This window comes from Methylobacterium sp. E-041 (assembly GCF_022829665.1).
In the GTDB taxonomy this organism is placed as follows: Bacteria; Pseudomonadota; Alphaproteobacteria; order Rhizobiales; family Beijerinckiaceae; genus Methylobacterium.
This window is the reverse complement of the sequence record NZ_JAKSYQ010000285.1, coordinates 1-111045: the sequence shown is the minus strand read 5'-3', so window position 1 is coordinate 111045 and position 111045 is coordinate 1. Positions and strand designations below refer to the sequence as shown.

Genomic DNA, 111045 nt, shown 5'->3' with positions numbered 1-111045 from the left:
GAGCACCCGGCCGAGCGGAGGCGATCCGCCCGGCCACCCGACCAGCGAGGGCGACGACGTGAGCACGACACAGGCGGGGGCGAGGGACGGCACGGCCGGTTCGATGCCGTCGGCGAAGACCCTGCGCGGGCTCGACGCCCTCAACTTCTTCCTCGCCGACGTGCGCGACGGCCTCGGGCCCTATCTCGCGATCTACCTGATCGCCGTGCGCGGGCCCGACCAGGGCTGGAACGAGGCAACGACGGGCCTGATCATGACGATCGCGGGCATCGCCGGGCTGATCGCGCAGACGCCGGCCGGGATGCTGATCGACGGCACCAACGCCAAGCGCGCCGTGGTGATCGCCGCCGCCCTGGCGGTGACGGCGAGCTGCCTCGCGCTGCCGTTCATCGGCAACTTCTACCTCGTCGCCGCGACGCAATCGGTCGCCGGCGTCGCCGGGGCGATCTTCCCGCCGGCGCTCGCCGCCATCACCCTCGGGATCGTCGGCCCCAAAATGTTCTCGCGGCGGATCGGCCGCAACGAGGGCTTCAACCACGCCGGCAACGCCGTCTCCGCCGCGCTCGCCGGCGGGCTCGCCTACTTCTTCGGGCCCGTCGTGGTGTTCTGGCTGATGGGGGCGCTCGCCGTCTGCTCCATCGGCGCGATGCTCTTGGTGCCGGCGCGAGCCATCGACGACGACCTCGCCCGCGGCATGACCAAGGAACAGGACGTCGCCGAGGAGGACGCGCCGTCGGGCTTCGCCACCCTGCTGAAGAACAAGCCGCTGGTGCTGTTCGCCGGCCTGTGCGCGCTGTTCCACCTCTCGAACGCGGCCATGCTGACCTCGGTCGGGCAGCTGCTGACGCACCTGTCGGGCAAGGACCACGCGACCTCGCTGATCGCGGTCTGCATCGTCGCCGCGCAATGCGTGATGGTGCCGGTGGCGATGTTCGTCGGTGCCAAGGCCGACGCGATCGGGCGCAAGCCGATCTTCCTCGCGGCCTTCGGCGTTCTGGCCCTGCGCGGCGTGCTCTACACGCTGTCGGACAACCCGTTCTGGCTCGTCGGCGTCCAGCTGCTCGACGGCGTCGGTGCCGGCGTCTACGGCGCGCTGTTCCCGGTGGTGGTGGCCGACCTCACCCGCGGCGGCGGCCGCTTCAACGCCGCGCAGGGGGCGGTGGCGACGGCGCAGGGGCTCGGTGCCGCGTTCAGCGCCACCTTCGCCGGGTTGATCATCGTCTCGGCGGGCTACTCGGCCGCGTTCCTGGCGCTCGCGGCGACCGCCGGGCTCGGCTTCGTCCTCTACCTCGCGCTGATGCCCGAGATCCGCGACGCGACCGCGATCGGAGGCCGCCCGGACGGCGGCCTGCCGGCCGCGATGCCCGCGACCGCTTGATCGGACGGACCCACCCGCAATGTCCGACGCCTCCATGCCGACCGCCGCCGAGCGCGGGACGCTGACCGGCGAACCGCTGGTGTTCCTGCACGTCGGCGACCTGCACCTGACGAAGCCCGGCGCGCGCAACGCCGCCGACTTCCGCGCGATCCTCGACCAGATCGCGGCGATCGCGCCGCAGCACCTGCTCGACTTCGTCTACCTGCCCGGCGACCTCGCCGAGAACGGCTGGGCCTGCGAGTACGCGATCCTCGCCGACGCCCTCGCCCGGCATCCGCACCTGCCGGTGCGCCTGATTCCCGGCGACCACGACCGGCAGCAGGGGGCGATGGCCGACTTCCAGGCGTTCCACGCCGGACTGGTCGCGTCGCGGGGCCTGCCGGCTCCGACGGTGTGGACGCTGGACCAGCCGCCGGTGGGGTCGCCCGAGGAGACCTGGCCGCCGGCCGAGATCCCGCATTTCTGCGCGTGCGAGGATTTTCAGGGCGTCCGCTGCCTGTTCGTCGACATCGTCAGCCCGGGCTACGGCCGGAAGGGCATCGGCCTCGATTTCCGCCTGGGGCCCGACCAGACGCAGTGGCTGAGCGCGGCGCTGACCAAGGCGGCCGAGGACGGCGTTCCCGTCGCGGTGTTCATGCACGCCTACCCCGACGACCTGCGCGAGCCCGACGACCGCCTCGACGTCGCCGGCCTGTTCCGGGCCACGGGCGTGCGCCTCGTGGAGATGGGCCACACCCACTACAACGAGCTCGCCCATGACGGGCGCACCCTCTACGCCGCGGCGCGCTCGGTCGGGCAGAACGAGGACGGCTCGGTCGGCTACGCGGTCGCGGCGATCGACGGCCCGGTCACGAGCTGGCGCTTCAAGGCGCTCGACCGCCCGTGGCCGTTCGTGCTGATCACCAGCCCGGCCGACCGGCGCGTCGCCGCGCGGCCGGCGACGCCCGAGACCTCCGGCATGGTCGCCGACGCGCGCGGGCGGATCGCGGTCCGCGCCGTGGTGCTCTCCGACGCGCCGCCGCGCTACGTGCATGCCCGCGTCGGGACAGGGCCATGGGTCCGCATGGCGCACGCGGGCGGGCGCACCTACGCGGCGTGGCTGGCCTGGCCGCGGGACGCGCGCAGCATCCAGGTCGAGGCGGTGCACGAGGACTGGTCCGGCCACGGGCCCGACTTCGTCGACACCGACGTGATCGAGCCGGTCGTCGCCTTCGACGAGCCCGGCTTCGTGCCCGCGATCCCGGGCAAGCCCGGCAGCGACGTGCCGAATGTCGGCCGCTGGCTCCAGAAGGGCGTGCGCGGCGACCAGCTCGGGCCCAACCGGGCCGGGCGCAAGTGGTGAGCGCCTGACCCAGGATTTCAGGACGACACGCGCCCCGCGGGGCGCCGGGGGATGCAAGACGTGATCGCTGGACTGGCCATGACACCCAACCTCGCGACCTGGGGGATCGCGGGCGCCGCGACGCTCGGCGTGATCCTGCGGCCGTTCGGATGGCCGGAGGCGATCTGGGCGGCGCTCGGGGCCGTCCTCCTCGTCGTCCTCGGGCTGCTGCCGTGGCACGACGCGCTCGACGGCGTCGCCAAGGGGACCGACGTCTACCTGTTCCTGATCGGCATGATGCTGCTTGCCGAGATCGCGCGGAAGGAGGGCCTGTTCGACTGGCTCGCGACGATCGCGGTGCGGATGGCCAAGGGCTCGGCCACGCGGCTGTTCCTGCTGGTCTACGTCGTCGGCACGGTGGTGACGGTGTTCCTCTCGAACGACGCCTGCGCCGTGGTGCTGACGCCGGCCGTCTACGCCGCGACCAAGGCGGCGAAGGTCGAGAACCCGCTGCCCTACCTGTTCATCTGCGCCTTCATCGCCAACGCGGCGAGCTTCGTGCTGCCGATCTCGAACCCGGCCAACCTCGTCGTGTTCGCCGACCACATGCCGCCGCTGGGGGAATGGCTCGCGACCTTCGGCCTGCCCTCGGTGCTGGCCATCGTCGCCACCTACCTCGTCCTGCGCGTCACGCAGAACGGCACGCTGAAGCGCCAGGCGATCGCGACCGACGTCGAGGCCGCGTCGCTCGGGCTCGGCGGCAAGGTCGCGGGCGCCGGCATCGTCGCCACCGCGGCTGCGCTGATCGGGTCGTCGGCGGCCGGGATCGAGCTCGGCCTGCCGACCTTCATCGCGGGGCTGGCCACCACCCTCGTCGTCCTCGCGATCAAGCGCAGCGGCCTCGTCGCGGTGGTGAAGGACGTGTCGTGGAGCGTGCTGCCGCTGGTCGCCGGCCTGTTCGTCCTGGTCGAGGCGCTGGAGAAGTCCGGCGTGCTCAAGATGATCGCCGACCAGCTCCAGGCCTACGCCCAGGCCGACCCGGCCGGCACCGCCTGGGGCTCGGGCGTCGTCGTCGCCGTCGGCTCCAACCTCGTCAACAACCTGCCGGCGGGCCTCCTCGCCGGCGCCGCGGTCCATGCCGCGGCCGTCTCCAAGACCATCGCCGCCGCGATCCTGATCGGCGTCGATCTGGGGCCGAACCTCTCGGTCACCGGCTCGCTCGCCACGATCCTCTGGCTCACCGCGATCCGGCGCGAGGGCGAGGATGTCGGCTTCTGGCGCTTCCTCAAGCTCGGCCTGCTGGTGATGCCGCCGGCGCTGGCGCTGGCGCTCGCCGGCCTGCTCCTCGTCTGACGCCTCGGCCAAGCCCTCAGCCCTTCGGATCGGAGATCCCCCCGTGAACGCCGCCTTGCTCTATCCCTTCATCCTCGTCGCCGGCGCCCTGCAGGCGCTCGGCAACTCCATGAACGCCCAGCTGCGGGGGCGGCTGGTGAACCCGTGGCTGGCGGCGACGGTGTCGTTCGCCCCGATCGTGTTCGTGTTCGCGACGTTGTTCTTCATCATGCCGGTGCCGCTCCCGACCCTGGAGACGCTGGGCAAGATGCCCTGGTACGCCCCGCTCGGCGGCGTCGCGGGCGCGGTCGCGGTGTTCGGCGGCCTCGCCTTCATCGACAAGGTCGGCGCCGGGCCGTTCAACGGCCTGACGCTGACGGCCAACATCCTGGCCTCGCTGGCGATGGATGCGTTCGGCCTGTTCGGGCTGCAGGGCGGCGGCTTCAAGCCGATGCCGTGGCTCGGCGGCCTGCTGATGGCCGTCGGCGTCTTCTTCATCGCCCGCACCACCGCCGACACGGGCGGGGAGAAGGACGAGGGCCACGGCCTCAACCCGAAGCTGCTCTACCCGTTCATCGTCGTCGCGGGCATCCTGCAGGCGGTGGGCGTGGTGTGGAACTCCCAGCTGCGCGACGCCCTGGTGAACCCCTGGCTCGCGGCGACCGTCTCGTTCCTGCCCGTCGTCTTCGTGTTCGCGCTGGTGTTCCTCGTGCGGCCGACGCCGCTCCCGACCCGCGAGGACGTGAAGGGCGTGCGCTGGTGGATGCCGCTCGCCGGCATCACCGGCGCGGTGGCGGTGTTCGGCGGCCTGCTGTTCGTCGACACGGTCGGCGCCGGCGCCTTCAACGGCCTCTTGATCACCGCCAACCTGCTGACCTCGGTGGCGCTCGACCATTTCGGCTGGGTCGGCATGAAGCAGGTCAAGGCCGGCCCGGCGCGGCTCGGCGGCGCCGCGCTGATGGTGGCCGGCATCCTGCTGATCTCGATCTTCTGACGATGCGGCCCCCGGCGGAGGGCGCGTCAAACGTCGTCCGGGCCCTCGCTGCCCGTGTCGGGACCCGTGCCTTTGCGCTTGCCTTGCGCGAGCGCGCCGGCGCGGATCGCGTCGAGCGTCTGGGTCGGCGTCAGCGCCTGCGGGTCGACGAGGCAGTGCAGCATCGCCGGCAGCCCGGAGGCGAGCGCCCGCTCGAAGGCCGGCGCGAAGTCCTCCGTCCGCTCCACGCGCTCGCCGTGGCCGCCATAGGCGCGGGCCAGCGCCGCGAAATCCGGGTTGCGCAGCCGCGTGCCGGAGACGCGGCCGGGATATTCGCGCTCCTGATGCATGCGGATGGTGCCGTACATGCCGTTGTCGAGCACCACGACGACGACCGGGATCGCGTATTGCACGGCGGTCGCGAATTCCTGGCCGGTCATCAGCAGGTCGCCGTCGCCCGCGAGCGCGACCACGATGCGCTCGGGGTGCGTGCGCTTGGCCATGATTGCGGCGGGCACGCCGTAGCCCATCGAGCCCGAGGTCGGCGCGAGCTGGGTGCGGAAATCCCGGAACCGGTAGTAGCGGTGGATCCAGGTGGCGAAGTTGCCCGCCCCGTTGCAGAGGATCGCGTCGGCCGGCAGCCGCCCGCGCAGGAAGGTCACCGCCTCGCCGTACTGGAAGGCGCCGGGCGTCGCCGCCGGTCGCTCCGACCAGTCGCGGTAGCTCGCATGCGCCGCGACCGCGCGTCCGCGCCGCGCCGCGACGGCCGGCGGCGATGCCCGGAGCGCCGCGAGCAGCGGGCCGGGCGCGGCCTGGATCGCCACGGCCGGCTGGTAGACCCGGCCGAGCTCGTTCGCGTCCGGGTGGGCGTGGACCAGCGGCAGGCCGGGATCGGGGATGCCGAGCAGGCGATAGGACTGCGCCGGCATCTCCGAGAGCCGGCCGCCGATCATCACCAGCAGGTCGGCCGCGCGGATGCGGGCGACGAGGGCCGGGTTCGGGCCGATGCCGAGCTCGCCGGCGTAGTGCGGATGGTCGGCCGGAAAGAGGTGGGCGCGCCGGAACGAGGTCGCCACCGGCAGGTCCTCGGCCTCGGCGACGGCGACGAGGTCGTCGCGCGCGGCCTCGTTCCAGCGCGAGCCGCCGACGAGGACGATCGGGCTTTGCGCGCCGTCGAGCCTCCGGCGCAGGTCGGACACGTCCTCCGGGCGGGGTGCGGGCCCCGCCGGCTCGACGGGCCCCGCATCGGCGACCGCGACCGCGTCGTCGAGCATGTCCTCCGGCAGCGCCACCACCACCGGGCCGGGGCGCCCCTGCATCGCCGTCCGGAAGGCGCGGGCCACGAGCTCAGGGATGCGCGCGGCGTCGTCGATCTCGACCACCCACTTGGCCACGGTGCCGAACATCGCGCGGTAGTCGATCTCCTGGAACGCGTCGCGGTCCCGCATCGCGCGGGCGACCTGGCCGACGAACAGGATCATCGGCGTCGAGTCCTGCTGCGCCACGTGCAGGCCGGACGCGGCGTTGGTGGCGCCGGGGCCGCGGGTGACGAAGCAGATGCCCGGCCGGCCGGTGAGCTTGCCCGCCGCCTCGGCCATCATCGCGGCGCCGCCCTCCTGCCGGCAGACCAGCACGTCGACGTCCGTGTCGTAGAGCGCGTCGAGCACGGCGAGGTAGCTCTCGCCGGGGACGCAGGTCAGGCGCCCGACGCCCTGCGCCAGGAGCTGGTCGACGAGCACGCGCGCGCCGGTTCGGGTTCGGGCCATCGGCGGTTTCCTCGTGCGGACCGGAGCGGTCGCCCTCGCGCGGGGAAGTCTGGTTCGCCGGGCGTCGAAGGCAAGGCCGCAGCCTGCGCGCGGCGGCGGGAGACGAGGCCGTCGCGAACATGCTCGGCCTCCGTTCGAGGCCCTGCCGCGCGGGGCGGCCCTGTCAGTCGGTCGCGTCGTCGGCGCCGGACACCGCATCGCGGAAGCGAAGCAGGCGGGCGCGGGCCGAGCGCGAATCCGCCTCGGGTGCGTCGCCGTCCGGACGAAGGGCGGCGGCCTCGTCGAGACCGGTGGCGTGCTGCGCCCGCACGAGCGGTGCGCCGATCGCGGCCATCAGGATCCGCAACCCGTCGATCCAGTCCTCGACCTCGGCCAGCGAGGCGAAGCCCTCGCGCCGATACGTCTTGTCGGGTGCGAGCGTGGCGACGGCGTCGAACAGGCCGTCGTCCCGGTCGTGAATGCGATAGGAAACCAAGCGAGGCATGACGAATAGATACCTCAACCTTCCCCGTGCGAGAAGGTTGCCCGTGAGGAAATCGGACGCGATGGTATCGGTTCCGACCTTCAGGCAGCGCATTCGGGTCGCACGGTCCCGTGATCCGCGAAGCTCAGCATCCGGGCGCGATTGCCTGAGCCCGTGATGCGCGGCACGGTGATTCCGAAGGATGGGGCGTTGCTTGCCGAGGCAACGATTTGTGAAGTCGCTCGCGATCGCGCCCCGTTCATCACCGGCTCAGAATTTAATATGCAATTACCTTAGACTGGCTCAAAAGAGCTTGACCGTAAGAACCTTGGGACGCTCCATCGGCATGACGCACGCCATCTTCAACGGTCGGGACGAAACCTTCGAGACCGAGCTGAACGAGGTCGACGTCGCGGCCGCGGTCCGCAACCATCTCGGCGGCGAGCTGCGCGCCTACTTTGCCCTGCCGACCTGCGATGCCTTGCCGGAACCGCTCCTCGTGCTGGTGCGCCGCTTCGAGGCGGTGCTGGCGAGCCGCGGCGAGACGCCGACCACGGCGTTCCGCGACGACCTGATGGCGGTGCTTCCGGCTTTGCGCACCTTCGCGTTCTCGCTCGTCGGCGACATGAGCCGGACCGACGATTTGGTCCAGGAAACGCTGATGAAGGCGTGGATGAACCAGCACCGGTTCCAGCCGGGCTCGAACCTGGTCGCGTGGCTGTTCACGATCATGCGCAACCAGTTCTACACCGAGATCCGCAAGCGCAAGCGCGAGGTCGAGGATGCGGACGGGGTCCAGGCCGGCAAGCTCACCGCCGTGCCCGATCAGGAGGACGTCGTCACCCTGAAGCGGCTCTACGCGGTGATGGAGACGCTGCCGGCGACGCAGCGGGAGGCGCTGCTCCTCGTCGGGGCCGAGGGCCTGACCTACGAGGAGGCGGCGGTCCGGCTGCAATGCCAGGTCGGCACGGTGAAGAGCCGGGTCAGCCGGGCGCGGGGCCAGCTCGCCGGCCTGCTCGGGCTCGAGCGGGAGCCGCCGCCGCGTCACGCGCCCTGACGCGCGGCGGCGCCCGGCCGCCCGGAGAGCGGTCCAATGCCGCGTCGGGTGGCGGCGGCCGCACGCGGCGCCACTTCGGGTCTCGGCGACCGTCCAGCCGGGCTCGAGCGACCCAGGATCCATGGCGACCTACTTCACGGCCGACACGCATTTCGGCGATGCCGACCTCGTCCGGCGCCGGCGCAGCGCCTTCGGGTCGGTCGAGGACCACGACGAGGCGCTGGTCGCACGCTGGAACGCGCGCGTCGGCGCCGACGACGAGGTCTGGCACCTCGGCGACTTCGCCGCCGAGGCGAGCCGCGCGCATTGCGCCGCGATCTTCCGGCGGCTGAACGGCGTGAAGCGGCTGGTGCGCGGCAACCACGACACCAACCGCGTGCTCGACCTGCCCTGGGCCGAGCCGCCGGTGGACAGCGCCCGCATCAGCGTGATGGATGCCGCCGGCCGCCCGCAGCGCCTGTTCCTGTCGCACTACCCGCATCGCTCGTGGCCGGGCTTCTGGCGCGAAACCCGGCACCTCTACGGCCACACCCACGCCTGCCTGCCCGACACCAGCCGATCCTGCGACGTCGGCGTCGACGCGCAGGATTACCGACCGGTCGACCTCGCCGAGGTGCTCGCCCGCCAGGACGCCGCCGAACAGGCGCCCGAGGAGATGGCGATCCGCGGCCTGCGCTGAGACGCGCCTGCGCCGGCCCGCCGGCGTCAATCGGTTGGGACGAAGCGCAGCGTGCCCGCGCGCCGGGTCGGCTGGCCGGTGTCGCTGGTGTGGTTGATCCCGTCCATCACCGGAACCTCCGCGAAATCGAACGGGCTGACCCCGTCGAGGCAGGCGACGTTGACCGCGTACAGGGTCCGGTCGGACCGGCGCTGGTGGTGGGTGTAGACCCCGCAGCGCGCGCAGAAGAAGTGCTGCGCCGTGCCGGTGTGGAAGCGGTAGCGCGTCAGCGCCGCCTCGCCCTCCAGGATCTCGACCCCGCCCATCGCCGCCATCGCGACGACGGCGCCGCGCATCCGGCAATAGGAGCAGGTGCAGCGGCGGATCGACCGGAAGCCGTCGCCGAGCGTCGCCGAGAACCGGACCGCGCCGCAATGGCACCGGCCCGTCAGGGTCGTCGTGTCGTTCGCCATGTCGCCTCCGTCGTCCACTTCCGATCACGCGCGCGGCCGCGCCGCGGCCTCGGTGGTCCGCCCCGGCCGGATCACCACGCCAGGCACGCCGCGCCGAGGGCGACGGCGAGGCAGGACGCGATCCGGCGCGGGCTCAGTTCCTCGCCGAGAAAGAGCCGTCCGATGAGGGCGGCGTAGACCACGCTGGTCTCGCGTAAGGCCGAGACCGCCCCCATCGCGTCGGACTGCATCGCCCAGATCACGATGCCGTAGGCGAGCAGCGAGACCAGGCCGCCGGCGAGCGCCATCGCGGTCTGCGCGCCGGTATAGGCCGGCGGCGTCCCGCGCATCGCCCAGTAGAGGGGCGGCATGGTCAGGCTCCACAGCAGGAACATGCTCGCCGCGTAGGACAGGCTGTTCCCCGACAGCCGCACCCCGATGCCGTCGACGACGGTGTAGGCCCCGATCAGCGATCCGGTGGTGAGCGCGGCCGGGACGAAGTCCGCCCGCATCCGCCCCTGGAAGGCGAGGGATAGGATGCCGCCCGAGACCAGGACGATGCCGAGGACGGCGACCGCGCCGGGCGTCTCGTGCGCGAACACCGCGGCGCCGAGGGCGACGAGGACGGGCGAGGAGCCGCGCGAGATCGGGTAGGTCTGCCCGAGGTCGCCCGAGCGATAGGTCCGCACCAGGGAGAGGTTGTAGGCGGTGTGGATCAGCGCGGAGGCGATCACGTAGGGCCAGCTCGCCGCGTCCGGCCACGGCAGGAGCGCGACCGCGACCGCCGAGACGGCGGCGACGGCGATCATCATCAGGGTCATCGACCACAGCCGGTCGCTGCCGCCGCGCAGCACCGCGTTCCAGCCGGCATGGAGGATCGCGGCGCCGACGACGCAGGCGAGGACGAGCGGGGTCATGCGCGGTCGCCGGGCATGGGCGTCACGACCGCCGCGCCGGCGCTAGCCGGGGCGACAGCGCGAGCATCAGCGGGATCACGGCGAACGCCGTCGCCGCGGCCGCCATCGCCGCCCAGCCGGGCCCGACCGCATCGCCGAGCGGCCCGTAGAGCAGGGGCGTCGCCAGCGCGCTGCCGCCGAGGGTGCAGGTGTAGAACACGGCGAAGGCGCGCTCGACGCGCCCGCCCGGCGCCAGCTCCGGCACCGTGCCGTAGAGGACGGAGGAGGTGCCGTTCAGCAGCAGGCCGAGCAGCGGCAGCACGGCGATGGCAGGCGCGAGCGGCAGGGCGACGACGGCGAGGATCGCCGCCGCCGTCCCGGCCTCGGTGACGATCACGCTCGGCGTCACGCCGAAGCGGGCGCCGAGACGGCCGAACGCCGCCTTGCCCAGCGCGCCGCCGACCGCGACGAGGGCGAACGCGATCCCGACGGTCGCGAGCGCCGCCCCCTTCGCCTGGAGCAGGAACGGTAGGTAGATGAGGAAGGCCGGCCGCGCCGCGTTGTCGAGCATGCCGATCGCCACCAGCAGCCCGAACCCGGCCCGGCCCTCCCGCGCCCCGCCGGCCGGGGTCGCCTGCGGCTCGCCCGGCTCGGCTTCGCGCGACGCCGGCTCACGCGGCAGCAGGACGGCGACGGCGATCGCGACCGCGGCACCGAGGCCGGCGACGATCCACAGCACGGCGCGCCATTCGGTGCGGAGGAGGAGGAAGCCGACGAGGGGCGGCAGCGCCGCCTTCCCGAGGTCGCCGGTGAAGTTGTAGGTGCCGAGCGGCCCGCGCGCGGCCTTTCCATACGCCCGGGCGATCACCGCCGAGGCGAGCGGATGCTGCGTGCTGCTGCCGGCCCCCGAGAGGGCGAGGGCGAGGCACAGGGTGACGAGGCCGCCCGACGCGCCGGCGAGAGCGTAGCCGGCCGCGCCGAGCAGCGTCCCGAGCACGAGCACGGTGCGCAGGCCGAGCCGGCGGGCGACGGCGGTGGCCGGCATCTGCAGCCCGGCCAGCGCGCCGACGTAGAGCGAGCGCAGCACGGCCAGCGCGACGTAGCCGAGGCCGAACTCCGCCTGCCACACCGGTAGCAGCACGTAGATCAGGTCGGTGTAGCCGTCGTGGAGCGCGTGGTTCAGGCCGACCACCGCGAGCGAGCGCCCCGCCTCCGCGACCTGAGCCGGCTCGGATGGGGCGGCGAGGTTCGGTGGGCGCGCGGAGCGGCTGTCCGTGTTGCTGGCCGTGTTCATAGCCGGCAGGATGCCGTCCTCGCCGCTGGCTGACAAACGCCTTATGTTGACGTGCGTGTGAGGAAAGCTGACGCGCATGCATCGTCGACTGCCGCCGCTCAACGCGCTCAAGGCGTTCGAGGCCGCCGGCCGGCACCAGAGCTTCACGCTGGCCGCGGCGGAACTCGGCGTGACGCACGGTGCCGTGAGCCGGCACGTCCAGGCGCTCGAGGCCTGGCTCGGGACGCCGCTGTTCGAGCGCCACAACCGTCGCGTCGTCCTGACGGAAGCCGGGCGGGGCTACCTCGCCGAGATCGGGGCCGCCCTCGACCGCGTCGCGCTCGCGACCGCGCGGCAGATGGAGCGGGGGCAGGCGCGCGTGCTGCACGTGAACGCGCTCGCGACCTTCACGCTGCGCTGGCTAATCCCGCGCCTCTCGGCCTTCCAGCGCGGCCACCCGGCGATCGAGGTCCGACTGACCACCTCGAACGTGCCGCTCGCCCACATCGTCGAGCCGTTCGACGTCGCGATCCGCGGCGGGCCGGACACGTGCCCCGGCTATGTCCGGCAGCGTTTCCTGACCGAGCGGCGCATCCCCGTCTGCAGCCCGGCGCTGCTGCAGCGCCTGCCGCTCCGCACGCCGGCGGACCTGGAGCGCCACACGCTGCTGCACGCGGCGACGCTGCCCGAGGTGTGGCCGCACTGGCTGCAGGCCGCCGGCGTGCCGAACCTCGGCCCGGCGCGCTCGGTGACGCTGGAGCACTTCTACCTCACGCTGCAAGCCGCCCTCGACGGGCTGGGCGTGGCGATGGGCCCGGAGCGGTTGATCGCCGACGACGTGGCGGCCGGCCGGCTGACGCTGCCGTTCGACGGCCCGGCGCTGCCGGCGCGCAGCTACCACGCCTACGTCCCGGAGGCCCGCGCCGAGGACCCGGCCGTGCGCGCCTTCTGCGACTGGCTTCCGAAGGCCGCCTGAGCCTCGCCGACGGGAGCCCGCCGCATGCAACCGGACTGACGCTGGATACCGACGACGCGCATTAGCGGTTGCCATCCGGACGCGGCCTCGGGCATGGCGGGGCGACGACGATGAGCCGGCCTCCGGGGGCGGAGCCGGGCGGCGGGGTGGCGATGGCGATCAATCAGGAAGCAGTCGAGCGGCTCGCGGAAGCCTCCGCCCTGCGGGTGCTCGTCCAGACGGTCGCGGTGCTGGTGTTCGAGCAGAGCGGCCTGCCGCCGGACCGGGTGCGCGCGCTCGGGCGCAGCCTCAGCGCCGAGATGTCGGACATCGAGATCCCCGGCGCCGGCGGCCCCGACCTCGACGCCATCCGCCAGGCGAATGCGCAGGCGGTGGTGGCCGCCTTCGAGAGCGTCGCCGAGGCGATGCGGGACGGCGGCGCGGCGACCTCCGGCGCCTGACCGGCCGCGGCGCCTCCGGATCGGCGTCGGCGAGGATGCGGACGGCCACGTTGCGTGCGGTCCCGATCACGGCCGACGCCGCCGACGAAGCGGCTTCCCGCCGGCGTATCGCGACCCGGCACAGCCGGCACGATCGCCGCAGCGCGCGGCGCCGCCGGCCCTCAAGCCCCGGCCGGGACCATCGCGTGGCGAACGAGCGCCCCCATTCAGCAGCAGCGCGCCGACGGAACATCGCGTCTCGCCGATGACGTCCCCCGACCTGCGGAAGTGCGCGTCACGGACAATCTCAGCAGTGACAATCGCCTTGAAATACTTTTTCTGTACTATCTATATTTGATAAATTGAAATTCTATCTCAGAATATACTGCTATTCTGAGTGCCGCATCACGAAACTATTCGGACGATCGTCGGCGATATTCGTCGGGTCCGACGATCGCGGAAAAGTGATGCCTGCCATCGTCGCGGGATTCGGGCAAAACAGATAGCTCCTTTTGCATAGATAAAAGTCGATCGTTGCAGCGGTAGAAAAGTCGGAAGCTACAACCAACTTACGATTGTTTCATGAGATGTGGCACGATTCAGTAACGTCCGGCATCCCCTCGCGCGGATACGCCGAGGGTCGCGGATCGAAACGTCGGGGATCTTGGATCAGCGCGATCCGTGTCCTCGAAGCGCCTCGCGACGGGGGCCGCCGCAGGTCTTTCGACGGGCGTTGCATGCAGCCGAAGAGATCGCGGCTCGGAGATCCCGATCCTCACGTCCTTCGCGGAATGATCGTCGGTGCGGTCGGGAGATAGGCCAGGGCAAGAACAGGGCACGATGAAGGGCAAGGCGAATTCGAGGTCGGGGATCTGGCGACCCAGGGGACGCATAGCCGAGTCGATCGGCTCCGCGACGAACGTCCGGGATTTCAACGATCGGGACATGGTCCCGGTGCAGTTCGAGATCGGGCGGTCGTCCGAGATAAAGATCGAGCTCGTCGGCAGCCAGAGCGATCTGCTCAGTTTCTGGGACGTGAGGTCCGTCGGCCCCTACAGCAGAAGGCCGAAATCCGCTTACGACATCGTGACGATCAACTTCACGTTGGGCGGGCATACGAACTACGTCTTCCAGGACGGTCGTGCCATGGGGGCGCCGACGACCGCGATCCTCGCCGATCATCAGGATCTGAGCGATGCGCAATCGTCGGGCGGGTTCCACCTGTTCGGCTGCTCGATCTCGAAACAGGCGTTGACGACCATCAACGCGGCTCTGACCGGCGGCGAAGCGACCGGTTTCCCGCCCTTCGCCCGGGGCGCCGACATGGGGGCGCCCGGCATCAGAGCCTTGTACTGCGCGATGCGGCAGATCTATCGCCGATGCCTCGAGGTCGAGCCTTCGGGCGATCACACCCTGGCGCTGATGCAGGAGATCCTGGGGTATCAACTGCTTTCGGCCTGGCCGAGGCGGGCGGAGGCGATCGCCGACGTCCGGCGGCAGGCCCGGCCGTCGCGCCTGAGCCTCGCGAAGGACTACATTCAGACGTATCTCGCCACGCCCCTGGCGTTGAGCGACATCGCCGCAGCCGCCGGGCTGAGCGTCCGGGGGTTGCAGGACAACTTCCGCCGGTCGGTCGACCAGACGCCGTTCCAATACATCATCCAGCAGCGCCTGATGCGCGTCCACGAAGATCTCGTCGCGACTTCGAACATGAATCTCTCCGTCGGAGACATCGCAAGACGGTGGGGCTTCGTCCACATGAGCGATTTCGGGCAGCGCTATCGCCGCATGTACGGGTGTGCACCGACCCAGACCCGTCGCGAGGCATCCGGTCGCCCCTGACCACCGACATCCCATCGCGGGCGAGGCGGTGATGCCGCGGTGGAGCCCAGGATCACCCAATGTTCAACCAGAGGTATGGAAGGTCGCGGGAAGTATCAATTTTGCGATGCGTAGTATCATAAACGTGATCTCGTCGGCGGATCGTCATGTCGACGTCAATTCTGACAGGAGTATAAGCCGGTCTTAACTATTTATAGTCTAGGTTGTGCCTGGAATTCATCGCCTGCCTGTACGAATTCTCGCCTCGAAGGACGAGCACGCTGGGAAGCCGATGATTGGACGGGGGGACGGCATGTTGACATTTCGAAATCATCGCGCCTCGATCGCGGCGGATCTGCTGGACAAATCGCAGGCCGTGATCGAGTTCGACCCCGGCGGCAAGATCCTCACCGCCAACGCCAACTTCCTCGCGGTGATGGGATACGGCCTCGACGAGATCCAGGGGCGGCATCACAGCCTGTTCGTCCCGCCGTCATACGCGACCAGCGAGGCGTATCGGCAGTTCTGGGCGGATCTGGCGCAGGGCAAGTCGCAACAGGCCGCCTTCAGGCGCATCGCCAAGGGAGGCCGCGAGGTCTGGGTCCAGGCCTCCTACAACCCCGTGCTCGACCGCGCCGGCAAGACCGTCAGGATCGTGAAGTTCGCGACCGACGTCACCGCCCACAAGCAGGAAGCGCTGGAGCTCGAGGGCCAGATCGCCGCCCTGCACCGGTCGCAGGCCGTGATCGCCTTCGAGCCCGACGGCACGATCCTCACCGCCAACGCGAACTTCCTCGATGCCGTCGGCTACCGGCTCGACGAGGTGAAGGGCCAGCACCACAGCATGTTCGTCACCGAGGCGGATCGCGCCACGGCCGCCTACCAGGAGTTCTGGAAGGCGCTCGCCCGCGGGGAATACCAGTCCGCCGAGTACCTTCGGATCGGCAAGGGCGGACGCGAGGTCTGGATCCAGGCGACCTACAACCCCGTCACCGATGCGGAGGGGCGCACGGTCAAGGTCGTCAAGTTCGCGACCGACATCACCGAGCAGGTGCGCGAGCGGCAGCGCCGCGTCGAAGCGCAGCGGGCGATCGGCACGGATCTCGATGCGATCGGCGCGGCGACCGAGGACGTCATGCGGCAGACCTCGGAGGCGGCCACCACGGTGGCGCGCGTTTCCGGCGACATCCAGAGCGTGGCTTCGGGCGCGGAGGAGCTCTCGGCCTCGGTCGGCGAGATCAGCCAGCAGGTCAGCCACGCGGCCCAGATCGCCGGCCAGGCCGTCCATCAGACCGAGCGCACGGGCAACATCGTCGCCGGCCTGAGCAGCCAGGCCGCCCAGATCGGCGACGTCGTCGCCCTGATCCAGGGCATCGCCGCCCAGACCAACCTGCTCGCGCTGAACGCCACGATCGAGGCGGCCCGCGCCGGGGCGGCGGGCAAGGGCTTCGCCGTGGTGGCGGCCGAAGTGAAGGCGCTGGCCGAGCAGACCGGCAAGGCCACGGATCAGATCCGGGGCCAGATCGTCGCGACGCAGAACGCCACCCGCGATGCCGTCGACGCGATCGCCTCGATCCAGACCACGATCCAGACGCTCAACGACGTGTCGAACGCGATCGCGGCGGCGGTCGAGGAGCAGTCCGCGGTGACGCAGGAGATCTCGGGCAGCATGCAGACCGCCTCGCGCGGCGTGTCGGTGATCGCGTCGGGCATGGACATGATCGCCCAGGCCAGCGAGCGGGTGGATCACGCGACGCGGCAGGTCCGCGAAGCGTCGCGGGCGCTGGGATGATCTCGAGCATGGATCTGCCGTTGCCGGCGCCAGACCTTGAGATGATGGGGGAGGTCTATCTGTAATCTGTCCAAGCTGAGCGCGACAACGAAAATCCAACATGGACCGCCGTCATGGCCGAGCTTCTTCTGATCAGCGACGACCCGGCCCGCACGGCACGGCTGGCACGCGACCTACGAGACTTCGAGGGCTCGACCATCTACGACCTCTACGACGACGAGCCGTATCCGGGGCCGCCGCGACTGATCGTCAGCGACGTGAAGGCGCTGACCTCCGAGGCGCTTCAGCGCCTGCGCCAGGTGCTCGAGCGGGTTCGCGGCCAGCACGTGCCCTACGTCTGCCTTCTGCACGACGACGGCGGCCGCACGCGCGCGTACGCCGACCTCCTGGGCGCCTCCAGCCTGCTGAGCGCCGCCGCCGGCGCGGGTGCCCTGGTCGATACCCTGACGGGCCTGCTGGAGCGGGCGGCGCCGATGCCGGCGGCGATGCAGCGCTACGGCGAGATGGCCGAGCAGTTCCTGCGCAAGACCTTCGTGCCCGGCCGCTCGGTCACGCCGGCCGAGATCGAGGCCGGAACGAAGCTCGTGGCGAGCGCGGTGCAGGAGGTCGACATCGGCTCCTGGGTGCGCGCCGTCCGGCGCTTCGACGACGCCACCCACCGGCACTGCATGCTCGTGGCCGGGCTGTCGGCGGCCTTCGGCGGCATCCTCGGCCTGAAAGCGGCCGACCGCCATCACCTCGTCAAGGCGGCCCTGCTGCACGACGTCGGCAAGATGGAGATCGACCCCGCCATCCTGAACAAGCCGGGCAGGCTCGACGACGGGGAGATGGCCGTGATGCGCACCCACGCCGCGCTGGGATACGCCATGCTGGTGGGGCGCGGGTTCGACGACACCCTGCTCGCGGTCGTGCGCTCGCATCACGAGATGCTCGACGGCTCGGGCTATCCCGACGGGCTCGCCGGCCGCGCGATCCCGGATCTCGTCCGCCTCGTCACGATCTGCGACATCTTCGGCGCGATGATCGAGCGCCGCCCCTATCGCGCGCCGATGCCGAACGCGAAGGCCTACGACATCCTGGTCGGGATGGGCGGACGGCTCGACACCGACCTCGTCCGCGCCTTCAGGCCGGTCGCGAACGCGTTCTGACGCCGACGCCGCGCGCGCGCTCGGCGCGCCGCCGCTCAATGTGCGGCGGGCGCGTCGTGGACGAGGTCGGCGAGCGGGACGCCGACCTTCGCCAGGGACAGGGGCGGCGTCCGGCCGCTCGGGAACGTCGTCTCCCACCCGCCGCCGAGCGCCCGCGACAGGGAGACGAAGTCGGTCGAGATCGCGGCGGTGGCCTGAGCCAGGTTGACCTCCGCCTGGAGCACGGTCTGCGACGCCTGCAGGACCGTGGTGAAGGTGTCGACGCCCTGCTCGTAGCGCGACCGCGACAGCGACAGCGCCTGGCGCGCATCGCCGACCTGCCTGGACAGGCGCGCCCGCCGGCCCTCGTCGGCGCGCAACGCGGCGAGCGCGTTGACGATGTCGTGCCAGCCCTGGAGCACAGCCTTCTGGTAGGCGATCGCCGCCTCCTGCTGCCGGGCGCGCTGGAGCACGAGGTTCGCCTTGAGCCGGCCGCCGTCGAAGAGCGGAATGGAGATCGACGGGCCGACGTTCATGTACTGCAGCGACGACACCCGGAAGATCTTGCCGGGATCGACCGCGTTGTCGGTCGGGCTGGCGCTCAAGGTCACGGTCGGGAAGAACTGCGCCTCGGCGACCCCGATCTCGGCCACGGCGGCGTGCAGGTTGGCTTCCGCGGCGCGGATGTCGGGACGGCGCAGGACGAGGGTCGACGGGATGCCGACCGGCACCCGCGGCGGCACCGGCGGGATCGCCCGGGCGGTGACCAGCTCCTGCGACAGGGCGAGCGGCGCCTCGCCGAGCAGGAGCGAGATCGCGTTGATCTGCTGGATCTCCTGCTGCTGCAGCCCGGGCAGCTGCGCCTTGATCGCCTCGACCTGCTGCGCCGCGCTGGCGATGTCGAGGCCGGTGACGAGGCCCTTCTGCTGGCGCACCCGCACCACGTCGAGGATCTGCTCGTTGACGCGGATGTTGGCGAGGTTGATCCGCATCTGCTCCTGGGTGCCCCGCAGCTGCACGTAGTTGCGGGCGAGGTCGGACTGGCTCGAGACCAGGATGTCGCGGCGCTGATCCGCGGACGCGTCGGCCTGGGCCTCCGCGGCCTCGACCGAGCGGCGGACCCGGCCCCAGAGATCGAGCTCCCACGATGCGTCGAGCCCGAGGGTGTAGCTCTCGAACCCGTTGGTCAGCGGTGCGGTCGGGTTGGCGCCCCCCGCCCCGCCGCCGGTCAGGCCGCCGAGGGAGCCGGACAGGAGGCCGATCGTCCCGTTCTGGCTGTACTGCATGCGGTAGGCGTTGCCGGTGCCGCCGATCGTCGGCAGCGTCGCGGCGTTCGCGGTGGTGAGCTGGGCCCGGCTCTCGAACAGGCGCGCGGTCGCGGTCTTCACGTCGAGGTTCTGCGCGGCCACGCGCTCCTCGAGCCGGGTCAGGATCGGATCGCGGAAGGCCTGCCACCAGGCGATGTCCGGCTCGGCCTGGCTGGTGCGCGCCGTCAGGCGCCGTGTCGCCCGGGCCGGGACGCCGGTGTCGAGGTAGTCGCTCGCGTCGGCGAGCGGCGTCGGCGGAACGGAGAAGTCGGGGCCGACCGTGCAGCCGGCCAGGCCGAGTATCGCGGCGAGCGCGAGGAGGGAGGCCCGGCCCGACAGCGCAGCCGAGGCCTTCGCGCGGGACCGGCCTTCGAACATTCGGCGGGATGTCATGTCAGTGTCCTCCGCCCTCGGCCTTGGCGGTCCGGGCCGATATCAGGAAGCAGAGCGGCACGACGAGGAACGCCAGCAGCGCCACGTATTGGTACACGTTGCTGTAGGCCAGGATCTGAGCCTGCTTCGTGTAGGTCTGGTAGGTCTGCGCGACCGCCTGCTGGTGCACCACCGAGGCGGCACGCCCGAGCGAGCGCAGCGTCTGCTCGGTCTCCTGGATCAGCGTGGCGTAGCCCTGTCGCAGCGGCGTCATGAACGTCGAGAGGTGGGCCTGGTCGGCCTGCGTCCGCTCCGTGACCGCGGCGGTCGAGAGCGAGATCCCGACCGAGCCGAACACGTTGCGGAACATCGAGAACAGCGCCGACGCGTCGCTGCGGTACTTCTGGGGCAGCGTCAGGTAGGCGACGGTGGAGATCGGCACGAACAGGAAGGCGAGCGCCGCCGTCTGGAGCGTGCGCATCCAGACCAGGGTCCGGAAGTCGATGTCGGGCGCGATCCGGCTCGAATAGAACATCGCCGCGCCCATGAAGGCGAACCCGAACATGATCAGGTAGCGGGTCTGCACGACCTTCATCATCAGGCCGACGAGCGGGATCAGCACGATCACCGCCACGCCGCCCGGCGACAGGATGAAGCCGGAATCGAGCGCAGTGTAGCCCAGCACCTGCTGCGCGAATTGCGGGATCAGGACCGAGCCCGCGTAGAGCAGGGCGCCGACCGCGCCGATGAGCAGGCAGCCGACGGCGAAGTTCCGGTCCCGGAACACCATCAGGTCGACCACCGGCGCCTTGGCCGTCAGCAGCCAGCAGATGGCGCCGAAGATCCCGAGGAAGGCGACGACGGCCATGATCCGGATGAAGGACGAGCTGAACCAGGCGTTGACCTCGCCGCGGTCGATCATGATCTGCATGCAGCCGATGCCGACGACGATCAGGGCCAGGCCGACGTAGTCGAGCCCGCGCGCGCGCTTCTCGGCCGCGGCCGGCGGGTCCTGGACCAGGTAGGCGTTGACGAACAGCGTGACGATGCCGACCGGCACGTTGATGAAGAAGATCCAGCGCCAGGTCGCGTGCTCGACGAGGTAGCCGCCGAGCGTCGGCCCGAGGACGGGCGCGACCACCGTCGCCACCGCCGTGACCCCGAAGGCCGCCCCGCGCTTGGCCGGCGGGAAGGTGTCCAGGATGATCGCCTGCTGGCTCGGCTGCAGGCCGCCGCCGAAGAAGCCCTGCATCAGGCGGAACAGGATGATCTGCCCGAGGCTCTGCGACAGCCCGCACAGGAACGAGGCCACCGTGAACATGCCGATGCAGATCAGGAAGTAGCGCTTCCGGCCGATCGTGTCGGAGAGCCAGCCGGCGATGGTCAGCACGATGCCGTTGGCGACGAGGTAGGCGGTGAGCGTGTAGGTCGCCTCGTCGTTCGAGGCGGCGAGCGAGCCCGCGATGTAGGGCAGGGCTACGTTGACGATGGTGGTGTCGAGCACTTCCATGAACGCCGCCAGCGTCACCGCGATGGCGATGAGCCAGGGGTTGTAGGCGGGTTTCCAGCCGTCCGAGGCCCCGCTCACTTCAGCATCACCGTCGGCACCACGCTGATGCCGAGCGGCAGCGGCTCCTCCTTCCTCAGGCCGGAATCGATCACGATCTTCACCGGCACGCGCTGGACGATCTTGATGAAGTTGCCGGTGGCGTTCTCGGCCGGGAAGGCGGAGAATTTCGAGCCCGACCCGCGCTGGATCGACTCGACGTGCCCCTGCAGGTCGAGGTCGGGATAGGCGTCGATCGCGATCCGCACCCGCTGCCCGGTCCGCATGCCGTCGAGCTCGGTCTCCTTGTAGTTGGCCGTCACCCAGACGTCGGTGGTGACCAGCGACATGACCTGCTGGCCGGCGGTGAGGTAGTCGCCGGCGTTGACGTTGCGCTTCGTCACCCAGCCGTCCTGCGGCGCCCGCACCACGCTCCATTCGATGTTCAGGTTGGCCTGCTCGACCTGCGCCCTGGCCTGCTCGGCCTGGCCCTTGATCTGGTCGACCTGCTGCTCGGACTGGCCGATGTTCTGCTGGACCGGCATCGCCTGGACGAGGCGGGCCTGGGCCTGCTCGACCTGCGCCTTGGCCTGCTGGTAGTTGGACGCGTTGGTCTCGACTTCCTGCTGCGTCGTGGCCAGCTTGGGCAGGCTCCTCTGCCGGTCGTAGTTGGCCTGCTGCAGGACGAGGTTGGCCTTGGCCGAGTCGAGGTTCGCCTGCGCGAGCTGGAGGGAAGCGGGGAAGTTCTTCTTGGCGATCTCAACGCCGAGCCGCTGGCTGGCCATCTGCGCGTTGCTCGCGGCGAACTGGCCCTGGGCCTGCTCGCGGCTGTAGACGAACTGGCGCTGGTCGATGCGGAACAGCGTGTCGCCCTTGTGCACGAACTGGTTGTCCGTCACCTCGAGCGCGATCACCTGCCCGGCCACCTGCGGCGCGATCGTGACGATGTTGCCGTCGGTGTAGGCGTCGTCGGTGCTGATCGTCCCGCGGGTCGCGAGCCAGTAGGTCACGCCGCCCCCGGCGAGCAGCAGCAGGACCACCACGGCGATCCCGATGACCCAAGGCCGCCGCTTCCTGCGCGCGCGCTCGTCCGCTCCCTTGTCGTCTCCGTCCGATTTCTTGCCGCCGCGGTCGTCCCGGTCCTTCGCGTCGCCGCCCTTCCGATCATCGTCGTCCTGCCGATGGTCGTCTCGCCCATCGTGGTCTTGCCGATCGTCGTCGCCGTGCCGATCGTCGTCGCCTTGCCGCTCGCGGGCCTGCCAGCCCTCGGAGCGGTGGTCGCGCGCGTCGCGGCTGCGACGGGGATCTCCGTGATCCCGCTCGTCCGCGTACGGCTCCTCGTCCCTGCCGTCGCGGGGCCGATCCCGGACGACGCGCAACGCATCGCGGGCGGGGCGACGGCGGTCGTCGGCATCGCGGGCTGGCCCGCCCTGCCGGGGCGGCGAGCCGACGTCGAGCAGGTCGCGTCGACTCCGCGACGGCCTGGACAGGCCGGACGAGGTGCTTGCATCGACGTCACGCATGGAATGAATGCAAACCTTTCGTCCCACCGCACGTTCAGCGAGACGGCGTGGGCGATCGTCCGTACGGTGCGGCGAGTTATCCGAACCGAACGTTTCGTTTCTACCCTCAATCTGGATGGTGATGTCAAGCGAAACGAACGGTTCGGCTGATGGCTCTCGGATTCGTGTGCCGCGCGGATCGCGCCGTCGCGAGGAGATCGCCGCTGTGGCGGAGCGCGTGTTCCTTCAGCACGGGTTCTCGGACACCACGATGAAGATGGTGGCGAACGAGGCCGGGGCCTCGACCGAGACGCTCTATCGCCATTTCGGCTCGAAGGACGACCTGTTCATCGAGGTCGTGAGCAACCGGACGCGCGATCTCAGGCAGCGGATCGAGACCGATCTCGGGAGCAAGGGCCCGCTCCCGGCGGTGCTCCGGGCCTTCGGCACGAACCTCTACGGCGCGATGATCATGCCCGAGATGACGGCGCTCGCCCGCATCATCGTCGCCGAGGTCCAGCGCAACCCGGCCCTCGGCGAGGCGTTCTACGCGATGGCGCCGGGCCGCACGCAGCGGCACCTGACCGACTACCTCGAGGCGGCCCGGCGCGACGGCGCGTTCATCGGCGACGACCCGTTGCTCGCCGCGACCATGTTCATCGGGTTGATCATCGGGAAGGTGGTTCCGGTGTGCCTGTTCATCCCCCACAAGGACGACGGCAGCCGCGCCGACATGGAACGGCACGTGGACGAGGCCGTCCGCATCTTCCTCGCCGTGTATCAGGCGGCGCGCCCCGCAGCGTGACGTGGGCCGGCTTCGTAGGCCCCGCGCTCAGCGCAGGAACCGACGGCGCGCCGGGGCGGCGACGAGGATCGCCGCCGGGCCGAGGGCGGCCGCGAGCATCACCACGAAGCCCAGCGTGATCATCGCAAGACCGTCGCCGGACGAGCGCGGGTGCCGGAGAAGCGCGCCGGCGTCACGGGCGCGGCCGGACGTGGAGGAAGCTGCGCTCCCCCGTCGCCGCCTCGGTCACGTGCTGGATCGCGTCGAGGAGGTCCGCCATCCGCTTCGGCGCCGAGGCGGGCATCAGGCGGCCGGCATCTACGCGCCGGGTGTCGGTCCGGCCGGCGGCGATCTGCGCCTGGCTCAGGGCATCGAAGTCGCGGCTGGGGCGTCGCTTCATGGCGGTGTCTCTCCTCGGGACACCGTGGCCGGCGCGTGGTTGATGAAGCGTTAACGCGGCGCCGAGGTCCGGCCCCGCAGCCTCACGCCGGTCTCGCCGTGTCCTCGGGGGCGACGGCGAGCCGGAGGAAGCTGACGACGCTCGCGACAGCGGCGAAGGCGCCGCCGAGCCCCAGGGCGAGCGCCGGCCCATGCGCATCCGCGATCGCGAAGCAGGCGGCGACGAGCGCGGCGCCCATGGTCTGGCCGAGGAGACGGGAGGTGGCGACGATGCCGCTTGCCCCGCCCGATCGCGCCGGCGGCGCGCTCGTCATGATGGCGCGCAGGTTCGGCGCCTGGAAGAAGCCGAAGCCCGCGCCGCAGATCGCCATGCGCCAGCCGATGTCGAGGACGGTCGGGCTCGCCGGCAGGGCGGCGAGCAGCCCCATGCCGACGGCGAGTCCGGCGAGCCCGATCCCGCCGAGCAGGCCCGGCGGGTAGCGGTCCGAGAGGCGCCCGGCCAGGGGAGCCATCAGCGCGACCACGACGGGCCACGGCGTCATCAGGAAGCCGGTCTCGACCTGCGTGCGCCCGAGCGTGTGCTGGAACAGGAAGGGCAGCGAGACGAAGGCGAGCCCCTGCGCCGCGAACGAGCACACCGAGGTCGTGGCGGAGAGGGCGAACAGCGGGCGCCGGAGGAGGTCGGCGGCCAGCATCGGCGCAGGATGCCCTGCCTGCCGCCGCAGCAGCAGCAGGAAGCAGGCGACCGAGCCGGCGGCCTCCGCCAGGATGCGCCAGAGCGGCCCCTCGTGCGCGGCCTCGCCGAGGCCGAGCACGAGCAGGGCGAAGGCGGACGCGTTGAGCAGCGAGCCGACCCCATCGAAGCGGTGGCCGGAGCGGCCGGTCTCCGGCAGCGCGGTCCAGGCCAGCACCAGGGCGGCGAGCCCGATCGGCACGTTGACGGCGAAGAGCCACGGCCACGGCGCCGCGACGAGAATCAGCGAGGCGACGGTCGGGCCGACCGCGAAGCCGACGCCGACCACGAAGGCGTTGAGGCCGACGCCGCGCCCGAGCTGGTGGGCCGGATAGATGAAGCGGATGAGGGCGATGTTGACCGCCATCAGGGCGCTCGCGCCGACGCCCTGGAGCACGCGGGCCGCAACGAGCGTCGGCAGCGACCAGGCCAGCGCGCAGACGAGCGAGGCGCCGGTGAACAGGATCAGCCCGCCGACGTAGATCCGCTGCTGGCCGACGATCTCGCCCAGCGCCGCGATCGGCAGCAGCGTCGCCACCACCGCGAGCTGGTACGCGTTGACGATCCACACCGAGGCGCCGGGATCGACCCCGAGATCGGCGGCGATGGTCGGCAGCGCGGTGTTGGCGATGGCGGTGTCGAGCGTCGCCAGCGCGACGCCGGTGAGCACCGCCACCATCGCCCGCCCGCGCTGGGCCGGAGGCAGGCCGTGATGGGTCGGCGTGCTCGACGGTGCGGGCGGAGGGGACATCGTGGGCTGGGGCTCGCGGCGGCAACGCGTGCTGCATGCGGCCATGGCGGGGATGCTGGCAAGTGCGCCGGCAAGCGCAACCACACGGCGTTGCTACGCTCCAGGTGCATATCTGCATCGGGCCGACCGCGCCGTCGGCGAACCGGCGGCCGCCGTCGACCCTACGCGACTCTCCGGCCGGGCTTGGCGAGATCGCCTCCGCTAGGCCGTCGTGCCGGCCGACCGCGTCGTCGGAGGCTCAGCAGCTCAACCGCCGGCCTTCGCGCCGGCCGAACACCCGGTAATGCGCCGCGCCCGAATCCACCTGCCCGCGGCTCACCGCGCGGCGAACGTCGGGGTTGCAGCGAAGGTACTCGGCCTCGTCGAACCCGAAACCGCCGCGGCCGCCGCCGCGGCCGCGGTCGTCGTAGCCCCGGTCGCGATCGCGGTAGCGGTCGTCGCGGCCGCCATACCCGGATTCGCGCTCGCCGTAGCCGTAGTCCCGGCCGCCGTAGGGCTGGGACAAGGCCGGCGCGACCGATCCGGCGATCGTCAGGCCCACCACCATCACCGTGCAAAGCGTCTTCATCGATCCACTCCCGTCGCTGGCACTTGCAACGGCGTGCGAAGGCTTTGGTTCACATCGGCTCGGAGCGCGCTGCGCCCGGGACTTCGCGACCCGCGGCATGTTGCATCGCCTGCCGAACGTCGAGGACCGACCGGTCCGATGTCGCGTTGCCCCCGCATCACCCCTTCGGATCGCGAGGAAGATCGACATGGCACAACCCACCTTTCCCGACAGGCCGGGCCACGGCGCCAACAGCGTCGAGCATCGCATCGGCCAGGACGTGGACGGCGTCGACCAGCTCAGCAGCGTCGTCCTGATGGGCCTCGCGATCGGCGGCGCGGCGCTGGCGCTGATCCTGGTGCACTTCCTGATCGGCTGAGGCGGGCCGGCTGGCACCTTCTCAACCGGAAGGCGAGGAACGATCGGATCGTGGCCGTGGTTTCACGCCGTGGCACCGACCCGGTGCGGCAGCAAGGATCCGGCACCGATGACCAAGACCCGTCTCACAGCCTCTGCGATCGCGGCCGCGGCCTTCGGCGCCGTCCTGATGTCGGCCGGCGCCGTCTCCGCCGCGACGCCGGCGCCCGCGCCGAGCCTCGTCCAGCCCGAGGCCCCGACCGTGCAGGTGCGGATGACGCGCCGCTCGATGATGCGCCACCACACCATGCGGCGCCACATGATGCGCCGTGGCGGCGGACGGACGATCAGCACGAAGCTCGGTGCCAGGACGCGCTGAAGGCGCCTTTGAAGACGCGCCGATCGAAGCCCGACGATCGAGGGGCCCGGCCGGGGAAATCCAGGCCGGCTTTCTCGTGTGGAACGGAGACGGCGCAAGCTGGTTCTTCAGCAGAGTTTGGTAATCCACCGGAGGAAACACATTGTCTTTCAAGTCGATCACGCTCGCGTCCGCGTTCGTCCTGACCATGGGCACTGCCGCCTTCGCCCAGGGCGGAGCCTCCGACGGCGGCCCCGGCAGCCCGGGCGCCGGGCCGTCGGCCGGCGGCACGATCAGTGAGGGGTCGGCCGCGGGCCGGTCGTCCACCACCACCGGCACCGTCCCGAACGCAGGCACCACCGCGCCGAGCGCCACCACGGCGCCCGTCGCGCCCGGTGCCGCCGGCAACGGTGCGGGCCCGAGCGCGGGCGGCACCGTCAACAGCGGCAGCGCCCCGACCGCGAAGTAGGCTTCGCGACGACGGCACGTCGTTCAGCCCGCCCGGTTCGCCGCGGCGGGCTTCTTCGTGCGCTCGCCCGCCCTGCCGGCATCGCGCCCAAGGGCGGGGCGATGCGATCCCGCGTCGTCGCCGTGTCTCGCGCGCGACGACGCCGTATGACGAGACCTGCGCCGACCGGACCGGTGGACGCGCTGGAGATCCCCGTGCCGCACAGACAGCCGCTTCACCTCTGGATCGTGCGCCACGGCGAGAGCGCCGGCAACGTCGCCCGCGATGCGGCGCAGGCCTCGGGCGCGGCGCGGATCGACATTCCCGAACGCGACGTGGACGTGCCGCTGAGCCCGCTCGGCCACCGGCAGGCCGAGGCGCTCGGCCGCTGGTTCGCGAGCCTGCCCGAGGACCAGCGTCCGAACCTCGTCCTGGCCTCGCCCTACCGCCGCGCGGTCGAGACCGCCGAGGGGATCCGCGCCGCCGGTGCGCTGGCCGCGGACACCCCGCCGCTCCTCGTCGACGAGCGCCTGCGCGAGAAGGAGTTCGGGATCCTCGACCGGCTTACGCGCGCCGGAATCGAGCAGCTGCACCCGGAGCAGGCGGCGCTGCGCAGCGACCTCGGCAAGTTCTACCACCGGCCGCCCGGCGGCGAGAGCTGGTGCGACGTCATCCTGCGCCTGCGCGGCGCGCTCGACACGATGGCCCTGCACTACGAAGGCCAGCGCATCCTCCTCGTCGCCCACCAGGTGGTCGTCCTGTGCCTGCGCTACCTCCTGGAGAACATGACCGAGGGGGAGATCCTGGCGATCGACGCCGAGGGCGACATCGCCAATTGCGGGGTCACTGAGTACGTCCCCTCTGCGCGCGCCACACCCGGTGGTGCCCTCGACCTGATCCGCTACAACTTCGTCGCACCCCTTGAGGCACAGGGCGCCACCGTTACCTCCGAACCCGACACCAAGAGCTGAGCGACCGTCAGACCCTTGGGGCAAGGACCGGAGGGAAGCCATGAGCGCCGTCACACCGCTGACCGAGTACGTGCTCCGCGGCATGGCCCCTCCCGATCCGGACGGCGACAGCAAGGATGGGCGCGGCTGCGTACTGATCGTAGCGGGCTGCACGGCGCTGCCGGGCGCCGTCCTGCTCGGCGCCAACGCGGCGATGCGCGTCGGGGCGGGAAAGCTGCAGATCGGCGTCTGCCGCGACCTCGCGATCCCGATCGGGATCGCCGTGCCGGAAGCCCTGGTGATCGGCCTGGCACAGACCGAGGCCGGCGGCATCGGGCGTGCCTGCGCCGACGATCTCGCGCAGCGGGCCGGCGCGAGCGACGCGATCCTGTGCGGGCCGGGGATGAGCGAGGACGCGGACACGGAAGCCGTGGTCGCCGCGCTCGTCCGCGGGGCGGACACGGCAGCCATCGTCCTGGATGCCGGGGCGCTCGCCGCGTTGCGCGCCGATCCGGACCTGACGCGCCGCCTGCCCAAGCCGGCGATCATCACCCCGCACGCGGGCGAGATGGCCAAGCTGCTGGACATCGACCGCGAGGCCGTCGAAGCCGACCCGCTGGCGGCGGCCCGCCGGGCCACCGAGCGCTTCGGGACGATCACGGTGATGAAGGGCGGCCGGACGCAGGTCGTCTCCCCCAACGGCCGCGCCTGGTGCTACGAGATGGGGCATGTCGGGCTGGCGATCTCGGGATCGGGCGACACGCTGGCGGGCCTCATCGTCGGCCTGCTCGCGCGCGGAACCGAGCCCGAAGCCGCGGCCCTTTGGAGCGTCTACGCCCACGGCGAGGCGGGCCGCCGGCTGGCGCGCCGCTACGGCGGAATCGGCTTCCTCGCCCGCGAGCTTCCGGCGGAGGTGCCGTGCATCCTCGCCGAGGTGATGACTTAAGCCGCGGCACCGCCGCCCCACGCATACGGGAGAGCCATCGATGTCGGAGCCGCCGGACGACAACCTGGACCACTACGCGCTCGGCTTCTACGCGCCGGGCAAGAACCTCCGCCGCGAAGACTGCCCCTATGCCGAGGGCATGGCGGCCCACGACCAATGGCTGGCCGGGTACGACGCGGCGGTCCGCGGCGACAGGCTGGACGATCGTCCCGCGTGACGCGCCTTTACGGATCGCCTTAGTTCGGGCGGCGGTTTGCTTTTCGGGCCCGAAGCGTCTCGACGCAGGGCATCGGTCCGAACGATCGCCTCCGACCGGCGCACGGCTCCGGCGGGAATCGTTCGAAGCCGGAGGGATGGCCTGTCCGGCGTTGCGATCGCGCCGCGCCGCCGAAGACGGACCTCGATCCGGCGGCGTTGAGTTCGAGGGGCTACCAGGGCACGACCTCCCCGGCATGGTCGAGGAAGACGCAGCCGGATCCCCCGAGGCGACCTTCCAGGACGGCCACCATGCCCCGCGCGCTGGTCTCGACGTCGAGCGTCGCCCGCCGGCCGCCGAGATCCGTGCGGACCCAGCCCGGATGCATCAGCACGACGCCCCAATCGGCCTTGGCGTGCTGCCCGGCGAAGGAGCGGGCCAGGGTGTTGAGCGCCGCCTTGCTCGCCCGGTAGCTGCTCCAGCCGCCGCCGCGGTTCAGCGACACCGAGCCGAGCTTCGACGTCATCAGGACGACGAGACCGCCCGGTGCGACGCGCTTGTGGAAGGCCTCCGCGAAACGGATCGGGCTGAGGGCGTTCGTCTCGAACACCGCCGTCGCGACCGCGCGCGGCATCGCCGCGGCCGGCGTGCCGGCCTGCGTCGCGACGCCCGCGACCACGAAGACGAGATCGAAGGCCGGAGCCTCCGCCAGCCGCGTGCGTAGGGCGGTCACCGCCGCATCGTCGTCGATGTCCACGCCCGTCTCGATCCGCAGCGTGCCGGCGCTCGCGAGCTCGGACAGGGCGGCCGACGGCCGGCGCACGGTGGCCGTCACCGCCCAGCCGCGCTCGAGGAACCGGGCGACGAGACCGAGGCCGAGCCCGCGGGAGGCGCCGACGATCAGCGCGCGGCGCGCACTCATCGCGCGCCTGCCCGGGCGCCCCGGAAGGACGTCGCCGGGCACGGCGAAGCGGGGCTTGGCCCGTCGCTTGCGCGGGCACCGGGACGGGCGGGGCGGGACAGGGGCATCGCCTCAAGATAGCCCCCGCGGGCGGCCCGTCGAGAAACCGGTTTGTCGCGTGCGATCCGGAGCGGATGGCGCCGGCTCGCGTTGACCCCACGACCCCGCCCTTCAGGACAGCCACGATGCATGCGACACGACTCGCGGAGACCGAGGCGACTCTCGCCCAGACCGATCGGGTCTGGCGAACCGAGGTGAGCCGCCTCTACGGTCCCGAGGGCGTCCTCCGTTTCGGCTACGGCCCGGAAGGGCGCGGCGCCGACGGCTCGCCCGTCCGGCGTGCCTACGAGGCGCGGCGTGCCGCGGTGGCGTCCTGGCGCCACGAGCGGCGGCCGCCGGGCTAGGTCCGGCAGCCCGGCCATGTCGCCTGCGATGGCCTCGATCCTCGGCCTGTGGTCGGCCTACTGGGCGGCGATGTTCGCCCAGATCGCCCACCTGCGTTCCCTCGACGACGGCGTCGGCGCGATAACGTGCGGCCGGGTCGCGCGAAGCCTCCTCATCGTCGGCGTCGCGTTCTTTCTGGTCGCGAAGGGCGGCTAGAACGTGCGCTGCTCCGGTCGAAAGGACGGCGTCAGGCGTCGTCTTCCGGGGCGAAGACCTCGCCGACCTCCGCCAGGCGGACGTTGGCCGCGTCGGTCGGGAGATGCAGCAGCCCGCGGTACTCCGCGAGCAGGCGACGCATCTCCCGGTCGGCGGCAGGGGCGTCGGCCGGCACCGGCGAGGTCGTATCGCAGCGGTCGACGAGCTCCGCCGTCCTCCGGTCGACGGCAGCCCGATCGGATGGGCTCAGCCCGGCGAGCCCGTCGAACCCGAGATCGCGGGCGACGAGGGCCGCGATCTCCTCCCGCTTCGTGTCCAGGTCCGACATCGCCGCCTCCCCGAGCCTGCTTCCGGCTTTCCGTCGCCGCATTCCGCGTCCGGAGCGACAACCGTGCCGCCGGCGGTCGCCCGCGCGGCCCGCTAGGTGAAACGCTGCGCCGAGATTGGGTCGCTGGCGGGGAAGGTCTCCTCGAGCCCTTCGTCGAGCAGCCGCTCCCGGCGCTGCGCGGGGCCGTCCACCCCGTTGCGTCCCGCCGGGATCGAGGCCGTCGCTGGGTTCACGCCCCGGCTCGCGCCGCCGGTCGCGCCGCGGCGGCCGCCGGCTCGACCAAGGAAGCCCGCCTGCCACAGAAGGTAGCCGAGGCCGACCGCCAGGGTGCAGACGATGACCCGGAGGTCGAACTCGCTCCGCGGTGCCGGTGCCGGACGGTCGCGGCCCTGCAGCATCCAGCGCTTGGCTTGAACGAACGTCTGGCCCGCATCGCGGACCTCGCCCTCGGACAGCAACGCCCGCGCTGCCGGGATCAACTCGTGCTTGTGGCGGTGAAGGTACTGGTCGACGAGGAAGGTCGCGTCCTCGAAGGCATCCAGCCACCCCTCGGAGCCCGTCCGACGCTGTCGCGCCAGGTCCGCGAGCTGGCTCATGAACGCCCGGTGCTGCTCGTCCAGCGCATCAACCAGCGTCCGCGTCTGCGCGCGCCGGCCGAGGGGGGCGTAGAGGCTGACGGAGACCGCCTCGGCATGTGCTTCGAGGCGATCGATGAGCTCGCCGAGAAGGCGCTCGCGGCTCCGCACGGCACCCGGCCCTTGCGATGCCTTCGGCGCATCGTGGATGAGTTGCTCGATGTTCGCGTGGTCGCGTCCGATGAGCTGCCAGACATCCATGATGGTACTCCTTACCGTTGTCCCTGCTAACCGCCCCGCCCACCGGCCGTTCCTCCATCCGCCCGCGCTCGGGCGCAGCGTGCGCAACGAATCGCCGGGGCGGGCCGCGTGAATGAACCGCCGGTGCACTGCCGCATTGGGGGAGGCAGGAGCACCCCATGCCGATCGACGACACGCACGAGCCTCAGACCGTCAACCTCTCGACGCCGGACGCGGCCGCCTACTGGGCGCGCAAGCTCCAGGTGCCGGTGGAGACGCTCGGGGCGGCTGTGGAGGCCGTCGGCCACGACGCCGAGAAGGTCGCGGCGCATCTCGGCCTTCCCTGGCCGTACGAGGCCAGCGGCATCGTCTGACGCGACGCTTCGCCGGCCCACCGGGCCGGTGGGCGATCGAGCACCGTTCCGACCGTGCCCGTCGGGACACGCCGCGCGACGACGTGGGCCGGGCGGCGCAACCCGGACGCATCCCGCAACGTTCTGGCACCGGACCCGGGTCGAGCGGGTGCCTCAGGAGAAGACGATGTTGGTACGTTTTGGAGTCGGCTTTGCGCTCGCGACGTTTGCGGCGACCGCAGCGATCGCCGCTCCGGTGTCGCAGGAAGACAAGGCCGCGATGCAGCTGCTCTGCGCCGGCGACTTCGCGACCTTCTGCACCGGCCTGCCGCTCGAGGACGGCCCCGAGACGCGCGCTTGCTTCAACAGGAACATGTCGAAGCTCTCGCCCGGGTGCCGCAACGCGATCGAGGCCTACAAGAAGAAGGGTTGAGGCCCGCCCCGCCGGCGCCCCGAGCCGCGTCGCCCGGGCGGCTCTCGCCCGGCGGTGGGCATGGAGCTCCGCGAGGCGGGATCCGGCTCTCGTCGCTCGGCCTTCCGGCGGCAAGCGTGCGCCGAGCCGGACCGCACCCCGAGGCCGCGCTCACCCCAGGGTGATCGCGCCGTCGCTCCGGTCGATCGTTGCGACGCGCGGGCCGCGAATGTCCGGATCTCGCTGTTCCCAGGCCGACAGGGCGGCGTTGACGGCCTCGACGATCGCGCCCGGGGAGCCGCCGATCTGCGGGCGGATCGCCTCGACCAGCCGGGTGACGATCGTCTGCTCCTCCAAAGGGTGAGCCGGCATGGTCGCCTGGCGGCAGTACGCCGCGTAGACGTTCTCCGCGATGGCGCGGGCCGCGCGGTCGGGATCGGGCGTTTCGCTCATTCCAGAAAAGCCTTTCGCGTCGGGGTGCTCGGAAGACGCTGTTTCGCGCGTCGCCCGCTTCGTTGGGTGCAGCTTCGGCAGGCCCGCGGTCAGGGGGACGGCTCCTGCAAGGGCTTGCCCTTGTCGACCACGTAGACCGACAGGACCTTGATCGTCCTGTCGCCGACCACCGTGTAGCCCGCGTGCGGCACGCCGCGCGGGTTGATCCCGCGCTCGCCGGCCGGCCGTTGCTTCGGTTCCTTGCCGGACACGTGCACCGTGCCGCCCTCGATCACGTAGAACGACTCCTCGCCGTGGTGGACGTGGCGGGGCGAGGTCGCACCCGGCGGAAACTCCACCAGCTGCATGATGATCTCGCGCGTGTCGTCGCCGGAGACCGGCGCGCGGCCGAGCTCGGTCCGCCTGATCTCGTGCACCACCGTCTCCTGCGCCATCGCCGAGCCCCCGAAACCGATTCCACCGGCCGTGCAGGCCAGCGCGAGCCCGACGCTTGCGTACCATCGCCTCATCGCCTCGCTCCGTTCCTACGGTGCCACCGCATCCCCATCGAAGCCGTGAGCGTCGAAGATCCGGCGCACGAGGCCCGACCGCTTCGCCTCCGCAAGCCACACCGTCACCGAGGCGAGCGCCGCCGGCCGGCCCTTCGGCACCGCGACGGCGACCTGCGTCCGCTGGAAGCCGCCGGTGACGATCCGCGAGCCGGGGACCTGCGCCACGATCGGCTGCAGCGTGTCTCGCGACAGGGCGAAGGCGTCGGCCGCTCCGGTTCGCATCCGCTCGATCGCCTCGGCCACGGAAGGGACGGCCACCGGCCGGGTCCGCGTCAGCGTGCGGGCCGAGGCGCGGATCGTCGTGGTCCCGTCGATCGCCACCACCTTGAGATCCGGCCGGTCGACCTGCGCGACGTCGACAATGCCCGACGCGGCGGTCACCAGGTAGGTGCTCTCGAGGTCGTAGTAGCCCGGCCCGAAATCGAGCACCTGCCGACGCGCCGCATCGACGGGCATGAAGCTCACGTCGATCGTCTCGGCCTGGAGGGCCGCTGCCGCAGCGCCCGAGTTCGGGAAGAGGGTCACGGTCAGCGGCAGGCCCACCTGTCGCGCAAGGTCTGCGCCGAGATCCGCGGTGACGCCCTCGGGCGTCCCGTCCGGCGAGCGGGCGACGAAGACGAGGCCGGCGGACGGCGCCTCGACGAGGCCGACCCGGAGCTTTCCAGTCGGCGCTAGCGCGGCCTTCGCGGCGGTCTCCTGCGCAAGCCCGGGAAGCGTCATGGCGGCGAGAATGGCGAGCGCGGCCGGCAATCCCTGGGCGAGCGGCATGGGTGGCGTTCCCGGAGTGGTTTCTCGCCGTCCGCTGTACACCGTCGTCGAAGCGGGTCCCATGCGGGCGGAGCGGGAACCGCCGACGAACGTTGCGCCATGACACGCGGTCGGAGCGAGCCCATGGAAGTCAGCGATCTGAAGAACCCGCCCTTCGTGGTGCTCACCTACCGAGACGGGCACGTCGTCGTCGAGGAGGATGCCGCCACCGAGGTGGCTGCCCGCCTGCGCTTCGCATCGGCGGTCGACCTGTGCGAGACGCGGGACGATGCGCATGCCCACCGGGTCGAGCTGCGATCGGGCGAGGCCGTGATCGACACCTGGCCGAAGGCGGAGCGTCCCTAGGGCGACCGGCGCTCGCCGACGCAGGAACCCCGGATCGCGCGAGCGTCCCGGGGTTCCTGCGTCGTGCGCCGATCGAGAGGGCCGGTCGCTCAGCGGTGGTGACGCCGGTGATGGCGCCGCATCATCCGCATCCCGCCCATGCGGGGGCGCATCATCCCGCCGGTGCGCGCGCCGGCGTGCATTCCGCCCATGCGACCGTTGCCGGTCGCCGCCGCGTTGCGATCGAGGCCATCGCCCGGTGACGCCATGCCGGCGGTGTTGGCGCCGAGCAGGAGGCCGAGCGCCACCGTTGCGCCGAGGATGAGCTTGTTCATTCTGTAGAGCCTTCCACGGCGCTGCGCCGTGACGTCAGAACAGGGATCGGCAGTCCTGGTTCCAGAGATAGGATCGTCGCACGTCGGGATCGCTCGGTTTCTGCAATATTACATCCGATACCCACGCGTTTCGTTCGAACGGCACTTGACGAGATAGGCGAGCCCGCAGAGCCATAGCTTTTCCGGAAAAGGAGTACCGCCTTGGAAGATCAGCTCGAATATCAGCCCAATACCCCCGTCGGTCTCACGGCCGACATCGTCGCGGCCTATGTCTCGGGCAATCATGTCCAGGTGGCTGAGCTGCCGACGCTGATCGTCAACGTGCACGCGATGCTGTCCGAACTTCGCAACGGCAAGCCGGCCGAGCCCGCGGGCCCGGAGAAGCCGACGGCGGCTCAGATCCGCAAGTCGGTCACGCCCGACGCGCTGGTCTCCTTCCTCGACGGCAAGCCCTACAAGACGCTGAAGCGCCATCTGAACGGGAACGGCCTGTCGTTCGAGGAGTACAGGACCCGCTACGGCCTGCCGGCGGACTACCCGTCGACCTCGGCGAACTACTCCGCCACGCGCTCGGCGTTGGCGCGCTCGCTCGGCCTCGGTCAGCAGCGGCGGAAGCAGCCCGCGGCCGCCGCAGCGGTCGAGGCGACCGCCGAGGCTCCGAAGGCGCGCGGACGCAAGCCCAAAGCCGCCGAGTCGCCCAAGGCCGTAGAGGCGTCCCAGGCCGAAGGAGCGCCGACGCCGGCTCCGAAGACGCGTGGCCGCAAAGGCAACGCCAAGACGATCGCCGAGCCGGCCTGACGCCGTTCGACGCCCCGTCCCGTGGGCGGATCGGGACGGGGCCGGATCGCCCGGCGAGAGCGTGCTACTCCGCCTTGCGGTGCCCGCGCCCGTGCTGCGCCTTGCCGGCGCCGGCCGCGGCTGCGGCCTCCTTCTCGGCCTTCCCGACCGTCGCCGAGCTGGTGGCGGCGTCGCTCGTCGCACCGGCCGGCGCGTTCGAGGCCGCGGATTTCGGCTGCCCCTTGCCCTCCGTCGGCGCCTCCGCCTTGCCGCCTTCGAGAACCTCGGGGTGGCCGGCCCCCGCCTCGGCGCTTCCAGCCCGCTGCACCTCGGCCGCCCGCTCGACCTGCGCGCTCGTCGTCTCGTGCTGCTGACCGTCGCCGGACCGACCCTTGGCTGGGTTCGACATCATGACATCCTCTCTCGTGGTCACGCGGCAACCGCCCGCATCGATCACGGTTCGAGCGCCGCCGAAGCGTGCGACGAAACGCCGAGCCGCGTCGTCCGCTCTGGACATCGGCCGCCGGCCCGGGGGGGACGAGCGCGTGCAGGCTGCGACCGTCGCGAGGACGGGCGAGCGGATGGTCCGCACTGGGACCAAGTGGCTGCGGACGAGAGAAGGAGCCGATCGGATCAGCGTTGCGGCATGCGCCTGATCGAGCCGACGTTCTCGGGGGAGAGGTCCGCCTCGAAGGCGCCGTGATGGTGGACGGCGACCTGCCTCGGCTCGGCCGGGCGCATCTTCTCGGACGACGCGTCGCCCTCCGGACGATCCGGCGTGACCGATCCAAACCGGAAGGAGGGCCGATCCTGCAGGTTCCAGGCCTTGGCCGGCTTCTGGTCTCCGCAGCCCTCGCACACGGAGACCAGCCACGATTGCCACAGGCCGTTGGTCTTCTCCTGCACCGATTCCGCTCGCTCGCGATGGGCCGAAGCGAGAGAGAAGGTATCGAGGTCGCCCTGCTTGCTGGGTTCGGGCAACTTGCGAAGCCGCTCGAGCTTCGTATTCCAGGTTTCGCCCCCGGTCCTAGGCGGAACGTTCGTCGTCACCGTGTCGAGCGTGCTGCGATCCGGCTCGCACCCGATACAGATGTTCCGGATCATGCCGTCCTCGACGTCGCGGGGTGATCCCGATCGGTCCGATACCGAGCCCGCATCACGGCTCGGCTTTTTGGTCTGCCCGACGGCGGTCGTGGTCACCGCCTTCTCGTTGACGGGCGGGATCGCACCGGTCCGGATGTCGCCGGTCTGAGCGGTCGCCGTCGCCGCGGGAAGGATACACAGCACAAGGGTGGATAGGGTCATGCGCTTTGCTGTCATGGCTGCCTCCATGACAAGTCAATCTTCTGCGCTGTCGCTGGTTCGAGGCCATTCGGCAGCGAAAAACAGAAACTATTTCTTCCGTTCCGATCGGCTCTCGAGAATGTCCACGAACGGCTTCGAGATCACGTGCCGGCCCGCCGCATCGTAGATCTCGACCGTCCAGGCCGACCAATCGCGCCGCGCGCTGCCGTGCATCAGGTCGATCGCGACCCGCTCGGCGTGGAGGCGCATGAGCGCCCAGGTCGGCAGCCGCCTGCCCTGAAGATCGGCCACGAGGTCGAAGCCGTTCGTGCAGTGGAAACGGTAAAGCGGTGTCGGCATTGGCCTTCTACCCCGCCCTCCACAGCATCTCACCGTTCCGTGGCCCACCGTGCTCGCCATGGTTGAACCGTCGGCCCGCTTGCTATTTGTTCCTTGTATGTTCTTGGACAACTCGGAGCCGCGATGCACCCCCAGCCCCACCAACCGCCTGTGGAGATCCGGCTCACCGAGGCCGAGACGATCGCGCTGGCCTACCGGAGGGCCGCCCGCGGCGATGCCTGGATCGCGCTGGTGCAGGTGGTCGAGGACGCGCTCGCAGACCTGGCCGAGGCCGAGCGCCGGTCGCTGCGGCGGGACCGGCTGGTCTCGCGCGGCTACGTCCGCGGGCAGCTCTGACGGAGCGCGGCCACGGCCATCGCGGGCGCCGGATCATCAGGCGGCCGTGGGCGGGCCGGACGGCACGTCTCGGCCGTGCGGGCTTTCCTTCGCCCCGCGATGGGGCCGACGGCGATCCCTGCTCCCGCCCGCTGGCGATCGATCGGCGGCTTTCTCGGGAGCACGGTCGGCGTACGCGAGCCGACACCCGCGCACCGTGCGGCGCGGCCGAGGGTCGCTCCGCGCCGGGCGATCGGAACGGCCGTTTCGACCCGGGGTTTGCTCCCCACGTCCCGAGGCTGCGGCGCAGGCTTCGCGCCGGCCGACCGATTGGAGCACCCATGTCGAACAAGCACCCGAAGACCGATACGCCGACCGATGCCGACCTGAAGGGCAATCCGGGGATCGGCCAGTCCCGAGGCCTGACGGGTCACGACATCGAGGACATCGAGGCGGACTCGACGGTGGAGGGCGACACGGCCAACGAGACGAAGCACGACGGCGGGATCGATCCGAACCACCAGGGCCGGACCAACAAGTAAGGGTCTTGCGTTCGCGGGGCGCAACACGTGCGCCCCGCCCCTGACCGCCCGCGCATCCGCGCCGATTTTCCGGCCGGCGGCATGGGCGATGGCACGATCGGCATGGGCCGATCCGCGCCCGATCCGCGAGCCGGGGCGCACCGGTCCGTGACCACGCTGCCGAGAGCGATCCGTCGCCTCCGCCGCGGCCCAAGCCGGCACCCGAGCCGACCGGGAACGAGACGGTCCCGACAAGGTAATGTTCGAGTGCGTCGATCGGGCAGGGGAGCTTGGCTCGCCCGCGTTCTGCCCATGCGAAAAAGCGCGCCCGGGGGACAACGCCCTACCGGTCGATCTCAGTGCTCATCGGAGGCGTGGATTGATGGTGCTGCGAGGGGGGATCGAACCCACGACCTCCTCATTACCAATGAGGTGCTCTACCACTGAGCTACCGCAGCAACGGCGATCCGGGGCCCGCGAGGGGGCGTCTCCGTCCGACCGAGAGGGGCTTTAAGGGATCGACGGCGGCTTGGCAATCGCGCTTGGCGGTCCCGAGGGCGCAATCGACCGGGTGGATCACGTTTTGGGGCGGCCGTCGCGCTTCAGCGCCGCGCGGATGATCGCGGCCAAGCCCGGCTCGGTCACCGCCTCGGCGGCGTCCGCGGGGGTGAACCAGCGCTGCTCGCGCTGGTGCTGCTCCGGCCAGGTCTTGCGGTGCTTGCGCACCTCGAGCGGAAACACCTTCACCTGGCACAGCACCGCGTCGCGGTTCTTCAGGCGCTTCTGGTAGAGGTAGAAGCCGAGCGGCCGCTTGCCGATCTGGCCGATCACGCCGGCCTCCTCGTAGGCCTCGCGGGCCGCCGCCTCGAAGGGCTTGCGCCCCTTCATCGGCCACCCCTTCGGGATCACCCAGCGCCGGCTCTCGCGAGAGGTGACGAGGAGCACGCTGTAGCTGCCGTCGGGCTCGCGCCGGAACGGCAGCGCGCCGACCTGCGGCCGCGCCTCGCGCTCGTCGTCGAGCGGCATCGTCGTCATGCGCGTCGGCGCCATGCGGGCGCTCCGATGCGGTTCCAGCGCTCCGAGGCGTGCGGCCCGATCGCGGAGGGAACGATGCGGTGTGCTGGGCCGGAACGGAACTGGAACAGTGGTGGGGCCTCTCGGAGGAAAAGTTATCCGGCAAATAATCGATCGGACCTGCCCTGGGAAGCGGGCGTACCGCCGATTGCAGCCGTCTTCACCACCAAAGGTTGGTCGTTTCGTGGGTCAAACGCACCGGAGCGCAGAACGGTGCCGCGCGTCGGAGCCTACCACAGGATGTATCTTGCCGTGGCGATATGGCCGTTCGATGAAGCCCGACGCCATGCCCGTGTCGCACCCGCCGGCCGCCCGGCGGGGCCGGGCGGCGCGGGAACGATCAGCCGAAGCAACGGGCCTTGGCCTCGGCGTCCTCGCGTGCCGTTGCGGGCGAACCGGTTGCAGGCGGACCGGCGGGACGCGGCTGCGGCAGCACCACGGGGCTCGCAGCGCCGGCCGGCATCGGCCCGGGTTCGGCGACGGCAGGCTTTTCGGCCTCGGTCGGCGCCCGCGCAACGCTCGCCGGCGTGATGCCGGCCGGGATGGTGGTCGTCGGCTTGGGCCCGGCGGCGGGAGCGGGCGCCATCGTGCTCGCGGCCGCAGGCGCGGCGGCGTGGGGCGCCGCGAGGGCGACCGTGTCGGTGTCCGGCGCCGGCGTCTCGAACGGCTCCTGGCCGGCGAGCAGGTTCGGCGGCGCCTGCCAGACGAAGGCGTCGATGCGGCCGGAGACCGGCGAGATCGGCTCCCAGGTCGGCGAGGCGACGCCGTCGGCGATCCAGACGGGATCGCGCGGGGCATGCGCGGCGCGGGCGAGCCATTCGCGGGCGCGGCCCGAGCCGGCGCCGTGCTCGGTCTCCTCGATCCGCGCCATCATCAGGCAGGTGCGCACGCTCGGGCCGTCGTCGAGCAGGGGCCGGATCGCCTCGCGGGCCTTCTCGAAGTCGCGGGCGTCGAACGCGGCCTGCGCCAGGGCGAGGCGCGCCTCGGGGGCCCAGGACGAGAGCTTGGCCAGCGTCTCGGCCCGCGCCAGGCGGTCCCGCACGGAATCGCCGGTGCGCAGGTTGAGGTAGACCTTGGCGAGGTCGGGGTGCGGGTTGGCCTTCCACGCGGCCTCGACGATCTTGGCCGCCTTCTTCAGATCGCCGCGGCGGGCGAGCAGGCGCCCGGCGATGCTGGCGGCGGGAACGAGATCGGGCGCGAGCTTGACCGCCTGGAGCGCGCGCTCGGTCGCCGCCTCCGGCTCGCCGGCCTCGCGCACCTGCGCCATCGCGGTGAGCAGGACGGCACGCTGGCGCCGCGCCTCCGCCTTGTCGATCAGCCCGAGGGAGCCGCGGCGCTCGACGATCTCGAGCGCGCCGCCCCAGTCGCCGTCGGCGCATTGCGCCTCCAGCACGGCGTCGTTCGCCCAGGTGACGCTGGGGGCGAGGCGCGCGGCCTCCGCCGCGTAGGCGCGGGCGGAGACGTCGTCCTCGCGTCGGCGCGCTTCGACAAATAGGCCGCGCAGGCCGAGCACCCGCGTCTCGGGGTCGTCGACCATGCGCTGGAACGCGCTCTCGGCCGCCTGCCGGTCGCCGGAGATCTGCGCCGCCTGAGCCTTGAGCAGCAGGGTCAGCGGTTCCGCGCCGAGCAGGCGCTCGGCGTCGCCCGCATGGCGGCGGGCGGCGAGGGGATCGCCCGACCCGACCGCGACCATGCCGCGCGACAGGGCGGTGAAGCCCTTGGCCCGGCGGCGCTCGCGCGAGCCGTTCACCAGGGTGTCCGGCAGGGTGATGATGCCGCGGACCACGGCCCAGACGAGGCCGAGCGCGATCGCCGCGATGCCGACGCCGATGAGGGCGATGGCGAGGCTCGTGGCCACCTCGTAGCCGTTCCACACGATGGTGACCGACCCGGGTCGGTCGGCGATCCACACCGCCCCGAAGGCGGCGACGGCAAGCAGGGCCAGGAAGGCGAGAGCGCGCCACATGAGGTCGGGTACTCCTGTCAGCCGCGAGGACGGCGTCGCGTCGCGACGAGGATGTGGGCGGGGGCGATGGCCGCCCCCGCAGGATGGCGTGTCTCTGCGATCACCTCTGGGGGGCGATCACGGCTTGGCGGTCGGCGCGGTCGTCGGCAGGCCCTTGAACGCGTCGGAGAGCAGCGCCTGGGCCGCCTGGGCCGCCTGGGCCCGCGCCTTCAGCGTCGCGCCGAAATCGCCGGCCTGCGCCTTCAGATCCTGCGGCATCGCCTCGTAGGCCTGCGACGCCTCGATCAGCGCGCCGCGGTCGAGGGCCGCCTGCACCTTCGCCGTCGGATCGCTGGCGGCAGCCTCCTCGGCGGCCGGCGGCGCATCGACCTTGCGGACCTGCACGATCGAGTCCGCGATGCTGAGGAAGCGGCTCTTGAGGTCGCCGTTGGCGGCGACCTCCTTGGCGGCGGCGGCCTTGCGCGCGGCGGCGACCTTGTCGGCGATCGGGCGAAACGCGGCGGCGAGCTGGTCCGCGGTCGGCGCGCCCTTGTCGGCGAACGGCGCCAGGGCGTCGACGCGGCTCGCGTCGCCGGTCTCGAGCTTGCGCAGGGTCGCCAGCGGCTCGGCATACGGGACGCTGGCCTCCAGCGCGGCGGCGATCCGGTCGGCGGTGACGACCTTCAACGCGGCCTGGACGGTGCTGGCCTCGGCGCGAAGCGCCACCGCCTTGTCGAGGGTGGCGATCTTGTCGGCCTGATCCTGCAGGCGCCGGTCGAGGGCCTTGGTCGCCGATTCGGCCGTGCTCCTGCCGGCCTCGGCCGCCTCGCGGCTCGCCTGCGTTGCCGTCTGCACCGCCTCGGTCGCGGCCTTCACCCGCTCGTCGAGGGTCTTCTGCAGGGCGTCGAGGCGCTGGCCGAGGGCCTGGTCGGCCTCGGCGTTCGCCTTGGTGCGCGCCTCGACCTCGCCCTGGAGCGTGGCGAGCTTCGGCGCGAGGTCGACGGCCGGCGCGCGCGCCGCCTTGTCGGGTGCCTTGTCCTCGAGCGCCTTCACGCGCCCGTCGAGGGCGGCGATCTGCTTGGGGTCGCCGCCGGCCTGGGCCACCCCGAGGCGGGAATCGCCAGCCTGGTCGCGGTCCGGCTCCTCCTGCAGGGCGGAGACGCGCTGGTCCAGGCTGTCGAGCCGGGCGGCGATGTCGGCCGGAAGAGCGGCCTGGGCGGCCGCCGCCGGGGTCGTGCCCTGGCCCTCGGCGGACGTGGCCGTCGCGCCGGACGCACGGTCCAGCGCCTGCCTGGCCGCGGCCTCCGCCGCCTTCACCGCGTCGGGCAGCGGCTTCAGCGTCGCCTCGTTGGCGGCGACGCGCTTGTCGAGGGCGGCGACCGCGTCGCGTGGGCTCAACGATGCCATGCGCTGGTCGAGGCCGGTGAGCTGGCCGGAGATGCGCTGGTCGAGGGCGTTGAGGCGGGCGTCGTCGCCGGCATTGACGAGGATGCCGGCGCGCTCCACCGCGAAGAGCAGGCCGGCGCCGATCACGCCGCCGAGAAGGCCGGCGGTCGCCACCGAGCCGAAGCCCGGCCCGCGGGCGGCGGGCGCCTCGGCCGGGCCGACCCGCGGCGGGGTGCTGCCGGAGCCCGCCGGCTTGGCGCCGGCCTTGGCGTCGGACGCTGCCTTGCCGTCGGAAGCAGGCTTGATGTCTGAAGCAGGCTTGGGACCGGACGCCGCCATGCCGGCCGCGACCCCCGCGGCTCCCGCCGCGGCGGCCTTGGCGTTGCCGCGGACGTCGCCCTTGTTCGCCCCGGCGTCCTCGACGCGCTTGGCCTTGAGGTCGATGATCGGTCCATCGGTGAGGGCGCCGGAGGGCCGCGGCCCGCCCGCCGTGGCGCCGCCGGCGGATTTCGGCGGCTCGGCGGCGGTGCCGGCCCCGGACCGGCCGAACTCGGGCTTCGCCGGGTCCGGCTTGCCCGGCTCGGCTTTCCCCGGCTCCTTCGCCGCGGACGGGCCGCCCGGCGCGCCGGCGATCCCGGGCTTGACCGCCTCTGTCGCGGGCTTGCTCGGGAACGCTGCAGAGGCGGCGCCCGCCCCGCCGGCAGGCTTGGCGTCGAGCTTCGCCGGATCGGCGGGGGGCTGGGCCGGGCGGTCGGGCTCGGCCTTCGTCGGCCCGGCGGTGATCGGAGGATCGGCGCGGCCGGCCTCCGGCTTCGGCGCCTGGGCCGAGGACGACGGGACGGCGGGCGTGGCCGTATCGGGCTTGATGGTATCGGGCTTGGCCGTATCGTTCTTGGCCGTATCGGGCTTGCCGGTCTCGGATTTGGCCGGCTCCGACTTGACGTGGACGCCCGGCGGCAGGGTCTCGGGCGGACGGCCCTGCGGCGTCGACACCGTTCCGGGCTTGCCGCCCTGGGTCTGGGGGGCGGTCGAGCTCGGGGCACCGTTCTTCGCGGCACCCGGAGCCTGTGAGCCGGAATTTGGACGGTCGGCGTCGTTGGATGGTGGCTTCACGGCCGTTGTCTCTCCCGTCTCGACGTCCCGGGCGCGGCGGCTGTGCCGCGCGCCCCGATCCTAACGTTCCTCACGACCCGCGCCGGTGCGGGCGGCGCCTACCTATCACCGCCGCTTCCGCCCGGGCGAGACCCGATCTGACGGCGGCGCGGCGATGTCAGGACAGGCCGGCGAGGAGGTCGTCCTCGCGCGGTCGCCCAGCGACGAAATGGGCCGCGACCCCGGCTTGGTCCAGGGCTGCGGCCACGTCGTCCGACAGGCAGTAATGCCTCAACGCGCGGAAAGCTCCGCCGTGTCCGGCCGCTTCCGACAATCGATGCGCCACGCGCGCGCTGCGGCGGGAATAGTGCAGGGCGGCGTCGAGCCCTCCGGGGACGGCGGCGAAGGCCGCGAAGACCGGGTCCGGCAGGTGCGCCACCGCCTCGGCCGCGTAGGCGACGTGCGTCGCGATCCGGTAGCCGGCGGCCGTCAGCCGGGCGGCGGGTTCCACCTTGCGCTCCGCGCCGGCCACGTGGAGCAGGGATGCCCCCGGCGCGACGGATCCCTGCACGATCGCTGCGAGCGCGGCGGCGTCGCCCGTCCCCGCCGTCACCGCGCCGAGCCGCGCTTCGGCGAGCGCCGCCGTCCGCGGGCCGACGGCGAAGACCGGGATTCCGCGCAGGGTGGCCGCCTCGGTCGTCGCGAGCAGCGCGTCGAGGGCGTTCGCGCTGGTGAGGATCAGCCCGTCGAACGGGCCCGGCGGCAGGGCTGCGCCGGTGGGGCGCACCACCAGCACCGGCGCCACCAGGGGCAGGTGGCCGAGCGCCGCCAGGCGTTCGCCGGTGCGTGCGGCGCCGGGCTCCGGCCGCGCCACCCAGACCCGCACGGCCTCACCCCTCCAGGGTGAGGCGGATGCCGTGATCGGCGGTGGCGCCGGGCGCCAGCAGGCGCTGCGCGTCGCGCTCGGCGAGCTCGCCCGAGAATCCGGCCCAGTCGGCATGCCCGGTCCAGGCTTCGAGCGACAGGAACGGCGCGGTCGGCTTCGTCCACACGGCGAGGTGCGAAAAATCCTCGACCGCCATCCGGATCGCCCGCCCGCCCGGCCCGGTGAAGCGCATCGTGCGGCTCAGCGCGTCGCGGAACACCAGCGCCTCGGTGAAGAGCGCCGGATCGAGGGGCAGGACGTTGCCCTCGAGGCGGATCGGGCGCTCCTCGCGCAGCAGCAGGCCGCCGGGGCCGACCTCGGGGACGCTGGCGCGCTCGGCCCGCTCGAACGCGACCGCGTAGCCGCCGCCGGCCGCGCGCGTCCCGCCCGCGAACGGCCAGGGGAAGGCCGGGTGGAAGCCGAGCCCATAGGGCAGGGCGGTCTCGCCCGGATTGTGGACCGCGATGGCGAAGTCGAGCCCGGCGGGGCGCACCCGCGCGGTGATGTCGAGGCGGAAGCGGAAGGGATAGTGCGCCAGCGTCTCGGCCGTTTCGGTCAGGCGCAGGGTGACGGCCTCGTCCGTCCGCTCCACCACCGCGAAGGGCAGGTCGCGGGCGAAGCCGTGCTGGGCCATCGGATAGGTCCGGCCGTCGACCCGGACCATCCCGCCGGCGGAGGCGCCGACCACCGGGAAGAGCCAGGGCGCGTGCCGGTTCCAGTGCTCGGGATCGCCGCTCCAGAGGTATTCGGTGCCGCCCACCCGCCACGACACCGGCTCGGCGCCGGCGAGCGTCAGGGTCGCGGTGGTGCCGTCGGCGGCCTTCAGGTGGATCGGATCGGGCATGGGGCATCGGCTCCGGATCGGGGTGGGTTCGTCGGCGCCCGGCTCACGCGGCCGCCCCGACATGCTGCGTCACCGCGTGAAGCGGGCCCGACGCCACGAGGCGGCCGCCGTCGAGCACGTGGACCGTGTCGGCGGCTTCCAGGCTGGTGAGGCGGTGGGCGATCATGATCAGCGTGCGCTGGCCGGCGAGCGCGTCGAGCGCGGCCATCACCGCGCCCTCGGTCTCGCCGTCCAGCGCCGAGGTCGCCTCGTCGAACACGATCACGTCGGGGTCGTGGTAGAGCGCGCGGGCGATGCCGATGCGCTGGCGCTGGCCGCCGGAGAGGCGCGCGCCGCGCTCGCCGACGCGGGCGTCGTAGCCCTCGGGCAGGGCGGCGACGAAGTCGTGCGCGCCGGCGAGCCGCGCCGCCCGCTCCACCGCCGCGCGGTCGACCGGCTCGAGGCCCAGCGCGATGTTCTCGGCCACCGTCCCGTCCACGAGGAACACGTCCTGCGGGACGTAGCCGATCCGGTTCTGCCAGGCCGGCAGGGCCTGTGAATCCAAGGGCGTGCCGTCGACGGTGATGCGGCCGGCATCCGGCGTCAGGATGCCGAGGATCAGGCCGACCAGGGTCGACTTGCCCGAGCCGGTGCGCCCGACGAGGCCGACGGTGGTGTTGGCCCGGATCGTCAGGCTCACGTCCGCGAGCGCCGCCCGCCCGGGCGCGTAGGCGAAGCCGACCCGCTCCAGGCGGATCGCGTCGCGGAACGGCAGCCGTGCGTCGGTCCGCGGCGAACTCTCGGCCTCGCCGTCGAGGTCGTCGACGATCACCCGCACCGCCGGCAGGTAGAAGCGCAGCAGAGCCAGCGAGTTGAAGATGTTCTGGAAGGCCGGCAGCATCCGGTATCCGGCGAAGGCGAACAGCCCGAGCAGCGGCAGGATGCCGGCGGTGTCGAGCCCCTGGGCGAGGGCGAACAGCACCACCACGATGACGCCGCCGAAGGCCAGGGCCTCGATGACGAAGCGCGGCATCTGCCCCGTCAGCAGGCTCTCGGCGGTGGCCTTGGCATAGGCGCGGGCGGGGGCGTCGAATTTGCCGGCGAAGGCGTCCGCCCGACCGTAGAGCTTGAGCTCGGTGAGCGCGCCCAGGGTCTCCTGCACCACGCGGTAGCGCTGCGCGTTGTCGGCGACCGAGCGGGCGCCGAGCGAGGCGAGGCGCGCGCGCATCACCAGGTAGATGCCGACGTAGAGCCCGCCGAAGCCGCCGCCGAGGATCAGCGCCAGGCGCGGCGCGTAGACCAGCAGGAAGCCAATCACCGCGAGGGCCGAGATCGCGCGGGAGGCGACGACGGTGGCCGGCGTCAGCACGCCGACGACCAGGCGGTCGGTCTCCGAGAGCACGTTCTTGGCAAGCTCCGCGCTGTTGCCCTGGGTGAAGAACAGCTTTTCGCGGGCGAGGTAGCGGAACAGCAGCCGCCGGGCGAAGCCGTAGCCGGTGAGATGGGTGAACAGCAGCTGCGCGTAGGTCAGCGCGGCGTTCACCACCGCGGTCACGAGGATCACGAGCAGCGCCGCCATCCCGGCCGCGATCAGGAAGCTGCGGTCGTCCGACAGCCCGAGCGTGTCGCGGATCTGCGCGAGGTAGGGCAGCCGGGTGGCGGCCGCGGGATCGCCGACCAGCGTCAGGAACGGGATCACCGAGGCGACGCCGACCACCTCGAGCAGCCCTGCGCCGGCCAGCCCCAGGGCGATCAGCGCGAGCCGGCGCCGGTCGCGGGCCCGCATCGCGCGCACGAGATCGATCAGCGTGCGCACGAGGGTGTCCTCGGGATCGGCAGAACGCACCTCTCCCTCCGCCCTTTGCGGGGGAGGGTACCCTGCGGAGCAGGGGGGCAGGGAAAGGCGCCCGGCGCGGTTCTCTCTGTGAAGCGCACGTTCATGTGGGCCGAGCGCATAGAGGCCCGGCGCCGGGCTGTCCACGCGGGCGGGCCGAAGCCCGCCCGCGCGCGATCAATCGACCTTCTTCAGCGAGCCGAGGTCGACGTCGCCGTTCTGGCTGGTGAAGGTCAGCGACTTGGATCCGCCGTCCTGCTGCGAGACGCCGCCGATCTTGTGGTCGCCGCTGTCGTAGGTCGTGGTCTTGCCGTCCTGCTCGATCAGCAGGCGGTGCTTCCCGGGGAAGAAGGCGTACTTCATCCCGTTCTGCGCCCCGCTGGTCGAGGGCTGGCCGAGGTCCTCCGGCCACCAGGGCTCCATGCCCTTCATCGGCTTCATGGGTTCCATGGGCTTCATCGGTTCCATCGGCTTCATCGGTTCCATCTGGGGCAGGCTCCTTGCGGGTGTCTCGCGTGCGGTCCGTCTCTCGCCAAGACGCGGCAGGGCGGGATCGGTTGCATCGCGCCGGGCCCGTCGAGGCGAGGATCGTGCCGCGCCGCCGGATCGGCGGCGCGGCCGACGACCTCAGAATACGCGCTTCTCGCGGATCTGACCGTCGAAGCCGACATGGAGCTGGCGCTCGCGCCCGTCCTGGCCCTTGGCGGCGACCTCGAGGTGGCGCGGGCCGCGGCCGGTGACGCGGACGTCCGAGTAGCCGGCCGCCTGCACCGAGGCGGTCAGCGCCGGCACGTCGGGGTTGGGCCCGAGCCCGACCTTGTCCTTCGCCCAGTCGAGGGTGCCGGGGGGCGGGCCGCCGGCCGGGCCGAGCAGCACGCGGTTGCCGTCGCCGTGGGTCAGCACCGCCGCGTGCAGGAACCCGTTCTCGAAGCGCCCCTGCACGGTGACGATCTCGCCCTTGGCGACGAGCTTGCCGTCTTCGCCCTGGCGCCCGGTCTCGACCAGCGCCCGCCCGGTGCCGTCCTGCAGCACGAACTTGTTGCCGAAGATCTCGGCGACCTCGCCCTTGGCGGCGATGCCGCCCGACGGCACCAGCGTCGAGATCGCCACCGGGGCGATCGGCATGGTCGAGGGCGCGCCGTTCTGCGCCAGGGAGAGGCCGACGGCGCCGAGCGCCAGCGGCGCGGCGATCGCCCCGACGACGAGGGTGCGGCGGGGCAGGCGGCGTGCGGGTTTCGATGCGGCGCCCTCGGCGGCGGCCTGGCGAACCTCGGTGGCGGTGCCGTCGATGACCTGTTCGTTGCTCATGATGAAACGTGTCCTGTTCGGGTGGGCCCTTTCGGGTTGACGGCGTTCTAGGAGAGGCCCGCCAATCCACCCTGAACCGCGCGGTTCAGCCCCGGTTAAACCGGCCGGCCTAACCCCCGACGCCCGTTCCCCGAAGGTGCCGAGAACCATGAAAGTCCTGTTGGTCGAGGACGATGCCGCGCTCGGCGCCGAGATCGCGAAGGCCCTGCGCGCGGAAAGCTTCGCCCTCGACCACGCGCGCGACGGCGAGGACGCGCAGCATCTCGGCGAGACCGAGGATTACGACGCGGTGGTGCTCGACCTCGGCCTGCCCAAGCGCGACGGCGTCTCCGTGCTGCAGGCGTGGCGCGCCGCGGGGCGCACGCTCCCGGTGCTGATCCTCACCGCCCGCGACGGCTGGAGCGACAAGGTCGCGGGCTTCAAGGCCGGCGCCGACGACTATCTCGTCAAGCCGTTCCGCACCGAGGAGCTGGTGATCCGCCTGCGGGCGCTGGTGCGCCGCGCCCAGGCCAGCGGCGCGAGCCGGCTCGTCTGCGGGCCGCTGAGCTTCGACCCCGGGCTGGGCGCCTTCGAGCGCGACGGCCTGCCCCTGAAGCTCACCGGGCTCGAATGGCGGGTGCTGTCCTGCCTGATGCTGCGCAAGGACGCGGTGGTGCCCCGCCTGCAACTCATCGAGCGGGTCTATGACGGCGACGCCGACGTCGACTCGAACTCGGTCGAGGTCATCATCACGCGCCTGCGCCGCAAGATCGCCCCGGCGCAGATTGAGGCGGTGCGCGGCCACGGCTGGCGCCTGCACGCGGACGCCGCGTGATGGCGCACGCATCCCGGCTGGAACGCGCACCGCGCACGGGCTCGCTGGCGCGCCGCCTGCTCGCCGCCGCCTTCGTCCTCGTCACCGTCGCGCTGGTCGTGGCGGGCATCGCGATCGGCTTCATCCTCCACCGTTTTGTGCGGGGGCAGATCGACGGCCGGCTCGACGCGCAGATTGTGGCGATCCGCTCCGGGCTGGAGCAGGGCCCCGACGGTCCGCGCCTCGCCCGCGACTTCGACGCGCCGCCCTTCGACCGCGCGGGCTCGGGCTGGGCCTGGCAGGTGCGGCGCGGCGGGACGCGCCTGCGCTCCGCCTCGCTCGGCAGCGACGTGCTGCCCGTGCCGGCCGGCCCCCGTCCCGACGACGGGTCGGAGCGGCCGCAGCCCGCCGACGCGACCGATGCGAACGGACGCGGCCTGATCCTGCGCGTCCTGACGCTGCCGGCGGAGGACGGCGGCGCGGCGACCGTGATCGCCGCCTCCGCGCCCGCCGCGGCGTTGCGCGGGCCGCTGCGCGAGGCCCTGACCACGCTGGCGCTGGCGCTCGCGGTGCTCGGCCTCTGCCTGATCGGCGGGGTGCTGGCGCAGGTGCGCCTCGGCCTCGCGCCGCTGCAGCGCCTGCGCGCGGACCTCGCCGAGGTGCGTGCCGGGCGGCGCGAGCGGGTGCCGGTGGCGCAGCCGACGGAGATCCGGCCGCTGGTCGCCGAGCTCAACGCGCTGCTGGACCAGAACGCGGCCAACCTCGAGCGGGCCCGCACCCATGTCGCGAACCTCGCCCACGGCCTCAAGACGCCGCTCGCCACCCTGACCCTGGCGCTCGCCGACCCGGCCCGCGACGCCGACGGCACCTTGAGCGACCTCGTCGGCTCGATGGACCGGCAGGTCCGCCACCACCTGCGCCGGGCGCGCGCCGCGGCGCTGGAAGGCACGGCCCGCGGCCGGATCGACCTCGCGAGCCCTGTCGGGGACCTCGCCGCGACGCTGGGGCGGCTGCATGCGGCCAAGGGCGTGCGGATCCAGGCAAACCTCGCCGAGGGGTTGGCCGTGGGATGCGAGGCGCAGGACCTTGACGAGATGCTCGGGAACCTGATGGACAATGCCTGCCAGTGGTGCCGCGGCGAGGTCCGCGTCTCGGCGGCCCCGGCCGAGGGGGCGGTGGCGATTCGCGTCGAGGACGACGGGCCGGGCCTCGATCCGGCTGAGGCGGCGTCCGTCCTGCGCCGCGGGCAGCGGCTTGACGAGAGCGTGCCGGGCAACGGCTTCGGCCTGTCGATCACCCTGGAGCTGGCCGAGCTCTACGGCGGCGGCCTGACGCTCGACCGGTCCGGCCTCGGCGGCCTGCGGGCGACCCTCGTTCTGCCGGGCTAGAGCCGAACGCGGAAAGCCCTCGACGGCGCGAAGCCGGAGGGCTGATTCGGTCTGGATGGGGGGAGGAAACGTGGCGCGGGCGACGGGACTCGAACCCGCGACCTCCGGCGTGACAGGCCGGCACTCTAACCAACTGAGCTACGCCCGCACGGCGCATCCGCTCGAAGGCCCGGTGGGCCTCGGCGACGAGCGGGGGTTTATGTGGGGGGGCAGGGAGTGTCAAGCGCGAGCTTGCCATGCGGAGCGCGATTGTCCGCATGGCCCGATCCCGGTGCCGCCGGGCCGGCTCGGACCTCGCCGGGCCTGCGCCGATCTGCCGTGTTGGCGAAGGCCTGACACAGCGCCACCTGTCTGTCTCAAGCCGCGATTGTGCGACGCGCAAACGGCTTGTTTCACCGGGTCGGCTCGACTAAGCCTCGGCCCGCGCGCACTCTGGCATTGGAGCAATTCCATATCGCCGTCGGTGAAATTCAGGGCGGCGCAGTCCAGCGCGTGAGAGGTGTCGCATGACCGGTCTCCTGGCGGATTACCTGCCGCTCATCGTGTTCCTCGGCGTATCGCTGTTCATCGCGGCGGCTCTCCTGGTGGCCCCGTTCCTGGTGGCCTATTCGAGCCCGGATCCGGAAAAGCTCTCGGCCTACGAGTGCGGCTTCAACGCCTTCGACGACGCCCGCATGAAGTTCGACGTGCGGTTCTACCTCGTCGCCATCCTGTTCATCATCTTCGACCTCGAAGTCGCCTTCCTGTTCCCCTGGGCCATCACGTTCGGGGATCTCGGCTGGTTCGGCATGTGGTCGATGATGGCCTTCCTCGGGGTCCTCACCGTCGGCTTCGTCTACGAGTGGCGCAAGGGCGCCCTCGAATGGGATTAGCCCGCGTCGTCGCCCCGCCCGTCCGCTCCTGAGGCATCCATGGCCTTCACTCCCGAACTGTCCCGCGCCCCGGCGATCGCGCCGCAGGCCAAGGGGCTCGTCGACCCGAACACCGGACGTCCGATCGGCGCGGACGACCCGACCTTTCTGACGATCAGCGCCGAGCTCGCCGACCGCGGGTTCCTGATTACCTCCACCGATGACCTGATCAACTGGGCCCGCACCGGCTCGCTGATGTGGATGACGTTCGGGCTGGCCTGCTGCGCCGTCGAGATGATGCAGATGTCGATGCCGCGCTACGATTGCGAGCGCTTCGGCTTCGCCCCGCGCGGTTCGCCCCGCCAGTCCGACGTGATGATCGTCGCCGGCACGCTGACCAACAAGATGGCCCCGGCGCTGCGCAAGGTCTACGACCAGATGCCGGAGCCGCGCTACGTGATCTCGATGGGGTCCTGCGCCAACGGCGGCGGCTACTACCACTATTCGTATTCGGTGGTGCGCGGCTGTGACCGGGTCGTGCCGGTCGACATCTACGTTCCGGGCTGCCCGCCGACGGCGGAAGCGCTGCTCTACGGCGTGCTGCTCTTGCAGAAGAAGATCCGCCGCACCGGCACGATCGAGCGCTGAGGTGACGCGATGACCAACGGCATCTCGATCCTCGCCCACACCCAGCCGGTCTCCGGCGACGCGGCGCTGCAGGCGCTGTCGGACCACGTCGCCGGGGCGCTCGGCCCGGCGGTGGTCGAGCGCACCATCGCGCTCGGCGAGCTGACGCTGATCGTCCAGGCCTCGGACATCGTCTTCGCGCTGACGTTCCTGCGCGACGATCCGGCCTGCGCCTTCCGGAACTTCATCGACATCTGCGGCGCCGACTATCCGAGCCGCGCCGAGCGCTTCGACGTGGTCTACCACCTGCTCAGCCTGCGCCACAATTGCCGCATCCGGGTCAAGGTGCGCACCGACGAGGTCACGCCGGTCCCTTCCGTGATCGAGGTGTTCCCGGCGGCCAACTGGTACGAGCGCGAGACCTACGACCTCTACGGCATCCTGTTCTCGGGCCACCCGGACCTGCGCCGGCTGCTCACCGATTACGGCTTCGAGGGCCACCCCCTGCGCAAGGACTTCCCGCTCACCGGCTTCGTCGAGGTCCGCTACGACCAGGACGAGGCGCGGGTGGTCTACGAGCCGGTGAAGCTGACCCAGGAATTCCGGAACTTCGACTTCCTGTCGCCGTGGGAGGGCACCGAATACGTGCTTCCCGGCGACGAGAAGAAGACGGCTTGAGGCGGAGGGCTCACCATGACCGAGCATAACATCCGCAACTTCGCGATCAATTTCGGGCCGCAGCATCCGGCGGCGCACGGCGTGCTGCGCCTCGTGCTGGAGCTCGACGGCGAGGTGGTCGAGCGCGTCGATCCGCATATCGGCCTGCTCCATCGCGGCACCGAGAAGCTGATCGAGTACAAGACCTACCTTCAGGTCACGCCGTATTTCGACCGGCTCGACTACGTCTCCCCGATGAACCAGGAGCACGCCTTCTGCCTGGCGATCGAGAAGCTCGCGGGCATCGAGGTTCCGCGGCGGGCCCAGCTCATCCGCACCCTGTTCTGCGAGATCGGCCGGCTGCTCTCCCACCTCCTCAACGTCACGACGCAGGCGATGGATGTCGGCGCGCTGACGCCCCCGCTCTGGGGCTTCGAGGAGCGCGAGAAGCTGATGATCTTCTACGAGCGGGCCTCGGGCGCCCGGCTCCACGCCAACTACTTCCGTCCCGGCGGCGTGCACCAGGACCTGCCGCCCGCGCTGATCGACGACATCGAGGCGTTCTGCGACCCGTTCCTGCAGGTGGTGCAGGACCTCGACGACCTCGTCATGTCCAACCGCATCTTCAAGCAGCGCAACGTCGACATCGGCATCGTCTCGGTGGACGAGGCGATGGCCTGGGGCTTCTCAGGCCCGATGGTGCGCGGCTCCGGCATCCCGTGGGACCTGCGCAAGTCGCAGCCCTACGAGTGCTACGAGGAGATGGAGTTCGACATCCCCGTGGGGAAGAACGGCGACACCTACGATCGCCAGGTGATCCGCATGGAGGAGATGCGGGAATCCGTGAAGATCATGCGGCAATGCTGCGTCAAGCTGCGCGAGCCGGCGGGGCAGGGGCCGATCGCCTCGATCGACGGCAAGTTCGCGCCGCCGCCGCGCCGGGAGATGAAGCGCTCGATGGAAGCGCTCATCCACCACTTCAAGCTCTACACAGAAGGGTTCCACGTGCCCGCCGGCGAGGTCTACGCCGCGGTCGAGGCGCCCAAGGGCGAGTTCGGCGTCTACCTCGTCTCCGACGGCACCAACAAGCCGTATCGCTGCAAGATTCGCGCTCCGGGCTTCGCCCACCTCCAGGCGATGGACTGGATGTGCCGCGGGCACCTGCTCGCCGACGTGTCCTGCGTGCTCGGCACGCTCGACATCGTCTTCGGCGAGGTGGACCGGTGAGCTGGAAGGGCCAGAACTGATATGTCGAACCGCAGGCTCGCCCCCGCCGCCGAGCAGCCCGAGAGCTTCGCGTTCACGCCGGAGAACGCGGACTGGGCCAGGGGCCAGATCGAGAAGTACCCGGAGGGCCGCCAGGCCTCCGCCGTGATCCCGCTGCTGTGGAAGGCGCAGGAGCAGAACGGCGGCTGGCTGCCGCGCCGCGCGATCGAGGCGGTGGCCGACGAGCTCGGCATGCCGCACATCCGCGTGCTCGAGGTCGCGACCTTCTACACGATGTTCGCGCTGGAGCCGGTGGGCCGGTTCTGGATCCAGCTCTGCGGCACGGTGCCGTGCGATTCCTGCGGCGCGCGTGAGCTGAAGGACATGCTGCACGCCCGCCTCGGCGCGCCGGGGCACGTGTCCGCTGACGGCAACTTCTCCTGGCTCGAGGTCGAGTGCCTCGGTGCCTGCTGCAATGCGCCGATGGTGCAGATCAACCAGGACTACTACGAGGACCTGACGCCCGAAAGCTTGGGCCAGCTGATGGACGACCTCGCCGCCGGCCGTCCGGTCAAGGTCGGCTCGCAGACCGGCCGCGTCTCGTCGGAGCCGCAGGGCGGCGCCGCGACGCTGACCGACGCGACGCTGTTCGACGGGTCGCGCGTCGGCGCCTGGCGCCAGCGCTTCGAGGACAAGAGCAAGGCCGAGGGCGAGGAGGCCCGGGGCAAGGACGAGGCCGCCTCGACCGAGGCGCGCGCGGCGAGCGAGCCGAAGATCGCCAAGCCCGATGCCGGCCGCGCCGTCGAGCGCCCGGCCGCCGACGCCCCGGCCCAGCGCGCCGCGGACGGCGATGCGCCGACCAAGGCCGGCGACAAGGCCGACGCCGACGTCCTGGATTCGCCGGCCAAGCGCGTCGTCGAGGGAGAGCCCGCCGGCGCCGAGGCGGGCTCGCAGTCCGACCTGCCGCGCGACGCGGTGCCGCCGCAGCCGGAAGCCTCGGGCGCGAGCGGGGACGCGCCCGCCGCGGAGCCATCGAAGCCCGACGCGGCGCCGTCCAAGACCGACCCGGCCACCTGAGACACGGAAAGCCAAAGCCATGCTGGCCGATCAGGATCGCATCTTCACCAACCTGTACGGGTTGCACTCGCCGGGCCTCGAGGCCGCGCAGAAGCGCGGCGCGTGGGACGGCACCAAATTCCTTCTCGAGATGGGCCGCGACTGGATCATCGACGAGATGAAGGCCTCGGGCCTGCGCGGCCGCGGCGGCGCCGGCTTCCCGACGGGCCTCAAGTGGTCGTTCATGCCCAAGAAGTCGGACGGGCGGCCGCACTACCTCGTGGTCAACGCCGACGAGTCCGAGCCCGGCACCTGCAAGGACCGGGAGATCATGCGGCACGATCCGCACCTCCTGATCGAGGGCTGCATGCTGGCCTCGTTCGCGATGGCGGCGCATGCCTGCTACATCTACATCCGCGGCGAGTACGTCGCCGAGAAGCACGCGCTGCAGCGGGCGGTCGACGAGGCCTACGCCGCCCGGCTCGTCGGGCAGGACAACGTCCACGGCTACCCGTTCGACATCTACGTCCACCACGGCGCCGGGGCCTACATCTGCGGCGAGGAGACGGCGCTGCTGGAAAGCCTCGAGGGCAAGAAGGGGATGCCGCGCCTCAAGCCGCCGTTCCCGGCCAACATGGGCCTCTACGGCTGCCCGACGACGGTGAACAACGTCGAGTCGATCGCGGTCGCCGGCACGATCCTGCGCCGCGGCGGCGCGTGGTTCGCGGGCTTGGGCGGCAAGAACAACACCGGCACCAAGCTGTTCTGCGTCTCCGGCCACGTCAACAAGCCGTGCAACGTCGAGGAGGAGCTCGGGATCACCTTCCGCGAGCTCGTCGACAAGCATTGCGGCGGCATGCGCGGCGGCTGGGACAACCTGCTGTGCTCGATCCCCGGCGGCTCCTCGGTGCCGCTGGTGCCGGCCGAGCAGATCATCGACGCGAAAATGGACTTCGACACCCTGCGCAACCTCGGCTCCGGCCTCGGCACGGCGGCGGTGATCGTGCTCGACCGCTCGACCGACATCGTCCAGGCGATCGCCCGCATCGCGTACTTCTACAAGCACGAGTCCTGCGGGCAGTGCACGCCCTGCCGCGAGGGCACCGGCTGGATGTGGCGGGTGATGCTGCGCATGGCGGAAGGCCGCGCTCAGAAGCGCGAGATCGACATGCTGCTCGACGTCACCAAGCAGATCGAGGGTCACACGATCTGTGCGCTCGGCGACGCGGCGGCCTGGCCGATCCAGGGCCTGATCCGCCATTTCCGCCCCGAGATCGAGAAGCGGATCGACCGCTACAGCGCCAACCCGCATTCCGATGCGGTGCCGATGGCCGCGGAGTGAAGCCGATGACCGACCAGCCCGACAACCCGATGCTCGTGTACCTCCGTCGCATCGATGAGAAGGTCGATCGGCTGCGTGCCGACATGCACGATGTGAAGGTGCGGCTGTCCGGCATCGAAGAGAATCTGGCCGGCGTCCATCGCCGGATCGACCGTCTCGAACTTCCGGTCGAGCGGATCGAGCGCAGGCTCGATCTCGCCGACACGACGCACTGAGAAGCGCGCATGACCAAAATCCTCGTCGACGGCATCGAGGTCGATGTTCCGGCCGAATTCACCCTGCTGCAGGCCTGCGAGATGGCGGGCGCGGAGATCCCGCGCTTCTGCTTCCACGAGCGGCTGTCGATCGCCGGCAATTGCCGGATGTGCCTGGTCGAGCTGAAGGGCGCGCCCAAGCCGGTGGCCTCCTGCGCCTACGCGGTCAAGGATTGCCGGCCCGGCCCGAACGGCGAGCCGCCGGAGGTCCTCACGCGCTCTGGAACGACGAAGAAGGCGCGCGAGGGGGTGATGGAGTTCCTCCTCATCAACCACCCGCTCGATTGCCCGATCTGCGACCAGGGCGGCCATTGCGATCTGCAGGATCAGGCGATGGCCTACGGCGTCGACTCGACCCGCTACGGCGAGAACAAGCGCGCGGTCGAGGAGAAGTACATCGGCCCGCTGGTGCGGACCGCGATGAACCGCTGCATCCACTGCACCCGCTGCGTCCGCTTCCTCGCCGAGGTCGCCGGCGTGCCGGATCTCGGCGCGATCGGCCGCGGCGAGGACATGGAGATCACGAGCTACCTCGAGGAGGCGATGGGCTCGGAGCTGCAGGGCAACGTCGCCGACCTCTGCCCGGTCGGCGCCCTCGTGCCCAAGCCGCAGAGCTACAACATCCGCCCGTGGGAGCTGTCGAAGACCGAATCGGTCGACGTGATGGACGCGGTCGGCTCGGCGATCCGCGTCGACGCCCGCGGCCGCGAGGTCATGCAGATCGAGCCTCGGGTCAACGAGGACATCAACGAGGAGTGGATCTCGGACAAGACCCGCCACCCCGTCGACGGCCTGCGCGTCCAGCGCCTCGACCGGCCGTACCTGCGCGAGAACGGCCGCCTGCGCCCCGCCTCCTGGGGCGAGGCCTTCGCCGCGATCGCGGCCAGGGTGAAGGGCACCGATCCCAAGCGCATCGGCGCGCTGGTCGGCGATCTCGCCGGGGTCGAGGAGACCTACGCGCTCAAGAGCCTGATGACCGCGCTCGGCGTCGCCAACCGCGATTGCCGCCAGGGCGGCGAGCGGCTCGATCCGGCCTGGGGCCGCGCCGCCTACGTGTTCAACCCGACGATCCCCGGCATCGAGGCGGCGGACGCGATCCTGCTCGTCGGTGCCAACCCGCGGACCGAGGCGTCGCTCCTCAACGTCCGCATCCGCAAGCGCTGGCGGATGGGGCCGCTCGCGGTCGGCCTGATCGGCGAGGCCACCGACCTCACCTATCCCCACACCTATCTCGGTGCCGGCACCGACACGCTGACGGCTTTGGCCAAGGGCGAGCACAGCTTCCTCGAGATCCTGAAGGGCGCCGAGCGTCCGATGGTGATCGTCGGTGCCGCCGCGCTCGCCGATTCGGCGGTGCTTGCCGCCGCCGCCGCGCTCGCCAAGGACGTCGGCGCCGTCACGCCGGCGTGGAACGGCTTCGGCGTTCTGCACACCGCGGCCGCCCGCGTCGGGGCGCTGGATCTCGGCTTCGTGCCGGGGGAAGGCGGGCTCGACTTCGCCGGCATGATCGCGCCCGGCGCCCTCGACGTGGTGTTCAACCTCGGTGCCGACGAGTGCACGGTCGGGGCCGGCGCCTTCGTGATCTACCAGGGGACCCACGGCGACCGCGGCGCCTCCCGCGCCGACGTGGTGCTGCCGGGCGCCGCCTACACCGAGAAGAGCGCGACCTACGTCAACCTCGAGGGCCGGGTTCAGCAGGCCAACCGCGCCGGCTTCCCGCCGGGCGACGCCCGCGAGGACTGGGCCATCCTGCGCGCGCTCTCGGACGTGCTCGGCCACCGCCTGCCGTTCGATTCGCTGGTGGCCCTGCGCCGGGCGCTCTACGCCGAGCACCCCCACATGGCCGCCATCGGCAGCGTCGAGCCGGGCGACACGGTCGCGGCGGTCGATCGCCTGGCCGGCCTCGGCGGCGAGGTCGCGAAGGCGACCTTCGCCTCGCCGGTGCTCGACTTCTACCTCACCAATCCGATCGCGCGCGCCTCGCGCGTGCTCGCCGAATGTTCGAGCCTCGCCCGCGGGCGCGCCCTCGAAGCCGCCGAGTAAGGGGCCGCCATGACACCTTGGGAAACCGTGGGCCTCGTGCTGCTGCTGGCGCTGAAGAGCTTCCTGCTGCTCGCCTGCCTGCTCGTCTTCATCGCCTACGCGCTGCTTGCCGACCGCAAGATCTGGGCGGCGGTGCAGTTGCGACGCGGGCCGAACGTGGTCGGCCCGTTCGGCCTGTTCCAGTCCTTCGCCGACCTCTTGAAGTTCGTGCTGAAGGAGCCGGTGATTCCCGCCGGCGCCAACAAGGCGCTGTTCCTGCTGGCGCCCCTGGTCTTCGCGACGCTGGCGCTCGCGGCCTGGGCCGTGATCCCGCTCGCGGAGGGCTGGGCGCTGGCCGACCTCAACGTCGGCATGACCTACATCTTCGCGATCTCGTCGCTGGGCGTCTACGGCGTCCTGATGGGCGGCTGGGCCTCGAACTCGAAATACGCCTTCCTCGGTGCGCTGCGCTCGGCGGCGCAGATGATCTCCTACGAGGTCTCGCTCGGCTTCGTGATCATCTGCGTGCTGCTCTGCGCCGGCTCGCTCAACCTGTCGAAGATCGTCATCGCGCAGGACACCTCGCTCGGCATCCTCGGCTGGTACTGGCTGTGGCTGTTCCCGATGTTCGTCGTGTTCTTCATCTCGGCGCTCGCCGAGACCAACCGTCCGCCCTTCGACCTGCCCGAGGCCGAATCGGAGCTCGTCGCCGGCTACATGGTCGAGTACTCCTCGACGCCGTACCTGCTGTTCATGCTCGGCGAGTACGTGGCGATCATGACCATGTGCGCGCTCGGCACGGTGCTGTTCCTCGGCGGCTGGCTCTCGCCGATCCCGTTCGCGCCCTTCACCTGGGTGCCGGGGCTGATCTGGTTCGCGCTCAAGGCCAGCTTCCTGTTCTTCATGATCGCCATGGTGAAGGCCATGGTGCCGCGCTACCGCTACGACCAGCTCATGCGGCTGGGCTGGAAGGTTTTCCTGCCCCTTTCGCTCGCCTCGGTCGTCGTCGTCGCCTTCGTGCTCAAGCTGACCGGCCTCGCTCCAGGTGCATGAGTGACGTCGCGCGTGAGCCTCACCCAGGAATCGGAGATCGCGGCATGAAGCTCGATCAGGTCGCCAAGGGCCTTCTGCTGAAGGAGTTCGTCTCGGGGTTCGTCCTCGCGATGAAGTATTTCTTCAAGCCGAAGGCGACGATCAACTACCCCTTCGAGATGGGCCATCGCGGGCCGCGCTTCCGCGGCGAGCACGCGCTTCGCCGCTACCCGAACGGGGAGGAGCGCTGCATCGCGTGCAAGCTGTGCGAGGCGATCTGCCCGGCGCAGGCGATCACCATCGAGGCCGGCCCGCGCCGCAACGACGGCACGCGCCGCACCACGCGCTACGACATCGACATGGTGAAGTGCATCTACTGCGGCATGTGCCAGGAGGCCTGCCCGGTCGACGCCATCGTCGAGGGGCCGAACTTCGAGTTCTCGGTCGAGACCCGCGAGGAGCTGCTCTACGACAAGGAGAAGCTTCTCCTGAACGGCGACCGCTGGGAGCGCGAGATCGCGCGAAACCTCGCGATGGACGCCCCCTACCGCTGACATCCCCGCCCCGTCGCCGGCGCCGCGGGTTGTGCGGCGCGGGAGCGGGTTCTATAGACGGCCGGCCGGGTCCGGACCGTTTTTGCGGACCGTTTTCTCATGAGGCAGAAGGGGCCGCTCCGGCGGCCGATCCCGACAAGCGCATGACCGCAGCCGCCGCCTTCTTCTACCTGTTCGCGGGCCTCACCATCGCCTCGGGCTTCATGGTGATCGCGTCCCGCAATCCCATCGCCTCGGTGCTGTTCCTGATCCTGGCCTTCGTCAACGCGGCCGGCCTGTTCGTGCTGATGGGCGCCGAGTTCCTGGCGATGATCCTGGTCGTGGTCTACGTCGGCGCGGTCGCGGTGCTGTTCCTGTTCGTCGTGATGATGCTCGACGTGGATTTCGCCCAGCTCCGGCAGGGGTTCCAGCAGTATCTCCCGATCGGCGCGATGATCGGCGCGGTGTTCCTGATCGAGCTTCTGCTCGTCGTCGGCTCGTGGACGATCGATCCCGGCCTGGTGCAAGCGCCGCTCGGCAACGTGGCGGCGGGCGAGCACACCAGCAACACGGTGATCCTCGGCCGGGTGCTGTACACGGAATACGTCTACTTCTTCCAGATCGCCGGCCTGATCCTGCTCGTCGCGATGATCGGCGCCATCGTGCTGACCCTGCGCGACCGACCCGGCGTCAAGCGGCAGAACATCGCCCTGCAGAACGCGCGGACCCAAGGGGACGCGGTCGAGACCCGGAAGGTGCCCTCGCGCCAGGGCGTCGAGGTCTGATGGCCGCGGCTCGGACGGCTTGGGCGACCCTGAAGACTTGGGCGGAAACAGCACGATGATCGGCCTCAGCCACTACCTCACGGTCGCCGCGATCCTGTTCACGCTCGGCGTGCTGGGGATCTTCATCAACCGCAAGAACGTCATCGTCATCCTGATGTCGATCGAGCTGATCCTGCTCGCGGTCAACATCAACTTCGTCGCGTTCTCGACCTACCTGAACGACATCACCGGCCAGGTCTTCGCCCTGTTCGTCCTGACCGTCGCCGCGGCCGAGGCCGCGATCGGGCTCGCCATCCTCGTGGTGTTCTTCCGCAACCGCGGCTCCATCGCGGTCGAGGACATCAGCATGATGAAGGGTTAAGCGGGGACCCCCGCGACGTCCTTCCGCCAGAAACCTGCTGCCCCGCGAGGCCGGACCGCACGATGTATCACGCGATCGTCTTCTTCCCGCTCATCGGCGCCCTGATCGCCGGGCTGTTCGGGCGCTTCCTCGGCGCGCGGGTCTGCGAGTACGTCACCACCGCCTGCCTCGCCTTCTCGGCGCTCCTGTCCTGGGGCGTGTTTATTGAGGGCGACCACGCCACGCGGGTGCAGGTCGCGACCTGGTTCACGGCCGGCGACCTCACCGTCGACTGGGCCTTCCGCATCGACACGCTGACCCGGGTGATGCTTGTCGTCGTCACCACCGTCTCGACGCTCGTGCACCTCTACTCCGTCGGCTACATGGAGGAGGATCCGCACCGGCCGCGCTTCTTCGCCTACTTGTCGCTCTTCACCTTCGCCATGCTGATGCTGGTGACGGCCGACAACCTCGTGCAGATGTTCTTCGGCTGGGAGGGCGTCGGCCTCGCCTCCTACCTGCTGATCGGGTTCTGGTACGAGAAGCCCTCTGCGAACGCGGCCGCGATGAAGGCCTTCATCGTCAACCGCGTCGGCGATTTCGGCTTCTCGCTCGGCATCTTCCTGGTCTTCGTGCTGTTCGGCTCGGTCGCCTTCGACGGCATCTTCCCGCGGGTGAACGAGCTCAAGGACGCGCATTTCCACTTCCTCGGCCAGGACTGGCACGCGCTCACCCTGACCTGCCTGCTGCTGTTCATGGGCGCGATGGGCAAGTCGGCGCAGTTCCTGCTCCACACCTGGCTGCCGGACGCGATGGAAGGCCCGACCCCGGTCTCGGCCCTGATCCATGCCGCGACCATGGTCACCGCCGGCGTCTTCATGGTGGCGCGCCTGTCGCCGCTGTTCGAGCTCGCGCCCGACGCGCTGGTCTTCGTCACGGTCATCGGCGGCATCACCGCCTTCTTCGCCGCCACCGTGGGCCTGGTGCAGAACGACATCAAGCGGGTGATCGCGTACTCGACCTGCTCGCAGCTCGGCTACATGTTCGTCGCGCTCGGCGTCGGCGCCTATTCCGCCGGCATCTTCCACCTGTTCACCCACGCCTTCTTCAAGGCGCTGCTGTTCCTCGGCGCCGGCTCGGTCATCCACGCGATGCACCACGAGCAGGACATGCGGAACATGGGGTCCTTGCGCCGCTACATCCCGTTCACCACGGCGATGATGGCGATCGGCACCCTCGCGCTCATCGGCTTCCCCTTCACCGCCGGCTACTATTCCAAGGACGCGATCATCGAGGCGGCCTATGCCTCGACGCGTCCCGGGCACACCCTGGCCTTCCTCGCCACCGTGATCGCGGCGTTCTTCACCTCGTTCTACTCCTGGCGCCTGTTCTTCCTCACCTTCGAGGGGCCGGCCCGCTGGGGGGCGCATGCCCACCACGACGACCACGCGGCGCCGGCCGTCGCCCACGCGTCCGCGGCCCACGAGGCCGACGGCGCGCCCGGCCACACCGAGGGCGTCGCCCACGACGATCGCGGCCACGACGTCGAGCCGGCGCACAGGAGCGACCTCGTCGCCGACGACCATCACGGGCACGGCCATCACGGCGATCACACGCCGCACGAATCGCCCCTGGTGATGACGATCCCGCTCGGCGTGCTCGCCTTCGGCGCACTCTTCGCCGGCCTGATCTTCAAGGACCGCTTCATCGGCGAGGGCATGGAGGCGTTCTGGGGCCACGCGCTGGCGCACGGCCCCGACAACCACATCATGCACGACATCCACCACGTGCCGGCGCTCGTCTCCTACGCGCCGTTCATCATGCTGGTGCTCGGCTTCGTGCTGGCCTTCGTGATGTACATCCGCCGGCCGAAGCTGCCGGCCGAGCTCGCCGCCCAGCAACCGGTGCTGTACCGGTTCCTGCTCAACAAGTGGTACGTCGACGAGCTCTACGACCGGATCTTCGTGCGTCCGGCCAAGGATTTCGGCCTGTTCCTGTGGAAGCAGGTCGACGGCCGCGCCATCGACGGCGCCGGCCCGGACGGGATCGCGGCCCGCGTCGTCGACGTGACCCGCGGCGTCGTCCGCTTCCAGACCGGCTACGTCTACCACTACGCCTTCGTGATGCTGATCGGCGTCGCGGGCATCCTGAGCTGGTACCTGATGGCCGGCCTGCCGAAGCCGGGGGGGCACTGATGGGCCTCGCGTCGCAAGCCGCCCTCACGAACGGGATGGATCGCTAGATGTTCGGCTTAGGGCTCCTCTCCGGGCTGTTGATCGTGCCGCTCTGCGGCGCGGCCTTCATCCTGACCTTGTCGGGCGACGAGAAGGCGGTGGCGAAGAACGCCCGCTGGGCGGCGCTCGCCACCACGGTCGTCACCTTCCTGCTCTCGCTGGTGGCCTGGAACCGCTACGACGCGACCTCGGCGAGCTTCCAGCTGGTCGAGAGCCATGCCTGGCTCGCCGAGACGATCCGGTTCAAGCTCGGCGTCGACGGCTTCTCGATGCCGCTGGTGCTGCTGACGACGTTCCTGATGCCGTTCTGCATCGGCGCCTCGTGGCATTCCATCGAGACGCGAGTGAAGGAGTACTTCGTCGCCTTCCTCGTGCTCGAGACGACGATGATCGGCGTGTTCCAGGCGCTCGACCTGGTGCTGTTCTACCTGTTCTTCGAGGCCGGCCTGATCCCGATGTTCCTGATCATCGGCATCTGGGGCGGCAAGCGGCGCATCTACGCCAGCTTCAAGTTCTTCCTCTACACGCTGCTCGGCTCGGTGCTGATGCTGCTCGCCATCATGGCGATGTACTGGCAGGCCGGCACGACCGACATCCCGACCCTGCTCCAGACCCGCTTCCCCGTGGGCATGCAATGGTGGCTGTGGCTGGCCTTCTTCGCGAGCTTCGCGGTGAAGATGCCGATGTGGCCGGTCCACACCTGGCTCCCCGACGCGCACGTCGAGGCGCCCACCGCCGGCTCGGTGATCCTGGCCGGCATCCTGCTCAAGATGGGCGGCTACGGCTTCATCCGGATCTCGCTGCCGATGCTGCCGGATGCGAGCCACACCTTCGCGCCGCTCGTCTTCGCGCTGTCGGTGATCGCGATCATCTTCACCTCGCTCACCGCGCTGATGCAGACCGACATCAAGAAGCTGATCGCCTACTCCTCCGTGGCGCATATGGGCTTCGTCACCCTCGGCCTGTTCACCCTCAACGAGCAGGGCATCCAGGGCGCGCTGTTCCTGATGATCTCCCACGGCATCGTCTCCGGCGCGCTCTTCCTCGGCGTCGGCGTGGTCTACGACCGGATGCACACCCGCGAGATCGCCGCCTATGGCGGCCTCGTGAAGCGGATGCCGCTCTACGCGGTGGCGATGATGGTGTTCACCATGGCCAATGTCGGCCTGCCCGGCACCTCCGGCTTCGTCGGCGAGTTCCTGGCGATGATGGGGGCGTTCAAGGCCAACCCGACGGTGGCGTTCTTCTCGGTCTTCGGCATCATCCTGTCGGCCGGCTACGCCCTGTGGCTCTACGCCCGCGTGATCTACGGCAAGCTCGAGAAGCCCAACCTCCAGGGCATCCTGGACCTCGACAACCGCGAGAAGCTGATCCTCGCGCCGCTCGTCGCGCTGACGATCTACTACGGCGTCCACCCGGCCCCGATCCTCGACGTCTTCGCCCCCTCCACCGAGGCGCTGATGACGAGCATGAAGGCCGCCCTCTCGAACACGCAGACCGCGGCCGCCGCGCTGCCCCTCGCGCGCTGAAGGCAGGGCCAGAGATGCCGACCGTCCAGACCGTGCAGACCGTCCTGCCCTCGCTCACCCCGCTGCTGCCCGAGCTGATCCTCGGCATCGGCGTGATGGTGCTGATCCTCTACGGCGCCTTCCGCGGCGAGCGCTCCGTCGAGACCGTCAACGTCGGCGCCCTCGCGCTGCTCTTGGTGGCCCTGTTCGTGGTGATGTCGCAGCCGGCCGGCACCAAGGTGACCACGCTGTCCGGCAGCTTCATCCAGGACGGCTTCTCGAAGGTGATGAAGGCCCTGGTGCTGCTGGGCTCGGCCGCGACGATCCTGCTCTCGCGCGACTACTTCCAGCGCGAGCGCATCGACCGGTTCGAGTTCCCGATCCTGATCGTGCTGTGCACGATCGGCATGCTGATCATGGTCTCGGCCAACGACCTGATCGCGCTCTATCTCGGGCTCGAGCTGCAGTCGCTCGCCGCCTACGTCATCGCCGCGTTCCACCGCGACGACCTGAAATCCACCGAGGCCGGCCTCAAGTACTTCGTCCTCGGCGCGCTCTCCTCGGGCATGCTGCTCTACGGCGCCTCGCTGGTCTACGGCTTCACCGGCACGGTGTCGTTCCCGGGCATCGTCTCGGCGCTGCACGAGGATGCCGGCTTCGGCATCGTGCTCGGCATCGTGTTCGTCGCCGCCGGCGTCTCGTTCAAGCTGGCGGCGGTGCCGTTCCACATGTGGACGCCCGACGTCTACGAGGGCTCGCCGACCCCGGTGACGGCGTTCTTCGCCTCCGCCCCGAAGATGGCGGCGATGGCGATGACGGTCCGCGTCTTCATCGGCGCCTTCCCCGACGTGACCGCGATCTGGCAGCAGATCATCGTGTTCATCGCCATCGCCTCGATGACGCTGGGCTCGTTCGCGGCGATCGGCCAGCGCAGCCTCAAGCGCCTGATGGCCTACTCGTCGATCGGCAACGTCGGCTACGCGCTGATCGGGCTGGCCGCCGGCACCGAGGAGGGCATCCGCGGCGTGGTGGTCTACATGATCATCTACCTCGCGATGACGCTCGGCGCCTTCGCGATCATCCTCTCGCTCCGCCGCCGGAACGAGATGTTCGAGACGATCGAGGACCTGTCGGGCCTCTCGCGCACCCATCCGTGGATCGCGTTCTGCCTCGCGATGATGATGTTCTCGCTGGCCGGCATCCCGCCGCTCGCGGGGTTCTTCGGCAAATTCTACGTCTTCGCCGCCGCGATCCAGGCCAACCTCGTGGCGCTGGCCGTCATCGGCGTAGTCACCAGCGTGGTCGGGGCGTACTACTACATCCGCGTGGTCAAGATCATGTACTTCGACGAGGCCAAGGCGCCCTACGAGGCGATGGCGCCGGGCCTGCGCATCGTTCTCGCCCTGTCGAGCGTCGTCGTGATCCTGTTCTGGCTGCTGCCGGCACCGCTCGTCGGGGCGGCGGGCGCGGCAGCCAAGTCGCTGTTCTAGGGCCTTGGACTTCCGTCTCGGCGAGGGTGCGCGGGCGGCCGGGCACCGCCTTCACGTCCACGACCGCCTCGGCTCGACCAACACCGAGGCGCTCGACCAGGCCCGCGCCGGCGCGACCGGGCCGCTCTGGATCGCGGCGCGTGCCCAGGAGGCCGGCCGCGGCCGGCGCGGCAACGTCTGGGCCTCGATCCCGGGGAACCTGACCGCGAGCGTGCTCTGGCCGGTGGCCGGTGTCGAGCCGGAGCGGGTCGCCGGCCTCGGCTTCGTCGCCGGCATCGCGCTGGTCAAGGCCCTGGACGCGGCCTGCGGCCCCGACTCGGCCGGGACGTTCGGCCTCAAATGGCCGAACGACGTGCTCGCGGGCGGGGCCAAGCTCGCCGGCATCCTGCTCGAGGCGGAGACGCTGCGGGGCGGCCGGCGGGCGGTGGCGATCGGGTTCGGCGTCAATGTCGCAGACGTCCCGGAGGCGTTTTCGGCCTCCGCCACCTCTCTGGCGGGGCTCGGATACCCACTTGATGCCGGCATGGTGTTGGCGGATCTGACGAATAAGCTTGCCGTGGCGGCCCGTATCTGGGATCGCGGACGGGGATTTCCTGAGATTCGCGAGCGTTGGCTCGCACGGGCCTCCGGCCTCGGATCGCGCATCGCGGTCCGCAGCGGGACGGAGACCCTGGTCGGCGATTTCGAAGACATCGACGAGGGGGGGCGGCTCGTGATCCTCGCCCCCGATGGAACGCGGCGGACCGTGACGGCGGGCGAGGTGCATTTTGGGACGGCCGCGACGGCGGCATGAGATGGATTCTGGATTTATGACAACGGGACAGGACGAGCTCGTCTTCCTGCCGCTCGGCGGCGTGGGCGAGATCGGGATGAACGCGGCGCTCTACGGCTTCGGGTCGGAGAAGGGCCGCAAGTGGATCATGGTCGATTGCGGGATGGGGTTCGCGAGCGAGGAGGCGATGCCCGGCGTCGACCTCATGTTCCCGGACCTCTCCTACATCGAGGAGCGCAAGAAGGACCTTCTCGGGATCTTCATCACCCACGCGCACGAGGACCATATCGGCGCGATCAGCGAGCTGTGGCCGCGCCTCAAGGTGCCGGTCTACGCGACCCGCTTCGCCAAGAGCCTGCTCGAGACCCGGCGCCTGTCGGAGCCGGGCGCGCCGAAGGTCGACCTGCGCGAGATCAAGCCGGGCCGGCGCGTGACGCTCGGGCCGTTCGAGATCGACTACGTGCCGGTCTCGCACTCGATCCCGGAATCGAATGCGGTGGCGATCCGCACCTCGGCCGGCCTCGTGCTGCACACCGGCGACTGGAAGATCGACCCGACGCCGATCCTCGGCGACGTGACCTCGGCCGAGGCCTTCCGCGCCATGGGCGACGAGGGCATCCTGGCGCTGGTCTGCGATTCGACCAACGTCGTCCGCGAGGGATTCTCGCCGAGCGAGGCCGAGGTCGCCTCGACCCTGGCCAAGCTGATCGCGGCCGCGCCCCAGCGCGTGGCGGTGACGACCTTCGCCTCGAACGTCGCCCGCATCCGCGCGGTGGCCGAAGCCGCCAAGGCCTGCGGGCGCGAGGTGGTCGCGGTCGGCCGCGCCATGGACCGGGTCATCGACGTCGCCCGCGAATGCGGCTTCCTCGACGGGCTGCAGGAGTTCCGCCGCGCCGATTCGTGGCGCGACCTGCCGCGCGACAAGGTCGTGGCGCTGCTCACCGGCTCGCAGGGCGAGCCCCGGGCGGCGCTCGCCCGCGTCTCCCGCAAGGACCATCCGGACATCGCGCTCGCCGCCGGCGACCAGGTGATCTTCTCCTCGCGCGCCATCCCCGGCAACGAGCGCGACGTCGGCGCGATCATCAACGACCTGATCGAGCAGGGCGTCGAGGTCATCACCGACCGGACCGAGCTGGTCCACGTCTCCGGCCACCCGCGCCGCGACGAGATGGCCGAGATGTACGCCTGGACGCACCCGCAGACGGCGATCCCCGTCCACGGCGAGGCGCTTCACCTCGACGAGCATGCGCGCTTCGCCCGCGCCCACGGCGTCGACAACGTGGTCAAGGCCCGCAACGGCACCCTGATCCGCCTGAGCCCGGGCAAGCCGGAGATCATCGACCACGTGAAGTCGGGCCGCCTGTTCAAGGACGGCAACGTCCTGATCGACGGGAAGGACCGCGCGATCCCCGAGCGGCGCAAGCTCGCCCAGGCCGGCCTCGTCTCGGTGGCGATCGCCATCGACGAGAGCGGCGAGGTGTTGGGCGAGCCGGCGGTCGACATCATCGGCCTGCCCAACCGCGGCCGCGGCGGCGCGCCGCTGATCGACACCGTGGTCGATTCGGTGTCGCGTACCCTGTCGGGCATGTCGAAGGGCAAGCGCCGCGACTCGGAGGCCGTCGAGAAGGCGGTCGACCGCGCCGTGCGCTCGGCCGTCAACGAGGTCTGGGGCAAGAAGCCCGCCTGCCACGTGCAGGTGGTCGAGGTCTGATTTCTACCTTCCCCCCGCTGGGGGGGGGGGAGGGCGCCTGCGAAAACGTCGCTCCGCGCATTCGACCCGCATTCGCAGCGGCGATCCGGCTCTCGAGTCTCGGCTCGGACCGGCGCGTATCCGCTCCAACCCCGTCATCCCGGGGCCGCGAAGCGGAGCCCGGGATCCAGAACCGCCGGCGGCGTCGTCACCGGCACGCCGCGGCGGCTCTGGGTTCCGGGCTCGCCGACGGAGCCCGTGAACGACGGGTTCGGGTTGCCAGGGGGCTCCGGATCGTTAGGTCGGTGGAGACCTCGAATGGGGCGCAGCGTCCTCTCGCGGAAGACAGTTAGGGAGAAACCAATGATCGGCCGGCTCAACCACGTCGCCATCGCGGTGCGCGATCTCGACGCCGCCTGCAAGGTCTATCGCGAGACGCTGGGCGCGACGCTGACCGCGCCGCTGCCGCAGCCCGAGCACGGCGTCACCGTCGTGTTCGTCGAATTGCCCAACAGCAAGATCGAGCTGATGGCGCCGCTCGGCGCGGATTCGCCGATCGCCAGCTTCGTCGAGCGCAACCCGGGCGGCGGCGTCCACCACGTCTGCTACGAGGTCGACGACATCATCGCCGCCCGCGACCGGCTCAAGGCCGAGGGCGCCCGCGTGCTCGGCACCGGCGAGCCCCGCATCGGCGCGCACGGCAAGCCGGTGCTGTTCCTGCACCCGAAGGACTTCCTCGGGACGCTGACCGAGCTGGAGCAGGTCTGATCCGGGTGAACGCGCTTCTGAAGGCCGTGGCGCGCACGACGCCGCGGACGCTCGGCGTCGTGCTGGTTCTGGTGGCCGCCTTCGTCGCGGTGGCGGTTCTGCAGTTCCGTCTCACGGTGTTCGGCGCGAGCGCGTTGTACTTCGTGGTGTGGTGGACGCTGCTCTTCGCGATCCTGCCGATCCGCAACCAGGCCGAGACCGACCCGGCCCGCGTGGTGCCGGGCCAGGATCCCGGCGCGCCGGCCGCGCCGCGGCTCCGCGAGAAGGCGATCTGGACGACGCTCGCCGCCGGCGCGGCCTTCCTGGTCGCGCTCGCCGCGTTCCCCCTGACGGGCCTCTAGGCGCCTTCCGCTCCCGGATGTCGCGTTGACAGCCCGTCGACGCTTGGCGAAAGCTTCGCCGTGGCGCGGCGCTCGACCGCCCGTCATCCCAGGACGACGGAGGATCGCATGCTGGCGCCGGGCGCAACGCCGGAGGGCGAGGCCGCCGCCGGTGCGGCGGCACGGCGGCTCCTGCCGATCGTCCTGGCGCTGTTCTTCACCTGGGGGCTCGCCACCGTTCTCGTCGACATCGTCACCCCGAAGCTCAAGAGCCTGTTCGCGCTGAGCTACGCCGAGGCGACGCTGACGCAGTTCGCGTTCTTCATCGCCTACGCGGTGGTCTCCCTGCCGGCCGGCCTCCTCGTCTCCCGCATCGGCTACATGCGCGGGCTGGTGCTCGGGCTCCTGGTGATGACGGCCGGCTGCGTGCTGTTCGCGCCCGCCGCGCGGGCCGGCGTGTTCCCGCTGTTCCTCCTCGCCCTGTTCGTGATGGCGTCCGGCATCGCGGTGCTGCAGGTCGCGGCGAACCCGCTGGTCGCGCGGCTCGGTGCGCCCGAGCGGGCGTCGAGCCGGCTGACGCTGGCGCAGACCTTCAACGCGCTCGGCACCACCGTCGGCCCGGCGGTCGGCGCCTGGGCGATCCTCGGCCGCGACGCTCCGGCGCCGGCCGATGCAGCGACCGCCTCGCCCGCCATGCTCGCCGCCGCGCGGCAGGCCGAGGCGGCGGTGCTGCAGGGGCCGTTCCTCGCCATCGCGGCCGGCCTCTTCGCGCTGGCGATCCTGTTCTGGTCGCTTCGCGGCAGCGTTCGGGAGACGCCGACGGCGGCGGTCGCGGGCTTCGGCCTCGATCTGCTCGCCCGGCCGCGCCTCGCCCTCGGCGCCCTGGCCTTGTTCCTCTACGTCGGGGCGGAAGTCTCGATCGGCACGCTGATGGTCAGCTACCTCGAGGAGCCGCGCGTCCTCGGGGCGGATCCGGCCACCGCCGGCCATCTGCTCAGCGTCTACTGGGGCGGCGCGCTGGCCGGGCGCATCGTCGGCAGCCTCGCGCTGCGCCATGTCCGGGCCGGCGCGGCGCTCGCGGCCTGCGCCGTCGCGGCCGGCCTCCTCGTCACGGTGTCGGCCCTGTCCCACGGGTCGGTCGCCGCCTGGACGCTGCTCACGGTCGGCCTCGCCAACGCGATCCTGTTCCCGACGATCTTCGCGATGGCGATCGAGGGCCTGGGCGATCGCACGGCGCAGGGGTCGGGGATCGTCTGCGTGGCGATCGTCGGCGGAGCGATCGTGCCGGTGATCACCGGAACCCTCGCCGACCATGCCGGGCTCGGGACCGCCCTCGGGGTGCCGGTGCTGTGCTACCTCTGCGTGGCGGGCTACGGGCTGGCCAACCTGCGCACCGCTCGAGACGTGCCGGCCACCGGGCCGCTGCCGGCCTGAGCGTTCACAGGCGTATGAAACAAAAAAGCAAGGCCCGAGGCCTTGCTTTTCAAGCAGTCAATCTGGTTCGACCTTTGGTTGTCCTACGCATTGACTGCGTGGCGGTCGATTTTCCTCCCGAGACCCGGACCTTTGCGTTCCCTCTGAGGGGCTACGCAACCATCGCGGGCTGCTTATAGGAACAACATTTCGTCCTGTCACCGGGTCGAAGGGACAAATCTGCGTTTTTTCGCCGAGAAATTGCAGGGAACCGTCTCCGGGGCCGTCGGCGGGTGGCGAAGCGACGAAACCGGGCTCCGGCCGGCCCCGAAGACCCAAGCCGCTTGTGTTTTCCGGTTGCAATGTGTTGTGTGCCCCCGGCAACGGGATCGGCGTCCGCGCGCGCCGCCAGACCCGAACCGACCGCCGGATCCGTCAAAGAAGCCTCATGCGTCTGTCCCGCTACTTCCTGCCGACCTTGCGCGAGACGCCCAAGGAAGCCGAGATCGTCTCGCACCGGTTGATGCTGCGCGCCGGCCTCGTGCGCCAGGAATCGGCCGGCATCTACGCGTGGCTGCCGCTCGGCCTGCGGGTGCTGAACAAGGTCTGCGACGTGATCCGCACCGAGCAGGACCGGGCCGGGGCGGTCGAGCTGCTGCTGCCGACGATCCAGTCCGCCGAGCCGTGGCGGGAATCGGGCCGCTACGACGCCTACGGCAAGGAGATGCTGCGCATCAAGGACCGGCACGACCGCGAGATGCTGTACGGCCCCACCGCCGAGGAGGTCGTGACCGGGATCTTCCGGGCGAGCGTGCGCTCCTACAAGGACCTGCCGAAGAACCTCTACCAGATCTCCTGGAAGTTCCGCGACGAGGTGCGCCCGCGCTTCGGCACGATGCGCTCGCGTGAGTTCCTGATGAAGGACGCCTACTCCTTCGACTTCGACCAGGCCGGCGCCCGCCACGCCTACAACCGGATGTTCGTGGCCTACCTGCGCACCTTCGCGGGCCTCGGCCTCAAGGCGATCCCGATGCGGGCCGATACCGGGCCGATCGGCGGCGACCTCAGCCACGAGTTCATCATCCTCGCCCAGACCGGCGAGAGCGAGGTGTTCTGCGACCGCGCCTATCTCGACTTCGAGATCCCACCCGCGACCGTGGATTTCGAGGACGTCGCCGGCCTGCAGGGCCTCGTCGACGCCTGGACCTCGCACTACGCCGCCACCGACGAGATGCACGAGGCCGACGCCTTCGCCGAGGTGCCGGAGGAGAACCGCATGTCGGCCCGCGGCATCGAGGTCGGGCACATCTTCTACTTCGGCACGAAGTATTCCGAGCCGATGGGCGCCAAGGTTGCCGGCCCGGACGGGATCGAGCGCCCGGTCCACATGGGCTCCTACGGCATCGGCCCGAGCCGCCTGGTCGCCGCGATCATCGAGGCGTCGCACGACGAGGCCGGCATCATCTGGCCGGATGCGGTCGCGCCGTTCGACGTCGCGCTGATCAACCTGAAGACCGGCGACGCCGCGACCGACGCCGCCTGCGCCGAGATCCAGGGGACGCTCGAGGCCGCCGGCCTCAGCGTGCTCTACGACGATCGCGACGAGCGGCCGGGCGCGAAGTTCGCCACCGCGGACCTGATCGGCCTGCCCTGGCAGGTGGTGGTCGGCCCCAAGAGCCTGGCCGAGGGCAAGGTCGAGCTGAAGCGCCGCGCCGGCGGCGAGCGCGAGACCCTGGCGCCGGTGGACCTGATCACCCGCATCCGGCGTGCCTGAGGCTCCGATGGCGGTCGAAGCCGGCACCGAGGCGAGCATGCGGAAGCCGGCATGGCTGCGCGGGGCGACCGCGCCGTTCGCGGCCTTCGAGTGGATCATCGCCGGACGCTACCTGCGCGCGCGCCGCCGCGGCGGCGGCGTCTCGGTGGTGGCGTTCTTCTCGGTGCTCGGCATCGCGCTCGGCGTCGCGACGCTGATCATCGTGCTCTCGGTGATGAACGGCTTCCGGACCGAGCTGCTGTCGAAGATCGTCGGCATCAACGGCCACATCTTCGTCACCCCGATCGACCGGACCTTCACCGATTTCGCCGACCTGTCCGAGCGCCTGTCGAAGGTGGCGGGCGTGCGGGCCGCGATCCCGCTGGTCGAGGGCCAGGCCTTCGCCTCGTCGCCCTACGGCGGCAGCGGCGTGCTGGTCCGCGGCGTGCGCGGCGACGACCTCGGGGCGATCGGCGGCATCGCCAAGTCGCTCCGCGGCGGCACGCTGGAGGGCTTCGACGACGGCTCGGGGGTGCTGATCGGCCGCCGGCTCGCCGACAGCCTGGCGATCCAGGCCGGCGACACCATCACGCTCTCGACGCCGAAGGGCGCGACCACGGCCTTCGGCACCGCGCCGCGGACCAAGAGCTACACGGTCAAGGCGATCTTCGAGATCGGCATGACCGAGTTCGACTCGACCTTCGTGTTCATGCCGCTCGCGGAATCGCAGGCGTTCTTCAACCGCGAGGGCGACGTCAGCCTGATCGAGATCTACATCGACAACCCCGATGCGGTCGCCGCCATGCGCGAGCCGCTGGAGCTGGCGGCCGAGCGGCCGGTGCTGCTCACCGATTGGCGCCAGCGCAACCGAACCTTCTTCGGGGCGCTCGAGGTCGAGCGCAACGTGATGTTCCTGATCCTGAGCCTCATCGTCGTCGTGGCGACCTTGAACATCGTCTCCGGCCTGATCCTGCTGGTGCGCGACAAGTCGAGCGACATCGCCATCCTGCGCACCATGGGCGCGACCCCCGGCACGGTGATGCGCGTCTTCCTGATCAACGGCGCGCTGATCGGCCTCGTCGGCACCCTGTCGGGCCTCGGGCTCGGCATCCTGATCACGCTGAACATCAAGCCGATCCAGCGCATGCTGTTTCCCGGCGCCTGGGACCCGACGGTGCGGTTCCTCGCCGAGATCCCGGCCGAGATGAACCCCACCGAGATCACCGTCGTGGTGCTGACCTCGTTCCTGCTCGCGCTCGCCGCGACGGTCTATCCCTCCTGGCGCGCGGCCCGGCTCGATCCGGTGCAGGCGCTGCGCTACGGCTGAGCGGCACTTCCATGAGCGGCACCTCCGAGAGCGCCGGCATCCCGCCGGTGCCGGCCCTGTTCTTTTCCCGCGTCGAGCGGCGCTATGCGCAGGGCGACCGGTCGCTCGACATCCTGCGCGGGGCCGACCTCGCGATCTGGCCGGGCGAGCTGGTCGCGCTGGTCGCGCCGTCGGGCGCCGGCAAGTCGACCCTGCTGCACCTCGCCGGTTTGCTGGAGCGGCCGGACGGCGGCGAGGTCTACGTCGGCGGCCAGCCGACCGCTGCGATGAAGGATGCCGAGCGCACGCGCTTCCGCCGCGAGGAGATGGGCTTCGTCTACCAGTTCCATCACCTGCTGCCGGAGTTCTCGGCGCTGGAGAACGTGGTGATGCCCCAGCTCATCCGCGGGCTCGGGCGCGGCGAGGCGAAGGCGCGCGCCACCGAGCTCTTGAGCTTCCTCGGCCTCAAGGACCGCCTCGTCCACCGGCCGGCGGAGCTGTCCGGCGGCGAGCAGCAGCGCGTCGCGATCGCGCGCGCCGTCGCGAACGGCCCGCGCCTGCTGCTCGCCGACGAGCCCACCGGCAACCTCGACCCCTCGACCGCGGGGCACGTCTTCTCGATCCTGCTCTCGCTGGTGCGCGCTTCCGGCCTGGCCGCCCTCATCGCCACCCACAACATGGAGCTCGCCGCCCGCATGGACCGCCGGGTCACGATCCGCGACGGGCTGATCCAGCAGCTGGACTGAGGGCGCACGGCGCGGTTCGGGATCCGCGCTTCATCCGTGCCGAATCGGAGCATTCATCGCGAGATCCGCGCAGGCGTTGCAACCGAAACGAAGGGTCGCGGATTACCCGTTCGGACACGCACGAAGCGTCTCCGCTCCGGTGCCAACGCGCCGGCCAAGCTGCCCAGGCGAGACCCAGATCCATGTCGACGACGTCCGTTGCTCCCGTCCTCGCGCTCGTCGCGCTCCTCGGCTTCGCCGCCCCCACGACGGCGTCGGCGGCCCCCGCCACCGCGACCGTGACCAAGGTCGCCGAGGTGACGCCCCCCGTCCGTCCGGTCTCGGCCACCGAGGGCGAGGACGACGGCGGCACCTGCAGCCGGATCCGCCGTCGTCTCTGGGTCGAGGGCGAAGGCTGGATCGTTCGCCGTATCACCACTTGCCGTTGAGCGGGATCGACTTCGGCGCCGCGCGTAATTCTGTGGGCAACAGCGTTCGCCGCGCGGTTTAAGCAGTCTTCGCCCGTGGCTTGGGCGGGCCGACCGGAACGAGATCGGCGAGACCGGGGTTTGCCCCGCATGTCAGCGTCCCGACCGGAGTTGCGATCCATGACCCGTCACCATCCGTCCCGCTCGCGGATCGCCGCCCGGTTCGCGCTCGCCGCCGCCCTGTCGCTCGGCGTCGGGGCCGCGCACGCCGAGACCGTGCGCGTCGCACCCTACGGCTACGGCTCGGCCTATGGCGGTCCGGTCGGGTACGGCTTCGCCGACGAGGCGGTGCGCGGTGCGTATATCGGTGCGCCCTTCAGCAGCGTGCCCTCGCCGAACCGCATCGTCCCGGCCCCCTGGAGCTACGGCACCTACGGCATCCCGACGATCTCGGGCCTGCGCGAGGCACCGGTGGCGGCGCCGAGCCTGACCGTGATCAACCCCGGCCTTCACCCGGCCTCCCGCCGCGGGCAGGGGCCGCGCATCCTGTCGCGCGGACGCGATGGCGCCTGGACCTCGGGCGGGCAGGTCCAGTCCGGGAACGGCGTCTCGGTCGTCACGGTCTCCGTGCCGCGGCGCTGAGCGTCAGCGGCGTTCGGGCTCGGTGAGCGCCGCGTACCACGCGGCATAGGGCGTGTTGCGCGGATGGCGCCCGCCCTGGTCCTCTGCTCCATCCGTCCACCAGACCGGCCCGCGCTCGCCGAGGGCTTCCTTGGCGGCCTGCACGGCGCCGCGCGCCGACCGCAGCAGCGCCGGAGCCTGGGGATCGCCCTTCCGTTCGGCGCGCTTGGCCGCCCCGACGGCGCGGCGCGCATCCATCAGCGCGTCGACGTGGCGTTGCCGGGCCTCTTCCGGCAGGCGCGGGTCGGTGCAGCGCCAGAGCCGCTCCCCGACGACGAAGTAGCGCCCGTCCGGCGTGCGCGGGTACGGCGCCGCCTCCGCCCCCTCCGACCTTCCTGTCGCGGTCACGCTCGCCTCCCGCACCCGCAATCGGGGTTCCCGCTCGTCCTTCGCGCCGCGTCGGCGCCGGCCGGCGTTCGTACGATTCCGTCGCCGATCATCCACGTGTGCGCGAGCCGAGACTGCATCTTAAGGTTTTTAAGGCCTGGTTGCATCAGAACCCGTTTCCATCGGTATCGCGCGCCATGCACATCGTCATCGTCGATTCGAGCCGCGTCGTCCTCAAGATCATCACCGGGCTGCTGGAACCGCGCGGGCACGTCGTGAGCGCCTTCACGGACTCGGCCGCCGCCCGCGATTTCCTGGAGGAGACCCCGAGCGTCCGGGTGCTGATCACCAGCCTCGAGGTCCGGCCGGTGACGGGATTGGAGCTGTGCTGGTCGGCCCGGCTCCTCGCCGAGGCGCGCCGCCCCCTCTACGTCGTCACGATGTCGTCGGCGCGCAACGCGCGGAACCTCGCCGAGGCCTTGGACAGCGGCGCCGACGACTTCATCGAGAAGCCGCCGAGCGCCGAGGAGCTGCATGCGCGCCTTCGCGCGGCTGAGCGCCTGACCACGATGCAGAACGAGCTGATCCGGCTCGCCGAGACCGACCCGCTCACCGGCCTGCTCAACCGCCGCGCCTTCTTCGCCCGGGTCGGCGCGGCGACCGAGCGCGCCGGCAACCACGGGGCGCTCTCGGCCGTGCTCGCCGACATCGACCATTTCAAGCGCATCAACGACGAGCACGGCCACGATGTCGGCGATGCCGCGATCAAGGCCGTAGCCGAGCTTCTGGGCGCCCAGGGGATCGTCGGGCGCCTCGGCGGCGAGGAGTTCGCGGTGGTGCTGCCCGGACTTTCCCTCGCGGAGGCCGAGGCCGTCGCCGGGCGCCTCCGCCTGCAGGTGAGGGACCTCCGCATCCGCGGATCGCGCGGCCCCGTGCGCATGACGTGCAGCTTCGGCGTCAGCACCTGGTGCGAGGGCGACAGCGTCACCGCGCTGACCAAGCGTGCCGACATCGCCCTCTACGAGGCCAAGACCTCCGGGCGCGACCGCGTCGTCTCGGCCGAGAACGACCTCGTCCTCGCCCGCGCCGGCTGAAGCCCGGTCCGCTTCGCCGGCACGGGGACCCGCCGCCCTGCGTCGCTCGGTCGTCGCGGAGACGGAGGGACGTTAAGGTTGATCGCGCTGTGCCTGTGCGAGACACGCGTTAAGTATAAGCCCGGCGCCGTATCTGATTTCGACACAAGTCGACTGCGAAAGACCGCAGGATTCGTCTGGAACGAGTCTTGAAACACTTCTTCCGACCCCGGCCGAATTGTGCCATGCCGGGAAAGAAGGGTGCGCGGTATGAGTACGGCCGTAGACGTCCTGGTGTTCGACGAGCCCCAGGAGCTGAATCCCGCCTTCCGCGCGACGCTGGAGCACATGCCGGCGCTCCATACGATCGGCGAGGCCGACCTCGACCAGGTCGACCCGGCCAACACCGTCGCGCTGATCTTCCTGGACGAGACCCGGCTGCAGGTCGGGCTCAGCCACCTCGTGGACCTCAAGGCGCGCTTGCCGGCGCTGCGGACGCTGGTGGCGTTCCAGGCGCTGAACGCGGCCGACGTCGACGCGCTGCGGGAGGCCGGGGCGGACGCCTTCGTGGCCCGCTCCGCCACGCCGCGGGACCTCTGCAACGCCGTGCTGGCCCTGGCCGAGGGCGCCCCGCGGCTGATCGCCCGGAGCGAGGTCGAGGCGGGCACGGCCCCGTCCGCGGAGCCGGCCGACAGCCTCGGGCTGACGCCGCGCGAGGCCGAAGTCCTGCGCTTCCTCAGCGCCGGCTTCAGCAACAAGGAGGTCGCGCGCCGCCTGATGCTGTCGGTCCGCACGGTGGAGACCCACCGCCTGAACCTGCGCCGCAAGACCCAGACCGGACGGTTGAAGGATCTGGTCTCGCTCGCCCGTCAGCTCGGCCTCGCGCCGGTGCTCGACACCGAGCAGGGCCGTCGCGGGGCCGAATCGGCGCGGGCCAGCACGGGCGAGGGTCCGGCGCGCCATTGAGCGCGCCGCGACCCGGGCGGGCGCGCGTTCAGGCGCGCGCGGCCTCCGCGCCCTTGGCGGCCTTCGCCGCGGGCTTGCGCGGCGTGTTCGCCTTCGCCGCCTTGCCGGCCCGAGCCGTCCGGCGCGCGGCCTTCGCCGTGCCGGTCGAGGGCGCGTCTCCGGCGAGCCGGGTCTGCAGCAGGCTCAGCACCGCCGCCTCCTCCGGGCGCAGGCGGCCGAGATCCTCGACCAGCTCGCTCTCGACCGCGTCCTTCACCTGGAGCAGCAGGGCGCCTTCGAGGTAGCAGTCGATGATCTGCGGGTGGATGTAGCACTTGCGGCAGATGGTCGGCGTGTTGCCGAGCCGGGCCGACACGTTCTCGATCGCCGCGCGGACGTTCTTCTTGGCGCCGGCCTCGCCGTCGAAGGTCTCGAACTCGCGAAGCGCCAGCGCCGCCAGCACCGTGCCGGCCCAGGTGCGGAAGTCCTTCGCCGTGATGTCCTGCCCCGAGATCTCGCGCAGGTACGCGTTGACGTCCGACGAGGTCACGTCGCGCTGCTCGCCGGCCTCGTCGATGTACTGGAACAGCTCCTGGCCCGGCAGGTCCTGGCAGGCCTTGACGATCCTGGCCACGCGCCGGTCCTTCACCGACAGGTTCCAGGTCTTGCCGCTCTTGCCCTTGAAGCGGAAGGTCATCGCCGCGCCCTCGACCGTCACGTGCGGGTCGCGCAGCGTCGTCAGGCCGTAGCTCTTGTTGGCCTTGGCGTAGTCGTCGTTGCCGACGCGGATCAGCGTCGTCTCGAGGAGATGCACCACGGTGGCGAGCACCTTCTCGCGCGACAGGCCCCTGCGCCGCATGTCCGCGTCGATCCGCGTGCGGATGCCCGGCAGCGCGTCGGCGAAGGCCATGATGTGGCTGAACTTCGTCGAGTCCCGCGCCGCGCGGAAATCGGGATGGTAGCGGTACTGCTTGCGCCCCTTGGCATCGCGCCCGGTGGCCTGGATGTGGCCGTTCTTGCGCGGGCAGATCCACACGTCGGTGTAGGCCGGCGGGATCGCCAGGGACTTGATCCGCTGGACCTGCGCCTTGTCGCGGACGGGCGCGCCCTTGGCGTCGACGAAGCGGAAGCCCTTGGCGGTCTTCTTCCGGGTCAGGCCCGGCATCGTGTCGTCGACGTAGGCGAGCCCGGCCTCGGCGGCCGCGTCGCGCGGGTCGACGACGGTGCCGGCGGTCTCGTCCGAGGACACGAGATCCGATGCCATGAGCGCTGCTCCTCGCTTGCGAAAGCCTGCCCTCAACCGGTCGCCGCGCGGCCGTGTTCCGGCGCCTGCGTATCCGCCGTACACGGATGCGCGCCCGTGTTAGAGGCTCGTGCGATGGACGCCGCCCCTTCCGCCCCCGCCGCGCCGATGCGGCGCCTCGCCTTCGTCGTCACCGAGGATTGGTTCTTCGCCTCGCATTTCCTGCCGATGGCGCGGGCGGCGGTGGCGATGGGCCTGTCGGTCGCCGTGGTGACGCGGGTGCGCGACCACCGCGCGGTGGTCGAGGCGACGGGCGCCCGGGTGATCGCTTTGGAGGCGGAGCGCTCCAGCCTCAACCCGATGGCCGCCGGCTACGCCGCGGGGCAGCTCGCCGCGATCCTGAAGGCCTGGAAGCCCGATATCGTCCACTGCATCGCGCTGCGCGGGATCCTGGTCGGCGGCACGGCGGCGGCGATGGCCGGCATCCCGGCGCGCGTCTACGCGCTCACCGGCCTCGGGCTGATCGGCGCGCGCGCCGACGCGGCCGGACGCCTCTCGCGGACCGCCCTGCGCCACCTGATCCGCGGGCCGCTGGCCTCGAAGCGCACCCGCTTCCTGTTCGAGAACCCGGACGACGCCGCTGCCCTCGGCCTCGACCCGGCCGACACCGCGGTGACGATCGTCGGCGGTGCCGGCGTCGACCCGGAAGCGTTCGTGCCGCGGCCGCTGCCGCCGCATCCGCCGCTCCGGGTCGCGATCGTGGCGCGGATGCTGTGGTCGAAGGGGATCGACGTCGCCGTCGAGGCGGTGCGGCTCGCCCGCGCGCAGGGCGTTGCGGTCGAGCTTGCGCTGCACGGCGCGCCCGATCCCTCGAACCGCCGGGCGATCCCGGAGGCGACGCTGCGCGACTGGTCCCGCGACGGGGTCGCCTGGCTCGGGCCGACGCGGGACGCGGCCGCGGCCTTCGCCGGCGCCCATGTCGGCTGCCTGCCCTCCCGCGGCGGCGAGGGCCTGCCGCGCACCCTGCTGGAGGCCGCCGCCTGCGGCCGGGCGCTGCTCACCACCGACGTGCCGGGCTGCCGCGCCCTGGTGCGCGACGGCATCGAGGGCCTCGTCGTCCCCCCCGGCGACGCGCCGGCTCTGGCCGCCGCCCTGGTCCGGCTCGCGGGCGATCCGGATCGCGTGGCCGCCCTCGGCGCGGCGGCCCGCAGGCGCATCGTCGAGGACGGGTTCTCGGAGCACGCGGTGGTGCAGGCCGTGTGCGGCCTCTATCGCGAGCTGCTCGGGCCATGATCACGCCGGAGAACGCCGCCGCCTTCATCCGCGCGAACACCCGCCTGCTGCCGGTGGCGCATGCGCCGGAGATCGTGCTCCACGTCGCCGACGAGGCGACGGAGCTGTGGCAGAAGACCGAGGACGAGCTCGCCGAGATCGGCCTGCCGCCGCCGTTCTGGGCCTTCGCCTGGGCCGGCGGGCAAGCCCTCGCCCGCTACCTCCTCGACAACCCGGACATCGCCGCCGGCCGGCGCGTGCTCGACTTCGCCTCCGGCTCCGGGCTCGTGGCGATCGCGGCGGCGCGGTCCGGCGCCGCCTCGGTGCTCGCCAGCGACCTCGATGCCTTCGCGATCGCGGCGATCCCGCTGAACGCCGCCGCCAACGACGTCTCCGGGCGCATCGCCACCTCCTCCGCCGACCTGATCGGCACGGTGCCCGACGTCGACCTCGTGCTCGCCGCCGACATCTTCTACGAGCGCGACCTCGCCGGCGCGGTCGGCGACTGGCTCGGCCGCCTGCACGCGGCCGGCACCACGGTGCTCATCGGCGATCCCGGCCGCAGCTACCTGCCGCGCGCCCGCCTCGAGGCGATCACCAGCTACGCCGTGCCGGTGACGCGGGCGCTGGAGGATGCCGAGATCAAGCAGAGCCACGTCTGGCGCTTCGTCGCGTGATCGCGCCGCCGAAGGCCGCCGGTGATGGCCGGCGATGCGGATTTCTATCGAAGATAGTATTCGCCTGACCATTCAGTGGTTGTATACGCCGCAACGTCATCGATCGTTTTTCGCTGCCGCAGCATTCGTTCGCGGCGGTATGTATTGCGCGGCTTGGGATCGAACGAATTGTAGGTTGATTAATGTCCGTCGGGCAAAGTTCGCTCCAGGCCACCTGAAGTTTCGGTGGGACATGGACCGGACGATGAACGATCCCAACGCTACGATCACGCTGCCCGCCGGCAGCGCGATCTTCGAGGAAGGCGAGCCCGGAACCGTGGCCTACCTGATCGTCGCCGGACGGGCCGCGATCTTCCTGCGCCGCGACGGCATCGAGCAACCGCTCGCCGAGCGCGGCCCCGGCGAGATCTTCGGCGAGATGGCGATCCTCGATTCGGGCCCGCGCCCCACCTCGGCGCGGGCGACCGAGGACTGCGTCCTCGTCCCGATCTCCGAGGCGCAGATCGAGAATCGCCTCCTGCAGGCGGACCCGATCCTGCGCCTGTGCCTCGGCGTGGTCATGGCCCGCTATCGCGACGCGATCGCGCTGCTGAAGCCGCATGCCCCGGCCGTGACGGCGCGCCCCGTCGCCGTCGAGCCCTCGCCGGCGCTCAAGGCGGATTTCCAGGCCGCGATCTCCGTGGTGATGATGGAGCGCGCCCTGCGCCGGGCGCTCGACCGCAACGAGTTCGAGCTGTTCCTCCAGCCGATCGTGCGGCTCGGCACCGAAACGCTGGCCGGCTTCGAGGCGCTGATCCGCTGGCGCCACCCCGAGCAGGGCCTGGTGCCGCCGATGACGTTCATCCCCGTGGCCGAATCGAGCGGGCTGATCGTCGAGATCACCGAATGGGTCGTCTCCGAGGTCGGCCGGATCATGCCGGAGATCATGATGGCGGCCCTGCAGAACCCGGGCGCCGCCGACGGGCCGCTGTTCCTCTCGATCAACGTCACCGGTTACGACCTCGCCCGCGCGAGCTTCCCGGCGATGGTCGCCGAGATGCTGCGCTCCACCGGCATCGCCCCCGCGACGCTGAAGCTGGAGATTACCGAGAGCACGGTGATGCGCGATCCCGCAGGCGCCACCGAGGCCCTCAGCGTGTGCCGCGAGGCGGGCATGGGCATCGCCATCGACGATTTCGGCACCGGCTACTCGTCGCTGAGCTACCTGTCGAAGCTGCCGATCACGACCCTGAAGGTGGACCGCGCTTTCGTCCGGGCGATGCTGACCACCCCGTGCAACCGCAAGATCATCCAGACGATCCTCGTGCTCGCCGACGAGCTCGGCATCCCCGTGGTGGCCGAGGGCATCGAGGCGCCGGCCGAGGCGGCGGCGCTCGCCGAGATGGGCTGCGCCTACGGCCAGGGATACCTCTATGGCTGCCCGGTGCCGCTGGCCGACACCCTCGCCCTGATCCGGAGCTGGAAGGCCGCCGGCGGCGACGCGCCGCAGATCGCCGCGGCGTGACCGGCCGCGGATGGGCCGAGCTGTCCCGCACGCCCGGCCGATCTCATCGCGACGACCGGCTTCGACCGCGCGCGCCGGCCGCGACCGGTGCCGCCCCGTGCGGGGATGCGCGTTTTCGCGAAGTTCGGTTAAGGATCCTCCGATAGACCGGTACGGTTGCAAGGCCGCGCCGCGCATCGGCGCTCGGAGGTTGACGGTTTTGGGCGAGGACGATCCCGATCACGACCGGCAGGGTGCCGTCTCGGGCGCAGCCCCCTCGCCGGGCACGCCCCCCGCGGACGCGCAGCCGCCGGCCTGGGAGATCGTCCTGCCGGAGGAGGGCGCGACCGAGGATCTCGGGTTGTTCCTGGCCGAGTTCCTGATGCCGGGCGACCTCGTCGCGCTCTCGGGCGGCCTCGGCGGCGGCAAGACCACGCTGGCGCGCGCGCTGATCCGCGAGCTTGCCGGCGATCCGAGCCTCGAGGTCCCGAGCCCGACCTTCACGCTGATCCAGCCCTACGAGGGTCGCCTCGGCGCGATCGTCCATGCCGACCTCTACCGGCTGCGCAGCGCCGACGAGCTGGTCGAGCTCGGTTTCGACGAGATGACCGAGGCCGCGATCACGCTGGTCGAGTGGCCCGAGCGGCTTCCGCCGCGCGAGGGGCCGGTCCTGTCGATCGACCTGTCGCTGCGGCCCGAGTTCGGCGAGGGCTCGCGCTTCGCCCGCATCTCCGGCACCGAGGGCATGCGCGCCCGCCTCGACCGGGCGCGCGCGGTCCGCGCCCTTCTCGCCCGCAGCGGCTGGGACGAGGCGACCCGCACCCTGATGCAGGGCGACGCGTCGTCGCGCGCCTACGAGCGCCTGACGCATCCCGACGGCCGCTCGGCGGTGCTGATGATCTCGCCGCCGCGCGCCGACGGGCCGCCGGTGCGCGACGGAAAGCCCTACAGCGCGATCGTCAAGCTCGCCGAGAGCGTCCACGCCTTCGTCGCGATCGACCGGGGCCTGCGGGCGCTCGGCTTCTCGGCGCCGCGCATCTACGGCGAGGACCTCGACACCGGGCTGCTGATCCTCGAGGACCTCGGCACCGAGCCGGTGGTCGACGCCGCCGGCCCGCGGCCCGAGCGCTACGCCGAGGCGACGCGCCTGCTCGCCAAGCTCCACGCGGTCGAGCTGCCGGGCGTGCTGCCGGTGGCGGACGGCATCGACCACGTAATCCCGGCCTACGATGCCGAGGCGCTGTTGTTCGAGACCGAGCTGCTGCCGGACTGGTATGCCCCGGCGCTGCGCGGCGTCACGCTCCCGCCCGAGGCGCGGGACGCGTTCGGCGCGCTCTGGGCCGAGGTGCTGAAGGGCGCCGTGCCCGCCCGACCGACCTGGACGCTGCGCGACTACCATTCCCCCAACCTGATCTGGCTCCCCGAGCGCGACGGGCTGGAGCGCATCGGCGTGATCGACTTCCAGGACGCGGTGCTCGGCCACCCGGCCTACGACGTCGCCTCGCTGCTGCAGGACGCCCGCGTCGACGCCAACGCCGAGTTCGAGCTCAGATTGCTCGGGCTCTACGCCCGCGAGCGCCGCGCCCGCGATCCGGCCTTCGACGTGCAGGGCTTCGCCACCGCCTACGCCATCCTGGCGGCGCAGCGCGCCACCAAGATCCTCGGCATCTTCGCCCGGCTGAACCTGCGCGACGGAAAGCCGGCCTACCTCGCCCACATCCCGCGGATCGAGGGCTACCTCGCCCGCAACCTCGCCCACCCGGCGCTGGCGTCCCTGCGGGACTGGCACCTGCAGCACCTTCCGGGGTTGCTCGGACGCGCCGAGCCGCCGGCCGAGCCCGCCTGAACCGCCGTCCGACCTCTCCTTCGCGAGCCCCGCGCATGAGCGACACCCCCGCCTCGCCGCCGACCGCGCAAGCCGCGATCACCCGCGCCTTCGTCCTCGCCGCGGGGCTGGGCAAGCGCATGCGCCCGGTCACCGCCACGGTGCCGAAGCCCCTGGTGGAGGTCGCGGGCAAGGCGCTGATCGACCACGCCCTCGACCGGGCGGCGGAGGGCGGAATCGAGACCGCGGTGGTCAACGTCCACTACCTGCCCGACCTGATCGAGGGGCACCTGGCCAAGCGCGTCGGCCTTCCGAAGATCGTCGTGTCCGACGAGCGCGAGACCCTGCTCGAGACCGGCGGCGGCGTGAAGAAGGCGCTCGCCCTGGTCGGCGCGGACCCCTTCGTGGTGTTCAACTCGGATTCGTTCTGGCTGGAGGGCCCGACCCCGAACCTCGCCCGGCTCATCGAGGCCTGGGACGCGGCGCGGATGGACATCCTGCTCCTGGTGGCGCCGACCACCACGAGCCTCGGCTACGAGGGCTCGGGCGACTTCGTCATGGACGCCGACGGCCGGCTGGAGCGGCGCGGCGAGCGCCGGGTGGCCCCCTTCATCTACGCGGGCGTCGCCATCGTGAAGCCGGAGCTGTTCGCCGACACGCCGGACGGCGCGTTCTCGCTCAACCTGCTGTTCGACCGGGCGATCGCGGCGGGCCGCCTGTCCGGGCTGCGGCTCGACGGCCAATGGCTCCACGTCGGCACGCCCGACGCGATCCGCGCCGCCGAGGAGCGCGTGCGGGTGAGCGCGCAGGAGGGGTGAGCCGCGATTCCGTTTGAGGAACGGATGCGGAACCTGTAGATTGCTCGCATCGAGGATGGCCCTGGTCGCTGCGGAGGTCCCGGTGGACGTGAAGGAAGCGGTTTCCAAGGCGAAGGACTGCGTCGCCGCGGTCTTCGATGCCGAGCAGCCGACGAACATCGGTCTCGAGGAGATCCGGTTCGACGACGCGCTGAACCAGCGGCTCATCACCGTCGGGTTTTCGCGGCCCTGGGACGCGTCCAAGCCGCTCGTGACCGCTCTTGGGCGCGATCTCGATCCGAAACAATCCTACAAGGTGGTGCACCTCAAGGACGATGACGGCCGCGTCGTCTCCGTCACCGACCGCCGGGTCGAACCTTGAGTGCCGGACGCCTGCTCGTCGACACGAACCTGCTTCTGCTGCTCTTCGTCGGGACCGCCTCCCGATCATACATCGCCGCGCATCGGCGCGCGCGCATCCACACGATCGACGACTTCGTGCTGCTGAAACTCCGGATCGGGGATGCGGCGATCTTCGTCGCCACGCCGAACGTCCTTGCCGAGACCGCGTACCTGATCCGACAATTCGACCAGGACCGCCTGGCTCCGGTTCTCGAGGCGTTCCGTTCCTTCGCGAAGGCGGCGACAGAGACGTATGCGCCGAGCGCGGATGCCGTCGGTTCCGTCGACTTCGACAGGCTGGGCCTCAACGACGTCTCGATCCCGAACGCGCGGGAGCCGGACGTCACCCTGATCACCGACGACCTCCACCTCTACCGCACCAGCGCGATGTCGGGCAGGAAGGTGCTCAACTTCACGCACGAGCGCGAACGGATCCTCGGTTGACCCAGATCGACCCGACCGACCCACACGCCCACGTCTTCACCATCACCCGCGGCGCGCCGTTCCTGCCGACGCTGGTCGATGCGCTGCTCGACGGGCGCCTCGTCGGCGATCTCGGGCGCGACCCGCTCGCGCTCGCCGCCGTCACGATCTACCTGCCGACGCCGGGCGTGGCGAAGGAGCTGGCCAAGCGCCTGGCGGCGCGGCTGGGCGAGGCGGCCTTGCTGCCGCGGATGATCCCGCTCGGCGAGGCGGACGAGGCCGAGCTGGATCTCGCCGCGATGCCGCTGGTCGCGAACGCCGCCGTCGGCCTCGACCCGGAGATGCAGAAGCTTGAGCGCCGGCTGATCCTCGCCCGGCTGGTGCAGTCCTGGGCGCAGGCGGTCGACCGCTCGCTGCTGCCGATCGACGAGGAGGTGCCGTTCCTGGTGCCGGCCTCGCCCGCCGACGCGGTGGCGCTCGCCGCCGACCTCGAAGGGCTGATGGACGCGCTGACCGTCGAGAGCCTGCCCTGGTCCGAGATCGCGGGTGCCGTCGAGACCGAGTACTCGCGCTATTTCGGCCTGACCCTCGATTTCGTCCGGATCGCCGCGGAGAACTGGCCGCGGATCCTGGCCGAGCGCGGCCTCACCGATCCGGTCTCGCGGGCGCGCGACCTCGTGCTGGCGGAGGCCGCCCGCCTCACCCGCGAGCGTCCGCGCGACCCGGTGGTGATCGCCGGCTCGACCGGCTCGGTGCCGGCCACCGCCAAGCTCATCGCCGCGGTGGCGGGCCTGCCGCACGGCGCGGTGGTGCTCCCCGGCCTCGACCTGGATCTCGACGCGGCCGGCTGGGACGCGATCGAGACCGGCGCAGGCTTCGAGCGCGAGATCGCCCACGGCCACCCGCAGGCCGTGCTGCATCGGCTGCTCGGCCCCGGCTGCCTCGGCGTCGCGCGGGACGCGGTCGTCGACCTCGGCGGCCACGATCCCGAGGTGACCGCCCGCGCCGCGCTGCTGTCGCAGGCCCTGCGCCCGGCCGAGACCACGGATACCTGGGCGCGCCTCGACGGGACGGCGCGCGAGACCCTCGGCCGGCAGGGTCTGGCGGGGCTCGCCGTCGCCGAGGCGGCCGACGAGCGCGACGAGGCGCTGATGGCCGCCGTCGCCCTGCGCGAGGCGCTCGCCGCGCCGGGCCGGACCGCCGCGCTGATCACGCCCGACCGGGCGCTCGCCATGCGGGTCGCCGCCGAGCTCGCCCGCTGGGACATCGTCGCCGAGGACGGCGCCGGTCTCGCGCTCAGCCGCAGCGCGGCGGGCCGGATGGCGCGCCTCTCGGCGGAACTCGCCGTCGACCTCCACCGAGAGCAGGGCGACGCGATCCCGGCGCGGATCATCGCGCTCCTGGCCCATCCGCTGGTCGGCCTCGGCCTCCCGCGCGGCGACGTCGTGCGCGGCGCGGCGGCCCTGGAGATCGGCGTGCTGCGCGGCCCGGCGCCGGCCGGCAGCTTCCAGGGGCTCAAGGATGCGCTCGCCGTCCAGCGCGCCGCCCCGCACAGGCACCAGCCCCGGGCCAAGCAGCGCCTCGGCGACCGCGATTGGGACCTGGCGGCGACGATCCTCGATCAGCTCGAGGCCGCGTTCGCACCGCTCGCCGCGTTCGCCGGCTCCTGCGGCGCCGAGGCGGCCGCCTGCGATCTCGTCGAGGCGGCGCGCCTCCATGCCGAGGTGTGCGAGGCGCTGCTGGCGCGGCCGGCGGAGGTGGCCGAGCCGATCGCCGATGCCTCGCTGAACTGCCTCGACACGCTGTTCGACGACGTGCGGAACCTCGTCGGCCACCGCGCCGAGGCCGACGCGGCGCTGCTGCCGGGGAGCTTCGACGACTACCCCGCCTTCCTTACTACGCTCGCCGCCGATCGCACCGTGCCCTGCGCCGGGCCGGCGCCGCATCCGCGCCTGAGCATCCTCGATCCGCTCGGATCGCGCCTGATGCACTACGACCGCGTCGTGCTCGCCGGGCTCGACGAGGGCGTCTGGCCCGGCAAGACCACCACGGATTCCTTCCTCAACCGGCCGATGCGCGAACGCATCGGCCTCAACCCGCCCGAGCGCCAGCTCGGCCAGGCGGCGCACGACTTCGTCCAGGCCCTCGGCTGCCGCGACGCGGTGATCACCCGCGCGGCCAAGCGCGAGGGCTCGCCGACCGTGCCGTCGCGCTTTCTCCAGCGCATCCGCGCCTTCGCCGGTGAGGCGGCCTGGGCGGCCACCCTCGACGCCGGCCGGCGCTTTGCCGGCTATGCGCGCGTGCTCGACACGGCGCCCGCGCAGCCGCGCCTGACCCAGCCGAAGCCCAAGCCCGACCCGGCCCTGTTCCCGCGCAGCCTCAGCGTCACCGAGATCGAGACGCTGGTGCGCGACCCCTACGCTGTCTTCGCCCGCCACGTGCTCGGGCTCGATCCGCTCGAGGCGGTGGCCGAGCGGCCCGGCGCGGGGGACCGCGGCACCATGATCCACGCGATCTTCGGCCGATTCGCCGAGCGCTATCCCGATGCGCTGCCCGATGCCGCAATCGCCTGGGAACGGCTCAACCAGATCGCGGTCGAGGCCTTCGCCGGCACCGCCGACACCTACCCCGAGCTCTACGCCGAGTGGTGGCCGCGCTACGAGCGCATGGCCGCGGTCTACCTCCCCTGGGAGATCGCGCGGCGGGCGACCCTCGCGCGGGTCGAACCCGAGATCTTCGGACGGTGGGCGATCCCGCTGGGACCTGAGACCTTCACGCTCCGGGCGCGCGCCGACCGGATCGAGCGCGGGGCGGACGGCGCCTGCATCGTCGACTTCAAGACCGGCGCGCCGCCCTCGGCCCGCGAGATCTTTGCCGGCTTCTCACCGCAGCTCACCCTGGAGGCGGCGATGCTGATGCACGGCGCGTTCGACGGGTTTCCGGCGACGAACGCGACGCCGGACCTGCTCTACGTCCACGCCTCGGGCGGGCGGAAGCCGTTCGTGCCGCTGGCCGTGAAGCCGCCGAAGGGCGATCCGCGCACCGTGGCGGAGATCGTCGAGGAGCACGCCACCCGCCTGAGGGGGCTCGTCGCCCGTTTCATGACCGGGCAGGCCGCCTACACCTCGCGGCCCTACGCGAAGTACGCCAAGTCCTACGGCGACTACGACCACCTCGCCCGCGTCGGCGAATGGTCGCTCGGGGGAGATGGCGAGAGCTGATCCGGTCGCCTCCGGTCGATCGGAGCGGATGCACGCGTCTCCCTCCCTCGCAGTGGGGGAAGGGAAAGGCGCGAGAGCAGCCTCCGAATCGATCCGGAGGCGAGCCGCAGCCTCAGACCGGCGCCAGCGCCGCGCGGGGATCGTGGCGGGCGAGCCGGCCGAGCAGGTACTCGACCTCGGCGACCGCCTTCGGGGCCAGCGTGCCGCCGGGCTTGCGCTGGGCGGCGGAGGCGATCAGCCCACGGCGCGCGATGACGTACTTGCGCACCGCCAGCCCGATGCCGGGCTGCTGCTCGTAGCGCAGCAGCGGCAGATGGGCGTCGAACAGGTCGTGCGCGGCGTCGCGCTCGCCGGCGGCCGAGAGGCGGACCACGTCGGCGAGCATGTCGGGGAAGGCGTAGCCGGTCATCGCCCCGTCGGCGCCGCGCTCGGTCTCGAAATCGAGGAACAGGCCGCCGTTGCCGCACAGGATCGAAATGTGCCGCATCGAGCCCTCCGCCTCGAAGCCGCGTAAAGCCGAGATCTTCTCGAGCCCCGGCCAGTCCTCGTGCTTGAGCATCCGGCAGGCCGGGTTGTCGTTGACGATCCGGCGGATCACGCCCGGCGTCATCACCACGGTGAAGGTGAGGGGATAGTCCTGGATCACGAACGGCACGTCGGCGCCGATCGCCTCGGCGGCCTGCGCGTAGTAGGCGGCGATCTGGTCGTCCGTGCGCAGGGAACTGGGCGGCGCGATCATCACCCCGGCCGCGCCCGCATCCATCGCGCTGCGGGCCAGCGACGCCATCGCGGCGAAGCCCGGCGCCGAGACGCCGACGATCACCGGCAGGCCCTTCGCCCGCACGATGAAGCGTCGGGCGACGTCGAGCGCCTCGCCCTGGTCGAGCTTGGGCGCCTCGCCCATCACCCCGAGCACGGTGAGGCCGGTGGCGCCGTTCGCGGCGTAGAAGTCGGTCAGCCGGTCGATCGAGTCGTGGTCGATGCGGCCGTCCGGGTGGAACGGCGTCGGGGCGATCGGGAAGACGCCGCGTTCGGAGGCATCGAGGCGCATGGGGTTTGATCCTTCGTGACGGCGTCGGGCCGAGGAACGCGGACGATAGACCGACTCGGCGGTGGCGTCGCAGCCGCTCAGGCGATGCCGAGGGCCCGGATCAGCACGAGGCTGATGCCGATGAGCACGAGGAGCGAGCCGGTGACGGCGGCGGTGACGCGTCCGCCGACGCGCGCGAGGATGCGCACGTCGACGCCGAGGCCGAGCGCGGCCATCGAGACGATGGTAAGGATGCCGGCGAGCCTCGTCAGCGGAAGCGCGGCCGCGTCGGGGATCAGGCCGAGGGAGCGCAGGCTCGCCAGCACCAGGAAGCCGACGATGAACCACGGCACGAGCTTGGTCAGGCTCAGGCGCCCGGGCCGGGCCGCCGCGCCGCCCTCGGCCGGCAGCCGGCGGGCGATCAGCGAGAAGGCGAGCACCACCGGGCCGAGCATCAGCACGCGCACCAGCTTGACCAGGGTGCCGACCTGGGTGCTGGCGAGGCTCACCGGCACGGTGGCGGCCAGCACCTGCGGCACCGCGTAGACGGTGAGCCCGGCGAGCACGCCGTACTGGTTGTCGGACAGGTGGGCCAACGGCACGAACAGCGGCAGGCCGAGCACCATCAGCACGCCGAGCACGGCGGTGAAGGCGATCGCGGCGGCGATGTCCTTGTTGTCGGCCCCGATCACCGGGGCGACGGCGGCGATCGCCGAGTTGCCGCAGATCGCGTTGCCGCAGGCGACGAGGATCGCCATCCGCGCCGGAAGCGCCAGCAGGCGGCAGATGCCGTAGCTCGCCGCGATCGTCAGGATCACCGTGCCGACGATGCCGGTGAGCAGCGCCGGGCCGGAGGCGACGATCGCCCCGAGGCTCAGGGAGGCGCCGAGCAGCGTCACGGCGAGCTCGAGCAGCTGCTTGGCGCTGAAGGCGATGCCGCTGCGGAAGCGCGCCCCCGGCACCCACGCGCTGCGGAGCGCGATGCCGAGCAGGATCGCGATCACCAGCGCCTCGATATACGGATGGTCGAGCGCGCGCTCCTCGACCGCCTGCACGCCCATCGCGATCCCGGTGATCGCGACGCAGACGAGGATGCCCGGCAGCAGCGCGAACGGGCCGGCGGCGACCGTGGGCGCGGCGTGCGCGGGCGGGGTCATCGGCTTCGAGTCTGCGGTCACGCGGCCTCTCGCTCGGCGGATTCCGCATCCGGGGATGCGTCGAGGAACGAACTTCCACACCGGCGATCCGGCGGAGAAGAAGCCTCTCTTTGTCAAGGAATCTTCGGAAGACGCAACCATTGATCCGGCGGCGGCCAAGCGCGACATCTCCCATCATGACCGCCCAGCTCGACCAGCGCACGACCGCCTACGATCCCTTCGGCGAGCCGATGGAGATGCCGCGCGCCTGCGTCGATGCGAAGGCCGTGGGCGCAGCCGGCAGCTACCGCGAGACGCGCCGTGCGGCCCTGGTGTTCTGGGCTCTGGCGCTTCTGTTCGTCGGCGGCCGGATCTACCTGGCGGATCAGGCCCCGTCGCAGGTCGCGGACGCTGCGCCCGTGCAGGTCACGGCCCTCCGCTGATTTCAGGCCGGCCGCCGGCGGGCACACCGCGACGCGGTCCATCCCTCTCTTCTTGCACGTCGAGGCCCGACGTCCGCCGAAGGCCTCATGGATGGGACGACCGCGATCGTCGTTCGACGCGTGCCGTCGCGGCGTGAGCCGTCGTGACGACGCCGAAAGCAAAAACCCTCCCGCGATCGCCCGATCGCGGGAGGGTTTTTTGTCACTTCAGCCGGGCGGCGGCCCAGGTGATGTGGTCGTCCATGAAGCTGGAGATGAAGAAGTAGGAGTGGTCGTAGCCCTCGCGCATGTTGAGGGTCAGCGCGATGCCGGTCTTCTTGCAGGCCTCTTCCAGCAGCCACGGCCGCAGCCCGTCCTGAAGGAAGCTGTCGGCGGTGCCCTGGTCGACGAGGAACTCGGGGAAGCGGTGCCCGTCCTCGATCAGTGCGGTGGCGTCGTGGGCGCGCCAGGCCGCCGTGTCCGTGCCGAGATACTTCTCGAAGGCCGGCTTCGACCAGCCCGCCGTCGAGGGCTGGGCGATCGGCGCGAAGGCCGAGCAGGACTTGAAGCGGTCGGGATAGGTCAGCGCGATCGTGAGCGCGCCGTGCCCGCCCATCGAGTGGCCGAAGATGCCCTGGCGGCTCATGTCGGCGGGGAAGTTCTTCGCGACCAGCGCCGGAAGCTCCTCGGTGACGTAGCTCCACATCCGGTAGTTCGCGGAATAGGGTGCCTGCGTCGCGTCGAGGTAGAAGCCCGCGCCGGAGCCGAACTGCCAGTTGCCGGCCTCGTCGGGGATGCCCTCGCCGCGGGGCGAGGTGTCGGGCGCGACGACGATCACGCCGTGGCGGGCGGCGGCCTGCCGGTACTCGCCCTTGTCCATGACGTTGGCGTGGGTGCAGGTCAGCCCCGAGAGGTACCACAGCACCGGCACCGGGCCGTCCTTGGCCTGGGGCGGCACGAAGACCGCGAAGGTCATCGGGCAGCCGGTGGTCGTCGCGTCATGCTTGTACACGCCCTGGACGCCACCGTGCGAGAGGGCCTTCGAGACGGTTTCCATGGGGTGATCTCCTGGGGGCTCTGGGGCCGTGACCGGCCGATGGGTCGATACAGGCTCCTCCCTCCCCCGCAGAGGGGGGAGGGAAGCGCGCGTCGGTCCGAGTGTCGGTCCTAGTACAGCACCACCGAGCGGATCGACTTGCCCTCGTGCATCAGGTCGAAGCCATGGTTGATCTCGTCGAGCGGCATGGTGTGGGTGATCAGGTCGTCGATGTTGATCTTGCCCTCCATGTACCAGTCGACGATCTTCGGCACGTCGGTGCGGCCGCGCGCCCCGCCGAAGGCCGAGCCCTTCCAGACGCGGCCGGTGACGAGCTGGAACGGGCGGGTCGAGATCTCCTTGCCGGCCTCCGCCACGCCGATGACGATCGACTCGCCCCAGCCGCGGTGGCAGCACTCGAGCGCCTGGCGCATCACGTTGACGTTGCCGGTGCAGTCGAACGAGAAGTCGGCGCCGCCGCCGGTGGCGTCGAGGATCGCCGCGACGACGTGATCGTTGCCGACCTCCTTCGGGTTGATGAAGTGCGTCATCCCGAACTTGCGCGCCATCTCCTGCTTGTCGGGATTGATGTCGACGCCGATGATCTTGTCGGCCCCCACCATCCGCGCGGCCTGGAGCACGTTGAGGCCGATGCCGCCGAGGCCGAACACCACGACGTTGGCGCCGGGCCAGACCTTCGCGGTGTAGATCACCGCGCCGATGCCGGTGGTGACGCCGCAGCCGATGTAGCAGACCTTGTCGAAGGGGGCGTCCTCGCGGATCTTCGCCAGCGCGATCGCCGGCAGCACGGTGAAGTTCGAGAAGGTCGAGCAGCCCATGTAGTGGAACAGGGTGTCGGACCCGCCCGGGCTGCCGCCGGTGGAGACGCAGGAGAAGCGGCTGGTGCCGTCGGGCATCACGCCCTGGCCCTGCGTCGCGCGGATCGCGGTGCAGAGGTTGGTGCGCTGCGACAGGCAGGACTTACAGCCGCGGCATTCGGGCGTGTAGAGCGGGATCACGTGGTCGCCGACCTTCAGGTCGGTGACGCCGGCGCCGATTTCGCGGACGATGCCCGCGCCCTCGTGGCCGAGGATCGCCGGGAACTTGCCCTCCGAGTCGAGGCCCGAGAGGGTGTAGGCGTCGGTGTGGCAGATGCCGGTGGCCATCACCTCGACGAGGACCTCGCCGGCCTTCGGCCCCTCGATGTCGATGGTCTCGATCGTGAGCGGCTTCTTCGCCTCCCACGCCACGGCTGCGCGCGTCTTCATGATGTCGGGTTCCCTGTGCCTGGACGATAACGGACGGCGTCGACAGGCGACGGCGCTTCGGATCGCTCCACCTGGCGGCGGCGATCCGAACGGCCCGAAATACGAGACGCCTGATGCTGGTTCTCGGCCTCAGACGCAACCGCCATTTCCGCAGGGGGACCCCGCCGCAGGCGCGGACCCGGGCGCTCAGGACCCGGCCGCTCAGGACCCTGCCGCGTGCGGCCGCGTCACGCCGCGGCCAGCCCGAGCCCGGCCAGCGCCTCCGCGATCTCCGCCTCGCTCAGGAGCCGGATCACCGGTCCCGAGGTCCAGACCAGCATCGGGCGGATCGCGTGGTCCGGGTAGATCCGCGCGAGCAGGCGGGCGTAGAGGGCGATCTGCGCGGTCTCGGGCCGCGGCGGCGGCGCGCCCTCGGCGGGCGGCCGGCCGGTCTTGAAGTCGGCGAGCCGCACCGTGCCGTCGGCGACCGCGAGGCGGTCGATGCGGCCGAAGACCGGCCGCTCGATGCCCGCGACCACGACCCGCCCCGACAGGCTGACCTCGGCCCGCGCCTCGCGGGCGAAGAGCGGCGCGAGGTCCGGCGTCGCGATGAGGTTCAGGGCCGCCTGCACGATCGCCGCGCGCTTCGGGCGCGAGAAGGACGGCGCGCGGGCGGCTACGAAGGCGGTCGCGGCGCTCTCGCGGCCGGCCGGGTCGAGGCGCGGCAGGTGCTCCAGCAGGGCGTGGATCAGCTTGCCGCGCCGGCGCGCCTCGGCATCGGCCTGCCGCGGCGGGATCTGGCGCTCGCCGTCGGCCGCGCGCATCGCGCCGGACGGGCTGATCGGCGGCGCCGGGGCCGCCTCGGCCGCGACCGGCTCGCGCAGCCAGGACGGCAGAGCGCCGGGCTCGGGCGCCGCCTCGGCCGGCGCGGTCCCGGTCTCCGGCCCGGATCCGTCCCGCCACAGGGTGGCCGGCCCGTAGGCGGTCTCCACCGCCTCGCCCTCGCCGAAGGCCTGCACCATCCCGGTGCGGATCATCTCGCACCACGCGGTCGGGCCCACCGGCGTCTGGCCGCGGAACGGCGCGACCACGAGCCGGTCGGCGGCCCGCGTCATCGCCACGTAGAGCAGGCGGTTGTGCTCCTCCCGCGCCCGCGCGTGCAGGGTCTCTCGCGCCGCGCCGATCGCCTCGGAATCGTAGGGCTTCGCGCTCGACCAGACCGGCGGGACGTCGCCCGGCATCGCCAGCAGCGGCGGGTCGTTGCCGCCCGGCGCCTCGCAGCCGTCGATCATCACCACCACCGAGGCCTCCAGGCCCTTGGCGCCGTGCACGGTCATCACCCGGACCTCGTCGCGGCCGGATTCCATGTCGCGCTTGACCGTGTGGCCGGCCTCGCCCCGGCCGCCGGCGCAGTAGCGCGCCAGGAAGCCGGCGAGCGAGGGTGCGTCCGCGCCCGCCTCGGCCTGCGCCGCGCCGAGCAGGAACACGTCGATCGCGTCGCCCGCCTCGCCGCCGAGGCGCGCGACGAGGCGGGCCCGGCCCTCGCCCGGCCCGAGCAGGGCGGCGTAGAACCCGAACGGCCCCTGCGCGCCGGCGGCCGCGATCCAGCCGGCCAGCGCCTCGCGCCCGACGATCGCGGCCGGGTCGCCCGCGTCCGCGTGCCGGGCGAGCGCGTCCTCCAGCGTCTCGGACCGGTCGCGGCCGGCGGCGATGCGGACGAGATCCTCGTCGGTGAGCCCGACCAGCGGCGTCTTCAGCGCGCAGGCCAGCGTCAGGTCGTCGGCCGGCAGCAGCCCGGCGCGGCCGATCGAGACGAGGTCGGCCACCGCGATGTGCGCGCCGACGTCGAGCCGGTCCTGGCCGGCGACCGGCACGCCGGCGCCCTTCAGCGCGCGGATCACCTCCTCGAAGGCCGGCCCGCGCTTGCGCACCAGCACCAGCACCTCGCCCGGCCGCCAGACCCGGCCGCTGGTGTCGCCCGCAGTGACCCAGGTCCGCACCGCGCGGGCGATCCGGCGCGCGGTGACGATCGCCGGCGCGTTGGCCTCCGGCGCGTCCACGGGCGCGGCCCAGGCGTCGGGCTCGACCTCCTCCACCGGCTCGGCGATCGGCCACAGCTCGACGGTGCCGGGCGCGCCGGCCCGCGCCGTGGTGTGGACGGTGCCGACCGCCGCATCGTCGAAGCCGAGGCCGTCGTAGTGCTCGGGCAGGTGGAAGGTGGCGTCGACCGCCCGCAACACGCCGAGCGTCGAGCGGAACGACAGCTTCAGGTCGACGTCCTCGAACCGGAGCTTGGCCGAGCGCGCCTCGCCCTTCCACTTGCCGTGCATCGTCGCGAACTCGCGCGGCTCGGCGCCCTGGAAGCTGTAGATCGACTGCTTGGGGTCGCCGACGGCGAAGCGGGTGCGCAGGGTCTCGCGCGCGCCGGCGCCGGTGGCGAACTCGGCGGTGATCCGGTCGAGGATCTGCCATTGCTGCGGGTTGGTGTCCTGCGCCTCGTCCACGAGCACGTGGTCGACGCCGCGGTCGAGCTTGTACAGCACCCAGGCGGCGTCGACCCGCGCGAGCAGGTCGAGGGTCTTGTGGATCAGGTCGTCGAAATCCAGCGCCCCGAGCTTGGCCTTCTGCGCCTCGATCCGGCGGTGGATCTCGGCGGCGAGGGTGAACAGCGCCTCGGTGCGGGCGAGCGCCCGGGCGCTGCGCAGGGCGTCGAACAGCGGCGCGAGCCGGTCGCGCTCGTCGATCAGCGCCGCGCGCACGTCCTCGGGGACCGCCTTGGTGCCCAGGCTCTTGTCGGCCTTCGGCTCGTCCTTGGCGGTGAAGAACACCGCGCGATAGAGGTCGAGCGCCTCCGGCCGGCCGTCGGCGGCCTCCGCCGCGAGCAGGCCGTCGGCGAGCTTCTCGTCGGTCGCCTTGCCGGTGCGCAGGCGCTCGGCGAAGGCCGACTTGTCGGAGATCCCGCCGTTCAGGATCGTCTCCACCAGCGACGCGTCGGTCTGGCCCGCGGCGAGGCCGAGGGCGGTGCCGAGCCGGGCGAATTGCCGCGTCAGCCCGCCCCGCGCGGCCAGCACCGTGCGCGCGGCCATGGCCTGCCGGATCGCCTTGCGCAGCGCATCGCCCGTCGCCTCCGGCGTCACGAGGTCGAGGGCGTGGCCGAGCCGCGCGTCGCCGCCGATTGCGGCGGCCAGCACCTGGTCGGTCTCGTTGGCGAACATCTCGCGCGACAGGTTCTCGTCCAGCACCGCGAACCGGGCGGGCACGTTGGCCTCGAACGGGAACATGTGCAGCAGCCGCTCGCACAGGGCGTGCAGCGTCTCGATCTTCAGCCCGCCCGGCGTCTCGACCGCGCGGGCGAACAGGCGCCGCGCCGCATCGAGGTCGGTCGGCGAGGCGGTGCGCCCCGTGAGTGCGGCGAGCTCGGCCGACAGCGCCGCGTCGCCGAGGGTCACCCAACGCCCCAGCGTCCGGAAGATCCGGATCGACATGTTGGCGGCGGCGGCCTTGGTGAAGGTCAGGCACAGGATGCGCGACGGCGCGGCCCCGTCGAGCAGCAGGCGCACCACCCGGTCGGTGAGCACCTTGGTCTTGCCGGCCCCGGCATTGGCCGAGACCCAGGCCGAGGCGCGCGGGTCGGCGGCGCGGCGCTGCGCGTCCTCGGTTCCGGGATCGACGACGAAGGCCTCGCCCGCTTGGCGGCTCATGAACGCATCCCCAGGGGCCGCCCCGCGGCCCGCGACGGGCGGACCATCGGGCGTGGGCGCGCGGATCGCAAGCGCGGCCGCGGCGAGGCGATGTCGCGGCCTGGGCTCGGCCCGGCGAGCGCCCGCTTGCGGTCCGGCCCGGACGCCTGGAAGGTCCGCGCCCCGGGCGCTCGGCGGATGGCGAGCGGCGACCGGCTCGGACGGGCAGGAGAGCAAGGCATCGTGTTCACCCCATCGCTCAGGGACGCCGTGATCGGCGTCGGGCTCGCCTTCGTCGCCGGCTTCGTGGACGCCGCCGCCTTCATCGCCCTGACCGGCCTGTTCACGGCCCACGTCACCGGCAACTTCGTCCTGATCGGCGCGGAGCTGGTCTCGACCTCGACCGGCGTCCTCGCCAAGCTGCTCGCCCTGCCGACCTTCATCCTGGCCGTCGCGCTCACGCGCCTGATCGCCCTGGCGTTGGAGCGGCGCGGGACGTCGCCGCTGCGCCCCTTGCTGGCCCTCGAGGCGGCCGTCCTGATCGCCTTCGCGATCTTCGGCGCGGCCCTGTCGCCGCTCGGCTCGCCGGACGGCGCGCGGGCGATCGGCATCGGCATGCTCGGGGTCGCCGCGATGGGCATCCAGAACGGCATCGGACGCCTGGTGATCGGCCACCTCGCCGCGACGACGGTGATGACCGTGAACGTCACGCAGGCCGTCATCGACATCACCGATCACCTGTGCGGGACCAAGCTCGGCGCGCAGGCCGGCGGCCGCCTGCGGCGCACGCTGTCCGCGGTGCTGGCCTTCGCGGCAGGTGCCCTGGCCGGCGCGTTCGGGGTCGCCGCCCTGTCCTTCTGGTGCGTGCTCGTGCCGGCCCTGGTGCTGATCGGGTTGCTGGCCGTTCCGGACCCGACCCCGCCGCGATGATCCGGGCACTGGGTCGGAGCGAACCATCCGCCTTCGGTTGAGACGCCGACCCCGGTTCACCACTCGCGGCGAGCCTTCAGGCCCTCACGTCAGGCGGCGCCGTCCTCCGTGCTGGTCCCTTCGCGACGGGACCGCCTCAGCCCATCACCAGCACCGCGTGCTCGGCGATCGCGCCCGCGGTGGTGAGCCAGACCGTGTCGCGGTGAGCGGCGATGCGGGCCAGCACCGCGCGCAGGGGGCGCAGGCGCTGCGGCTGGCCGACGATGTAGGGGTGGAGCGCGATCCCCATCACCAGCGGCGCGTGGCGCGACTGCTCCAGCATCTCGTCGAAGGCGTCGGAGATCGCGTCGGCGAATTGCCGCCCGGTCTCCTTGCGGGCGACGATCGCCGGGATGTCGTTCAGCTCCTGCGGATAGGGCACCGAGAGGATGCGGCCGCCGTCGCGGGTCCCGAACCAGGTCGGCTGGTCGTCGTGCGCCCAGTCCAGCAGGTAGCGGTAGCCCGCCTCGGCCAGGAGGTCGGGCGTCGCCGTCGACTGCGAGATCCACGGGCCGAGCCAGCCGGCGGGCGGGCGGCCCTCGTGCTCGGTCAGCAGCGCCGTCGCCTCGGCGATCAGCGCGCGCTCGCCCGCCTCGTCGAGGCTGCCCTGGCGCTCGGCGTTGGTGCGGCCGTGCCCGATGATCTCGTCGCCGCGGGCGCGGAAGGCCTCGATCAGGCCGGGGCAATCCGCATAGAGGCGGCTGTTGACCAGGACGCTCGCCGGCAGCGCGAGCGCGTCGAGCATCGCCTTGATCCGCCACGCCCCGACCCGGTTGCCCCAGTCGCGCCAGGCGTAGTTCAGCACGTCGGGTTGCGGCCCGCCGGGGGCGAGCTCGGCGCCGAGCCCCGATCCGAAATCGAAGGTCTCGAGGTTGAGCGCGACGTAGACCGCCAGGCGCCGGCCACCCGGCCAGTCGTAGAGCGGCCGGTCCGGCAGCGCGCTGTAGCCGTAGCGGCCGTGGCCCTTCGAACTGTCCATCCGTCCTCCGGTTTCCGAACGCACTCGGGGATGCTGCGACGGGACATGGTGTAGAAGGGGCGGGGGGCAACGGAGCGGCGACGTGCAATCCGCAGCGCCCGCCGGCCAGCCGGGATCAGCCCTTCTCTTCGTCCGCCGTCGCAAGCCTTTCCAAACGTATCCCGTGCAAGGTCGGCCCTCTCCGGTCGCCGAGGGTGCCGGTCTTCGAGGAGGCGTGCATGCGGATCGCCAAGGGAGGAATCGTCCCGGCCGAGCCGCAGCGTGCGGTTGCAGTGTCCGGAGGCGCGTCCCTGAGCCGTCTCGACCGGCTCGTGATCCTCGGCGTCGGCTTCGCGCTGCAGTTCAACGTGCTGACCTCGACCTTCGGGCTGCCGTTCATGCGCCTGTCCGACGCGCTGCCCTTCCTGACGATCCCGTACTTCCTGCTCCGCCCGCGCATCCTGTCCACGCTCCTGGCGCGGGCCCTGCCGATCGGGGTGGTCGTCATGCTGCTCGTCGCCTCGCTGCTGGCGAAGGCCGACGTCCAGCAGGGCGACCTGTACCTGACCCTGGTGCTGCTTCTGTACTTCGTCCAGGCGACGCAGCTCGTGATCCTGCTCCGCGATCCGGCGGGCGCCGACAGCTTCGCGGCCGGCACGCTCGGAGGTTTCGCCGGGTCGCTCCTGGTCCTGGTCGCAGCCTCGGCCGGCATCGACCTCATCGGCGTCGGGCTTGCGGTGCCGACCGACGGCCTTGAGCCGGAACTCGTCCTGTTCATGAAGGACAAGCTCGGCGGCCTGTGGGCCGCCGGCAACGAGACCGGGCACGTCTTCGCGTTCGCCGGCGCCGCTGCGGCCTACCTCTGGCACCGCACCGGCCGCAGCGCGATCTACATCGCGTATTTCGCCGCGCTGCTCGTCAGCTTCCCGCTGACCAACAACCGCGCCGGGCTCTTCCTGCCGGCGATCGTACTCGGGCTGATCCTCCGGAAGAGCGTCAGCGTCTACGCCGTGCTGCTGGGGGCCGCCGCCATCTGCGGGCTCGTCATGCTGTTCAGCGCCACCGGCTATGCCCCCGTCCCCGAGCAGCTCCAGTCGGCGATCGAGAAGCGGTTCGTCGCGGACAGCCACGCCGACAGCAACATCCTCGAGCGTCTCGATTCGACCGCGGCCGGGCTGCAGCTTGCCGCCGCCCATCCGTTCGGCCTCGGCAACGTCTCCAAGGAGAACCAGCTGCTGATGATGGCCGGCGTCGGCACGCCGCACAACGCCGTCGTCACCCTCGCGCTCCAGAGCGGCGTCCTCGTCGTGCTCGCCTTCCTGGCCGGAACGGTCCGGATCGTCCTCGCCCCCCGGCGGTTCGGCCCGCTCCCGTTCTACACGGTGCTGTTCATGGTGCCCTCGCTGATGTTCGAGGAGCTGTCGATCAACCAGGTGTTCCTGTTCGGCTTCGCCCTCGTGCTCGCGGCCTCCGCGATGACGCGGAGCGGCGATCCGGCGGGCGCGCAGGCCTGATCGCGCCGCGTCCGGCCCGGCCGTCGACGCCGGGGGTTGCAGCCGGGGACCCGGCGCCCCGCCCGCTTGCCATCGCCGGAAGCTCCCGCCATATAGGCCGCGGGAGGTTGGCGAGGGACGTTTCACTCGCCAACCGGGTCAGGTCCGGAAGGAAGCAGCCCTAACGAGACCGAGCGGGTCTTCGTCCAGCCTCCCACCTCGTTCCACCGCAGGAACCGCGGGTCGATCGGCCCGCAGCGGCGGCCAAGGCACGACCGCGAAGAGCGAAGACGCACCCCCGAAGAGCGCATGGACGCGAGCACCGGCACGCCTGACGACGAGCCGGGCCTGCCCGGGTTTCCGGCGCCTGCCCTCGCGCAGACGCCGTACCGCGTGCTGGCGCGCAAATACCGTCCCAAGGATTTCGACGACCTGATCGGCCAGGGCGCGATGGTGCGCACGCTGGGCAACGCGTTCGCGGCCGGGCGCATCCCGCAGGCCTGGATGCTGACCGGTGTGCGCGGCGTCGGCAAGACGACCACCGCCCGCATCCTCGCCCGCGGCCTGAACTACGCGCCGGTCGGCGCGCCCGACACCGGCCCGACCATCGCGATGCCGGGGCTCGGGGTCCATTGCCAGGCGATCATGGAATCGCGGCACATGGACGTGCTGGAGATGGACGCCGCCTCGCATACCGGCATCGAGGACGTGCGCGCGATCATCGACGGCGTGCGCTATTCGCCGGTCTCGGCGCGCTACAAGGTCTACATCATCGACGAGGTCCACATGCTCTCGGGCAACGCGTTCAACGCGTTCCTGAAGACGCTGGAGGAACCGCCGCCGCACGCGAAGTTCGTGTTCGCGACGACCGAGATCCGCAAGGTCCCGATCACCATCCTGTCGCGCTGCCAGCGGTTCGACCTGCGCCGGGTCGAGGCCGACGTGCTCTCCGCCCATCTCCAGAAGATCTGCGCGGCCGAAGGCGTCGGCGCCGAGGACGAGGCGGTGGCCGCGATCGTGCGCGCGGCGGAGGGCTCGGTGCGCGACGCGCTCTCGCTGCTCGACCAGGCCATCGCCCACGGCGCCGGCGCCGTCACCGCCGCGGGCGTGCGCGACATGCTCGGGCTCGCCGACCGGGCCCGCATCCTCGACCTGTTCGAGGCGGTGATGCGCGGCGACGTGCCCGCCGCCTTCGCCGAGCTGCGCAACCAGTACGAGTCCGGTGCCGACCCGTCGGTCGTGCTCTCGGATCTCGCCGCCTTCACCCACCTCGTCACCCGGCTGAAGCTCGCGCCGGAGGCGGCGGCCGCCGACCCGACGCTGAGCGAGATCGAGCGGCGGCGCGGCGGCGATTTCGCGGGCCGCCTGCCCGTGCGGGCGCTGTCGCGGGCCTGGCAGATCCTGCTGAAGGCGATACCCGAGGTGCAGAGTGCGGCCCGCCCGCTCGCCGCGGCCGAGATGGCCCTGGTGCGGCTCGCCTACGCCGCCGACCTGCCGACGCCGGACGAGGCGTTGCGACAACTCAGGACCGAATCGCTCGCCGCCGGTGCGCAGGAGGGCGACGCACCGGCTCGACCAGCCCTCACCACCCCGGCGCCCCGCGCGATCGCGCCGCCTCCGCCGGCCCCCGTCTCGGTGCCGCCTCCGGCGCCCGAGCCGGCCGCCGCACCGCCGCCTGCCGAAGCGCGGCCCCTGCCGGAGGCCCGGCCGCTTCCGCCGCCGCGTCCGGTCCTGGTCCCGGCACCGGTCGCGCCCGCGCCCGTGGTGCAGGGCCGGCCCGCCGAGCCGGCCGGCCCGCGCCTGTCCCGGTTCGAGGACGTGGTGGCGCTCGCCGACGCCCGCCGCGACATCCTTCTGAAGTCGGCGCTGGAGCGCGAGGCGCATCTCGTGCGCTTCGAGGACGGCCGCATCGAGTTCCGTCAGGCGGACGGCGGGCGCCCCTCCCTGCATGCCGACCTCGCCAAGGCGCTCGAGCAGTGGACCGGCCGCCGCTGGATCGTCACGCCCTCGCGGGAGGCGGGCGCGCCGACGCTCGACGCGCAGGCCCGTGCCGCGATCGAGAGCCGCCGCGAGAACGCCGCCTCGCACCCCTTGGTGCGCGAGGTGCTGGCGCGTTTCCCCGGCGCGCAGATCGTCGACGTGCGCGACAACGCCCCCGAGGCGGCCTCCGCAGGCCTCGAAGCCCCGGCAGGCCTCGACGAGGCCGCGACCGAGGACGGCGAGGCCGACGACGCCTGACGCTGGCATCCGCCCGCCCGGCTTCCCAGATCACGCTTCACCCCACGAACGAGAGACCGATCCGCATGCGCGACATCATGGGCATCATGAAGCAGGCTCAGGCCATGCAGGAGAAGATGGCCGGCCTCCAGGCCGAGCTCGACAGGGTCGAGGTCTCGGGGGCCTCCGGCGGCGGCTCCGTGCGCGTGACGATGACCGCCAAGGGCCTCGTCAAGGCCGTCGCCATCGACCCGAGCCTGATGGTCGCCGACGAGCGCGAGATCCTCGAGGACCTGATCCTCGCCGCCGTCAACGACGCGCGCGGCAAGGCCGAGCAGGCGGCGCAGGAGCGCATGGCCGAGCTCACCAAGGGCCTGCCCCTGCCGCCCGGCATGAAGCTGCCGTTCTGAGGCCCGGGCCGGGTCCCGCGCAGGCCGATCGCCGGGGGAATGGGTCGTCGACGGTCGGCGACCCGCGCGACGATCAGGCCGCGACCAGGAGGGCGGCGCCGGCGACGCCCGAGAGCACGAGGCGCAGGCGACCGAGCCAGACCGGGACGAGGCCGCGCCGGGCGAGGTCCTGGTCGACCACGCCCCAGGCGAGCACCAGGATGCCGAGGGTCCGCAGGTCCCACGGGGCGGGGGCCGCGAGCGCGGCCCAGGCCAGGAGCGACGGGACGATGGCGATGAGGTAGTCGGCGTTGCCGGCGTTGCGCGCCGCCGCCGCGCCCCAGCGGATGCCGCCGAGGAAGGACGCGATCACCGCGCCGTAGGCCGAGAGGATGGTGCGCGGCGACAGGCCGATCGTGCCGAGGCCGCCGTCGCTGCCGCTGACGGCGAGCGCGGCGAAGCCGACGAACGGAATCAGTCCCGCGACGCCAAGGAGGACGGCGCCGGTCGGTACGGGGGAGACGCGCGCCATCCGACCTCCGGGCTGCCCGCTGCGGATCGGCGGTCGCATATCGAATCACGTATCCTACGAACGCCGCCGCGGAGGGTTCCCGCACTGCGGCATCATGGTCAAGCTTCCGCCGCCCGGAACGCCGGTTCGGGCCACCCGTGCGCTCGCGCTCAGACCCCCTTGCGGGCGGTCTGGCCGAGGGCGGGAGCGATCGGGGCCGGGGCGCCGAGCAGGGTCATCGGCCCGGCGGCGTCCTTGGCGACCGGGGGTTCGTTGACCGCGCGGTCGAGCCGGTGCGGCTTGAAGTTCGCGGCGATGCTGCGCGCCGCGGCGAGGTCGGCCGGGCTCAGCTTGGTCGCCACGTCGTCGCGCTTCTTGCCGGCATCCTCGTCGCCCTGCGCGGCGGCGGCGGCGAACCAGGCGTAGGATTGCGCGAGGTCCTGGGTCAGGCCGAGGCCGCGGGCGTAGAGCACCGCGAGGTTGTACTGGCTGTCGCGCACCCCGTACTCGGCCCCCTGCCTGAACCACGAGGCGGCCGAGGCGTAGTCCGGCTTGCCGGTCGCGCTCGGGTTCTCGGCGTAGATCACCGCGAGGTTGTGCATCGAGCGGGCATGGCCCTGCTCGGCGGCGCGGCCGTACCACATCTTGGCCTTGTCGAGGTCGCGCACGAGGCCGGCGCCCTTCTCGTAATGACCGGCGTACTTGTACTGGGCCGGCGCGTAGCCGGCGCCGGCGAGCTTCTCGTAGAGCTTGGCCGCCAGCGACAGGTCGCGCGGCAGGCCGCGCCCGTCCGCGGCGCGCCCGGCCAGTTCCCAGACCGCGGTGCCGTCGCCGTCCTGCGCCGCCTGGCGGAGCTTCGACAGGCCGGCGGGCAGGGTGGCGAGGTCGCCGGCGAGCGAGGCCATGCTCGACACCTGCGGCACCGCGCTCCGGGCCTGCGCCGCCTTCGCCTCCGCGGGGGCGGCGGTGGCAAGCGCCTGCGTGGTCTGCGGGTCGGCCGGGGCAGGGCGGGCCTCGGCCGGCATCGCCGGCTCGGCCTTGTCCGCGCGAGGCTCGGCCTTCGGGTCGCTCTTGGGCGCGGCGGACGCGTTGGTGTCGGCCAGCACGGTCGGCGGCTGGGGCGCGCGCGCCGTGTCGCCGTTCGCGGTCGGGCGCATGCTGATCGCCTGCAGGGCGCCGAGCGCGAGCACGATCGCCGCGAGGCCGAGCAGCAGCGGCCGGCGCCGGCGGTTGATCTCGGCGCGCAGGCGCGCGACCGGTCCGTCGCCGGCCGCGTCCGCGACCGGCATCGGCCGGCGGGCGGCGGGGCGCGGCTCGCGGCGGCCGGCCGAGAGGTCGGCCTCGGAGGCGACCTCGGCCTGAGCGGCCTGGGCGGCCCGGCGGGCGGCGGCGATGAAGTTGGTCTTGATGTCGGTCGCGCCGTCCGCCTCGGCGGGCTCGGCCCGGTCGCGGGCCTGGCGCTCCCGGGGGGCGGCGTCCTTGGACGGACGCGCCGCGCCGGGCTCCAGCAGCTCGTCGCCGGCCCGGGCCGTCTCGGGGCCCGTCGCGGCGGCGCTCGGAAGCTCCGGGCGCCGGGCGGTGCGGGGGCGCGGCGCCTCGACGGTGGTCGAGGCGAGCAGACGCTCCTCCAGCGGCACCGCGCGGTTGCCGATCGGGGCGCGGGCCGGCGCGGCGGCCGGGGGCGCATCGAGGCGCCCGGTCAGGCGCTCGAGGGCGGTCTGCACCCCTTCGAGCGTCGTGGCGAGGCGCTGGTCGGACGCCGCCTGCCGGGCCTGCATGTCCGCGAGGCCGGCGCGCAGCAGCCCGAACTCGCTCGTCTCGGCGTTCCCGCGGCCGCCAATCGAATCGGCTACGGCGCTGCGGGTGGCACGGGCCACGGCGGCCTCGATCGGCGCCTCGTCGCGGAGCGCGGAGACCTGCTTGAGCAGGTCGCCCATGGACCGCTCCAGGCTTGCGAGCGTCGGGTCGCCGCTGCGGGCGTCGAGCCGGTCGGCGATCGACACCACCTGCTTTTCCAGGGCGTCGAGGCCGTCGTCGCCGGAGCGCGCGCCGACGCGGTCGACCTTCTCCGCGAGGTTGCGCAGCATGGCGTGGATCGAGGCGACGTCGCCGCCCGGCATCGCCGGCATGCGCAGGCTCTCGCCGAGGCCTTCCAGGCGCCCGATCAGGTCGCCCACCGGCTGGGTGCTGACGCGGTCGACCTTGTCCGACAGCGCGTCGATCCGCCCGAGGATCGCCTGAGAGCTGGCCGCGTCGGCGCCGTGTGCGCCCGCCTGCATCGCGTCGAGCTTCGAGGCGATCGCGTCGATCTGGTCGACCAGCGCCGCCGGGGCGGGAACGCTGGCGTTGAGGCCGCTGCGGATCTCCTCCAGCAGCGGGCGCAGGGCGGTGTCGCTGCCCGCGGTCGCGGCCTTCTGGAGCTGGGCGATCTGCGCGCTGATCGCCTGGACGCCGGCGGCGAGGCTCTGGATCCGCTCCGGCCCGGCGAGCGCCGCGATCAGGCGGCGGATCTCCTCGATCTCGTCGAACAGGTGCTTGAGCGCGTCGTGATCGACGGCGCTGCCGTGCCCGGTGGCGACGACGGCATCGAGCCGGGAGGCGAGGCGCTCGACCTCGCCGGCCACGCGGGTGTGGACGTTCTCGGCCACGTCGTCGGCCAGCCGCTCGACCTGCGCGCGGATCAGCTCGATCGGCTCGGCGATGGCGGCGAGGTCCGCCGGCGCTCCGGCGCGCTCGACGCCGCTGGCCAGCGAGATCACCGCCTGCTCCAGGGCGCCGAGGTCGCGCCGCGTGGCGAGATGGCCGATCGATTCGCGAAGCCGGTTCGTCTCGCGGCGCAGCTCGGACACCGCGGTGTCCGGCAGCGCGGTGTCCTCGACCGTCGCGTCGAGGCGGCGGGCGATGTCCTCGCGCATGGTCGCGACCACGCTGGCGCCGGCGTTCTCGCCGAGCTCGCGCTGGCGCTGGCGGATGTCCTGCACCGCATCCTGGATCTCGGCGGCCGCCGGGCGGCCGCGCCGGCCCGGGGGCCGGGTCGCCGCGAGCTGCTCGCCCAGCGCCGACATCCGGCGCTCGATGTCGCCGAGGCGCTCGGCGACCTGCTGGACCGGGGCGGCGCTGGCGCCGATCGCCGCGCCGATGCGGGATTCGATGTCGGCGATCCGACGCTGGGCGGCGTCCTCCACCGACAGCCGCTCCTCGGCGAGGGTGCGGTCGAGCCCGTCGATGCGCGCGAGCAGGGCCTGGATGGTCGCGCCGAGAGCGCCGTCCGGGGCGGCGTCGGGCATCGTCGCGGCGGCGGCAGCCGGCGCGGCCTGTGCGGCCGGCCGGGACGTCCCGAGATCCGAGGCGGGGCGGCGCGGCACCTTCGTGCTGGACTTCGCCGCCGCCTTGACCGAGCCCGCCTTCGCCTTGTCCGGCACGACGGAGGCGATCCACGTTTCCAGTGGGACGCCGGCGCGGCGGGCCACGTCGCGGGCAGCATCGAGCACGTCGGGATCGAAGTTGTCGAAGCTCGGCGTCGCGGTTCGGGTCATCATCGGGCCTGCGTTCGGCGGCGTTCGGCACCGGGCCCCGGCCACGTTCGCGCACGCTTGCGACGTGTCCGGAACGCGGTCCTCGGATCGGTTGTCCAGGACCATTAACTTTCTTGGTAAACACCGGGTTAAGAGGTCGAACATGGGTTGCATCAGTCGAAACCGCGGAACCCGGCCGCACCCCTCTTGCCCCCGGACGGCGGGATAGTTTATATATGAACTATCGAGAGACCCACCGCTCCGCGACGGACCGGGCAGGGCCTCCGCCCCCTTGGAGGATCGACACATGCCGAGCTATCGCGCCCCGGTCGAGGACACCCTGTTCCTCCTCAACGACGTGCTCGGCTTCCACAACCACGCCAACCTCGCGGGCTTCTCCGAAGCCACGCCGGACATGGTCGAGGCGGTGCTGAACGAGGGCGCCAAGCTCGCCGACGAGGTGCTGGCCCCGCTCAACCGCGTCGGCGACCTCGAAGGCTGCCTCCGCCGGGCCGACGGCTCGGTGACGACGCCCAAGGGCTTCAAGGCGGCCTACGACGCCTACGCCCAGGGCGGCTGGATGGGCCTGTCGGTGCCGGAGGAATACGGCGGCCAGGGGCTGCCGCACACGCTGAACACCGCGATCCAGGAATTCGCCTCCGGCGCCAACCTCGCGCTCGGGATGTATCCGGGCCTGACGCAGGGGGCGATGGCGGCTTTGCTGGTTCACGGCTCGGACGAGCAGAAGAGCACCTACCTGCCGAAGATGGTCGAGGGCGCCTGGACCGGCACCATGAACCTCACCGAGCCCCATTGCGGCACCGATCTCGGCCTCCTGAAGACCAAGGCCGTGCCGAACGGCGACGGCTCCTACGCGCTGACTGGCACCAAGATCTTCATCTCGGCGGGCGAGCACGACCTGTCGGAGAACATCGTCCATCTCGTCATCGCCCGGATCGAGGGCGCGCCGGCCGGCACCAAGGGGATCTCGCTCTTCGTGGTGCCGAAGTTCCTGGTGAACGCGGACGGCTCGGTCGGCGCGCGCAACGGCGTGTCCTGCGGCTCGATCGAGCACAAGATGGGCATCCACGGCAACTCGACCTGCGTGATGAACTACGACAGCGCCACCGGCTGGCTCGTCGGCCAGGAGAACCGCGGCCTCAACGCGATGTTCGTGATGATGAACGAGGCGCGGCTCGCCGTCGGCGTGCAGGGCCTCGGCCAGTCCGAGGTCGCCTACCAGAACGCCGTGGCCTACGCGAAGGACCGGCTGCAGGGCCGCTCGCTCACCGGCGCGAAGGCGCCGGACAGGGCCGCCGACCCGATCATCGTCCACCCCGACGTGCGCCGCACGCTGATGGGCATCCGCGCCTTCAACGATTCGGCGCGCGCGCTGATGCTCTGGACCGCGCTGCAATCCGACATCTCGCATCGCTCCGAGGACGCGAAGGAGCGCCAGACCGCCGACGACCTGCTCGGCCTGCTCACCCCCGTGGTCAAGGGCGTGCTCACCGACCGGGGCTTCGCCAACGCGGTCGAGGCGCAGCAGATGTTCGGCGGCCACGGCTACATCGAGGAATGGGGCATGTCGCAGTTCGTGCGCGATGCCCGCATCGCGATGATCTACGAGGGCGCCAACGGCATTCAGGCGATGGACCTGATCGGGCGCAAGCTGCCCAAAGACGGCGGTCGCGCGATGATGACCTTCCTCGGCGAGGTCCAGGCCTTCATCAAGGACAACGGCGAGGACGAGGCGCTGAAACCCTTCACCGGGCCGCTCCAGGCCGGGCTCAACGACCTGCAGGGCGCCACCATGTGGTTCATGCAGAACGCGTTCTCGAAGCCGGACAACGCCGGCGCCGGCGCCACCGACTACATGCATCTCCTCGGCCTCGTCGCGATGGGCTACATGTGGGGCAAGATCGCCAAGGCGGCGAACGCCAAGAAGGCCGAGCGGCCGGAGCGCATGGAGGCCAAGCTCGCCATCGGCCGGTTCTACATGGAGCGGGTGCTGCCCGAGACCGCGATGCGCTTCGGGCGGGTCAAGGCCGGCGCGGACACGACCATGGCCTTGCCGGCCGAGGCGTTCTAATCACGCCCTTCCCTCCCCCCTCTGCGGGGGAGGGTGGCCCGCGAAGCGGGTCGCGAGAGGGGAGCGACGGTTCCGGATAGGGCGCTCCCCTCGCCCGACCATCGCTGACGCGAGGCCCACCCTCCCCCGCAGAGGGGGGAGGGACACGCGCGAGCGTCGGACCGCGCAAGCGCTCGCTGTTGCCAAGTGGACACAGACCCGAGGCAAACGCCTTGACCGAGGCGTTCAGCTACGACTACGTCCC

109 protein-coding genes, 2 tRNA genes and 1 other RNA gene are annotated in these 111045 nt (G+C 71.6%); 71 read left to right on the top strand and 41 right to left on the bottom strand.

Annotated elements, in window-relative coordinates:
• Positions 1-103: 103 nt before the first annotated feature.
• The 4 genes from MKK70_RS26200 to MKK70_RS26185 all read left to right on the top strand — a co-directional run bounded on the left by MKK70_RS26200 (position 104) and on the right by MKK70_RS26185 (position 5025).
• On the top strand, positions 104-1378 hold the full coding sequence (locus tag MKK70_RS26200; RefSeq protein ID WP_243950926.1) for an MFS transporter: 1275 nt from the start codon (positions 104-106) through the stop codon (positions 1376-1378).
• 19 nt (positions 1379-1397) lie between these two features.
• Complete coding sequence (locus MKK70_RS26195) at positions 1398-2720, top strand: metallophosphoesterase family protein (protein ID WP_243933564.1); 1323 nt, start codon at positions 1398-1400, stop codon at positions 2718-2720.
• Positions 2721-2798: 78 nt separating this feature from the next.
• The gene (locus MKK70_RS26190) at positions 2799-4052 is read left to right on the top strand and encodes an arsenic transporter (protein WP_243950836.1); all 1254 of its coding nucleotides are present in this window, start codon (positions 2799-2801) and stop codon (positions 4050-4052) included.
• A 43-nt stretch (positions 4053-4095) separates the two neighbouring features.
• A complete protein-coding gene (locus MKK70_RS26185; RefSeq protein ID WP_243950834.1) occupies positions 4096-5025 on the top strand; it encodes a DMT family transporter in 930 nt (309 codons plus the stop codon).
• A gap of 26 nt (positions 5026-5051) precedes the next feature.
• Here the strand turns inward: MKK70_RS26185 and MKK70_RS26180 are convergent, their stop codons facing one another.
• A complete protein-coding gene (locus MKK70_RS26180) occupies positions 5052-6770 on the bottom strand; it encodes a thiamine pyrophosphate-binding protein (protein WP_243950832.1) in 1719 nt (572 codons plus the stop codon).
• A gap of 163 nt (positions 6771-6933) precedes the next feature.
• The gene (locus MKK70_RS26175) at positions 6934-7254 is read right to left on the bottom strand and encodes a hypothetical protein (RefSeq protein ID WP_187274904.1); all 321 of its coding nucleotides are present in this window, start codon (positions 7252-7254) and stop codon (positions 6934-6936) included.
• Between the two features lie 325 nt (positions 7255-7579).
• On the opposite strand from MKK70_RS26175, the gene MKK70_RS26170 reads away from it, so the two are divergent.
• Together MKK70_RS26170 and MKK70_RS26165 are read left to right on the top strand one after the other, a co-directional pair.
• Positions 7580-8290: a sigma-70 family RNA polymerase sigma factor gene (locus MKK70_RS26170; protein WP_243950830.1), complete on the top strand. Its 711-nt coding sequence runs from the start codon at positions 7580-7582 to the stop codon at positions 8288-8290.
• Between the two features lie 121 nt (positions 8291-8411).
• Positions 8412-8969, top strand: coding sequence for a metallophosphoesterase (locus MKK70_RS26165; RefSeq protein ID WP_147844576.1), 558 nt, complete (start codon positions 8412-8414; stop codon positions 8967-8969).
• Between the two features lie 26 nt (positions 8970-8995).
• Here MKK70_RS26165 and MKK70_RS26160 read toward each other — a convergent pair whose 3' ends face one another.
• From MKK70_RS26160 to MKK70_RS26150, 3 genes are all read right to left on the bottom strand, one after another.
• On the bottom strand, positions 8996-9421 hold the full coding sequence (locus MKK70_RS26160) for a GFA family protein (RefSeq protein ID WP_243950829.1): 426 nt from the start codon (positions 9419-9421) through the stop codon (positions 8996-8998).
• A 71-nt stretch (positions 9422-9492) separates the two neighbouring features.
• A complete protein-coding gene (locus tag MKK70_RS26155) occupies positions 9493-10317 on the bottom strand; it encodes an EamA family transporter (protein WP_147844577.1) in 825 nt (274 codons plus the stop codon).
• A 22-nt stretch (positions 10318-10339) separates the two neighbouring features.
• The gene (locus MKK70_RS26150; protein ID WP_243950828.1) at positions 10340-11590 is read right to left on the bottom strand and encodes an MFS transporter; all 1251 of its coding nucleotides are present in this window, start codon (positions 11588-11590) and stop codon (positions 10340-10342) included.
• A 76-nt stretch (positions 11591-11666) separates the two neighbouring features.
• Between MKK70_RS26150 and gcvA the strand changes: the two genes are divergently transcribed.
• From gcvA to MKK70_RS26125, 5 genes are all read left to right on the top strand, one after another.
• Positions 11667-12545, top strand: a complete 879-nt coding sequence (gcvA, locus tag MKK70_RS26145) for a transcriptional regulator GcvA (protein WP_243950827.1) — start codon at positions 11667-11669, stop codon at positions 12543-12545.
• 110 nt (positions 12546-12655) lie between these two features.
• The gene (locus MKK70_RS26140; protein WP_147729600.1) at positions 12656-12985 is read left to right on the top strand and encodes a hypothetical protein; all 330 of its coding nucleotides are present in this window, start codon (positions 12656-12658) and stop codon (positions 12983-12985) included.
• Between the two features lie 819 nt (positions 12986-13804).
• The gene (locus MKK70_RS26135; RefSeq protein ID WP_243950826.1) at positions 13805-14806 is read left to right on the top strand and encodes an AraC family transcriptional regulator; all 1002 of its coding nucleotides are present in this window, start codon (positions 13805-13807) and stop codon (positions 14804-14806) included.
• 292 nt (positions 14807-15098) lie between these two features.
• Positions 15099-16577: a PAS domain S-box protein gene (locus MKK70_RS26130; RefSeq protein WP_147727094.1), complete on the top strand. Its 1479-nt coding sequence runs from the start codon at positions 15099-15101 to the stop codon at positions 16575-16577.
• Between the two features lie 113 nt (positions 16578-16690).
• On the top strand, positions 16691-17725 hold the full coding sequence (locus tag MKK70_RS26125) for an HD-GYP domain-containing protein (RefSeq protein WP_243950825.1): 1035 nt from the start codon (positions 16691-16693) through the stop codon (positions 17723-17725).
• Positions 17726-17760: 35 nt separating this feature from the next.
• Here the strand turns inward: MKK70_RS26125 and MKK70_RS26120 are convergent, their stop codons facing one another.
• From MKK70_RS26120 to MKK70_RS26110, 3 genes are read right to left on the bottom strand one after another with little or no spacing between them, the layout of a single operon-like run.
• Positions 17761-19404 carry an efflux transporter outer membrane subunit gene (locus tag MKK70_RS26120; RefSeq protein WP_243950823.1) on the bottom strand — a complete coding sequence of 548 codons (1644 nt, stop codon included), beginning with the start codon at positions 19402-19404 and terminating at the stop codon, positions 17761-17763.
• 1 nt (position 19405) lies between these two features.
• On the bottom strand, positions 19406-20971 hold the full coding sequence (locus MKK70_RS26115) for a DHA2 family efflux MFS transporter permease subunit (protein WP_243950821.1): 1566 nt from the start codon (positions 20969-20971) through the stop codon (positions 19406-19408).
• On the bottom strand, positions 20968-21969 hold the full coding sequence (locus MKK70_RS26110) for an HlyD family secretion protein (RefSeq protein ID WP_243950819.1): 1002 nt from the start codon (positions 21967-21969) through the stop codon (positions 20968-20970). The genes MKK70_RS26115 and MKK70_RS26110 overlap by 4 nt, the downstream gene beginning before the upstream one ends.
• 141 nt (positions 21970-22110) lie before the next feature.
• Here MKK70_RS26110 and MKK70_RS26105 point away from each other — a divergent pair, with 141 nt between their 5' ends.
• Positions 22111-22602: a hypothetical protein gene (locus tag MKK70_RS26105; protein ID WP_187274773.1), complete on the top strand. Its 492-nt coding sequence runs from the start codon at positions 22111-22113 to the stop codon at positions 22600-22602.
• Positions 22603-22657: 55 nt separating this feature from the next.
• Entirely contained in the window at positions 22658-23236 is a 579-nt protein-coding gene (locus tag MKK70_RS26100; protein WP_187275424.1) for a TetR/AcrR family transcriptional regulator, read from the top strand.
• A gap of 172 nt (positions 23237-23408) precedes the next feature.
• Here the strand turns inward: MKK70_RS26100 and MKK70_RS26095 are convergent, their stop codons facing one another.
• The 3 genes from MKK70_RS26095 to MKK70_RS26085 all read right to left on the bottom strand — a co-directional run bounded on the left by MKK70_RS26095 (position 23409) and on the right by MKK70_RS26085 (position 25666).
• Entirely contained in the window at positions 23409-23615 is a 207-nt protein-coding gene (locus MKK70_RS26095; protein WP_147727098.1) for a hypothetical protein, read from the bottom strand.
• A gap of 82 nt (positions 23616-23697) precedes the next feature.
• On the bottom strand, positions 23698-25098 hold the full coding sequence (locus MKK70_RS26090) for an MFS transporter (RefSeq protein WP_243950817.1): 1401 nt from the start codon (positions 25096-25098) through the stop codon (positions 23698-23700).
• Positions 25099-25336: 238 nt separating this feature from the next.
• The gene (locus MKK70_RS26085; RefSeq protein ID WP_243950815.1) at positions 25337-25666 is read right to left on the bottom strand and encodes a hypothetical protein; all 330 of its coding nucleotides are present in this window, start codon (positions 25664-25666) and stop codon (positions 25337-25339) included.
• Positions 25667-25853: 187 nt separating this feature from the next.
• On the opposite strand from MKK70_RS26085, the gene MKK70_RS26080 reads away from it, so the two are divergent.
• The 6 genes from MKK70_RS26080 to MKK70_RS26055 all read left to right on the top strand — a co-directional run bounded on the left by MKK70_RS26080 (position 25854) and on the right by MKK70_RS26055 (position 28921).
• Complete coding sequence (locus MKK70_RS26080) at positions 25854-26024, top strand: hypothetical protein (RefSeq protein ID WP_187274771.1); 171 nt, start codon at positions 25854-25856, stop codon at positions 26022-26024.
• A gap of 108 nt (positions 26025-26132) precedes the next feature.
• Positions 26133-26381 (top strand): hypothetical protein, encoded by a 249-nt coding sequence (locus tag MKK70_RS26075; RefSeq protein ID WP_243950813.1) that lies wholly within the window; start codon positions 26133-26135, stop codon positions 26379-26381.
• Positions 26382-26523: 142 nt separating this feature from the next.
• The gene (locus tag MKK70_RS26070) at positions 26524-26829 is read left to right on the top strand and encodes a hypothetical protein (protein WP_243932636.1); all 306 of its coding nucleotides are present in this window, start codon (positions 26524-26526) and stop codon (positions 26827-26829) included.
• Positions 26830-26975: 146 nt separating this feature from the next.
• Positions 26976-27779, top strand: coding sequence for a histidine phosphatase family protein (locus MKK70_RS26065; RefSeq protein ID WP_243950811.1), 804 nt, complete (start codon positions 26976-26978; stop codon positions 27777-27779).
• Positions 27780-27819: 40 nt separating this feature from the next.
• Complete coding sequence (locus MKK70_RS26060) at positions 27820-28704, top strand: NAD(P)H-hydrate dehydratase (protein ID WP_243950809.1); 885 nt, start codon at positions 27820-27822, stop codon at positions 28702-28704.
• 40 nt (positions 28705-28744) lie between these two features.
• A complete protein-coding gene (locus MKK70_RS26055; RefSeq protein ID WP_147729007.1) occupies positions 28745-28921 on the top strand; it encodes a ribosome modulation factor in 177 nt (58 codons plus the stop codon).
• A 211-nt stretch (positions 28922-29132) separates the two neighbouring features.
• Here MKK70_RS26055 and MKK70_RS26050 read toward each other — a convergent pair whose 3' ends face one another.
• A complete protein-coding gene (locus MKK70_RS26050) occupies positions 29133-29822 on the bottom strand; it encodes an SDR family NAD(P)-dependent oxidoreductase (protein ID WP_147729006.1) in 690 nt (229 codons plus the stop codon).
• 224 nt (positions 29823-30046) lie between these two features.
• On the opposite strand from MKK70_RS26050, the gene MKK70_RS26045 reads away from it, so the two are divergent.
• The gene (locus tag MKK70_RS26045) at positions 30047-30265 is read left to right on the top strand and encodes a hypothetical protein (RefSeq protein WP_147729005.1); all 219 of its coding nucleotides are present in this window, start codon (positions 30047-30049) and stop codon (positions 30263-30265) included.
• Positions 30266-30281: 16 nt separating this feature from the next.
• Positions 30282-30461, top strand: coding sequence for a hypothetical protein (locus MKK70_RS26040; RefSeq protein ID WP_243950808.1), 180 nt, complete (start codon positions 30282-30284; stop codon positions 30459-30461).
• A 31-nt stretch (positions 30462-30492) separates the two neighbouring features.
• Here MKK70_RS26040 and MKK70_RS26035 read toward each other — a convergent pair whose 3' ends face one another.
• Positions 30493-30789 (bottom strand): hypothetical protein, encoded by a 297-nt coding sequence (locus MKK70_RS26035; RefSeq protein ID WP_243950806.1) that lies wholly within the window; start codon positions 30787-30789, stop codon positions 30493-30495.
• Between the two features lie 92 nt (positions 30790-30881).
• On the bottom strand, positions 30882-31625 hold the full coding sequence (locus MKK70_RS26030) for a hemerythrin domain-containing protein (RefSeq protein ID WP_147858966.1): 744 nt from the start codon (positions 31623-31625) through the stop codon (positions 30882-30884).
• A 158-nt stretch (positions 31626-31783) separates the two neighbouring features.
• On the opposite strand from MKK70_RS26030, the gene MKK70_RS26025 reads away from it, so the two are divergent.
• Entirely contained in the window at positions 31784-31978 is a 195-nt protein-coding gene (locus tag MKK70_RS26025; RefSeq protein WP_147728722.1) for a DUF3606 domain-containing protein, read from the top strand.
• Positions 31979-32126: 148 nt separating this feature from the next.
• Complete coding sequence (locus MKK70_RS26020; protein WP_243934143.1) at positions 32127-32390, top strand: hypothetical protein; 264 nt, start codon at positions 32127-32129, stop codon at positions 32388-32390.
• Between the two features lie 150 nt (positions 32391-32540).
• Here the strand turns inward: MKK70_RS26020 and MKK70_RS26015 are convergent, their stop codons facing one another.
• The 3 genes from MKK70_RS26015 to MKK70_RS26005 all read right to left on the bottom strand — a co-directional run bounded on the left by MKK70_RS26015 (position 32541) and on the right by MKK70_RS26005 (position 34141).
• Positions 32541-32822 (bottom strand): hypothetical protein, encoded by a 282-nt coding sequence (locus MKK70_RS26015; RefSeq protein WP_243950804.1) that lies wholly within the window; start codon positions 32820-32822, stop codon positions 32541-32543.
• 89 nt (positions 32823-32911) lie between these two features.
• The gene (locus MKK70_RS26010; protein WP_243950802.1) at positions 32912-33331 is read right to left on the bottom strand and encodes a cupin domain-containing protein; all 420 of its coding nucleotides are present in this window, start codon (positions 33329-33331) and stop codon (positions 32912-32914) included.
• Positions 33332-33346: 15 nt separating this feature from the next.
• Positions 33347-34141 carry a transporter substrate-binding domain-containing protein gene (locus MKK70_RS26005; protein WP_243950800.1) on the bottom strand — a complete coding sequence of 265 codons (795 nt, stop codon included), beginning with the start codon at positions 34139-34141 and terminating at the stop codon, positions 33347-33349.
• A gap of 123 nt (positions 34142-34264) precedes the next feature.
• Between MKK70_RS26005 and MKK70_RS26000 the strand changes: the two genes are divergently transcribed.
• Positions 34265-34486, top strand: coding sequence for a hypothetical protein (locus MKK70_RS26000; RefSeq protein WP_147728718.1), 222 nt, complete (start codon positions 34265-34267; stop codon positions 34484-34486).
• A gap of 89 nt (positions 34487-34575) precedes the next feature.
• On the opposite strand, the gene MKK70_RS25995 is transcribed toward MKK70_RS26000, so the two are convergent.
• On the bottom strand, positions 34576-34800 hold the full coding sequence (locus tag MKK70_RS25995; RefSeq protein WP_147728717.1) for a hypothetical protein: 225 nt from the start codon (positions 34798-34800) through the stop codon (positions 34576-34578).
• 201 nt (positions 34801-35001) lie between these two features.
• Between MKK70_RS25995 and MKK70_RS25990 the strand changes: the two genes are divergently transcribed.
• Positions 35002-35598, top strand: a complete 597-nt coding sequence (locus tag MKK70_RS25990) for a MucR family transcriptional regulator (RefSeq protein WP_243950798.1) — start codon at positions 35002-35004, stop codon at positions 35596-35598.
• A 64-nt stretch (positions 35599-35662) separates the two neighbouring features.
• On the opposite strand, the gene MKK70_RS25985 is transcribed toward MKK70_RS25990, so the two are convergent.
• From MKK70_RS25985 to MKK70_RS25975, 3 genes are all read right to left on the bottom strand, one after another.
• Entirely contained in the window at positions 35663-35989 is a 327-nt protein-coding gene (locus tag MKK70_RS25985) for a hypothetical protein (protein WP_243950796.1), read from the bottom strand.
• Between the two features lie 221 nt (positions 35990-36210).
• The gene (locus tag MKK70_RS25980; protein ID WP_243950795.1) at positions 36211-36897 is read right to left on the bottom strand and encodes a hypothetical protein; all 687 of its coding nucleotides are present in this window, start codon (positions 36895-36897) and stop codon (positions 36211-36213) included.
• Positions 36898-36969: 72 nt separating this feature from the next.
• Positions 36970-37221, bottom strand: a complete 252-nt coding sequence (locus tag MKK70_RS25975; RefSeq protein ID WP_243950793.1) for a DUF6894 family protein — start codon at positions 37219-37221, stop codon at positions 36970-36972.
• Positions 37222-37344: 123 nt separating this feature from the next.
• On the opposite strand from MKK70_RS25975, the gene MKK70_RS25970 reads away from it, so the two are divergent.
• Positions 37345-37557, top strand: coding sequence for a hypothetical protein (locus MKK70_RS25970; RefSeq protein ID WP_147729058.1), 213 nt, complete (start codon positions 37345-37347; stop codon positions 37555-37557).
• 320 nt (positions 37558-37877) lie between these two features.
• Positions 37878-38078, top strand: coding sequence for a hypothetical protein (locus MKK70_RS25965; protein WP_243950792.1), 201 nt, complete (start codon positions 37878-37880; stop codon positions 38076-38078).
• A 362-nt stretch (positions 38079-38440) separates the two neighbouring features.
• Here MKK70_RS25965 and MKK70_RS25960 read toward each other — a convergent pair.
• The 9 genes from MKK70_RS25960 to MKK70_RS25920 form a co-directional block, all read right to left on the bottom strand.
• Positions 38441-38515, bottom strand: a tRNA-Thr gene (locus MKK70_RS25960).
• Between the two features lie 118 nt (positions 38516-38633).
• Positions 38634-39092: an NUDIX hydrolase gene (locus tag MKK70_RS25955; protein WP_147729062.1), complete on the bottom strand. Its 459-nt coding sequence runs from the start codon at positions 39090-39092 to the stop codon at positions 38634-38636.
• Between the two features lie 379 nt (positions 39093-39471).
• On the bottom strand, positions 39472-41097 hold the full coding sequence (locus MKK70_RS25950) for a heme biosynthesis protein HemY (protein WP_243950790.1): 1626 nt from the start codon (positions 41095-41097) through the stop codon (positions 39472-39474).
• A 117-nt stretch (positions 41098-41214) separates the two neighbouring features.
• Positions 41215-43575, bottom strand: coding sequence for a COG4223 family protein (locus tag MKK70_RS25945; RefSeq protein ID WP_243950788.1), 2361 nt, complete (start codon positions 43573-43575; stop codon positions 41215-41217).
• Positions 43576-43732: 157 nt separating this feature from the next.
• Positions 43733-44440: a uroporphyrinogen-III synthase gene (locus MKK70_RS25940; protein ID WP_243950786.1), complete on the bottom strand. Its 708-nt coding sequence runs from the start codon at positions 44438-44440 to the stop codon at positions 43733-43735.
• A 4-nt stretch (positions 44441-44444) separates the two neighbouring features.
• Positions 44445-45323, bottom strand: coding sequence for an aldose 1-epimerase family protein (locus MKK70_RS25935; protein ID WP_243950784.1), 879 nt, complete (start codon positions 45321-45323; stop codon positions 44445-44447).
• A gap of 43 nt (positions 45324-45366) precedes the next feature.
• The gene (locus tag MKK70_RS25930; RefSeq protein ID WP_243950925.1) at positions 45367-47118 is read right to left on the bottom strand and encodes an ABC transporter ATP-binding protein; all 1752 of its coding nucleotides are present in this window, start codon (positions 47116-47118) and stop codon (positions 45367-45369) included.
• A gap of 195 nt (positions 47119-47313) precedes the next feature.
• Positions 47314-47586, bottom strand: a complete 273-nt coding sequence (locus MKK70_RS25925) for a hypothetical protein (protein WP_313899114.1) — start codon at positions 47584-47586, stop codon at positions 47314-47316.
• Between the two features lie 177 nt (positions 47587-47763).
• Positions 47764-48444, bottom strand: a complete 681-nt coding sequence (locus MKK70_RS25920) for a DNA-binding protein (protein WP_243950780.1) — start codon at positions 48442-48444, stop codon at positions 47764-47766.
• A gap of 148 nt (positions 48445-48592) precedes the next feature.
• Here MKK70_RS25920 and MKK70_RS25915 point away from each other — a divergent pair, with 148 nt between their 5' ends.
• Together MKK70_RS25915 and MKK70_RS25910 are read left to right on the top strand one after the other, a co-directional pair.
• Positions 48593-49258 carry a response regulator transcription factor gene (locus MKK70_RS25915; protein ID WP_147729022.1) on the top strand — a complete coding sequence of 222 codons (666 nt, stop codon included), beginning with the start codon at positions 48593-48595 and terminating at the stop codon, positions 49256-49258.
• Positions 49258-50625 (top strand): sensor histidine kinase, encoded by a 1368-nt coding sequence (locus tag MKK70_RS25910; protein ID WP_243932616.1) that lies wholly within the window; start codon positions 49258-49260, stop codon positions 50623-50625. The genes MKK70_RS25915 and MKK70_RS25910 overlap by 1 nt, the downstream gene beginning before the upstream one ends.
• Positions 50626-50696: 71 nt before the next feature.
• Here MKK70_RS25910 and MKK70_RS25905 read toward each other — a convergent pair.
• Positions 50697-50773, bottom strand: a tRNA-Asp gene (locus MKK70_RS25905).
• A 358-nt stretch (positions 50774-51131) separates the two neighbouring features.
• Between MKK70_RS25905 and MKK70_RS25900 the strand changes: the two genes are divergently transcribed.
• The 25 genes from MKK70_RS25900 (at position 51132) to MKK70_RS25780 (ending at position 76379) form a co-directional block, all read left to right on the top strand.
• Positions 51132-51497, top strand: coding sequence for an NADH-quinone oxidoreductase subunit A (locus MKK70_RS25900; RefSeq protein WP_147728471.1), 366 nt, complete (start codon positions 51132-51134; stop codon positions 51495-51497).
• A 39-nt stretch (positions 51498-51536) separates the two neighbouring features.
• Complete coding sequence (locus tag MKK70_RS25895; protein WP_147728470.1) at positions 51537-52124, top strand: NuoB/complex I 20 kDa subunit family protein; 588 nt, start codon at positions 51537-51539, stop codon at positions 52122-52124.
• A 9-nt stretch (positions 52125-52133) separates the two neighbouring features.
• A complete protein-coding gene (locus MKK70_RS25890) occupies positions 52134-52781 on the top strand; it encodes an NADH-quinone oxidoreductase subunit C (protein WP_147728469.1) in 648 nt (215 codons plus the stop codon).
• 15 nt (positions 52782-52796) lie between these two features.
• The gene (locus MKK70_RS25885; RefSeq protein ID WP_147728467.1) at positions 52797-53987 is read left to right on the top strand and encodes an NADH-quinone oxidoreductase subunit D; all 1191 of its coding nucleotides are present in this window, start codon (positions 52797-52799) and stop codon (positions 53985-53987) included.
• A gap of 21 nt (positions 53988-54008) precedes the next feature.
• Positions 54009-55043 (top strand): NADH-quinone oxidoreductase subunit NuoE, encoded by a 1035-nt coding sequence (gene nuoE, locus MKK70_RS25880; RefSeq protein ID WP_243950778.1) that lies wholly within the window; start codon positions 54009-54011, stop codon positions 55041-55043.
• A gap of 19 nt (positions 55044-55062) precedes the next feature.
• The gene (nuoF, locus tag MKK70_RS25875; protein WP_147726111.1) at positions 55063-56364 is read left to right on the top strand and encodes an NADH-quinone oxidoreductase subunit NuoF; all 1302 of its coding nucleotides are present in this window, start codon (positions 55063-55065) and stop codon (positions 56362-56364) included.
• Positions 56365-56369: 5 nt separating this feature from the next.
• Positions 56370-56579 (top strand): hypothetical protein, encoded by a 210-nt coding sequence (locus MKK70_RS25870; protein ID WP_243950776.1) that lies wholly within the window; start codon positions 56370-56372, stop codon positions 56577-56579.
• A 9-nt stretch (positions 56580-56588) separates the two neighbouring features.
• The gene (gene nuoG / locus MKK70_RS25865; protein ID WP_243950774.1) at positions 56589-58661 is read left to right on the top strand and encodes an NADH-quinone oxidoreductase subunit NuoG; all 2073 of its coding nucleotides are present in this window, start codon (positions 56589-56591) and stop codon (positions 58659-58661) included.
• Between the two features lie 9 nt (positions 58662-58670).
• On the top strand, positions 58671-59693 hold the full coding sequence (nuoH, locus tag MKK70_RS25860) for an NADH-quinone oxidoreductase subunit NuoH (RefSeq protein WP_147726109.1): 1023 nt from the start codon (positions 58671-58673) through the stop codon (positions 59691-59693).
• A gap of 44 nt (positions 59694-59737) precedes the next feature.
• Positions 59738-60226 (top strand): NADH-quinone oxidoreductase subunit NuoI, encoded by a 489-nt coding sequence (nuoI, locus tag MKK70_RS25855; RefSeq protein WP_147726108.1) that lies wholly within the window; start codon positions 59738-59740, stop codon positions 60224-60226.
• A gap of 143 nt (positions 60227-60369) precedes the next feature.
• Positions 60370-60990 (top strand): NADH-quinone oxidoreductase subunit J, encoded by a 621-nt coding sequence (locus tag MKK70_RS25850; protein ID WP_243950772.1) that lies wholly within the window; start codon positions 60370-60372, stop codon positions 60988-60990.
• A gap of 55 nt (positions 60991-61045) precedes the next feature.
• Entirely contained in the window at positions 61046-61351 is a 306-nt protein-coding gene (nuoK, locus tag MKK70_RS25845; RefSeq protein ID WP_147726106.1) for an NADH-quinone oxidoreductase subunit NuoK, read from the top strand.
• 62 nt (positions 61352-61413) lie between these two features.
• Entirely contained in the window at positions 61414-63525 is a 2112-nt protein-coding gene (gene nuoL, locus MKK70_RS25840) for an NADH-quinone oxidoreductase subunit L (protein ID WP_147726105.1), read from the top strand.
• A gap of 47 nt (positions 63526-63572) precedes the next feature.
• Positions 63573-65093 carry an NADH-quinone oxidoreductase subunit M gene (locus MKK70_RS25835; RefSeq protein WP_147842752.1) on the top strand — a complete coding sequence of 507 codons (1521 nt, stop codon included), beginning with the start codon at positions 63573-63575 and terminating at the stop codon, positions 65091-65093.
• A 14-nt stretch (positions 65094-65107) separates the two neighbouring features.
• The gene (gene nuoN / locus MKK70_RS25830) at positions 65108-66562 is read left to right on the top strand and encodes an NADH-quinone oxidoreductase subunit NuoN (RefSeq protein WP_243950771.1); all 1455 of its coding nucleotides are present in this window, start codon (positions 65108-65110) and stop codon (positions 66560-66562) included.
• A gap of 4 nt (positions 66563-66566) precedes the next feature.
• Positions 66567-67355 (top strand): biotin--[acetyl-CoA-carboxylase] ligase, encoded by a 789-nt coding sequence (locus MKK70_RS25825; protein ID WP_243950769.1) that lies wholly within the window; start codon positions 66567-66569, stop codon positions 67353-67355.
• Between the two features lie 16 nt (positions 67356-67371).
• On the top strand, positions 67372-69045 hold the full coding sequence (locus tag MKK70_RS25820) for a ribonuclease J (protein ID WP_243950767.1): 1674 nt from the start codon (positions 67372-67374) through the stop codon (positions 69043-69045).
• A 342-nt stretch (positions 69046-69387) separates the two neighbouring features.
• Entirely contained in the window at positions 69388-69792 is a 405-nt protein-coding gene (gene mce / locus MKK70_RS25815; protein ID WP_147726100.1) for a methylmalonyl-CoA epimerase, read from the top strand.
• On the top strand, positions 69789-70133 hold the full coding sequence (locus MKK70_RS25810) for a DUF1467 family protein (protein ID WP_147842749.1): 345 nt from the start codon (positions 69789-69791) through the stop codon (positions 70131-70133). Before mce ends, MKK70_RS25810 begins: the two co-directional genes overlap by 4 nt.
• Before the next feature lie 108 nt (positions 70134-70241).
• The gene (locus tag MKK70_RS25805) at positions 70242-71546 is read left to right on the top strand and encodes a sugar MFS transporter (protein ID WP_243950765.1); all 1305 of its coding nucleotides are present in this window, start codon (positions 70242-70244) and stop codon (positions 71544-71546) included.
• Between the two features lie 427 nt (positions 71547-71973).
• Entirely contained in the window at positions 71974-73299 is a 1326-nt protein-coding gene (gene proS, locus MKK70_RS25800; RefSeq protein ID WP_147843822.1) for a proline--tRNA ligase, read from the top strand.
• A 7-nt stretch (positions 73300-73306) separates the two neighbouring features.
• Entirely contained in the window at positions 73307-74605 is a 1299-nt protein-coding gene (locus tag MKK70_RS25795) for a lipoprotein-releasing ABC transporter permease subunit (protein WP_243950763.1), read from the top strand.
• Between the two features lie 11 nt (positions 74606-74616).
• On the top strand, positions 74617-75330 hold the full coding sequence (locus MKK70_RS25790) for an ABC transporter ATP-binding protein (RefSeq protein ID WP_147727874.1): 714 nt from the start codon (positions 74617-74619) through the stop codon (positions 75328-75330).
• Positions 75331-75512: 182 nt separating this feature from the next.
• The gene (locus MKK70_RS25785) at positions 75513-75758 is read left to right on the top strand and encodes a hypothetical protein (protein ID WP_147727875.1); all 246 of its coding nucleotides are present in this window, start codon (positions 75513-75515) and stop codon (positions 75756-75758) included.
• Positions 75759-75917: 159 nt separating this feature from the next.
• Positions 75918-76379, top strand: coding sequence for a hypothetical protein (locus MKK70_RS25780; protein ID WP_147843825.1), 462 nt, complete (start codon positions 75918-75920; stop codon positions 76377-76379).
• Between the two features lie 3 nt (positions 76380-76382).
• On the opposite strand, the gene MKK70_RS25775 is transcribed toward MKK70_RS25780, so the two are convergent.
• Positions 76383-76766 (bottom strand): hypothetical protein, encoded by a 384-nt coding sequence (locus MKK70_RS25775; RefSeq protein WP_243950761.1) that lies wholly within the window; start codon positions 76764-76766, stop codon positions 76383-76385.
• 176 nt (positions 76767-76942) lie between these two features.
• Between MKK70_RS25775 and MKK70_RS25770 the strand changes: the two genes are divergently transcribed.
• On the top strand, positions 76943-77839 hold the full coding sequence (locus tag MKK70_RS25770; protein ID WP_147727878.1) for a GGDEF domain-containing protein: 897 nt from the start codon (positions 76943-76945) through the stop codon (positions 77837-77839).
• 249 nt (positions 77840-78088) lie between these two features.
• Positions 78089-78784: a response regulator transcription factor gene (locus MKK70_RS25765; protein ID WP_147727879.1), complete on the top strand. Its 696-nt coding sequence runs from the start codon at positions 78089-78091 to the stop codon at positions 78782-78784.
• Positions 78785-78812: 28 nt separating this feature from the next.
• Here the strand turns inward: MKK70_RS25765 and MKK70_RS25760 are convergent, their stop codons facing one another.
• Positions 78813-80027, bottom strand: coding sequence for a DNA topoisomerase IB (locus tag MKK70_RS25760; RefSeq protein WP_243934111.1), 1215 nt, complete (start codon positions 80025-80027; stop codon positions 78813-78815).
• A 114-nt stretch (positions 80028-80141) separates the two neighbouring features.
• Here MKK70_RS25760 and MKK70_RS25755 point away from each other — a divergent pair, with 114 nt between their 5' ends.
• From MKK70_RS25755 to addB, 8 genes are all read left to right on the top strand, one after another.
• A complete protein-coding gene (locus tag MKK70_RS25755) occupies positions 80142-81299 on the top strand; it encodes a glycosyltransferase (protein WP_243950759.1) in 1158 nt (385 codons plus the stop codon).
• Positions 81296-81955 carry a class I SAM-dependent methyltransferase gene (locus MKK70_RS25750; RefSeq protein WP_243950758.1) on the top strand — a complete coding sequence of 220 codons (660 nt, stop codon included), beginning with the start codon at positions 81296-81298 and terminating at the stop codon, positions 81953-81955. The genes MKK70_RS25755 and MKK70_RS25750 overlap by 4 nt, the downstream gene beginning before the upstream one ends.
• A 244-nt stretch (positions 81956-82199) precedes the next feature.
• Positions 82200-83459 (top strand): EAL domain-containing protein, encoded by a 1260-nt coding sequence (locus MKK70_RS25745; protein WP_243950757.1) that lies wholly within the window; start codon positions 82200-82202, stop codon positions 83457-83459.
• A 199-nt stretch (positions 83460-83658) separates the two neighbouring features.
• On the top strand, positions 83659-85284 hold the full coding sequence (gene tsaE / locus MKK70_RS25740) for a tRNA (adenosine(37)-N6)-threonylcarbamoyltransferase complex ATPase subunit type 1 TsaE (protein WP_409568326.1): 1626 nt from the start codon (positions 83659-83661) through the stop codon (positions 85282-85284).
• A gap of 35 nt (positions 85285-85319) precedes the next feature.
• Positions 85320-86081, top strand: a complete 762-nt coding sequence (locus MKK70_RS25735) for a nucleotidyltransferase family protein (RefSeq protein WP_147729627.1) — start codon at positions 85320-85322, stop codon at positions 86079-86081.
• Between the two features lie 40 nt (positions 86082-86121).
• Positions 86122-86442 carry a hypothetical protein gene (locus MKK70_RS25730; RefSeq protein ID WP_243950755.1) on the top strand — a complete coding sequence of 107 codons (321 nt, stop codon included), beginning with the start codon at positions 86122-86124 and terminating at the stop codon, positions 86440-86442.
• A complete protein-coding gene (locus tag MKK70_RS25725) occupies positions 86439-86906 on the top strand; it encodes a hypothetical protein (RefSeq protein ID WP_243950753.1) in 468 nt (155 codons plus the stop codon). The genes MKK70_RS25730 and MKK70_RS25725 overlap by 4 nt, the downstream gene beginning before the upstream one ends.
• Positions 86903-90106 carry a double-strand break repair protein AddB gene (gene addB, locus MKK70_RS25720; RefSeq protein WP_243950751.1) on the top strand — a complete coding sequence of 1068 codons (3204 nt, stop codon included), beginning with the start codon at positions 86903-86905 and terminating at the stop codon, positions 90104-90106. The genes MKK70_RS25725 and addB overlap by 4 nt, the downstream gene beginning before the upstream one ends.
• A gap of 112 nt (positions 90107-90218) precedes the next feature.
• Here addB and MKK70_RS25715 read toward each other — a convergent pair whose 3' ends face one another.
• Complete coding sequence (locus tag MKK70_RS25715) at positions 90219-91157, bottom strand: dihydrodipicolinate synthase family protein (RefSeq protein ID WP_243950749.1); 939 nt, start codon at positions 91155-91157, stop codon at positions 90219-90221.
• Positions 91158-91234: 77 nt separating this feature from the next.
• On the bottom strand, positions 91235-92293 hold the full coding sequence (locus tag MKK70_RS25710) for a YeiH family protein (protein WP_147727893.1): 1059 nt from the start codon (positions 92291-92293) through the stop codon (positions 91235-91237).
• 176 nt (positions 92294-92469) lie between these two features.
• On the opposite strand from MKK70_RS25710, the gene MKK70_RS25705 reads away from it, so the two are divergent.
• Positions 92470-92715, top strand: coding sequence for a hypothetical protein (locus tag MKK70_RS25705; protein ID WP_243932594.1), 246 nt, complete (start codon positions 92470-92472; stop codon positions 92713-92715).
• A gap of 202 nt (positions 92716-92917) precedes the next feature.
• Here the strand turns inward: MKK70_RS25705 and fghA are convergent, their stop codons facing one another.
• From fghA to addA, 3 genes are all read right to left on the bottom strand, one after another.
• Positions 92918-93751 carry an S-formylglutathione hydrolase gene (gene fghA, locus MKK70_RS25700; RefSeq protein WP_243950747.1) on the bottom strand — a complete coding sequence of 278 codons (834 nt, stop codon included), beginning with the start codon at positions 93749-93751 and terminating at the stop codon, positions 92918-92920.
• Between the two features lie 110 nt (positions 93752-93861).
• The gene (locus MKK70_RS25695) at positions 93862-94998 is read right to left on the bottom strand and encodes an S-(hydroxymethyl)glutathione dehydrogenase/class III alcohol dehydrogenase (protein ID WP_243934096.1); all 1137 of its coding nucleotides are present in this window, start codon (positions 94996-94998) and stop codon (positions 93862-93864) included.
• Between the two features lie 227 nt (positions 94999-95225).
• Entirely contained in the window at positions 95226-98678 is a 3453-nt protein-coding gene (gene addA, locus MKK70_RS25690; protein WP_243950745.1) for a double-strand break repair helicase AddA, read from the bottom strand.
• A gap of 222 nt (positions 98679-98900) precedes the next feature.
• Here addA and MKK70_RS25685 point away from each other — a divergent pair, with 222 nt between their 5' ends.
• Positions 98901-99587, top strand: coding sequence for a YoaK family protein (locus MKK70_RS25685; RefSeq protein WP_243950743.1), 687 nt, complete (start codon positions 98901-98903; stop codon positions 99585-99587).
• A gap of 136 nt (positions 99588-99723) precedes the next feature.
• Here MKK70_RS25685 and MKK70_RS25680 read toward each other — a convergent pair whose 3' ends face one another.
• Positions 99724-100605, bottom strand: coding sequence for a polysaccharide deacetylase family protein (locus MKK70_RS25680; RefSeq protein WP_243950741.1), 882 nt, complete (start codon positions 100603-100605; stop codon positions 99724-99726).
• Positions 100606-100823: 218 nt separating this feature from the next.
• On the opposite strand from MKK70_RS25680, the gene MKK70_RS25675 reads away from it, so the two are divergent.
• The 4 genes from MKK70_RS25675 to MKK70_RS25660 all read left to right on the top strand — a co-directional run bounded on the left by MKK70_RS25675 (position 100824) and on the right by MKK70_RS25660 (position 104704).
• Complete coding sequence (locus MKK70_RS25675; protein WP_243950739.1) at positions 100824-102098, top strand: O-antigen ligase family protein; 1275 nt, start codon at positions 100824-100826, stop codon at positions 102096-102098.
• Positions 102099-102198: 100 nt separating this feature from the next.
• Positions 102199-102297, top strand: an RNA gene (gene ffs, locus MKK70_RS25670) — signal recognition particle sRNA small type.
• Between the two features lie 89 nt (positions 102298-102386).
• Entirely contained in the window at positions 102387-104315 is a 1929-nt protein-coding gene (locus MKK70_RS25665) for a DNA polymerase III subunit gamma/tau (protein WP_243950737.1), read from the top strand.
• 65 nt (positions 104316-104380) lie between these two features.
• Positions 104381-104704 (top strand): YbaB/EbfC family nucleoid-associated protein, encoded by a 324-nt coding sequence (locus MKK70_RS25660; RefSeq protein WP_243950735.1) that lies wholly within the window; start codon positions 104381-104383, stop codon positions 104702-104704.
• A 73-nt stretch (positions 104705-104777) separates the two neighbouring features.
• Here the strand turns inward: MKK70_RS25660 and MKK70_RS25655 are convergent, their stop codons facing one another.
• Together MKK70_RS25655 and MKK70_RS25650 are read right to left on the bottom strand one after the other, a co-directional pair.
• Positions 104778-105215 (bottom strand): DUF3429 domain-containing protein, encoded by a 438-nt coding sequence (locus tag MKK70_RS25655; RefSeq protein WP_147729576.1) that lies wholly within the window; start codon positions 105213-105215, stop codon positions 104778-104780.
• Between the two features lie 149 nt (positions 105216-105364).
• The gene (locus MKK70_RS25650) at positions 105365-108733 is read right to left on the bottom strand and encodes a hypothetical protein (RefSeq protein ID WP_313899113.1); all 3369 of its coding nucleotides are present in this window, start codon (positions 108731-108733) and stop codon (positions 105365-105367) included.
• Positions 108734-109016: 283 nt separating this feature from the next.
• Here MKK70_RS25650 and MKK70_RS25645 point away from each other — a divergent pair, with 283 nt between their 5' ends.
• Positions 109017-110801 carry an acyl-CoA dehydrogenase C-terminal domain-containing protein gene (locus MKK70_RS25645; RefSeq protein WP_243950733.1) on the top strand — a complete coding sequence of 595 codons (1785 nt, stop codon included), beginning with the start codon at positions 109017-109019 and terminating at the stop codon, positions 110799-110801.
• Positions 110802-111045: the final 244 nt, after the last annotated feature.

Excerpts from the sequence above, each read along its gene's own strand:
- MKK70_RS26035 (WP_243950806.1), bottom strand. The coding sequence starts at position 30,789 with ATGTCGGACCTGGACACGAAGCGGGAGGAGATCGCGGCCCTCGTCGCC.
- MKK70_RS26125 (WP_243950825.1), top strand. The coding sequence starts at position 16,691 with ATGGCCGAGCTTCTTCTGATCAGCGACGACCCGGCCCGCACGGCACGG.
- MKK70_RS26135 (WP_243950826.1), top strand. The coding sequence starts at position 13,805 with ATGAAGGGCAAGGCGAATTCGAGGTCGGGGATCTGGCGACCCAGGGGA.
- MKK70_RS25935 (WP_243950784.1), bottom strand. The coding sequence starts at position 45,323 with ATGCCCGATCCGATCCACCTGAAGGCCGCCGACGGCACCACCGCGACC.
- MKK70_RS26005 (WP_243950800.1), bottom strand. The coding sequence starts at position 34,141 with ATGCCGCTCGCCCAGGGATTGCCGGCCGCGCTCGCCATTCTCGCCGCC.
- MKK70_RS26085 (WP_243950815.1), bottom strand. The coding sequence starts at position 25,666 with ATGAAGACGCTTTGCACGGTGATGGTGGTGGGCCTGACGATCGCCGGA.
- MKK70_RS25655 (WP_147729576.1), bottom strand. The coding sequence starts at position 105,215 with ATGGCGCGCGTCTCCCCCGTACCGACCGGCGCCGTCCTCCTTGGCGTC.
- MKK70_RS25765 (WP_147727879.1), top strand. The coding sequence starts at position 78,089 with ATGAGTACGGCCGTAGACGTCCTGGTGTTCGACGAGCCCCAGGAGCTG.
- MKK70_RS25735 (WP_147729627.1), top strand. The coding sequence starts at position 85,320 with ATGAGCGACACCCCCGCCTCGCCGCCGACCGCGCAAGCCGCGATCACC.
- MKK70_RS25760 (WP_243934111.1), bottom strand. The coding sequence starts at position 80,027 with ATGGCATCGGATCTCGTGTCCTCGGACGAGACCGCCGGCACCGTCGTC.
- nuoN (WP_243950771.1), top strand. The coding sequence starts at position 65,108 with ATGCCGACCGTCCAGACCGTGCAGACCGTCCTGCCCTCGCTCACCCCG.
- MKK70_RS25745 (WP_243950757.1), top strand. The coding sequence starts at position 82,200 with ATGAACGATCCCAACGCTACGATCACGCTGCCCGCCGGCAGCGCGATC.
- MKK70_RS26010 (WP_243950802.1), bottom strand. The coding sequence starts at position 33,331 with ATGAGGCGATGGTACGCAAGCGTCGGGCTCGCGCTGGCCTGCACGGCC.
- MKK70_RS25895 (WP_147728470.1), top strand. The coding sequence starts at position 51,537 with ATGGCCTTCACTCCCGAACTGTCCCGCGCCCCGGCGATCGCGCCGCAG.
- MKK70_RS26080 (WP_187274771.1), top strand. The coding sequence starts at position 25,854 with ATGGCACAACCCACCTTTCCCGACAGGCCGGGCCACGGCGCCAACAGC.
- MKK70_RS25965 (WP_243950792.1), top strand. The coding sequence starts at position 37,878 with ATGTCGAACAAGCACCCGAAGACCGATACGCCGACCGATGCCGACCTG.
- MKK70_RS25985 (WP_243950796.1), bottom strand. The coding sequence starts at position 35,989 with ATGATGTCGAACCCAGCCAAGGGTCGGTCCGGCGACGGTCAGCAGCAC.
- MKK70_RS26050 (WP_147729006.1), bottom strand. The coding sequence starts at position 29,822 with ATGAGTGCGCGCCGCGCGCTGATCGTCGGCGCCTCCCGCGGGCTCGGC.
- mce (WP_147726100.1), top strand. The coding sequence starts at position 69,388 with ATGATCGGCCGGCTCAACCACGTCGCCATCGCGGTGCGCGATCTCGAC.
- MKK70_RS26045 (WP_147729005.1), top strand. The coding sequence starts at position 30,047 with ATGCATGCGACACGACTCGCGGAGACCGAGGCGACTCTCGCCCAGACC.
- MKK70_RS25925 (WP_313899114.1), bottom strand. The coding sequence starts at position 47,586 with ATGGAACCCATGAAGCCGATGAAGGGCATGGAGCCCTGGTGGCCGGAG.
- MKK70_RS26170 (WP_243950830.1), top strand. The coding sequence starts at position 7,580 with ATGACGCACGCCATCTTCAACGGTCGGGACGAAACCTTCGAGACCGAG.
- MKK70_RS25900 (WP_147728471.1), top strand. The coding sequence starts at position 51,132 with ATGACCGGTCTCCTGGCGGATTACCTGCCGCTCATCGTGTTCCTCGGC.
- MKK70_RS25885 (WP_147728467.1), top strand. The coding sequence starts at position 52,797 with ATGACCGAGCATAACATCCGCAACTTCGCGATCAATTTCGGGCCGCAG.
- nuoI (WP_147726108.1), top strand. The coding sequence starts at position 59,738 with ATGAAGCTCGATCAGGTCGCCAAGGGCCTTCTGCTGAAGGAGTTCGTC.
- MKK70_RS25870 (WP_243950776.1), top strand. The coding sequence starts at position 56,370 with ATGACCGACCAGCCCGACAACCCGATGCTCGTGTACCTCCGTCGCATC.
- nuoE (WP_243950778.1), top strand. The coding sequence starts at position 54,009 with ATGTCGAACCGCAGGCTCGCCCCCGCCGCCGAGCAGCCCGAGAGCTTC.
- MKK70_RS25995 (WP_147728717.1), bottom strand. The coding sequence starts at position 34,800 with ATGAACAAGCTCATCCTCGGCGCAACGGTGGCGCTCGGCCTCCTGCTC.
- MKK70_RS26055 (WP_147729007.1), top strand. The coding sequence starts at position 28,745 with ATGTCGGAGCCGCCGGACGACAACCTGGACCACTACGCGCTCGGCTTC.
- MKK70_RS25975 (WP_243950793.1), bottom strand. The coding sequence starts at position 37,221 with ATGCCGACACCGCTTTACCGTTTCCACTGCACGAACGGCTTCGACCTC.
- nuoF (WP_147726111.1), top strand. The coding sequence starts at position 55,063 with ATGCTGGCCGATCAGGATCGCATCTTCACCAACCTGTACGGGTTGCAC.
- MKK70_RS25780 (WP_147843825.1), top strand. The coding sequence starts at position 75,918 with ATGACCCGTCACCATCCGTCCCGCTCGCGGATCGCCGCCCGGTTCGCG.
- MKK70_RS26025 (WP_147728722.1), top strand. The coding sequence starts at position 31,784 with ATGCCGATCGACGACACGCACGAGCCTCAGACCGTCAACCTCTCGACG.
- MKK70_RS25910 (WP_243932616.1), top strand. The coding sequence starts at position 49,258 with ATGGCGCACGCATCCCGGCTGGAACGCGCACCGCGCACGGGCTCGCTG.
- proS (WP_147843822.1), top strand. The coding sequence starts at position 71,974 with ATGCGTCTGTCCCGCTACTTCCTGCCGACCTTGCGCGAGACGCCCAAG.
- MKK70_RS26140 (WP_147729600.1), top strand. The coding sequence starts at position 12,656 with ATGAGCCGGCCTCCGGGGGCGGAGCCGGGCGGCGGGGTGGCGATGGCG.
- nuoH (WP_147726109.1), top strand. The coding sequence starts at position 58,671 with ATGACACCTTGGGAAACCGTGGGCCTCGTGCTGCTGCTGGCGCTGAAG.
- MKK70_RS26120 (WP_243950823.1), bottom strand. The coding sequence starts at position 19,404 with ATGACATCCCGCCGAATGTTCGAAGGCCGGTCCCGCGCGAAGGCCTCG.
- MKK70_RS26065 (WP_243950811.1), top strand. The coding sequence starts at position 26,976 with ATGACGAGACCTGCGCCGACCGGACCGGTGGACGCGCTGGAGATCCCC.
- MKK70_RS25785 (WP_147727875.1), top strand. The coding sequence starts at position 75,513 with ATGTCGACGACGTCCGTTGCTCCCGTCCTCGCGCTCGTCGCGCTCCTC.
- MKK70_RS25955 (WP_147729062.1), bottom strand. The coding sequence starts at position 39,092 with ATGACGACGATGCCGCTCGACGACGAGCGCGAGGCGCGGCCGCAGGTC.
- MKK70_RS25755 (WP_243950759.1), top strand. The coding sequence starts at position 80,142 with ATGGACGCCGCCCCTTCCGCCCCCGCCGCGCCGATGCGGCGCCTCGCC.
- MKK70_RS25695 (WP_243934096.1), bottom strand. The coding sequence starts at position 94,998 with ATGAAGACGCGCGCAGCCGTGGCGTGGGAGGCGAAGAAGCCGCTCACG.
- MKK70_RS25980 (WP_243950795.1), bottom strand. The coding sequence starts at position 36,897 with ATGACAGCAAAGCGCATGACCCTATCCACCCTTGTGCTGTGTATCCTT.
- fghA (WP_243950747.1), bottom strand. The coding sequence starts at position 93,751 with ATGGAAACCGTCTCGAAGGCCCTCTCGCACGGTGGCGTCCAGGGCGTG.
- MKK70_RS25675 (WP_243950739.1), top strand. The coding sequence starts at position 100,824 with ATGCGGATCGCCAAGGGAGGAATCGTCCCGGCCGAGCCGCAGCGTGCG.
- MKK70_RS26040 (WP_243950808.1), top strand. The coding sequence starts at position 30,282 with ATGTCGCCTGCGATGGCCTCGATCCTCGGCCTGTGGTCGGCCTACTGG.
- MKK70_RS26075 (WP_243950813.1), top strand. The coding sequence starts at position 26,133 with ATGACCAAGACCCGTCTCACAGCCTCTGCGATCGCGGCCGCGGCCTTC.
- MKK70_RS25890 (WP_147728469.1), top strand. The coding sequence starts at position 52,134 with ATGACCAACGGCATCTCGATCCTCGCCCACACCCAGCCGGTCTCCGGC.
- MKK70_RS25650 (WP_313899113.1), bottom strand. The coding sequence starts at position 108,733 with ATGATGACCCGAACCGCGACGCCGAGCTTCGACAACTTCGATCCCGAC.
- MKK70_RS26200 (WP_243950926.1), top strand. The coding sequence starts at position 104 with ATGCCGTCGGCGAAGACCCTGCGCGGGCTCGACGCCCTCAACTTCTTC.
- MKK70_RS26000 (WP_147728718.1), top strand. The coding sequence starts at position 34,265 with ATGGAAGTCAGCGATCTGAAGAACCCGCCCTTCGTGGTGCTCACCTAC.
- addA (WP_243950745.1), bottom strand. The coding sequence starts at position 98,678 with ATGAGCCGCCAAGCGGGCGAGGCCTTCGTCGTCGATCCCGGAACCGAG.
- MKK70_RS25790 (WP_147727874.1), top strand. The coding sequence starts at position 74,617 with ATGAGCGGCACCTCCGAGAGCGCCGGCATCCCGCCGGTGCCGGCCCTG.
- MKK70_RS26105 (WP_187274773.1), top strand. The coding sequence starts at position 22,111 with ATGGTCGTCTCGCCCATCGTGGTCTTGCCGATCGTCGTCGCCGTGCCG.
- MKK70_RS25645 (WP_243950733.1), top strand. The coding sequence starts at position 109,017 with ATGCCGAGCTATCGCGCCCCGGTCGAGGACACCCTGTTCCTCCTCAAC.
- MKK70_RS26015 (WP_243950804.1), bottom strand. The coding sequence starts at position 32,822 with ATGAGCGAAACGCCCGATCCCGACCGCGCGGCCCGCGCCATCGCGGAG.
- MKK70_RS26155 (WP_147844577.1), bottom strand. The coding sequence starts at position 10,317 with ATGACCCCGCTCGTCCTCGCCTGCGTCGTCGGCGCCGCGATCCTCCAT.
- gcvA (WP_243950827.1), top strand. The coding sequence starts at position 11,667 with ATGCATCGTCGACTGCCGCCGCTCAACGCGCTCAAGGCGTTCGAGGCC.
- MKK70_RS26195 (WP_243933564.1), top strand. The coding sequence starts at position 1,398 with ATGTCCGACGCCTCCATGCCGACCGCCGCCGAGCGCGGGACGCTGACC.
- MKK70_RS26130 (WP_147727094.1), top strand. The coding sequence starts at position 15,099 with ATGTTGACATTTCGAAATCATCGCGCCTCGATCGCGGCGGATCTGCTG.
- MKK70_RS25920 (WP_243950780.1), bottom strand. The coding sequence starts at position 48,444 with ATGAGCAACGAACAGGTCATCGACGGCACCGCCACCGAGGTTCGCCAG.
- MKK70_RS26060 (WP_243950809.1), top strand. The coding sequence starts at position 27,820 with ATGAGCGCCGTCACACCGCTGACCGAGTACGTGCTCCGCGGCATGGCC.
- MKK70_RS25710 (WP_147727893.1), bottom strand. The coding sequence starts at position 92,293 with ATGACCCCGCCCGCGCACGCCGCGCCCACGGTCGCCGCCGGCCCGTTC.
- MKK70_RS25715 (WP_243950749.1), bottom strand. The coding sequence starts at position 91,157 with ATGCGCCTCGATGCCTCCGAACGCGGCGTCTTCCCGATCGCCCCGACG.
- MKK70_RS25750 (WP_243950758.1), top strand. The coding sequence starts at position 81,296 with ATGATCACGCCGGAGAACGCCGCCGCCTTCATCCGCGCGAACACCCGC.
- MKK70_RS26165 (WP_147844576.1), top strand. The coding sequence starts at position 8,412 with ATGGCGACCTACTTCACGGCCGACACGCATTTCGGCGATGCCGACCTC.
- MKK70_RS26175 (WP_187274904.1), bottom strand. The coding sequence starts at position 7,254 with ATGCCTCGCTTGGTTTCCTATCGCATTCACGACCGGGACGACGGCCTG.
- MKK70_RS25950 (WP_243950790.1), bottom strand. The coding sequence starts at position 41,097 with ATGTGGCGCGCTCTCGCCTTCCTGGCCCTGCTTGCCGTCGCCGCCTTC.
- nuoK (WP_147726106.1), top strand. The coding sequence starts at position 61,046 with ATGATCGGCCTCAGCCACTACCTCACGGTCGCCGCGATCCTGTTCACG.
- MKK70_RS25820 (WP_243950767.1), top strand. The coding sequence starts at position 67,372 with ATGACAACGGGACAGGACGAGCTCGTCTTCCTGCCGCTCGGCGGCGTG.
- nuoL (WP_147726105.1), top strand. The coding sequence starts at position 61,414 with ATGTATCACGCGATCGTCTTCTTCCCGCTCATCGGCGCCCTGATCGCC.
- MKK70_RS25850 (WP_243950772.1), top strand. The coding sequence starts at position 60,370 with ATGACCGCAGCCGCCGCCTTCTTCTACCTGTTCGCGGGCCTCACCATC.
- MKK70_RS26180 (WP_243950832.1), bottom strand. The coding sequence starts at position 6,770 with ATGGCCCGAACCCGAACCGGCGCGCGCGTGCTCGTCGACCAGCTCCTG.
- MKK70_RS25705 (WP_243932594.1), top strand. The coding sequence starts at position 92,470 with ATGACCGCCCAGCTCGACCAGCGCACGACCGCCTACGATCCCTTCGGC.
- MKK70_RS25970 (WP_147729058.1), top strand. The coding sequence starts at position 37,345 with ATGCACCCCCAGCCCCACCAACCGCCTGTGGAGATCCGGCTCACCGAG.
- MKK70_RS25680 (WP_243950741.1), bottom strand. The coding sequence starts at position 100,605 with ATGGACAGTTCGAAGGGCCACGGCCGCTACGGCTACAGCGCGCTGCCG.
- MKK70_RS25795 (WP_243950763.1), top strand. The coding sequence starts at position 73,307 with ATGGCGGTCGAAGCCGGCACCGAGGCGAGCATGCGGAAGCCGGCATGG.
- MKK70_RS25770 (WP_147727878.1), top strand. The coding sequence starts at position 76,943 with ATGCACATCGTCATCGTCGATTCGAGCCGCGTCGTCCTCAAGATCATC.
- MKK70_RS25665 (WP_243950737.1), top strand. The coding sequence starts at position 102,387 with ATGGACGCGAGCACCGGCACGCCTGACGACGAGCCGGGCCTGCCCGGG.
- MKK70_RS25835 (WP_147842752.1), top strand. The coding sequence starts at position 63,573 with ATGTTCGGCTTAGGGCTCCTCTCCGGGCTGTTGATCGTGCCGCTCTGC.
- nuoG (WP_243950774.1), top strand. The coding sequence starts at position 56,589 with ATGACCAAAATCCTCGTCGACGGCATCGAGGTCGATGTTCCGGCCGAA.
- MKK70_RS25660 (WP_243950735.1), top strand. The coding sequence starts at position 104,381 with ATGCGCGACATCATGGGCATCATGAAGCAGGCTCAGGCCATGCAGGAG.
- MKK70_RS26090 (WP_243950817.1), bottom strand. The coding sequence starts at position 25,098 with ATGTCCCCTCCGCCCGCACCGTCGAGCACGCCGACCCATCACGGCCTG.
- MKK70_RS26160 (WP_243950829.1), bottom strand. The coding sequence starts at position 9,421 with ATGGCGAACGACACGACGACCCTGACGGGCCGGTGCCATTGCGGCGCG.
- MKK70_RS25805 (WP_243950765.1), top strand. The coding sequence starts at position 70,242 with ATGCTGGCGCCGGGCGCAACGCCGGAGGGCGAGGCCGCCGCCGGTGCG.
- MKK70_RS26030 (WP_147858966.1), bottom strand. The coding sequence starts at position 31,625 with ATGGATGTCTGGCAGCTCATCGGACGCGACCACGCGAACATCGAGCAA.
- MKK70_RS26095 (WP_147727098.1), bottom strand. The coding sequence starts at position 23,615 with ATGAAGCGACGCCCCAGCCGCGACTTCGATGCCCTGAGCCAGGCGCAG.
- MKK70_RS26150 (WP_243950828.1), bottom strand. The coding sequence starts at position 11,590 with ATGAACACGGCCAGCAACACGGACAGCCGCTCCGCGCGCCCACCGAAC.
- MKK70_RS26190 (WP_243950836.1), top strand. The coding sequence starts at position 2,799 with ATGACACCCAACCTCGCGACCTGGGGGATCGCGGGCGCCGCGACGCTC.
- MKK70_RS25915 (WP_147729022.1), top strand. The coding sequence starts at position 48,593 with ATGAAAGTCCTGTTGGTCGAGGACGATGCCGCGCTCGGCGCCGAGATC.